Origin of the sequence: Micromonospora sp. CA-248089, from assembly GCF_050948515.1 — a bacterium.
Lineage (GTDB): Bacteria > Actinomycetota > Actinomycetes > Mycobacteriales > Micromonosporaceae > Micromonospora.
This window is the reverse complement of sequence record NZ_CP192016.1, coordinates 1,015,194-1,129,079: the sequence shown is the minus strand read 5'-3', so window position 1 is coordinate 1,129,079 and position 113,886 is coordinate 1,015,194. Positions and strand designations below refer to the sequence as shown.

107 protein-coding genes, 1 tRNA gene, 1 other RNA gene and 2 pseudogenes (2 of these 111 running past the window's edge) are annotated in these 113,886 nt (G+C 72.8%); 35 read left to right on the top strand and 76 right to left on the bottom strand.

Going from position 1 to position 113,886, the window contains the following annotated elements; genetic code table 11:
• Positions 1-1,801, bottom strand: the 5' portion of a protein-coding gene (locus tag ACQP26_RS05590; RefSeq protein WP_281578896.1) for an MMPL family transporter. Its footprint begins 365 nt before the window's first position; only the first 1,801 of its 2,166 coding nucleotides appear in the window; its start codon is at positions 1,799-1,801; the stop codon falls past the left edge of the window.
• 112 nt (positions 1,802-1,913) lie between these two features.
• On the opposite strand from ACQP26_RS05590, the gene ACQP26_RS05585 reads away from it, so the two are divergent.
• On the top strand, positions 1,914-2,855 hold the full coding sequence (locus ACQP26_RS05585; RefSeq protein ID WP_433495125.1) for a hypothetical protein: 942 nt from the start codon (positions 1,914-1,916) through the stop codon (positions 2,853-2,855).
• Between the two features lie 8 nt (positions 2,856-2,863).
• Here ACQP26_RS05585 and ACQP26_RS05580 read toward each other — a convergent pair whose 3' ends face one another.
• The gene (locus ACQP26_RS05580; RefSeq protein WP_433495124.1) at positions 2,864-3,952 is read right to left on the bottom strand and encodes a hypothetical protein; all 1,089 of its coding nucleotides are present in this window, start codon (positions 3,950-3,952) and stop codon (positions 2,864-2,866) included.
• A gap of 230 nt (positions 3,953-4,182) precedes the next feature.
• Here ACQP26_RS05580 and ACQP26_RS05575 point away from each other — a divergent pair, with 230 nt between their 5' ends.
• Positions 4,183-4,548 (top strand): VOC family protein, encoded by a 366-nt coding sequence (locus tag ACQP26_RS05575; protein WP_269701916.1) that lies wholly within the window; start codon positions 4,183-4,185, stop codon positions 4,546-4,548.
• Positions 4,549-4,580: 32 nt separating this feature from the next.
• Complete coding sequence (locus ACQP26_RS05570) at positions 4,581-5,315, top strand: YqjF family protein (protein ID WP_433495123.1); 735 nt, start codon at positions 4,581-4,583, stop codon at positions 5,313-5,315.
• Between the two features lie 112 nt (positions 5,316-5,427).
• Here ACQP26_RS05570 and yidD read toward each other — a convergent pair whose 3' ends face one another.
• Positions 5,428-5,799 carry a membrane protein insertion efficiency factor YidD gene (yidD, locus tag ACQP26_RS05565; protein ID WP_269701919.1) on the bottom strand — a complete coding sequence of 124 codons (372 nt, stop codon included), beginning with the start codon at positions 5,797-5,799 and terminating at the stop codon, positions 5,428-5,430.
• A 122-nt stretch (positions 5,800-5,921) separates the two neighbouring features.
• Between yidD and ACQP26_RS05560 the strand changes: the two genes are divergently transcribed.
• Complete coding sequence (locus ACQP26_RS05560) at positions 5,922-6,782, top strand: AraC family transcriptional regulator (protein WP_433495122.1); 861 nt, start codon at positions 5,922-5,924, stop codon at positions 6,780-6,782.
• Here ACQP26_RS05560 and ACQP26_RS05555 read toward each other — a convergent pair.
• Both ACQP26_RS05555 and ACQP26_RS05550 read right to left on the bottom strand, forming a co-directional pair.
• Positions 6,779-7,984, bottom strand: a complete 1,206-nt coding sequence (locus ACQP26_RS05555) for an aminoglycoside phosphotransferase family protein (protein WP_433495121.1) — start codon at positions 7,982-7,984, stop codon at positions 6,779-6,781. The genes ACQP26_RS05560 and ACQP26_RS05555 overlap by 4 nt on opposite strands.
• A 149-nt stretch (positions 7,985-8,133) precedes the next feature.
• Complete coding sequence (locus ACQP26_RS05550; protein ID WP_433495120.1) at positions 8,134-8,304, bottom strand: hypothetical protein; 171 nt, start codon at positions 8,302-8,304, stop codon at positions 8,134-8,136.
• Between the two features lie 45 nt (positions 8,305-8,349).
• On the opposite strand from ACQP26_RS05550, the gene ACQP26_RS05545 reads away from it, so the two are divergent.
• On the top strand, positions 8,350-8,664 hold the full coding sequence (locus ACQP26_RS05545) for a hypothetical protein (protein WP_433495119.1): 315 nt from the start codon (positions 8,350-8,352) through the stop codon (positions 8,662-8,664).
• 6 nt (positions 8,665-8,670) lie between these two features.
• On the opposite strand, the gene ACQP26_RS05540 is transcribed toward ACQP26_RS05545, so the two are convergent.
• On the bottom strand, positions 8,671-9,825 hold the full coding sequence (locus ACQP26_RS05540) for a hypothetical protein (RefSeq protein ID WP_269701925.1): 1,155 nt from the start codon (positions 9,823-9,825) through the stop codon (positions 8,671-8,673).
• A 266-nt stretch (positions 9,826-10,091) separates the two neighbouring features.
• Between ACQP26_RS05540 and ACQP26_RS05535 the strand changes: the two genes are divergently transcribed.
• Complete coding sequence (locus ACQP26_RS05535; protein WP_433495118.1) at positions 10,092-11,633, top strand: gluconokinase; 1,542 nt, start codon at positions 10,092-10,094, stop codon at positions 11,631-11,633.
• Between the two features lie 22 nt (positions 11,634-11,655).
• Positions 11,656-13,164, top strand: coding sequence for an SLC13 family permease (locus ACQP26_RS05530; protein ID WP_433495117.1), 1,509 nt, complete (start codon positions 11,656-11,658; stop codon positions 13,162-13,164).
• A 4-nt stretch (positions 13,165-13,168) separates the two neighbouring features.
• Here ACQP26_RS05530 and ACQP26_RS05525 read toward each other — a convergent pair whose 3' ends face one another.
• From ACQP26_RS05525 to ACQP26_RS05500, 6 genes are all read right to left on the bottom strand, one after another.
• Positions 13,169-13,453 carry a putative quinol monooxygenase gene (locus tag ACQP26_RS05525; RefSeq protein ID WP_091418876.1) on the bottom strand — a complete coding sequence of 95 codons (285 nt, stop codon included), beginning with the start codon at positions 13,451-13,453 and terminating at the stop codon, positions 13,169-13,171.
• A gap of 26 nt (positions 13,454-13,479) precedes the next feature.
• Positions 13,480-14,238: a MerR family transcriptional regulator gene (locus ACQP26_RS05520; RefSeq protein ID WP_433495116.1), complete on the bottom strand. Its 759-nt coding sequence runs from the start codon at positions 14,236-14,238 to the stop codon at positions 13,480-13,482.
• Positions 14,239-14,287: 49 nt separating this feature from the next.
• Positions 14,288-14,923 carry a hypothetical protein gene (locus tag ACQP26_RS05515; RefSeq protein ID WP_269701932.1) on the bottom strand — a complete coding sequence of 212 codons (636 nt, stop codon included), beginning with the start codon at positions 14,921-14,923 and terminating at the stop codon, positions 14,288-14,290.
• Between the two features lie 76 nt (positions 14,924-14,999).
• Positions 15,000-15,632, bottom strand: a complete 633-nt coding sequence (locus tag ACQP26_RS05510) for a hypothetical protein (RefSeq protein WP_269701933.1) — start codon at positions 15,630-15,632, stop codon at positions 15,000-15,002.
• Positions 15,633-15,760: 128 nt separating this feature from the next.
• Positions 15,761-18,040 (bottom strand): putative bifunctional diguanylate cyclase/phosphodiesterase, encoded by a 2,280-nt coding sequence (locus ACQP26_RS05505; protein ID WP_269701934.1) that lies wholly within the window; start codon positions 18,038-18,040, stop codon positions 15,761-15,763.
• Positions 18,041-18,169: 129 nt separating this feature from the next.
• A complete protein-coding gene (locus ACQP26_RS05500) occupies positions 18,170-18,667 on the bottom strand; it encodes an ArsR/SmtB family transcription factor (RefSeq protein WP_433495115.1) in 498 nt (165 codons plus the stop codon).
• 77 nt (positions 18,668-18,744) lie between these two features.
• Between ACQP26_RS05500 and ACQP26_RS05495 the strand changes: the two genes are divergently transcribed.
• The gene (locus tag ACQP26_RS05495) at positions 18,745-19,698 is read left to right on the top strand and encodes a S41 family peptidase (RefSeq protein ID WP_433495114.1); all 954 of its coding nucleotides are present in this window, start codon (positions 18,745-18,747) and stop codon (positions 19,696-19,698) included.
• Between the two features lie 10 nt (positions 19,699-19,708).
• On the opposite strand, the gene ACQP26_RS05490 is transcribed toward ACQP26_RS05495, so the two are convergent.
• From ACQP26_RS05490 to ACQP26_RS05455, 8 genes are all read right to left on the bottom strand, one after another.
• Complete coding sequence (locus ACQP26_RS05490; RefSeq protein WP_433495113.1) at positions 19,709-21,214, bottom strand: hypothetical protein; 1,506 nt, start codon at positions 21,212-21,214, stop codon at positions 19,709-19,711.
• 37 nt (positions 21,215-21,251) lie between these two features.
• Entirely contained in the window at positions 21,252-22,322 is a 1,071-nt protein-coding gene (locus ACQP26_RS05485; protein WP_269701941.1) for a hypothetical protein, read from the bottom strand.
• 72 nt (positions 22,323-22,394) lie between these two features.
• Positions 22,395-22,571 (bottom strand): hypothetical protein, encoded by a 177-nt coding sequence (locus ACQP26_RS05480; protein ID WP_433495112.1) that lies wholly within the window; start codon positions 22,569-22,571, stop codon positions 22,395-22,397.
• Positions 22,572-22,573: 2 nt separating this feature from the next.
• Entirely contained in the window at positions 22,574-22,807 is a 234-nt protein-coding gene (locus ACQP26_RS05475; RefSeq protein ID WP_269701945.1) for a zinc-ribbon domain-containing protein, read from the bottom strand.
• A 78-nt stretch (positions 22,808-22,885) separates the two neighbouring features.
• A complete protein-coding gene (locus ACQP26_RS05470; protein WP_269701947.1) occupies positions 22,886-23,713 on the bottom strand; it encodes an SRPBCC family protein in 828 nt (275 codons plus the stop codon).
• Positions 23,706-24,266 carry a winged helix-turn-helix domain-containing protein gene (locus tag ACQP26_RS05465; protein WP_269701949.1) on the bottom strand — a complete coding sequence of 187 codons (561 nt, stop codon included), beginning with the start codon at positions 24,264-24,266 and terminating at the stop codon, positions 23,706-23,708. The genes ACQP26_RS05470 and ACQP26_RS05465 overlap by 8 nt, the downstream gene beginning before the upstream one ends.
• A gap of 91 nt (positions 24,267-24,357) precedes the next feature.
• Positions 24,358-25,701 carry a class I SAM-dependent methyltransferase gene (locus tag ACQP26_RS05460; RefSeq protein WP_269701950.1) on the bottom strand — a complete coding sequence of 448 codons (1,344 nt, stop codon included), beginning with the start codon at positions 25,699-25,701 and terminating at the stop codon, positions 24,358-24,360.
• Positions 25,698-27,083, bottom strand: coding sequence for an FAD-binding oxidoreductase (locus tag ACQP26_RS05455; RefSeq protein ID WP_269701951.1), 1,386 nt, complete (start codon positions 27,081-27,083; stop codon positions 25,698-25,700). Before ACQP26_RS05455 ends, ACQP26_RS05460 begins: the two co-directional genes overlap by 4 nt.
• Before the next feature lie 91 nt (positions 27,084-27,174).
• Here ACQP26_RS05455 and ACQP26_RS05450 point away from each other — a divergent pair, with 91 nt between their 5' ends.
• Genes ACQP26_RS05450 through ACQP26_RS05440 form a run of 3 tightly spaced genes read left to right on the top strand, consistent with a single transcriptional unit; the run spans position 27,175 to position 28,754 of the window.
• A complete protein-coding gene (locus ACQP26_RS05450) occupies positions 27,175-27,645 on the top strand; it encodes an aminoacyl-tRNA deacylase (protein WP_433495111.1) in 471 nt (156 codons plus the stop codon).
• Between the two features lie 40 nt (positions 27,646-27,685).
• The gene (locus ACQP26_RS05445) at positions 27,686-27,970 is read left to right on the top strand and encodes a DUF427 domain-containing protein (RefSeq protein WP_269701955.1); all 285 of its coding nucleotides are present in this window, start codon (positions 27,686-27,688) and stop codon (positions 27,968-27,970) included.
• Between the two features lie 58 nt (positions 27,971-28,028).
• Positions 28,029-28,754 carry an RICIN domain-containing protein gene (locus tag ACQP26_RS05440; protein WP_433495110.1) on the top strand — a complete coding sequence of 242 codons (726 nt, stop codon included), beginning with the start codon at positions 28,029-28,031 and terminating at the stop codon, positions 28,752-28,754.
• Between the two features lie 27 nt (positions 28,755-28,781).
• Here the strand turns inward: ACQP26_RS05440 and ACQP26_RS05435 are convergent, their stop codons facing one another.
• Positions 28,782-30,080, bottom strand: coding sequence for an MFS transporter (locus tag ACQP26_RS05435; protein WP_433495109.1), 1,299 nt, complete (start codon positions 30,078-30,080; stop codon positions 28,782-28,784).
• A 70-nt stretch (positions 30,081-30,150) separates the two neighbouring features.
• Here ACQP26_RS05435 and ACQP26_RS05430 point away from each other — a divergent pair, with 70 nt between their 5' ends.
• The gene (locus tag ACQP26_RS05430) at positions 30,151-31,221 is read left to right on the top strand and encodes a GlxA family transcriptional regulator (protein ID WP_433495108.1); all 1,071 of its coding nucleotides are present in this window, start codon (positions 30,151-30,153) and stop codon (positions 31,219-31,221) included.
• 39 nt (positions 31,222-31,260) lie between these two features.
• Here ACQP26_RS05430 and ACQP26_RS05425 read toward each other — a convergent pair whose 3' ends face one another.
• The 5 genes from ACQP26_RS05425 to ACQP26_RS05405 form a co-directional block, all read right to left on the bottom strand.
• On the bottom strand, positions 31,261-31,755 hold the full coding sequence (locus tag ACQP26_RS05425) for a hypothetical protein (protein ID WP_433495107.1): 495 nt from the start codon (positions 31,753-31,755) through the stop codon (positions 31,261-31,263).
• A 120-nt stretch (positions 31,756-31,875) separates the two neighbouring features.
• The gene (locus ACQP26_RS05420) at positions 31,876-32,451 is read right to left on the bottom strand and encodes a hypothetical protein (protein ID WP_269701096.1); all 576 of its coding nucleotides are present in this window, start codon (positions 32,449-32,451) and stop codon (positions 31,876-31,878) included.
• A gap of 907 nt (positions 32,452-33,358) precedes the next feature.
• Positions 33,359-35,317, bottom strand: a complete 1,959-nt coding sequence (locus ACQP26_RS05415; RefSeq protein ID WP_433495106.1) for a vWA domain-containing protein — start codon at positions 35,315-35,317, stop codon at positions 33,359-33,361.
• Between the two features lie 2 nt (positions 35,318-35,319).
• A complete protein-coding gene (locus tag ACQP26_RS05410; protein WP_433495105.1) occupies positions 35,320-36,840 on the bottom strand; it encodes a magnesium chelatase in 1,521 nt (506 codons plus the stop codon).
• A gap of 70 nt (positions 36,841-36,910) precedes the next feature.
• A complete protein-coding gene (locus ACQP26_RS05405) occupies positions 36,911-37,879 on the bottom strand; it encodes an aldo/keto reductase (protein ID WP_433495104.1) in 969 nt (322 codons plus the stop codon).
• A 57-nt stretch (positions 37,880-37,936) separates the two neighbouring features.
• Between ACQP26_RS05405 and mgrA the strand changes: the two genes are divergently transcribed.
• A complete protein-coding gene (gene mgrA, locus ACQP26_RS05400) occupies positions 37,937-38,926 on the top strand; it encodes an L-glyceraldehyde 3-phosphate reductase (protein WP_269701967.1) in 990 nt (329 codons plus the stop codon).
• Position 38,927: 1 nt separating this feature from the next.
• Here mgrA and ACQP26_RS05395 read toward each other — a convergent pair whose 3' ends face one another.
• Complete coding sequence (locus tag ACQP26_RS05395) at positions 38,928-39,833, bottom strand: lytic polysaccharide monooxygenase auxiliary activity family 9 protein (protein WP_269701969.1); 906 nt, start codon at positions 39,831-39,833, stop codon at positions 38,928-38,930.
• A 154-nt stretch (positions 39,834-39,987) separates the two neighbouring features.
• On the opposite strand from ACQP26_RS05395, the gene ACQP26_RS05390 reads away from it, so the two are divergent.
• Complete coding sequence (locus ACQP26_RS05390) at positions 39,988-42,276, top strand: DUF4153 domain-containing protein (RefSeq protein WP_433495103.1); 2,289 nt, start codon at positions 39,988-39,990, stop codon at positions 42,274-42,276.
• Positions 42,277-42,320: 44 nt separating this feature from the next.
• Here ACQP26_RS05390 and ACQP26_RS05385 read toward each other — a convergent pair whose 3' ends face one another.
• Both ACQP26_RS05385 and ACQP26_RS05380 read right to left on the bottom strand, forming a co-directional pair.
• Positions 42,321-42,662: a VOC family protein gene (locus tag ACQP26_RS05385; protein ID WP_269701971.1), complete on the bottom strand. Its 342-nt coding sequence runs from the start codon at positions 42,660-42,662 to the stop codon at positions 42,321-42,323.
• A complete protein-coding gene (locus ACQP26_RS05380; RefSeq protein WP_433495102.1) occupies positions 42,659-43,603 on the bottom strand; it encodes an AraC family transcriptional regulator in 945 nt (314 codons plus the stop codon). Before ACQP26_RS05380 ends, ACQP26_RS05385 begins: the two co-directional genes overlap by 4 nt.
• Positions 43,604-43,673: 70 nt before the next feature.
• Here ACQP26_RS05380 and ACQP26_RS05375 point away from each other — a divergent pair, with 70 nt between their 5' ends.
• Positions 43,674-44,162, top strand: a complete 489-nt coding sequence (locus ACQP26_RS05375; RefSeq protein ID WP_433495101.1) for a DUF1772 domain-containing protein — start codon at positions 43,674-43,676, stop codon at positions 44,160-44,162.
• Positions 44,163-44,221: 59 nt separating this feature from the next.
• On the opposite strand, the gene ACQP26_RS05370 is transcribed toward ACQP26_RS05375, so the two are convergent.
• From ACQP26_RS05370 to ACQP26_RS05345, 6 genes are all read right to left on the bottom strand, one after another.
• Positions 44,222-44,701, bottom strand: coding sequence for an N-acetyltransferase family protein (locus ACQP26_RS05370; RefSeq protein ID WP_433495100.1), 480 nt, complete (start codon positions 44,699-44,701; stop codon positions 44,222-44,224).
• 358 nt (positions 44,702-45,059) lie between these two features.
• The gene (locus ACQP26_RS05365; RefSeq protein WP_433495099.1) at positions 45,060-45,572 is read right to left on the bottom strand and encodes a hypothetical protein; all 513 of its coding nucleotides are present in this window, start codon (positions 45,570-45,572) and stop codon (positions 45,060-45,062) included.
• A 129-nt stretch (positions 45,573-45,701) separates the two neighbouring features.
• The gene (locus ACQP26_RS05360; protein ID WP_269701979.1) at positions 45,702-46,556 is read right to left on the bottom strand and encodes a hypothetical protein; all 855 of its coding nucleotides are present in this window, start codon (positions 46,554-46,556) and stop codon (positions 45,702-45,704) included.
• Between the two features lie 23 nt (positions 46,557-46,579).
• On the bottom strand, positions 46,580-46,843 hold the full coding sequence (locus tag ACQP26_RS05355; RefSeq protein WP_281578925.1) for a PadR family transcriptional regulator: 264 nt from the start codon (positions 46,841-46,843) through the stop codon (positions 46,580-46,582).
• A 233-nt stretch (positions 46,844-47,076) separates the two neighbouring features.
• Positions 47,077-47,149, bottom strand: a tRNA-Ala gene (locus ACQP26_RS05350).
• A gap of 89 nt (positions 47,150-47,238) precedes the next feature.
• A complete protein-coding gene (locus ACQP26_RS05345) occupies positions 47,239-47,829 on the bottom strand; it encodes a YqgE/AlgH family protein (RefSeq protein WP_018787607.1) in 591 nt (196 codons plus the stop codon).
• A 148-nt stretch (positions 47,830-47,977) separates the two neighbouring features.
• On the opposite strand from ACQP26_RS05345, the gene ACQP26_RS05340 reads away from it, so the two are divergent.
• Both ACQP26_RS05340 and mdlC read left to right on the top strand, forming a co-directional pair.
• The gene (locus ACQP26_RS05340) at positions 47,978-48,778 is read left to right on the top strand and encodes an S-methyl-5'-thioadenosine phosphorylase (RefSeq protein WP_269701983.1); all 801 of its coding nucleotides are present in this window, start codon (positions 47,978-47,980) and stop codon (positions 48,776-48,778) included.
• 109 nt (positions 48,779-48,887) lie between these two features.
• Positions 48,888-50,480 carry a benzoylformate decarboxylase gene (gene mdlC, locus ACQP26_RS05335; RefSeq protein ID WP_433495098.1) on the top strand — a complete coding sequence of 531 codons (1,593 nt, stop codon included), beginning with the start codon at positions 48,888-48,890 and terminating at the stop codon, positions 50,478-50,480.
• A gap of 3 nt (positions 50,481-50,483) precedes the next feature.
• Here the strand turns inward: mdlC and ACQP26_RS05330 are convergent, their stop codons facing one another.
• From ACQP26_RS05330 to pruA, 9 genes are all read right to left on the bottom strand, one after another.
• Positions 50,484-51,428 carry a hypothetical protein gene (locus tag ACQP26_RS05330; protein ID WP_433495097.1) on the bottom strand — a complete coding sequence of 315 codons (945 nt, stop codon included), beginning with the start codon at positions 51,426-51,428 and terminating at the stop codon, positions 50,484-50,486.
• A 38-nt stretch (positions 51,429-51,466) separates the two neighbouring features.
• Complete coding sequence (locus ACQP26_RS05325) at positions 51,467-51,895, bottom strand: hypothetical protein (protein WP_433495096.1); 429 nt, start codon at positions 51,893-51,895, stop codon at positions 51,467-51,469.
• Positions 51,896-52,071: 176 nt separating this feature from the next.
• Positions 52,072-52,447: a transfer-messenger RNA gene (gene ssrA, locus ACQP26_RS05320) on the bottom strand.
• Positions 52,448-52,550: 103 nt separating this feature from the next.
• Positions 52,551-53,030 carry an SsrA-binding protein SmpB gene (gene smpB, locus ACQP26_RS05315; RefSeq protein WP_030501421.1) on the bottom strand — a complete coding sequence of 160 codons (480 nt, stop codon included), beginning with the start codon at positions 53,028-53,030 and terminating at the stop codon, positions 52,551-52,553.
• A gap of 133 nt (positions 53,031-53,163) precedes the next feature.
• Positions 53,164-54,039, bottom strand: coding sequence for a permease-like cell division protein FtsX (gene ftsX / locus ACQP26_RS05310; protein ID WP_091418746.1), 876 nt, complete (start codon positions 54,037-54,039; stop codon positions 53,164-53,166).
• Between the two features lie 64 nt (positions 54,040-54,103).
• Positions 54,104-54,784, bottom strand: coding sequence for a cell division ATP-binding protein FtsE (ftsE, locus tag ACQP26_RS05305; RefSeq protein WP_013284225.1), 681 nt, complete (start codon positions 54,782-54,784; stop codon positions 54,104-54,106).
• Between the two features lie 118 nt (positions 54,785-54,902).
• Complete coding sequence (prfB, locus tag ACQP26_RS05300; RefSeq protein WP_128137586.1) at positions 54,903-56,024, bottom strand: peptide chain release factor 2; 1,122 nt, start codon at positions 56,022-56,024, stop codon at positions 54,903-54,905.
• A gap of 45 nt (positions 56,025-56,069) precedes the next feature.
• Complete coding sequence (locus ACQP26_RS05295) at positions 56,070-56,585, bottom strand: PadR family transcriptional regulator (RefSeq protein WP_216932198.1); 516 nt, start codon at positions 56,583-56,585, stop codon at positions 56,070-56,072.
• Positions 56,586-56,720: 135 nt separating this feature from the next.
• Positions 56,721-58,349, bottom strand: coding sequence for an L-glutamate gamma-semialdehyde dehydrogenase (gene pruA / locus ACQP26_RS05290; RefSeq protein WP_433495095.1), 1,629 nt, complete (start codon positions 58,347-58,349; stop codon positions 56,721-56,723).
• A 375-nt stretch (positions 58,350-58,724) separates the two neighbouring features.
• Between pruA and ACQP26_RS05285 the strand changes: the two genes are divergently transcribed.
• The gene (locus ACQP26_RS05285) at positions 58,725-59,732 is read left to right on the top strand and encodes a hypothetical protein (protein ID WP_433496091.1); all 1,008 of its coding nucleotides are present in this window, start codon (positions 58,725-58,727) and stop codon (positions 59,730-59,732) included.
• A gap of 2 nt (positions 59,733-59,734) precedes the next feature.
• On the opposite strand, the gene ACQP26_RS05280 is transcribed toward ACQP26_RS05285, so the two are convergent.
• Complete coding sequence (locus ACQP26_RS05280; RefSeq protein ID WP_281578929.1) at positions 59,735-60,244, bottom strand: DUF6912 family protein; 510 nt, start codon at positions 60,242-60,244, stop codon at positions 59,735-59,737.
• 195 nt (positions 60,245-60,439) lie between these two features.
• Between ACQP26_RS05280 and ACQP26_RS05275 the strand changes: the two genes are divergently transcribed.
• Together ACQP26_RS05275 and ACQP26_RS05270 are read left to right on the top strand one after the other, a co-directional pair.
• Positions 60,440-60,667, top strand: a complete 228-nt coding sequence (locus ACQP26_RS05275; RefSeq protein WP_269701998.1) for a helix-turn-helix domain-containing protein — start codon at positions 60,440-60,442, stop codon at positions 60,665-60,667.
• A 94-nt stretch (positions 60,668-60,761) separates the two neighbouring features.
• Positions 60,762-61,340: an Rv3235 family protein gene (locus tag ACQP26_RS05270; protein ID WP_433495094.1), complete on the top strand. Its 579-nt coding sequence runs from the start codon at positions 60,762-60,764 to the stop codon at positions 61,338-61,340.
• Between the two features lie 518 nt (positions 61,341-61,858).
• Here ACQP26_RS05270 and ACQP26_RS05265 read toward each other — a convergent pair.
• Together ACQP26_RS05265 and secA are read right to left on the bottom strand one after the other, a co-directional pair.
• Positions 61,859-62,008, bottom strand: a pseudogene (locus ACQP26_RS05265) (SEC-C metal-binding domain-containing protein); the annotation flags it as partial.
• A 107-nt stretch (positions 62,009-62,115) separates the two neighbouring features.
• Positions 62,116-64,768, bottom strand: a pseudogene (secA, locus tag ACQP26_RS05260) (preprotein translocase subunit SecA); the annotation flags it as partial.
• 169 nt (positions 64,769-64,937) lie between these two features.
• Here secA and ACQP26_RS05255 point away from each other — a divergent pair.
• Positions 64,938-66,095: a GNAT family N-acetyltransferase gene (locus ACQP26_RS05255; protein ID WP_433495093.1), complete on the top strand. Its 1,158-nt coding sequence runs from the start codon at positions 64,938-64,940 to the stop codon at positions 66,093-66,095.
• Positions 66,092-67,198, top strand: a complete 1,107-nt coding sequence (locus ACQP26_RS05250) for a GNAT family N-acetyltransferase (RefSeq protein ID WP_433495092.1) — start codon at positions 66,092-66,094, stop codon at positions 67,196-67,198. Before ACQP26_RS05255 ends, ACQP26_RS05250 begins: the two co-directional genes overlap by 4 nt.
• A gap of 41 nt (positions 67,199-67,239) precedes the next feature.
• Here the strand turns inward: ACQP26_RS05250 and hpf are convergent, their stop codons facing one another.
• The 5 genes from hpf to mtrA all read right to left on the bottom strand — a co-directional run bounded on the left by hpf (position 67,240) and on the right by mtrA (position 73,097).
• Positions 67,240-67,884, bottom strand: coding sequence for a ribosome hibernation-promoting factor, HPF/YfiA family (gene hpf / locus ACQP26_RS05245; RefSeq protein WP_433495091.1), 645 nt, complete (start codon positions 67,882-67,884; stop codon positions 67,240-67,242).
• 251 nt (positions 67,885-68,135) lie between these two features.
• The gene (locus tag ACQP26_RS05240) at positions 68,136-68,840 is read right to left on the bottom strand and encodes a ComF family protein (RefSeq protein WP_269702011.1); all 705 of its coding nucleotides are present in this window, start codon (positions 68,838-68,840) and stop codon (positions 68,136-68,138) included.
• 6 nt (positions 68,841-68,846) lie between these two features.
• The gene (locus ACQP26_RS05235; protein ID WP_433495090.1) at positions 68,847-70,646 is read right to left on the bottom strand and encodes an LpqB family beta-propeller domain-containing protein; all 1,800 of its coding nucleotides are present in this window, start codon (positions 70,644-70,646) and stop codon (positions 68,847-68,849) included.
• Entirely contained in the window at positions 70,643-72,394 is a 1,752-nt protein-coding gene (gene mtrB, locus ACQP26_RS05230; protein WP_433495089.1) for an MtrAB system histidine kinase MtrB, read from the bottom strand. Before mtrB ends, ACQP26_RS05235 begins: the two co-directional genes overlap by 4 nt.
• Positions 72,395-72,407: 13 nt before the next feature.
• A complete protein-coding gene (gene mtrA / locus ACQP26_RS05225; RefSeq protein WP_088969953.1) occupies positions 72,408-73,097 on the bottom strand; it encodes an MtrAB system response regulator MtrA in 690 nt (229 codons plus the stop codon).
• Between the two features lie 216 nt (positions 73,098-73,313).
• On the opposite strand from mtrA, the gene ACQP26_RS05220 reads away from it, so the two are divergent.
• From ACQP26_RS05220 to ACQP26_RS05200, 5 genes are read left to right on the top strand one after another with little or no spacing between them, the layout of a single operon-like run.
• Positions 73,314-74,159: a hypothetical protein gene (locus ACQP26_RS05220; protein WP_433495088.1), complete on the top strand. Its 846-nt coding sequence runs from the start codon at positions 73,314-73,316 to the stop codon at positions 74,157-74,159.
• Positions 74,156-74,767: a DUF4129 domain-containing protein gene (locus tag ACQP26_RS05215; RefSeq protein WP_433495087.1), complete on the top strand. Its 612-nt coding sequence runs from the start codon at positions 74,156-74,158 to the stop codon at positions 74,765-74,767. Before ACQP26_RS05220 ends, ACQP26_RS05215 begins: the two co-directional genes overlap by 4 nt.
• Positions 74,764-76,068, top strand: a complete 1,305-nt coding sequence (locus ACQP26_RS05210) for a DUF4350 domain-containing protein (protein ID WP_433495086.1) — start codon at positions 74,764-74,766, stop codon at positions 76,066-76,068. The genes ACQP26_RS05215 and ACQP26_RS05210 overlap by 4 nt, the downstream gene beginning before the upstream one ends.
• Positions 76,065-77,042: an AAA family ATPase gene (locus tag ACQP26_RS05205; RefSeq protein WP_269702019.1), complete on the top strand. Its 978-nt coding sequence runs from the start codon at positions 76,065-76,067 to the stop codon at positions 77,040-77,042. The genes ACQP26_RS05210 and ACQP26_RS05205 overlap by 4 nt, the downstream gene beginning before the upstream one ends.
• A complete protein-coding gene (locus tag ACQP26_RS05200; protein ID WP_433495085.1) occupies positions 77,039-78,349 on the top strand; it encodes a DUF58 domain-containing protein in 1,311 nt (436 codons plus the stop codon). The genes ACQP26_RS05205 and ACQP26_RS05200 overlap by 4 nt, the downstream gene beginning before the upstream one ends.
• Here the strand turns inward: ACQP26_RS05200 and ACQP26_RS05195 are convergent.
• A complete protein-coding gene (locus tag ACQP26_RS05195) occupies positions 78,327-79,280 on the bottom strand; it encodes a stage II sporulation protein M (protein WP_269702022.1) in 954 nt (317 codons plus the stop codon). The two genes, ACQP26_RS05200 and ACQP26_RS05195, sit on opposite strands and share 23 nt — an antisense overlap.
• A 41-nt stretch (positions 79,281-79,321) precedes the next feature.
• Between ACQP26_RS05195 and ACQP26_RS05190 the strand changes: the two genes are divergently transcribed.
• Positions 79,322-80,290 carry an RDD family protein gene (locus ACQP26_RS05190; RefSeq protein WP_269702023.1) on the top strand — a complete coding sequence of 323 codons (969 nt, stop codon included), beginning with the start codon at positions 79,322-79,324 and terminating at the stop codon, positions 80,288-80,290.
• Between the two features lie 7 nt (positions 80,291-80,297).
• Here ACQP26_RS05190 and efeB read toward each other — a convergent pair whose 3' ends face one another.
• From efeB to ACQP26_RS05115, 15 genes are all read right to left on the bottom strand, one after another.
• The gene (gene efeB / locus ACQP26_RS05185) at positions 80,298-81,620 is read right to left on the bottom strand and encodes an iron uptake transporter deferrochelatase/peroxidase subunit (RefSeq protein WP_433495084.1); all 1,323 of its coding nucleotides are present in this window, start codon (positions 81,618-81,620) and stop codon (positions 80,298-80,300) included.
• Entirely contained in the window at positions 81,617-82,747 is a 1,131-nt protein-coding gene (gene efeO, locus ACQP26_RS05180; protein WP_269702026.1) for an iron uptake system protein EfeO, read from the bottom strand. The genes efeB and efeO overlap by 4 nt, the downstream gene beginning before the upstream one ends.
• A gap of 29 nt (positions 82,748-82,776) precedes the next feature.
• A complete protein-coding gene (efeU, locus tag ACQP26_RS05175; RefSeq protein WP_433495083.1) occupies positions 82,777-83,703 on the bottom strand; it encodes an iron uptake transporter permease EfeU in 927 nt (308 codons plus the stop codon).
• Between the two features lie 176 nt (positions 83,704-83,879).
• Positions 83,880-85,379, bottom strand: coding sequence for an adenosylhomocysteinase (gene ahcY, locus ACQP26_RS05170; RefSeq protein ID WP_433495082.1), 1,500 nt, complete (start codon positions 85,377-85,379; stop codon positions 83,880-83,882).
• Between the two features lie 288 nt (positions 85,380-85,667).
• Positions 85,668-86,828, bottom strand: coding sequence for a mannose-6-phosphate isomerase, class I (manA, locus tag ACQP26_RS05165; protein WP_433495081.1), 1,161 nt, complete (start codon positions 86,826-86,828; stop codon positions 85,668-85,670).
• 3 nt (positions 86,829-86,831) lie between these two features.
• Positions 86,832-87,854: a cation diffusion facilitator family transporter gene (locus ACQP26_RS05160; RefSeq protein WP_433495080.1), complete on the bottom strand. Its 1,023-nt coding sequence runs from the start codon at positions 87,852-87,854 to the stop codon at positions 86,832-86,834.
• 28 nt (positions 87,855-87,882) lie between these two features.
• The gene (locus tag ACQP26_RS05155) at positions 87,883-89,079 is read right to left on the bottom strand and encodes an SIS domain-containing protein (RefSeq protein WP_030271147.1); all 1,197 of its coding nucleotides are present in this window, start codon (positions 89,077-89,079) and stop codon (positions 87,883-87,885) included.
• Positions 89,076-89,282, bottom strand: coding sequence for a Trm112 family protein (locus tag ACQP26_RS05150; protein ID WP_091418686.1), 207 nt, complete (start codon positions 89,280-89,282; stop codon positions 89,076-89,078). Before ACQP26_RS05150 ends, ACQP26_RS05155 begins: the two co-directional genes overlap by 4 nt.
• Positions 89,283-89,481: 199 nt before the next feature.
• Complete coding sequence (locus ACQP26_RS05145; protein ID WP_433495079.1) at positions 89,482-90,507, bottom strand: hypothetical protein; 1,026 nt, start codon at positions 90,505-90,507, stop codon at positions 89,482-89,484.
• A 105-nt stretch (positions 90,508-90,612) separates the two neighbouring features.
• On the bottom strand, positions 90,613-91,329 hold the full coding sequence (gene nfi, locus ACQP26_RS05140; RefSeq protein WP_433495078.1) for a deoxyribonuclease V: 717 nt from the start codon (positions 91,327-91,329) through the stop codon (positions 90,613-90,615).
• A gap of 102 nt (positions 91,330-91,431) precedes the next feature.
• On the bottom strand, positions 91,432-91,968 hold the full coding sequence (locus tag ACQP26_RS05135; RefSeq protein ID WP_433495077.1) for a hypothetical protein: 537 nt from the start codon (positions 91,966-91,968) through the stop codon (positions 91,432-91,434).
• An 8-nt stretch (positions 91,969-91,976) separates the two neighbouring features.
• Entirely contained in the window at positions 91,977-92,420 is a 444-nt protein-coding gene (locus tag ACQP26_RS05130; RefSeq protein ID WP_433495076.1) for a hypothetical protein, read from the bottom strand.
• Positions 92,417-96,631 carry a toxin glutamine deamidase domain-containing protein gene (locus ACQP26_RS05125; protein WP_433496090.1) on the bottom strand — a complete coding sequence of 1,405 codons (4,215 nt, stop codon included), beginning with the start codon at positions 96,629-96,631 and terminating at the stop codon, positions 92,417-92,419. Before ACQP26_RS05125 ends, ACQP26_RS05130 begins: the two co-directional genes overlap by 4 nt.
• Positions 96,632-96,655: 24 nt before the next feature.
• Positions 96,656-97,012, bottom strand: coding sequence for a hypothetical protein (locus ACQP26_RS05120; RefSeq protein WP_281578953.1), 357 nt, complete (start codon positions 97,010-97,012; stop codon positions 96,656-96,658).
• A gap of 3 nt (positions 97,013-97,015) precedes the next feature.
• On the bottom strand, positions 97,016-97,429 hold the full coding sequence (locus ACQP26_RS05115) for a YbaB/EbfC family nucleoid-associated protein (protein ID WP_269702042.1): 414 nt from the start codon (positions 97,427-97,429) through the stop codon (positions 97,016-97,018).
• A gap of 78 nt (positions 97,430-97,507) precedes the next feature.
• Here ACQP26_RS05115 and ACQP26_RS05110 point away from each other — a divergent pair, with 78 nt between their 5' ends.
• Complete coding sequence (locus tag ACQP26_RS05110; protein ID WP_433495075.1) at positions 97,508-98,743, top strand: SUKH-3 domain-containing protein; 1,236 nt, start codon at positions 97,508-97,510, stop codon at positions 98,741-98,743.
• Between the two features lie 12 nt (positions 98,744-98,755).
• On the opposite strand, the gene ACQP26_RS05105 is transcribed toward ACQP26_RS05110, so the two are convergent.
• Entirely contained in the window at positions 98,756-100,195 is a 1,440-nt protein-coding gene (locus ACQP26_RS05105; protein ID WP_433495074.1) for an aldehyde dehydrogenase family protein, read from the bottom strand.
• Positions 100,196-100,337: 142 nt separating this feature from the next.
• Between ACQP26_RS05105 and ACQP26_RS05100 the strand changes: the two genes are divergently transcribed.
• The gene (locus ACQP26_RS05100) at positions 100,338-101,774 is read left to right on the top strand and encodes a gamma-aminobutyraldehyde dehydrogenase (protein ID WP_281578956.1); all 1,437 of its coding nucleotides are present in this window, start codon (positions 100,338-100,340) and stop codon (positions 101,772-101,774) included.
• Positions 101,775-101,780: 6 nt separating this feature from the next.
• Positions 101,781-103,052 (top strand): 4-aminobutyrate--2-oxoglutarate transaminase, encoded by a 1,272-nt coding sequence (gabT, locus tag ACQP26_RS05095; RefSeq protein WP_433495073.1) that lies wholly within the window; start codon positions 101,781-101,783, stop codon positions 103,050-103,052.
• Positions 103,053-103,119: 67 nt separating this feature from the next.
• Here gabT and ACQP26_RS05090 read toward each other — a convergent pair whose 3' ends face one another.
• The 6 genes from ACQP26_RS05090 to ACQP26_RS05065 all read right to left on the bottom strand — a co-directional run bounded on the left by ACQP26_RS05090 (position 103,120) and on the right by ACQP26_RS05065 (position 109,583).
• On the bottom strand, positions 103,120-103,779 hold the full coding sequence (locus ACQP26_RS05090; RefSeq protein WP_269702048.1) for a hypothetical protein: 660 nt from the start codon (positions 103,777-103,779) through the stop codon (positions 103,120-103,122).
• Positions 103,780-103,854: 75 nt separating this feature from the next.
• On the bottom strand, positions 103,855-104,490 hold the full coding sequence (locus tag ACQP26_RS05085) for a M15 family metallopeptidase (RefSeq protein WP_269702050.1): 636 nt from the start codon (positions 104,488-104,490) through the stop codon (positions 103,855-103,857).
• Positions 104,487-105,620, bottom strand: coding sequence for a D-alanine--D-alanine ligase family protein (locus ACQP26_RS05080; protein ID WP_281578959.1), 1,134 nt, complete (start codon positions 105,618-105,620; stop codon positions 104,487-104,489). The genes ACQP26_RS05085 and ACQP26_RS05080 overlap by 4 nt, the downstream gene beginning before the upstream one ends.
• Complete coding sequence (locus ACQP26_RS05075) at positions 105,617-107,752, bottom strand: pyridoxal-phosphate dependent enzyme (protein WP_433495072.1); 2,136 nt, start codon at positions 107,750-107,752, stop codon at positions 105,617-105,619. Before ACQP26_RS05075 ends, ACQP26_RS05080 begins: the two co-directional genes overlap by 4 nt.
• Before the next feature lie 116 nt (positions 107,753-107,868).
• Positions 107,869-108,921 (bottom strand): sensor histidine kinase, encoded by a 1,053-nt coding sequence (locus ACQP26_RS05070; RefSeq protein ID WP_433495071.1) that lies wholly within the window; start codon positions 108,919-108,921, stop codon positions 107,869-107,871.
• Positions 108,918-109,583: a response regulator transcription factor gene (locus ACQP26_RS05065; protein ID WP_091418650.1), complete on the bottom strand. Its 666-nt coding sequence runs from the start codon at positions 109,581-109,583 to the stop codon at positions 108,918-108,920. The genes ACQP26_RS05070 and ACQP26_RS05065 overlap by 4 nt, the downstream gene beginning before the upstream one ends.
• Before the next feature lie 236 nt (positions 109,584-109,819).
• Between ACQP26_RS05065 and ACQP26_RS05060 the strand changes: the two genes are divergently transcribed.
• The 4 genes from ACQP26_RS05060 (at position 109,820) to ACQP26_RS05045 (ending at position 113,577) form a co-directional block, all read left to right on the top strand.
• Entirely contained in the window at positions 109,820-111,100 is a 1,281-nt protein-coding gene (locus ACQP26_RS05060) for a transcriptional regulator (protein WP_433495070.1), read from the top strand.
• 40 nt (positions 111,101-111,140) lie between these two features.
• On the top strand, positions 111,141-112,646 hold the full coding sequence (gene adh / locus ACQP26_RS05055; RefSeq protein WP_433495069.1) for an aldehyde dehydrogenase: 1,506 nt from the start codon (positions 111,141-111,143) through the stop codon (positions 112,644-112,646).
• Complete coding sequence (locus ACQP26_RS05050; RefSeq protein ID WP_262012457.1) at positions 112,646-112,993, top strand: DUF779 domain-containing protein; 348 nt, start codon at positions 112,646-112,648, stop codon at positions 112,991-112,993. The genes adh and ACQP26_RS05050 overlap by 1 nt, the downstream gene beginning before the upstream one ends.
• 134 nt (positions 112,994-113,127) lie before the next feature.
• Positions 113,128-113,577 carry a hypothetical protein gene (locus ACQP26_RS05045; RefSeq protein ID WP_433495068.1) on the top strand — a complete coding sequence of 150 codons (450 nt, stop codon included), beginning with the start codon at positions 113,128-113,130 and terminating at the stop codon, positions 113,575-113,577.
• A gap of 136 nt (positions 113,578-113,713) precedes the next feature.
• Here ACQP26_RS05045 and speB read toward each other — a convergent pair whose 3' ends face one another.
• Positions 113,714-113,886, bottom strand: partial view of an agmatinase gene (gene speB / locus ACQP26_RS05040; RefSeq protein ID WP_433495067.1) — the 3' portion only. It continues 841 nt past the right edge of the window; 173 of the gene's 1,014 nt are visible here — the last part of the coding sequence; the start codon falls outside the window, past its right edge — the gene reads right to left on this strand; the stop codon is at positions 113,714-113,716.

The following is a 113,886-nucleotide window of genomic DNA, read 5'->3' as shown; positions in this document are numbered from 1 at the left end:
TGCCGATCGCCACCACGAACAGGTACAGGATGATCGGCAGCTGGAACGTCACGCCCGGGTTGCCCTGGAGCCCCTGGAACACGTAGACGGTGGCACCGAGCGTGGCGGCGAAGTTGAGCAGCACCGCGATCACCAGGTAGACCGGCGCGACGAGGCTGCGCAGCAGCAGCGCCAGGATGATCGCGATCAGGAGCGCGGCGGCCGGGAGGATCACCGACAGGTCCCTGTTGTTCGCCGAGTTGATGTCCGCGAAGATCGCGGTGGCGCCGCCGACGAGCGCCTTGGTGCCGGGCGGAGCCGCCTCGTGCACCGCGTCCCGCAGGTCGTCGCGGACCAGCGTGATCGCCTCGTTGGACATCGGGTTCTCGTCGAGCAGCAGGTTGATCCGGGCGACGCTCGGGTCGGTGGGGCTGCGCTCCGGCGGCTGCGCCTGCCCGACGCCGGGCGCGCGCGCCGCTGCGGCGGCGAAGTCGTTCACCTGCTGGTCGGTGAGCGGGCTGCCGTTGCCGGTGGTCAGGTAGACCTCGGTGGGCGCGAGCGCCCCGGCGGCGAACCCGCGCTGGAGGTCCTGGGCGGCCCGCGCCGACTCGGTGTCCTGCGGGAATCCGGCGCTGAAGTCGTAGTCGGCCTTGTAGCCGAGCACCCCGGCGGCGAGCGCCACGAGCAGCACACCGGAGGCGGCGGCCACGACGGCCGGACGGCGGCCGACGACGGCGCCGAGCCGCCGGGACAGCGTCGCCTTGGGCGGACGCTGCCACGCCTTTGACGGCCAGAACACCCACCGGCCGAGCAGCGATACGAGCGCCGGGATCAGCGTCAGCGAGGTGACGAGCATGACGCCGACGGCGATGGCGAGCGCCGGGCCGAGCGAGCCGAAGAAGCCGAGCGAGGCGAGCAGCAGCACCAGGAACGCCACGATCACCGCACCGGCTGCGGAGGTGATGACCTCGCCGACCCGCTGCACCGAGACGATCATCGCGGTGCGCTTGTCGTCGCCGGCGCGCAGCCGTTCCCGGTAGCGGAACAGCAGGAACAGGATGTAGTCGGTGCCGATGCCGAACAGCACGATCAGCAGGATGGTCTGCAGGTCCTGGCTGACGTTGAGGTCGAACGCCTTGCCGGCGGCGGCGACCAGCCCGGTGGTGACGGACATGACGACGCTGATCACCACCACCGGCAGCAGCGCGGCGATCGGGCTGCGGAAGATGATCAGGATCAGTCCGATGATGAGGACGATGGTGGCGACACCGACGACCGCGAACGCCTCGTTGAACGTGTCCTCGTTGTCGACGAAGCTCGCCACGTCGCCTGCCACCCCGGCGGTCAGGCCGCTGCCGGCCAGGTCCGGGCCGAGGGCGGCGCGCAGGTCGCGTACCGCGTCGAGCAGGCGTGGGTCGTCGGGGCTGTCGGCGTCGAGACCGACGGTGACCACCTGCACCGACTTGTCCGGCGCGACGGCCTGCGGGCCGGTCAGGTAGCCGGAGGTCTGCGGGATGTTCCGGGCCTTGAGCGCGGTGGCGAGCTGACCCACGCGCGCCTCGTCGGCCGCTGTGAGCGGCTTGCCGTCGCTGCGTTTGACCACGACGGTGGCGGTGGCGGTGGCGGCCTGCGGGAACGACTTCGCGGCCAGCTCGGTGGCCTGCACCGACTCGTAGGTGCGCGGCAGGAAGCTCTCCTGGTCCGCGGAGGTGATGTCGCTCAGCGAAGGACTGGCGGCGATGATCGCGATCGCGGCGACGACCCAGCCGCCGATCACCCACCAGGCCTTGCCCACGACGAATCTGCCCAGGCGCTCGAACATCGTTTCCCCCGTGTGTTCGGCTGTGTCGCACGCGATCCTACGCTGTGTGAGCAATCCCTTTCGGACGGCTCGCGGACTTTCGTCGATGATCCGGGTGGTCGAGGATCGACAGATGAGCGTGCGGCTGCCCGGTCCCGGAGTGCTGACGGCCTGGTTGGCGGCGACCGTCCCGGCCCCACTCGTGGTCTACGAGTGGACCCACAGGTGGGAGGAGGAGCAGCCGGTCTCCACCGCGCTGTGGTGGCCCGTGCTCGCGGCGCCGGCGCTCGCCGCCGTGCTGGCGGCCCGCCAACCCCGGCGCGCCGCCGCTGCCGTCGGCGTGTCCACGCTGGTCACGACCGTGCTTCTTGCGGTGTCACTGGCCTTCTTCCGGTGGGTCGTGCCGCTGACCGGCGAGGCCCGCTGGGGGCGGGCAATGCTCGGCGGCGCGGCGCTCGCGGTGGCCGGGGCGCTGATCGGGTACGCCGCCGGCGGGCGCCTGCCCCGCCGGGCCGGCCCGGCGTCGCGGCGCGGCTATCTGATCGGCGGGTTCGCCGTCGTGTTCGGCGCGCTGCTGGCGCAGTCCGCGGTACGGCTCGGCGCCGAGGACAGCACGATCGGAGAACCCCCTCGGGAGTACGGCGGCGTCGGCCCGTACGCGACGTCTGCGAGCCGGTTCACGGCGCCTGCGGCCGGGGCGTACGCGATCTTCGCGCTGGGTTTCTCCCCGGCGGACCCCGAATGCCGCGTCACCGGCGACGGCTCGGAGGTGCGGACGGCCGAGCCGGTCTCCGTCCCGCCGGGCGGCTACGGCAGCGACGCCGCCGTCTATTCCTGGGTGGCGACAGTGCGGGTGCCGACTCCCGGTGCGTGGACGCTCGACTGCCGCACGACCGATCCCGAAGCGTCCTACGTGGTGGGTGACGTGCCGCAGATCAGGGGCGCGGTAGGCGAGATGATCCACTGGCCGGCGGGTGTGATCTGGCTAGCGGGCGCGATTCCCGGCCTGCTGGTGGTCGCACACACCGCGCGGCGTCGGGCCAGGTCGACGGGCGCGCCGGCGATCGCCGGATGACCGCACCATCAGGGCGCGATCCGTGCCCACACCGTGCCGAGGCTCCACCTCATGGTCGACTTGCTGTTGATCTCCATGTCATTGGTGATCGAGCCGTCGCTACTGCGGGTGCCGGCTCGGATGTGGACAGTTTGGCCCTGTTGGATCGGGCCGTTGCTGAACAGGCGTGCCGTGAACAGGCCGCCCTGGGCCAGGAACTCACGGACAACCACATCCGTGCGGTCGGTGACCCACTTGAAGCGGGACATCAAGGCGAACGACGGTGCGGTGACATTGCTGTGCAGCACGTGCATCATCAGGAAGTTCTCCTGCGAGGTGGATGAATCCGAGACACCGAACTCGTCCACCACCCGCAGTTCGTGCCGGGCACCGCCGCAGCGTGCCTCGATGAAGACCTCCACCGCGCCCGTCGCGGGTGCACGGAAGTTGAACCCGATCTGGGTGTCGACGACGGCCCAGCCGTTGTCGAAGTCGTCCGCGTTGTTGTTGTCGAGCCTCAGCTCGTTGCCGGTCAGTCCGGTGAACCGGTCGACGAAGTGCGTCCGCGAGATCCGGAAGCCGCCGAGGTTGTGCGGATCGAAGCCCTGCTGGAACGCCGGGAACGGCGGACGGAACGGCGTCCAGGCGTGTGGGTCGTCCCGGCCCTCGCCCTGATCCGGCGGTGCCGGTCGCTCGTCGTCGTGCAGCCACGAGGCATATCCGGCGGTCGCCTCCGTGCGCGGCAACACCTCCTGTGTGGCCGACCTCGTCTCGTCAACGATGCGCCGCACCTGCGCACGGTCGGCGCCCAGACTGTCGAAGTAGGCTTGGACGTTTGCCCTGCGCTGGGCGTCGAGGGAGTCGTAGTCGGCATCCAGACCGGCCGGGGGTTGGAGAAGGTCACGGAACCTCGCCCGTTCACCGTGCAGTCGCTTCCGCAGCGACAGCCAGTTCTCCGCGCCGAGAAGTTCCCGAATGCGGTGGTTGCCGCGTTCGACGACGTCCGCCAGCCGTACGTCGCGGACCTCTGCCGCGCTGCGCCGGCGCCGGTCGTAGTCCTCGGCGGCTTCCTCCGCAGCGCGTCGATCAGCTTCCGGGGTATCGAGGTCGAAGGGCATTTGGTACTCGCTGGAATATTGCCCCACTAGCATCGATCCCCCCGGAGCTAATTGGACCAAGTGTCATAATTAGGATTTTCCGAACGTAGCAGTCCTACGCGACGCGGACGACCGGAATCGACCCTTCGGTGCTCGCGCCACCGCCTCCGCACCGACGGGCGCGGAGCCGAGAGGAGTGTCGTAGGCGGCTCGTAGCCTGGCGCGGTCAACGACGATCGCAGGGAGGCGACGTGCTCGACCACTTCTCCGTAGCGGTGCGCGACCTGGCAGCCAGCGGCGCCTTCTACGACGCCGTGCTGGCCCCGCTGGGCGGGCGCCGGCTCATGGAGCCCGGCCCGATCGGCTACGGCGTCGACAAGCCCGACTTCTGGGTGGAGCCCGCCCCGGCCGGCGCCACGCCGGTGCCCGTGCACATCGCGTTCACCGCCGCCGACCGCCCCACGGTGCGGGCGTTCCACGACGCGGCGGTGGCGGCCGGCGCGGAGGTGCTGCACGCGCCGAAGGAGTGGCCGGAATACCACGCCGGCTACTACGGTGCGTTCGTCCGCGACCCGGACGGCAACAACGTCGAGGCGGTCTGCCACCGTCCGGAGTGAGTCCGGTTGCGTCGGCGATGCAGGATGGGCCGGTGGAGATCGAACCGGTCGAGCACGCTCCGGTACGCGCCATCCGCCTCGCCTGGCTGGCCCAGCGGTGGCACGACCTCACCTTCCTGCACTGGGCGGTCCCGCCGGAACGGGTGGCGCCACTGCTGCCCGCAGGCACCCGGCCGGACACGTTCGACGGGCTCACCTACGTCGGGCTGATCGGGTTCCAGATGGTCGGGCTGGGGCTCGGGCGTGGTCCGGGCGTGCCCTACTTCGGCACCTTCTGGGAGACGAACGTCCGGCTCTACTCGGTCGACGGCTCGGGGCGGCGCGCTGTCGTGTTCCGCTCGCTCGACGCGTCCCGGCTGGTGCCGGTGCTGGTGGCGCAGCTGAGCCTGCGCCTGCCGTACAAGTGGTCGTCGATGCAGCTGGACCGCTCCGGTGACACGCTCACCTACCGGTGCCGCCGCCGCTGGCCCGGTCCGCCGGGCGCGACGAGCAGGATGACGGTCCGCGTCGGGGCGCCCGTTCCCGAGCCGACGCCGCTGGAGCACTTCCTCACCGCACGCTGGGGCCTGCACACCCGCGCGTACGGCCGCACCCTGCACGTGCCGAACTGGCATCCACAGTGGCCGCTGCACCGTGCCGAACTGCTGCACCTGGACGACGAACTGGTCACCGCCGGGGGCCTGCCGGCACCGGACGGGCCGCCGGTGAGCGTGCTCTACTCCCCCGGCGTCCCCGTCGTCTTCGGCAACCCCACGTCGGCCCGATGACGCCACCCTGATCGACGCCAGATCGGCGGAGTGGCGGCATCCGGCGCACCGGGACACCGCCACCTCCCCGATGTGGCGGCGGCACGTCCGCGCGGCGCCGAGGCGGGCGCGGTCAGCGCAACGGGTCGTGGGTGCCGTGCGGCACGTCGGGGCGGCATCGGCGTACCCGGTCGGCGGCCATCCGACCGCCCACCGCCAGCCCGTACCGCTCGACGGCGGCGAGTCCGTACGCGCTGCACGTCGGCGTGTAGCGGCAGGTCGCCGGCCAGCGGTGCGACAGCCAGCGCCGGTAGCCGAGGATGGCGGCCCGGCCGGCCCGGTCCACGGCGGGCCGGCGCACGAGGCCGGCGGTCACCGAGCCGAGGGTGAGCAGCATCGAGAAGAGGCCCAGGTCGCAGCAGCCCGGCCCGTCACAGGTGGGCACGTCGCAGTTGCACCAGTCCCGGCTCTTCTTCTTGTTGTGGTGCCGCTTCCGAAAGATCACCACGTCATGATGCGACACGCCTGCCAGTGTCGAATGAGGCGACCGGACCTGGTCCGGTGTGATCGGGTCGTCGTCGGGCCGGGAACCTAGCGTCGAAGGCGTCACCAAGGAGGGAACAACGGGTGCTGGATCGGCTCAACGCCGCGCTGGACCACCTCGAACAGCGGCTCGACCAGCCGCTCGACGTGGCCGCGCTGGCCCGGGTAGCGGGCGTGTCGGAACACCACTTCGGCCGGCTGTTCTCGGCGCTGGCCGGGCTGCCGCTGTCGGAGTACGTGCGCCGTCGCCGGATGACGCTGGCGGGCGCCGACGTGCTCGCCGGCCGGGAGTCGCTGCTCGACGTGGCGGTCCGCTGGGGGTACGGCTCGAACGAGGCGTTCGCCCGCGCGTTCCGGGCCGTACACGGTGTCGGGCCGACGCAGGCCCGGCAGGCCGGTGTGGTGCTGCGGTCCCAGCCCCGGATGTCCTTCCGGCTCGTCGTCGAAGGGAACACCAGCATGGACTACCGGATCGTGACCAAGGACGCCTTCCGGCTCGCCGGGTTGACGGCGCGGGTGCCGCTCGTGCACGAGGGGATGAACCCGCACATCGTGGCGTTCGTCAGGGGCATCGACCCGGCCACCGTACGCCGCATCGAGGCGCTGTCCGACCAGGAGCCGCACGGCATCGTCAACGTCAGCGCCGAGCTGGCCGGTGCCCGTGACGAGGGCGCCGAGCTGGACTACTGGTACGCGGCGGTCACCGGCGCGGACGTGCCGGACGACCTGCGCAGCCTGCCGGTCGATGCCGGTGACTGGGCGGTGTTCTCCAGTTCCGGCGCGTTCCCGGTGGCGGTGCAACACCTGTGGCGGGCCGTGTTCACGTCCTGGTTCCCGTCCAACCCGTACGAGACCCGGCCGGGGCCGGAGATCTCGCGGGTGCGGGTCGCCGAGGACGGCGGCACCGCCGACGCGGAGCTGTGGATCCCGGTGCGCCGGGTCTAGGGTCCCGCCGCCGCTCGCGCCAGCGCGGCCGGCACGTCGTGTACGTGGTACGGATGTTCGCCCGGCTCGATCGCGGCGAGGAACATCGCGTACACGGCGGCCAGCCGCAGCGGCGCGACCGGTCGCAGCAGGTCGACCGCCCGGGGCGGGTCGCTGCCCGGCACGTCGACGCGCCAGCGCCGCGCCCACGCGTCGACCAGCCGGGCGGCGGCGTCCGCGTCGAGATCCTCGGTGAGGCGCAGGATGTCGAAGGCGGGATGGCCGACGAACGAGTCCGCCCAGTCGATCACCGTCCGGTGCCCGTCGTCGCCGCGGACGTTGCCGGGGTGCAGGTCGCCGTGCACGAGCGTGTCCGGCAGGCCGCAGTCGCCGACCTGCCGCAACCGCCGGTCGAGCCCGTCGAGCAGATCCGCGGCGGCCGACACGTCGTACCCGGCGAGCCGCTCGTGGATCCAGTCCGCCAGCCGCGCCCCGCGCAGGTCGGGCACCCCGGCCGCGAGCAGCTCGCCGACCACCCCGCACGCCCGCCACTGCACCGAATGATGCTCGGCTGCGACGGCGGCCCGCTCGCCTTCCCCGGCCCCGTACCGGTCCGCGCCCGGCACGTCCGCCAGCAGCATCCGCCCCTCCCCGTCGGCGGCGAGCACCACGGGCCCGTTGATCAAGGAGTTCGTGCCAACAGGGAAGGCCAGGACCGTGGGCTCGTGGCGGGCGAACGGGGGGAGCTGCTTCAGCCACGCCGGGCCCCGATCGGTGTCCAGGCGCCAGATGGCGGAGAGGTTCCAGGTGCGCTGCTGCGCCACCGCCGTCACCCGGCGGCCGAGCCGGCGCAGCTCGCCGGTCGCCCAGGCGACGCTGCGGGCCGGGCCGCCGGCCTCCGCCCACCGCTGGCGCAGCGGATGCGGCGCGAGGTCGACAGCCACCGGTTCCAGGGGTACGCCAAGCGCGTCCACGGCCGGTTCCAGGGGTACGCCGGGCGCGTCGACGACCTGCGCCAGGTAGCGGACATGGCCGCCCGGCGGCGCGGGACGGTCGGCGCCGAGCAGCCGCAACACGGCGACCTCCAGACCGTGGCGCTGCCGGACGGCGTCGACGATCGAAGCGACCTCCTGCCACCACGGCTCCGGCACGGCGAACGGCGGCAGCGCGCCGAGCGGGCGGCCGGCGGAGTCGAGCAGGACCAGCGACACGGTGCGGGACACGGCCGGACGGTATCCGGGCACCCCTACGGGAGGCGAGCGGATTGATCGGGGTCGGGTTCGGGACCGCTCCCCGATGTCAGGGGCGCGGGTGCCCGGAACGCTGAGGCGATGAGCCTTTCGATTCCCGCACCCGTCCCGCGTACCAGTGGTTACGTCCGGTCGCCGCGACGTCGGCGGCGCTGCTGCTCGGCTACGGCCTGCTGCGCCTGCTCGACCGCCTGGACGGGCACAGCGACAAGGGCGCCTGGGCGTGGAACACCGGCCACACCCTGTTCCTGCTCGGCGTCCTCGGCTTCGCCGCGCTGATCGTCGGGCTGCACGGTCTGCTGCGTACCCGGTCGTCGCGGTTGCGGACGCTCGACGACGTGGCAGCGCTGGCCGGCCTGGTCGGCGCCGCCGCGTTCGTCTGGGTGATCCTCGGTGACCTGTTCCCGAGCTTCGCCGACGCGGTGCGCACCCCCGGCCTGGTGTTGTTCGGCGGGCCGCTGCTGTTCGAGGTGGGCCTGCTGGTGCTGCTGTACCGGGCGGCGGCGGCCCGGCTGCTGCCGGTGTGGGCGCCGGTGCTGGTGCTGGCCGGGTTCCTGGCGATCGCGGTGAACCTCGACCTGCTGCCGGTGGGCGCCGCGCTGGTGCTGGCCGGGCTGCTGCCGCTGCGCGTCACCCCGCGCCCGGTGGCCTGACCGGCGTCACCGCCAGACGGTACGGCGGAACCCCTTGTGACCGGCGCACACGTCGCGCTGGCCGCCGGTGCGGCTGACCGAGCCGTCGCGGCACTGCACCAGCCAGCCGCGGTCGGACCAGAACCCGGGTACGCACTCGAACCAGTCGCAGACCTTCGCGGCCGGCCTGCGGATCCGCTGGCCGCCGCAGAAGTCGTACCCGAAGGGGTTCGCCGGGGCGCCGCAGCGGCGCTCGACCGGCGGCTGCGGCGTGCCGCGCGGCGGCGCGGGGCGGGCGCGGGACGGCTCGGGACTGGTCGTGGGCCGGACCTGGACGGCGGGCGCGACATGCGGCGGCGCGGGGGTGCCGGTGGCCGCCGGGGTCGCGGCGGCGGCGCGCTCGGAGCCGGCCCGGGTGGGGGGATTGGACTCGACGAGCATCGCCGGCACGATCAGTGCGAGCGCCGCGCCGACAGCCACCGTCCGCCGCCCGCCGGGCACCAGCGCGGTGATGCGGGCCTGGGCCGGGGTGAGCACGGCCGGACGTTCGGGCCGCGCCGCGGTGTGCTCCGCGATCAGCTCGTCCAGTTCGGCCACGACCGCGGCGCGCTGCTCGATCGCGTCGGCGAACGCCAGCGTGAGCGTGAACCGGAAGTCGGCCGCCGCGCCGGTGGGCAGCAGCAACCCGGAGGTACGCCGCCGGTCCAGCACCTGGATCAGGGTGACCGGCGCGCCGGGGTCGTGGGACAGGCCGGTCATCCGGCCGTACGCCCAGTCGCGCCGGCCGCGTCCGCCGAGCAGCACCAGACGCCGGTTGGTGAGCACGGCGAGCCCGGCGTCGACCACCTTGACGCCCTCGGGGCGGCGAGGGCGCAGCACGGGCGGGTCGGGGTCGACTGTCAGTTCGGGGGCCGGCAGCACGGCGGTGTGCCGCACCTCCACCAGTTGTGCGGCCGGGAGCGCCCAGAAGACCACCTCGCCGGGGGCCAGCTCCATCGGCAGGCCGACACCCGCCTGGGCCGAGCCGTGGAAGGACACCGCGAGCGTACGCAGGCGGCGCAGCTCGTCGTCGCGGCGTCGCCACGCCTCGTCGGCCGCACGGAAGACCCGCTGCCGCCGCTCGTTCTGTCGGTGCGCCCACCGGTACCGCCATGTGGAACCCGTCGAATCAGTCTTCGCCACGCCGACTCCTCCGCCGCGCGAGCCCACCAATCGGGGTGTCATTCATGTCAACGGTGCGGCAGGGGTACCAAGACACGCGAAAGTCGCCAATTAGACCGATCGGCTGATTGACCGACACAATCAGCGGAAACTCCCGCGTCGATTCACGTTCCGTGCCACCGGCTCCCGGCGGTCCCGCTTCGTCATGCGGGCGGGTGGCCACGTCGGTAACGTCAGCCGCAACGGTGGGCCGGACCGCGCCCCCCGGGCGGCGAGGAGGTGCACCGGTGGGCGACCCGGCCGTGGTGGTGGGAGTGGACATCGGCACCACCAGTTCCAAGGCCGTCGCGTTCGACACCACCGGCCGGCAACTGGCCAGCCACTCGATCGGCTACCCCCTGGAGGAGCCGAACCCGGGCTGGGCCGAGCAGGACCCGGACCTGATCTACCAGGCCGTCCTCGGCGTGATCCGTGCGGTGGTCGACGAGCTGGGCCGGCCGATCGCCGGCCTGTCGTTCAGCACCGCGATGCACAGCCTGATCGGGCTGGACGCCGACGGCACCCCGCTGACCCCGTCGATCACCTGGGCCGACTCCCGGGCCAGCGCGCAGGCCGAGCGCCTGCGGGCCGCGCCGTCCGGGCTCGCCCTGCACCGGCGTACCGGCACCCCGGTGCACCCGATGGCGCCGCTGCCGAAGCTGGTGTGGTTCGCCGAGCAGGAACCGAAACTGCACGAGCGGGTCGCGCACTGGGTCGGCATCAAGGACCTCGTGCTGCGGCGGCTCGCGGACGCGCTCGTCACCGACCACTCGGTCGCGTCCGCCACCGGCCTGATGGACATCCACCGGCTGGCCTGGGACGCCGAGGCGCTCCGCGTCGCCGGCATCACCGAGGAGCAGCTCCCCCAGCTCGTACCCACCACCCACGTGCTGCCGGGGCTCACCGCCCAGGCGGCGCGCGCGACCGGGCTGCCGGCGGACACCCCGCTGGTGGTGGGCGCCGGCGACGGTCCGCTGGCCAACCTGGGCCTCGGCGCGGTGCGCCCCGGCGTGGTGGCCTGCTCGATCGGCACCAGCGGCGCGATGCGGGTGATGGTGGAACGCCCCGGCGTGGACCCGCTCGGCGGCGTGTTCTGCTACGCGCTCACCGAGGACCGCTGGGTGGTCGGCGGCGCCATCAACAACGGCGGGATCGTCCTCCAGTGGGCGAACGACGCGCTCGCCCCCGAACTGGGCGAGCACGCCGAGGAGGAACTGCTCGACCTGGCCGCCACGGCGCCGGTCGGCTCCGGCGGGCTGATCATGCTGCCGTACCTGCTGAGCGAGCGGGCGCCGCACTGGAGCGCGCTGCCCCGCGGCGCGTACGTCGGGCTGACCCACGGACACGGCCGGCCGCACCTCGTCCGGGCCGCGCTGGAGGGCGTCTGTCAGCAGCTCGCGCTGGTCCTCGCCTCGGTCCGGGCGGCCGGCAACGAGGTACGCGAGGTCCGCGCCAGCGGCGGCTTCGCCCGCAGCGCGCTGTGGCGGCAGATCCTCGCCGACGCGCTCGGCATGCCGGTGCGGTTCCCCGCCGGGCACGAGGGTTCCGGCTTCGGCGCGGCGCTGCTCGGCATGCAGGCGCTCGGCCTCATCGAATCGATCGAGGTCGCTGCCGACCTGGTCCGGATCGAGGAGACGGTCCGCCCGGATCCCGCCTCCGCCGCCACGTACGCGGCACTGCTCCCCCTCTTCTCCGAGCTGTACGACGCGCTCGTACCCACGTTCGCGTCCCTGCGGCGGATGGCGCCGAGCCTGCCGCCGGAACCACCACCCACCGCACCACCCCGCTGATCGACCGAAGGGCGTGATAGCCGTGGTCACACTGCTCGCCGCACCCGCGGAACCGCTCACGAACGCCGGTGACACCCAGCTCGTCCTCGCGGCCCTGCTGGGCATCGCCGCGGTGGTGCTGCTCATCGCGTGGGGGAAGGTGCACCCGTTCCTGTCGCTGATCCTCGGCGCCGCGGTGCTCGGCGTGGTCGCCGCCGTACCCGTCGACAAGATCGTCACGTCGTTCAGCGGCGGGGTCGGCTCCACAGTGGGTGGCGTGGGCCTGCTGATCGCGCTCGGCGCGATGATCGGCGGTCTGCTGGCCGAGTCCGGCGGCGCGGACGGCATCGTCGAACGGGTGGTCGGCCGGGTCTCCGGCACCGCGCTGCCCTGGGCGATGGCCGGCGTGGCCGCGCTCATCGGCCTGCCGCTGTTCTTCGAGGTCGGCGTGGTGCTGCTGGTGCCGATCGTGCTGCTCGTCTCGCTGCGGGTGAACGTCCCACTGATGAAGATCGGCATTCCCGCGCTCGCCGGCCTGTCGGTGCTGCACGGCCTGGTGCCGCCGCACCCCGGGCCGCTGGTGGCGATCGACGCGCTCGGCGCCAACCTGGGTCAGACGCTCGCGCTGGGCCTGCTGGTGGCGATCCCCACGGTGATCATCGCCGGTCCGGTCTTCGGCAACTTCATCGCCCGGTACGTGCCGGCCGCCGCCCCGGCGGAGCTGCTGCCGACCCGGCGCGACGCCGACGACCGCAGCCCGACCCGGCCCGGCGACGGCCGGCTCGACGCCGACGGCGACCTGGTCACCGAGGACGACCTGGTCAACCCGGGCGCCGGACGGCCCGGCGGCGCGATCGACGAGCCGCTCGGACGGCGCTCGCGCCGCGCGCCGGCGCTGTGGGCGGCGGTGGTCACGGTGCTGCTGCCGGTGGTGCTGATGCTGCTGCGGGCGATCGGTGAGCTGACACTCGCCGAGGACACCGCCGGCCGCAAGGCGCTGGACATCGTCGGCACCCCGATCATCGCCCTGCTCGCCGGCGTCATCTTCGCCATGATCTTCCTGGGCTACCGGTCCGGCTTCAGCCGTAGCCAGGTCTCCGGTTTCCTCGGCGGCTCGCTGCCGCCGATCGCCGGCATCCTGCTGATCGTCGCCGCCGGCGGCGGCTTCAAGCAGGTACTCGTCGACGCCGGCGTGGGCGACCTGGTCGCGAACGCCGCCGACGGCGCGAATCTCTCGCCGCTGCTGCTCGGCTGGCTGGTGGCGGTCGGCATCCGGGTCGCCACCGGCTCGGCCACCGTCGCCACCATCACCGCCGCCGGCATCGTGGCGCCGCTGGCCGGCACGCTCGCCGGCCCCGAGGTGGCGTTGCTGGCACTGGCCATCGGCTGCGGGTCGCTGTTCTTCTCCCACGTCAACGACGCCGGCTTCTGGCTGGTGAAGGAGTACTTCGGGCTGACCGTCGGGCAGACCATCAAGAGCTGGTCGGTGATGGAGACCATCATCTCGGTGGTCGGTTTCCTCGGCGTCCTGCTGCTCGACGTCTTCATCTAGCGGGTCAGGGAGCCTCGACGCCGGAGATGCGGAACTTGTGCACCTCGGCGCCGAGGATCTCCGTCACCTGCTCGGCCTCCGGGCCGGAGCCCCGGAACGCCAGCAACTGCTCGTCGGACTCCCACCGTTCGTAGACGTTGATCCGGCCCGGCTCGACCAGGTCGGCGCTGACCGCGAAGTCCACGCAGCCGGGCGCGGCGCGGGCCGCGCGGACGGCGGCCTCGCAGGACGCCAGATAGGCGTCCCGCCGGGCCGGATCGACGTAGAGGGTGCCGGCGACGATGAGCATGCCGGCCATCCTGCCACGGACCCCCGTCAGGACCGGGTGATCGCGTTGGCGTGGATCGCCTCGTTCAGGTACGCGGCCATCCCGGGCCGCAGCGTCTCGAAGTACGCGGTGAACCGCGGGTCCGCCACGTACATGTCCGCCAGGCCGGTGTGGATCTCGTACGAGCAGTCGTACCACCACTTCGTGATGAGCTGCCGGTGCTCCTCGGCGAGCGCCATCGCCTCCGGCCCGTCAGCGGGCGCGCCCGATTCCATGAGCGCGGCGAACCGCCGCCCCCAGTCCTCGTTCTCCGCCTTGTTGCGCAGCCAGTCCTCCTTCGAGTAGCGGCCCGCGCGCTCCTGCGACTGCCGGTACGCCTCGGTGTCGCCCCAGCGCTGCTCCGCCTCCTCGGCGTGCTCGTCCGGGTCGAAGTCACCGAACACCTCGAACCGCTCCTCCGGCGTCAACTGGATCCCCAACGTCCTCGCCTCCATCGCGTGTTCGATCGCCGCGACCATCTCCTGGAGCTTCCCGATCCGCCCGGACAGCAACTCGTGCTGCCGGCGCAGGTGCGCCACCGGGTCGGCGTCCGGATCGTCCAGGATCTCGGCGATCTCCTCCAGCGGGAACCCCAGCTCGCGGTAGTACCGGATGAGCTGCAACCGGTCCAGGTCCGCCTCGTCGTAGCGGCGGTAGCCCGCCGGCGTGCGCCCGCTCGGCCGCAGCAGCCCGATCTCGTCGTAGTGGTGCAGCGTCCGGACCGTCACCCGGGCCGCCCGCGCCACCTGGCCCACCGTGTACGCCATGGTTCCCTCCCTTCCGCGACAAAGACTCCCGCCTCCCGCTGCGTGAGGGTCAAGCCGGAGATGCGTACTCCGTCAAGTACTCGGCGTCGCCGACGACGAACTCGCCGTACCCGAACCGGTCGCCGAGCGCGACGAGCCGCTCGTACTGGCTGCGTCGCATCGGCCAGGTGCAGTTCCGAGCGATGCGCAGGCACCAGCGGAGGGCCAGATCTGGCGAACAGGACCGGTTGCACCGGAGGAGAGCGTCCCGCAGCGCCCCGCCGGGATCCCGCGCGTCCGGCAGACCGTCCGTCAGCGCCTCGATCTCGCCAGCGACGGCATCGGCCAGGCTCTGGTCCTGCGCCGATTCCGGCTCCGCACCGCCCGGACCGTGCCGGGAGAGCCAGTCGTCGCACTCCCGGACGATCGTGGCGAACCAGTCCGGCCCGGACGGCCATGTGCCGTCCGGGCCGAACGAGAAGGTGTGGTCCGATCCGATGTACCACAGCAGTTCGACCTCGGCGGGCCTGAGCCCTGTACGCATCAGGAAGGCGTCGCTGCGAAGCGCCCGCACCTCACGCGGGTCCGTCTCCGGGCCGAGGAGCCGGCCCAGGAGGTCCAAGGGCGTGCCCTCATATCGCCAGTCCTGGTGGAAACGACCGACGAAGCCGGTCAGACCGAAGTCGAAGCTCGAAACGGAGGTCATCGGTTCCCTTTCTCAGGGGACACGCCGGAGGGGCCTCCCGCGATAGCGGAAGGCCCCTCCGAAATCAGCTCCCGGGTCAGGCGCTGACCTTATCCTTCTCCGGGGCGGCGAAGGTCGCGTTCGGCGGGGTGCGGACGGCGTGCACCAGACCGGCGGCGGAGAGCAGCAGGAGCAGGCCCGCGCCGAGGTACATGGCCAGGGCGCCCTGCTCGGCCTTGCGGCCGAACTCGCTGAAGCCGTACGAGGTGAGCAGCAGGCCCCGCAGCGTCTCACCCTTGAACACGGTCTCCCGCTGTGCGGTTACCTCGGCGAGCTGCTTCTGCAGGTCGGCCAGGTTGGCGGCGTTGCTCTGCTCGGCCTGGGCCACCTGCTCGCGCAACGCGGTCTGCGGCTCGCCCAGGTCGGCGTAGGTCTTGCCACCGGCCATGTTCTTCAGGTGCAGGCCGATGTACTCGTTGGCGTAGCACTCGGCCTGCTTGCCGGTGGTCATCTTCTGGCCGGCGTACTCGCGCAGGCAGTCCGACTTCTTCTCCTCGTCGGAGAGCTTGTCCGCCGGGGTGAAGGTGATGTTCTGCTCGCCGAGCTGGCTGCGTACGTAGTCGTTGGCGAAGTTGGCGTTCGTCGTCAGGACGACGCCGACGACGAGCAGCAGGACCGCCAGGCCAAATCCACCGATGCTGAACAGCAGGTCGAGCGTCCGTCGCTTCATATCAAACTCCCGTGTGGAGACGTCTTCATCCGTTTACGAGGAATATCATGACCGCGGCGCATCGCCCCTGAGCAGGGTCGAACCCCCTGTCCCGTCCGGGACCTTCGGCCCCCGTGTACCCGGGCCGGTCAGCGCTGCGCGCCCGCTCCGGACAGCGCGGGAAGCAGGTCCGGCAGGGCGGCCGGGCGGCCGTACCGCCAGCCCTGACCCTGCCGGCAGCCGATCGCGGTGACCGCCGCGTGCTGCGCGACCGTCTCCACCCCCTCGGCCACCACAGCCAGGTCGAACGCGCCGGCCAGCCGGTTCACCATCTCCACCGTGGCGTACGCACGGGCGTCATCGGCGTCCAGCCGGGACACGAACGACCTGTCGATCTTCAACTCGGTGGCCGGGATGCGGTGCAGGTAGCTCAGCGAGGAGTACCCGGTGCCGAAGTCGTCGATGGCGATGCGGACACCGAGGTCGCGCAGCTGGGACAGCCGGTCGAGCACCGAGTCGCTGCCCTCGATCAGCGCCGACTCGGTGAGTTCCAGGGTGAGCGCGCGAGGCGGCAGACCGGCCGCGCCGACCGCGCCGGTGACGGTGGCGATCAGGTCCGGCCGGCACAGGTGGGCGGCGGCGATGTTCACCGCGACTGTCACGTCGGGCGCGTGCTCCCGCCAGGTGGCCGCGGCCCGGCACGCCTCGTGGATGACCCACCTGTCGATGGCCACGATCAGCCCGGTCTCCTCGGCCAGCGGCAGGAACCGCGCCGGGGTGAGCACACCCAGCCGGGGATGCCGCCAGCGCACCAGCGCCTCGGCGCTGCGTACCGTGCCCGTGTCGAGGTCGACGATGGGCTGGAACTCCATCAGCAACTGGCCCTCGTCCACCGCGCGCCGCAGGTCGGCGATCAGCTCGGCCCGGCTGACCGCCGACTCCCGCAGTTCCGGCGTGCACGTGCGGTACACGGCCTTGCCGGCCGCCTTCGCCGCGTACATGGCGATGTCGGCGTCGCGGAGCAGGTCGGTGTGCGAGGTGTGCTGCGGCCCGTACTCGGCGATGCCGATGCTCGCCGACGGGTGGACGCCGAGATCCTCCTCGCCGGGCAGCGGTTCCAGAGCGGCCAGCAGCCGGACCGCGAGCCGCTCCGGTGACACCTGGCGCTCCCCGGCCACCAGCACCGCGAACTCGTCGCCGCCGAGCCGGGCGATCATCCCGTCCGGGCCGACCGCGTCCCGCATGCGCTCGGCGGTGACGGTCAGCAGGCGGTCCCCGGCGGCGTGCCCGAACCTGTCGTTCACCTGTTTGAAGCCGTCCAGGTCGAGCAGCACCACGGCGACGGGGCCGCCGGCGCGCAACGCCCGCCGCAGCCGCCGGACGAACGTCAGCCGGTTGGGCAGGCCGGTGAGCTGGTCGGAGTACGCGAGCCGGCGCAGCCGGCCGACCAGTCGCAGGTTCTCGTTCGCGGCCAGCCCCTGGCGCAGCGCCAGCACGCCGAGCAGGCCCATCATGCCGACGAAGACCACCTGCGGGGTCTGCCCGCTGGGCTGCCGGGACAGCAGGACCGCGACGATCGCGCCGCCCACCGGCAGGTACGGCAACGCGACCCGCCACCAGGGCGGCAGCGGCGAGTCGACCACGTCGTCCTCGCCGTCCTCCTCGGACCGGGGCGGATAGCGGGTGGCCAGGCCGACCAGCAGGTAGCTCAGCGGCCAGCAGACGTCGACCGGATGACCGGGCGTGTAGTCACCGCGTGCCACCAGGGAGACGTAGACGGCGTCCGCGCCGGACCGGATCGCCAGCCCCGCCCCGATCACGGTGAGCGCCCGCCACATCGGCCGGGCCGGGCCGGCGACCGCTACCAGGATGGTGAGCTGCATCAGGTCGAACATCGGGTAGAGCAGCCCGAACGTCCGCATCGGGTCGGCCAGCCCGGCGTCGGTGATCCGGTGGAACACCACCACCCAGCCGATCGGGATGAGAGCCAGCCCGACGATCACCCCGTCGAGCACCGTGCGGGCCCGGCCGATCACGCTGCGCGGGCCGGTACGGGAGCAGAGCAGCGCGCCGGTGCCGGTGACGATGCCGGCGGCGAACAGGCCCGCCACCAGCGGAGTGTGGGGCAGGCCGAGCCCGCCGAGCCGTTCCACCGTCCACACCGCACGGCCGAGCGCGGCGAGCATCATGGTGGCGGCCAGCAGTTCCCAGAACCGGCGCAACGTGGCCGGCTGCCGTCGCGCCGCGCCGACGCAGAGAACCGCCGCCCAACTCGACACCGCCATCGCGCCGACGTCGCTCACGAGCGCCGCGCCCGGCAGCCGGGCGGCCAGCCAGACCATCTCCCCGAGTACGACGACAGCGGCCGCGACAAGTCCGACACGGCCGACGAGCGGATGACGGGCCGGCGCCGCGGCGGCGAGGCTCACGTCGTGCTGGGATACAACGATGCGCTCCGGCTCTCTTCCAGACGTGCACCCTCGACGACGAGGACCGGACGACGGACGGCGCAAGCCTAGCCAGCGCCGGGGACTGCCGCCAGACTCGACGACTGTCGGTCAGCGGACCGCAGGCGGGTGCCGGTAGAGGGAGACCAGGACGCCGTAGCGCGCCTGTCCCGGCGGCGCCTCCTCCGCCGCGCCCACGAGTTCGTCCAGCGTGGACCGCAGGCGCCGGGCCTGGGCCGGGGTGAGCCGCAGGTGCCGCAGGTGTACGAGCGGGTCGGGGTCGCCGGCGAGTTCCTCGGCGTACGCGCCCAGCAGGGCCGCGGTGGCGCCCGCGTCGGTGTCGGCGCCGACGAGGCGGCGGAACGTGCGTTCGTGGTAGCGCTCGGTGCCGCCCCGGACCTGGCGGCTGTGCGCCGGGCGGACCATGCCGGCCTCGGTCAGCACCCCGAGGTGGTGGGCCACCGTGCCCTTCGCCGCACCGAGGCGGGTGGCGAGCTGGCTGAGCGTGGCGGGACCGGCCCCGAGCGCGAACAGCAGCCGGTGCCGGAACGGGTGGGCCAGCGCCTTGAACTGGGCCGGTTCGCGGATCTCCAGCGGATCGTCGGTCACCGTGAAAGCGTCTAGTTCTCTTGACGCTTTGTCAACCGCCTGCTCTACTGCCCATCATCGCGAGAACGGGGGAGCCGATGCGTCCGGACGAGATCACGAGCATCGTCGAGCGGGCCGCTGGCCTGGTCGCCGACGAGTACGTCCTTCCCGACGTCGCCGACCGGGTCGCCGGCCACCTGCGCGAGCGCCTGCGCGCCGGGGCGTACGCCGGGGCGGACGATCCCGCCACGCTCGGCGCGCTCGTCACCGCCGACCTCCAGTCGGCCAACGGCGACCTGCACCTGCGGCTCAAGCACCACGAACAGCCCCTGTCCGACAAGGCCGACGACCCGACCGGGGAGCACTTCGCGCGACTTGCCGCGCTCGGCATGGGCGGCGTGACCCGGGTGCAACGGCTACCGGGCAACGTCGGGCTGCTGGAGATCCAGCCGTACGTTTTCCCGCCCGACCTGGCCGGCGACGCGCTGACCGCCGCGCTGCGGCTGCTCGCCGGCACCGACGCGCTCCTGCTCGACCTGCGCGGCACCGAGGGCGGCAGCCCGGACGGGGTGGCGCTGATCTGCGGCTGGTTCTTCGCCGAGCCGACGCACCTGCACACCATGCACGAGCGCTCCGGCGCCACCCGCCAGTTCTTCAGCGCCGCCTGGCTGCCGGTCCCCCGGTACGCCCCGGACAAGCCGGTCCACGTGCTCACCGGTCCGGCCACGTTCTCCGGTGGCGAGGAACTGGCGTACGACCTTCAGCAGTTCGGCCGGGCCACAGTGGTCGGTGAGCCCACCCGGGGTGGCGCGCATCCCCGGATCGGGCACCGGCTGCACCCGCATCTGGAACTGACGGTGCCGGTGGCCCGGCCCGTGCACGCGGCGAGCGGCACCAACTGGGAGGGCTGCGGCGTCGCCCCGGACGTCGCGACCCCTGTCGACCGGGCGCGCGACGTCGCGTACCGCCGGAGCCTGGAAGCGCTGCTGGCGGCGGACCCGGACCGGCCGACGGCGGCCGAGGCGCGGACGGCCCTCGCCGCCCTGGGCTGAGCCACGCGGGTCAGGACCAGTCCTCCGCCGGGGCCGGGTCCGACGGCGCGGCGGCCGTGCCGGGCGGTCCGCCGTGCGTCCACGGCGTCTCCTCCGGCGCCGGGAACGCGCCACCCGGCAGGAACCCGTCGGACAGGCTGGTCAGGCAGATCCGCTCGCCCACCTCGGGGACGCTGCCCGGGGGCGCGGTCAGCCCCCGGCCCATCCCGCCGGACAGCTCCAGCACCACCTCGGTCTTGCCGTCGCCGCCGGGCGTCACGAACACGACAGTCGCCTTCTGCGCCGGGCGGGCCGGGGAGTACAGCGTCGCGCCCACCGGCATCGGCACCGGCTCGGTGGTGACCACCTGGATGCGCGGGCGCAGCACCGGGCGCCTGCCGGAGTCGTCCACCCGCGCCGGATCGGCCAGCGTCACCTCACCCACGAACGCCTCCCCGGACAGCCGGTGCTCGGCCATCACCAGCGGATCGTCGTAGGCGCGCTGCACCGCCCACGCGGTCGACGCCCGTTCCAGCCGTTGCAACCGCAGCGCCGCCGCCACCGCGCCGTCGCGCCTCGGCTGCGGACCGCCCCCGGCGTCGACGTGCTCGGCGTGCGCGGTGAACGCGTCCCGGTCACCGGCCCACCGGCCGGTCACCCGCGCGCCGGCCGGCAGCGTCCGCAACAGGCCGACGCCGCGCCACATCAGCTCCCAGGTGGGCGCGAGCTGGTCCCGCAACAGACCGGCGAGCTCGTCGTACGCGGCCGCGCGCCCGACCGGGTCGTCCTCGGCCCGGGTGTACGCCTCGATCGCCGGGGCGAGCCGCCGGTTGTCGAAGTCCGGGTCGGTCGCCGGACCGGCAGGTGGGCAGTGTTCCGGGTCCTCGGCGCGGGCCGCCGCCTCGGCACCGGTCATCCCCGGAGGCGGGTCGAGCCAGCCCAGCACCGCCGGCAGATGCAGATCCTCCACCACGCTCTGCCCGGTCGCCCAGTGCAGCGTCAGCGCGTCGGTCAGCGCCAGCAACGCCGACGAGCCGGGCTGCTCGGCGCGCTCGGCGAAGAACGTCAGCCAGCGGCCCAGCAGCGGCACCGACGGGTGCACCGGATAGTCCCCGTCGGTGCGGCGGAACCGGGTCGAGCGGCCGAACAGCCGCAGGAACGTGATCCCGGCCGGGTTCGGCACCAGCAGTTGCGGCGCGTCCACGTACCGGTGGCGGACGTCGCGACCGCGGTCCACCGGCACCGCCTCGGTCAGGTCGCGGAACTCGTCCAGGTACGGCAGCACGATCCCGGCCAGCTCGGCGGCGAACGCGAACCGCTCGTCCCGGTTGCGCGGCTGCGGCACCACGAGCAACCGGGCCTCGTCGGGAGCGGCACCCACCATCGCCGCCAGCGGGGCGTTCGCCTCACCTGCGAGCGCGAGCGGCACCACCACCAGCGGCCGATCCGACAGGTGCAGGTGGCGAACAGTGGCCACCGGCTGGGCCCGCCCGGCGGCGACCGCCTGCGCCCGGGCGAGCGCGCGAAGCGTACTCATGCGGGGTGTCCGGCGAGGGCGTCGGCGCGCAGCGTACTCATGCGGTCTGCCCGGCGAGGGCGTCGGCGCGCAGGCGCGCGGCGGCCCGCAGCAGCGCGGCGGCCTCCGCCTGCCCCGGCTCGGGCGCGGCCACGCCCTCGGCGAGCGCCAGCACGTCGGCGACCTCCTCGACGCCGCCCAGCGCCTCGCGGACCGGCCGGCCCAGCGCGCCGGTCTGCCCGCGCGCCTCGTGCCGGCAGAAGTACGCCAGCTCGCAGGCGGCCAGGCAGTCCGGCGCGTAGCGCGCGGGTACCTGGTGCAGCGCGGCGGCGAGCGTGGCCGGATCGGCCGCCGGGTCGACGGTGAACCCGGCCGGTACGGCGGCGAGCAGCTCCTCGACCCGGGCCATCCGGGCCAGCTGGCGGCGCAGCACCAGCAGTTGCCGGCGCACGTCCAGCAGGCTGGCCACCGGCCGGTTGGCGAAGTCACGCGGGCAGACCAGCACCACCTCGTGCGACACCAGCTCCGGGTCGCGTCCCTCGGCGGCGAGCAGCTCGCGCAGCGCCAGCACGTAGACGGCGGACTGGATCGCGGCGGCGGCCACCTTGCCCGGGTCGGCCTGCCCGTCGATCACCGGGAACGACTTGATCTCCACGACGTGGAACCGGCCGGCCAGCCGCGCCGCGACCAGGTCCGGTTCCAGGTGCACCCGGGTACCCGCCACGTCCAGGCCGAGCAGCGGATGGTCGAACAACGCCGGGCCGTCGCCGCTCGCGGTCAGCGCCGCCCGGGACCGCTCCGGCCGGTCCGCGTCCGCACCGAGATCGGTCCAGGTGGCATCCGCCGGGACCGGTACGCCGAGCCGCTCCGCGACCAGGCGCAGCAGTTCCTTCCCGCCGTCGGCCTTGACCTGGGCCTCGAAGGCGTTGCCCCGGGTGATCGCGAAACGGGACTGGCCGAACCGGGCCGGGAAGCCGAGCCGCTCGGCGAGCGCCGGCTTGTCCGCGCCGGCGCCGTCCAGCACCGCGCGGCGGGTGCAGCCGGGGTTGCCGGTCAGCGCGGCGATGGTACGCGCGTTGTGCCGCCGGGGCGGCTCACCACCCCTGATCCGTGCCAGCCGATCTTCCACCCGATGAAGTGTAAGGAAGGGCCCCTTGTTAACGCCTCCGGTAGAGGAAGGGCCCCTTGTTAACACGGCGCGTCAGCGGTCGGCGGAGCGGTTCCAGGGCGAGCGCGGGGACTGCGCGCCCGCGACGCGACGACGCCGGCGACGATGCCGACGGCCGGGCGTGCAGGGCGGGCGGGCCGCGGTGTGCACCGGTACGGCGACCGGGGTGTCCGGCTGGCGGCCGATCAGCCAGAAGAGGAAACGGGTCACTGTCAGCCGACCGGGAGGCGCTGGGCCTCGGCGCGGGAGATGTCGTACTCGGCGCCGCAGAACGTGCACTGCTGCGCGTACCGGGTGCGCAGCGGGATCAGCGGGATGAAGAAGAGGCTGAACTTGGTGACCCGGCGGGTGATCACCTGGGCGGCCTGGTTGCCGCAGTTGCGGCAGACCTCGGTGACGACGCCGGACCGGACGACCTTGGTCCGCAGCCCGAAGATGAAGAACATCGCCCGGCATTACCCACCCGGGGCCTGTGTTAAAAGGGGCCCCCTCCTCTACCGGAGGCGTTAAGAGGGGGCCCTTCCTTACAGCCAGATGGGCTTCCAGTCGGGCACCTCGTGGAAGCGCCGCAGCTCGGCCCATCCGGCCACGTTGCCGCTCCAGGCCGCGTACGGCGGGTTGCCCTCGTCGAAGCCGGACTGCACGAACGTCAGCTTCGTCCTGCCGTCGGACTCCGCCAGTTCCCAGGACGTCACGCCGACCGGTCCCCAGTCGATGGACATCGCCCGCCCCGGCGTCACGTCGAACACCTTCGCGGCCTCACCGGCGTCGAGGCCGCCCATCGCGTACCGGCCGCCCTCCCAGGGCTCGACTCCGACCGGGTAGCCGAACCAGGCGGTGACCTGCTCGGAGTCGGTGAGCGACGCCCACACCTTGTCCATCGGCGCGTCGATGACCACCTCACCGCGCAGGTCGGCGGAGGTGAAGTCGGTACGCGGCAGCAGCGGCCGGCCGTCCAGGTGGTCGTTGAGATGGGCGATCGCCAGGTACCAGTACGTCTGGAGCACGCCCCGGATGCTGCTGCCGCTCATCGCCTCCTCGTAGTCGAAGTGGCTCTGCCGCAGCGTGAGTATCGTGCCGTCGCCATCGGGCTCCAGTTCGAACTCGGTGGTGGTCTCCACGCCGTCGAGCGTCCACGCGAAGCGCAGTGTCCGGTCGTCGACGTGCAGCAGCCGCTGGTGTGGCGCGTCGCCTTCGGGCGTGTAGCGGCCCCAGAACTCGTACCGCCGGGGCAGCTCGACCTCGGCGTGCTCGGCCAGCCAGACGCGCAGTTCGGCGGGGTCGGTCAGGGCCCGGCGGACTGTGGCCACGGGTGCGGCGAGGCGGGCGCGGATGGTCATCGGCTCACTCATGGGTGTCGCCTTTCGGGTAGCAGGCCACGGCGAGCTTGAAGGCGTCCCCCTCGGCGCCGCCGTAGCGCGTGAACAGGTCCTGCAGCGTCGTCTGCAGGTCGTGCAGGAACTCCTGCCGCCGCTCGGCGGGCACCCGGATCTCGCCGGAGACACCGATGGACGGCAGTTCGGGTGCGGCGCGGTCCAGCGCGGCGATGTCGGCCTGGACCTCCTCCATGAGGTCGAGCAGGTAGCCCAGGCTCAGTTCGTCGCGGGCCCGGCGGGCGCCGCCGATGCGGCCGACGAGGCGGGGCGAGAGCCAGTACGACCGGGCGGCGGCCTGGTAGATGCCCTCGGTGATGCCGCGCACCTGCCGCTGCGCCACCTGCTCGGCCAGCCCGGCCGCGACGAGCTGCTTGACGTGGTAGTAGACGCGCTGCGGCGTCTGCTCCAGCCGGGCCGCGACCTCGGTGCAGGTGCGGGGCTCGGCGAGTTGCCGCAGCACCTCGATGCGCTGCGGCTTGAGCAGGATCTCGGCCTGCTCTCGCTGTTCCAGGTACAGGACGTCTCTCATGGCAAAATCAGTTTGTACGTACAAAACTTCCTTGTCAATGCCTTCGACGAAAGGCCGCGCGGTCCGCGCGGCCTTTCGTGGGTACGTCGCGTCAGGGCGTCCAGTCCGGACGCAGCGGGTACCCGTTCACCCCCTCGGGGCCGTTGTGCGTGGCGAGCACATGGTGCAACTGGATGCCGTTGCGCTCGAACGCCAGCCGGGAGCCCGCCATGTAGAGGCCCCACACCTTCGCGGTGCCCGGCCCGACCTCGCCGACGCAGAAGTCCCAGTGCTCGACCAGGTTGCGGCACCAGCCGGCGAGCGTCAGCGCGTAGTGCTGGCGCAGGTTCTCCTCGTGGTGCACCTCGAACCCGGCATCGTGGATCTCGCTGATCAGCCGGCCCGGACCGGCCAGCTCGCCGTCCGGGAAGACGTACCTGTCGATGAACGCGCCGGAGCGGTGCGGCGCGCGGTTGTCGGCCCGGGTGATGCAGTGGTTGAGCAGCCGCCCGCCGGGCTTGAGCCGCTCGCGCAGCGCACCGAAGTAGGCCGGATAGTTGCGCACCCCGATGTGCTCGGTCAGCCCGATCGAGGAGATCGCGTCGAACTGCTCGCGCGGCGCGTCCCGGTAGTCGAGGTGGCGCACCTCCGCCAGTTCGCTGAGCCCTTCCCGCTCGATCGCGGCGCGCGCCCACTCGGCCTGCGCCTTCGACAGGGTGACGCCGAGCGCCTTGACGCCGTACTCCCGGGCCGCGTGCCGGACCATGCCGCCCCAGCCGCAGCCGACGTCCAGCAGCCGCATCCCCGGCTTGAGCGCCAGCTTGCCGGCGACCAGGTCGTACTTGTTCCGCTGCGCCTCCTCCAGGGTGTCGCCGGGGCTGCGGAAGACCGCGCAGGTGTACGTCATGGACGGCCCGAGCACCTTCTCGTAGAAGGCGTTCGACACGTCGTAGTGGTGGGAGATCGCGCTGCTGTCCCGGGTACGCGAGTGACGCAGGCCGGTCATCAGCCGCCGCCAGCGCGGCGCCGCCTCCTGCGGCGGGGGCGGCGGCGGGCGCAGCCGTTCCCAGCCCAGCCCCCGGACCAGCGCGAGCGCGTCGCTCACCGGCGGGATGCGCAGCGGCACCTCGTCCTTGATCACCCGCAGCGCCTCGTACGGGTCGCCCGGGTGCACCCCCTGCAGCTCCAGGTCGCCGCTGACGTAGGCCCGGGCCATGCCCAGGTCACCCGGCGCGGTGAGCAGGTAGGACAGACCCCGTTCGGTGTGGATCGCCAGGGTGATGCCGGCGTCGGCCGGGCCCACCGCGCTGCCGTCGTAGCCGGTGACCCGGACGGGCAGGTCGCCGGTGGTGACCGCGCGGACCACGTCCGCGACTGTGGGTCCGGTACGCCGCCCGCCCGCCGGCGGGCCGGCCGGGGCGCTCGCCGCCCCCGGTGTTCGGTCGGTCAGACTCATGCTCGGGATACCGCCTTCTCGTACAGTCCGGTGAGTCGGTGGTCCGGGTCGTAGCGGTCCTTCACGGCACGCCAGGTGTCGCCGCCGTAGAGGCGGTCGAACTCGCCCCGGTCGTAGTACGCGTCGGAGTAGAGCGACTTGTGGCCGCCCACCTCCGACACCATGCGCTCGATCTGGCGGTTGACGTCGCCGTCCGCGGCGCCCGCCGCGATGGGCACGCTGCCCCAGAAGCCGATGTTCACATACGTTTCGCCCGGTCGGAGCGGATATAGCGGCCACGCCTTCGCCGACCCGGGACCGGAGGGATCGCGCAGCCGCAGCGGGCACAACCAGACCGGCGTCATGCCCACGTTCGCCGCGAACCAGCGCAGGAACTCGGGCGTGCGGTCCAGCGGGACCTCCACGTCCTGCACCACCCGCTCGCGGGCCGGGCGGCCCCGCCACCTGTCGACCCGGGCGGCCACCTGGTGCCGGTGCTCCAGCCGCACGATCCGGTGGTAGACGTCGCTGCGCCGGTAGCGCCGCGGCCACAGCCGCCGCACCACCGGGTGCTGCACCCCGAACGCCGCCGAGCACCAGAACCAGTCGGTGTCCCAGCGCCAGAGATAGTCGTACGCGGTGAGCGTGTCCCGGGTGCGCCGGCGCAGCGAGCGGTAGTAGATGTCCTGGCCGGTGTAGTCGGACGGGCCGTCGTCGGCCTCGTCGGTGAACGCGCCGAGCACGAGGTACGCCTCGCCGGGGCTGAACACCACCCCGTCCATGGCGTCGACCGGCTCACCGCCCCAGGCGCCCTTGGCGACCACCTCGCCGATCGCGTCGACCAGTTCCTCCAGCCGGGTGAACCGGATGTTGCGCAGCGACACGTACCGGCGGACCGGTTGCAGCTCGATGCGCAGCCGGGTGGCGTAGCCGAGGCTGCCCAGCGAGTTGGGGAAGGCCCGGTGCAGGTCAGCGTGCTCGCCCTGCGGCCGGGTCGTGACGATCTCCCCCGAACCGGTGAGCACGTCCATCTCCCGCACCGACTCGTGCGGCAGGCCGTTGCGGAAGGAGGTGGACTCGATGCCCAGGCCGGTCACCGCCCCGCCCAGGGTGATGGTGCGCAACTGCGGCACGACAAGCGGCATCAGGCCGTGCGGCAGCGTCGCGTCGACCAGATCCTCGTAGGTGCACATGCCCTGCACGTCGGCGGTACGGGCCGCCGGGTCCACAGCGAGCACACCGGTCAGGCCGCTGACGTCCAGGCCGGGCGTACGCGGCGCGGAGCGGGGCCGGAACAGGTTCGAGGTCTGCTTGGCCAGCCGTACGGGTTCCCCGGCGGGCACCGCGGCGTAGGAGCGCCGCAGCGTGTCCACCGCCCGTTCATGATCACGGACAGCGTGCATGAGATCACCTTACGCGCGGGTACGACAATTCGTGGGACGTCCACGGTGGCCTCGCCGACTCGCGGTCGGCTCGCGCGTTACCGTGACCGCCATGGCGAATCCCGCGCTGACCGCTCTCGACCACGCCGGCCTGCCGTACCGGGTGATCCGCCACGGTCCGGTCGCGAGCCTCGCCGAGGCGGCCGCGGCGCGCGGCGTCGAGGTGCCCGACGTGGTCAAGACGATCGTGGTCCGTCGCGGCGAGGGCGACCTGCTGTTCGTGCTCACTCCCGGCGGCCGGGTGATCTCCTGGCCGAAGCTGCGCGCCCTGCTCGGGGTGAGCCGCCTGTCGATGCCCGACGCCGAGGCGGCGAAGGCCGCCACCGGGTACGCGCGCGGCACCATCACGCCGTTCGGCTCCACCACCGCCTGGCCGGTGATCGCCGACGAGCGGCTGCGCGGCCGGGAGATCACGCTCGGCGCGGGCGAGCACGGCCTCGCCGTCGCTGTCGACGCGGACACCGCGCTGGCGGCGCTCGCCGCGACGGTGGCCGACGTGACCGATGAGGAGCCGACGCGTTGAACGGTGGCCGGTACGCGGCCACCGGCATAGCGTGGAGGGCATGCCGAAAGCCGTCTGGAACGACCTCGTCGTCGCCGAGAGCGACGACACCGTGCTGGTCGAGGGCAACCACTACTTCCCCCGTACCGCGCTGCGCGACGACCTGATCCGCCCCTCCGACACCCACACGGTCTGCCCGTGGAAGGGCACGGCCTCGTACTACACGCTCGAACACGGCGGCGCCACCAGCCCGGACGCCGTCTGGTACTACCCCGACCCGAAGCCGGAGGCGGAGATGGTCCGCGACCGGGTGGCGTTCTGGAAGGACGTCCGGGTCGTCGACTGAGTCACCGTGCCGCCGGCTCGACTGGCACCCGGCCGCCCCGGTGGGTCACCATGCTCCCATGGCCGACCCGCACTCCGACCCGTCCGGCACCGTCTACGGCGGCGCCCGCCGCACCCGGCGCGTCCGGGGCGTCCGGCTGCCGCAGGACCCGCTGATGCGGATCGCGCTGGGCGTCGGCGCGACCGGCGTACTCCTCGGGGCCTTCTTCGCCACCGGCGTGCTCGGCGGCGGCGGCGAGCGGCCGGTGGTGCCGGCGGCTGCGGTGCCCACAGCGGCGGCGAGCGAGCCGAGCGCGGAACCGACGGCGGAGCCCACGCCTTCGTCGTCGCCGTCGCCGAGCGCGGCGCCGACCACCCCGGCCGCGCCGGTGGCCACCCCGAAGGTGCTGCGCGGCGTGCCGTCCGGGCGCTGCCTCGGCGTGACCGGCGACGAGGCCGAGGGCGCGCAGGCCGCGCTCGCCGACTGCACCGGCGGGCCGGAGCAGCAGTGGGTGGTCACGCCGGTCACGAATGACACCTATCTGCTCGTGAACGCGGCGAGCAGCAAGTGCCTGGACGTCAACGAGGCGAAGACCGACGACGGCGCGGACGTGCAGCAGTGGTCCTGCAACGGGCAGGCCAACCAGCAGTGGCGGTTCCAGCAGGCCGGTGACGGCGCGGCGCTGCTGGTCGCCGTGCACAGCGGCAAGTGCGCGCAGGTCGACGACGCCGGCACCGAGCCCGGCCGCGAGCTGGAGCAGGCACCGTGCAGCGGCGCACCCGAGCAGCAGTGGGCGGCCGGCTGACCGGTCACCCCCGGTAGCGCCGGCCGGTCACCCCCGGTAGCTCCAGGCCCGCCGGCTCGCGACCACCGGCAGCGTGAACGCGGGCTCGTCGGCGGGACGGCGGCGCAGCAGCAGCGACAGCCCGGCCGCGCCGATCGACAGCGCACCGGCCACGTACCAGGCCATCGCGTAGTCGCCGAGCCGGTCCCGGACCAGGCCGGCGCCGGTGGCCGCGAGCGCGGCACCGAACTGGTGCGCGGCGAACACCCAGCCGAACACCACCGCCCCGGACGCGCCGAACCACTCCCGGCACAGCGCCACCGTCGGCGGGACCGTCGCCACCCAGTCCAGCCCGTAGAAGACGATGAAGACCAGCATGCTCGGCTCGGCCGTACCGGTGAACAGGCTCGGCAGCACCAGCAGCGACGCCCCGCGCAAGGCGTAGTAGGCGCCGAGCAGCAGCCGCGGGTCGACCCGGTCGGTGAGCCAGCCGGAGGCGATCGAGCCGGCGATGTCGAAGATCCCGACCACGGCGAGCAGCCCCGCGGCGGTGGTCTCCGGCATGCCGTGGTCGTGCGCGGCCGGCACGAAGTGCGTACCGACCAGGCCGTTCGTGGTCGCACCGCAGATCGCGAAACCGCCGGCGAGCAGCCAGAACGGCCGCGTCCGCGCGGCGGCGGCGAGCGCGCCGACCGCCCGCGCCGCCGCGCCGCCCTCCGGCCGCGCCGGCGGCACGACCTCGGCCGCGCCGTAGGCGGGCCGCCCCAGGTCCGCCGGATGCTCCCGCAACAACCACACCACAAGGGGTACGACCGCCAGGGCGGCCCCGGCGACGACGAGTGCCGCCGTGCGCCAGCCGTGGTCGCGCACCAGCACCGCCAGCAGCGGGAGGAAGACGAGCTGCCCGGCCGCGCCGCCGGCGGTGAGCACGCCTGTCACCAGGCCCCGGCGCTTGACGAACCAGCGCCCGGTCACCGTCGCCACGAACGCCAGGGCCATCGAGCCGGTGCCCAGCCCGACGAGGACGCCCCAGCACAGCAGGAGCTGCCAGCTCTCGGTCATCCCCACGGTCAGGCCACTGCCGGCGGCCACCAGCATCAGCGCGCCGGCGACCACCCGGCGGATGCCGAACCGGTCCATCAGCGCGGCGGCGAACGGCGCGGTGAGGCCGTACAGCAGCAGGTTGACCGAGACGGCGGCGGAGATGGTCGCCAGCGGCCAGCCGAACTCGGCGTGCAGCGGGTGCAGCAGCACGCCGGGGGTGGCGCGGAAGCCGGCCGCGCCGACGAGCGCCACGAAGGCGACGGCGGCGACGAGCCAGGCCGGATGCAGGCGGGATCGCTTCACCAGCCGAGTCTCGGGCCGGGCGGTCCGTTGGACGAGTGGCCGGAAAGCCAACGTGCGCAATAATCGGGCCATGTCCGTACCGCACCGGATCGCCGTCCTCGCCCTCGACGGGGTGGTGGCGCTCGACCTCGGCACCCCGGCCCAGGTCTTCGGCGCCGCCCGCGCCGACGACCGCACCCCGCTGTACGCGGTGGCGACCTGCACTCCCGGCGGGCAGCCGGTACGCAGCAGCGCCGGATTCCAGGTCCTCCCCGAACACGGCCTGGAACTGCTGGACAGCGCCGACACCGTGATCGTCCCCGGCATCCACACCGGTTCGCCGCTGCTCGACGGCACGCTGGCCGCCGAGGTGACCGACGCGCTGCACGCCGCGTACGCCCGGGGTGCGCGCGTCATGTCCATCTGCACCGGCGCGTTCGTGCTCGCCGCCGCCGGCCTGCTCGACGGCCGCCCGGCCACCACGCACTGGGCGTACGCGCCGCGCTTCCGCCGCCTTCACCCCGGCGTACGGCTCGACCCCGACGTCCTGTTCGTCGACGACGGTCGCGTGCTCACCTCGGCCGGCGTGGCCGCCGGTATCGACCTGTGCCTGCATGTCGTCCGCACCGACCACGGCAGCGCGGTGGCCAACCGGGCGGCCCGGCGCTGCGTGGTCCCGCCGTGGCGCGAGGGTGGGCAGGCCCAGTACATCGAGCGGCCGGTCCCCCGCGGCACCGACAACGGCACCGCCGCGACCCGCGAGTGGGCGCGGCAACGGTTGCACGAACCGGTGGCGCTGCGCGAGATGGCGGCGCACGCACGGATGAGCGTCCGCACGTTCACCCGGCACTTCCGCTCCGAGACCGGCCTCAGTCCGGCGCAGTGGCTGCTCCAGCAGCGCACCGAGTACGCGCGGGTGCTGCTGGAGACGACTGATCTGAGCGTCGACCGGATCGCCCGGGACGCGGGTTTCGGCACCACCGCCGCGCTGCGCCAGCACTTCCACACCCGGGTCGGCGTGGCGCCCACCGCCTACCGCCGCACGTTCCGTCACCCTTCCCCGGCGGCGTCTCCCGCCCCGCGCTCCACCTCCGCCGATCTTGGAGTTGTGGCGCCCGGAAGGCCGGACGTGTCGGAGATGTCCACCACCACAACTCCTTGATCGACGGTCGGGCTGGTTGGCGGCTCGGCGGTCCGGGCGTCAGGCGAGGTGGGGCTGGCGACGCAGGGCGCGGAGCTGGGTGAGGTGCAGCGGCAGGTGCACGCGGATGTGCAGGTCCAGCGCCCTGCCCCAGGGAAGCGATTCGTCCACGTCCAGGTCGAAGCCCTCGCGTAGCACCGTGTCCACGGGCGTCTCCGCCGCCGGGCCGAGCCGCTCGGCCAGCGCGCACAACTTCTGGCTGGTGGCCCGGAACAGCACGGCCAGGCCGTCCAGCCCGCCGCACTCGGAGACCAGCGCGTCGAGTTGCGGACGGTGGATGGTGTCCAGGTCGTAGTAGGCGAACGGCGACCCGGCCAGCACCGCCTCCGTCGCCTCGCTCATCAGCTCGTCGTTGGCGGCGAGGTGCGCGACGATCTGCTCGGCGCTCAGCTGCCCTTCGGGCGGCGGGCCGAACCCGCCCGCGTCGATCTCCTCGAACAACTCCTCGTACGCCTGCCGCAGTGCCGGGGCGTCCACCTCGTCCATGCCCCGCATCCAACCCTCGCGGCCGCTGCGATCACCCCGACTACCGGGCCCGGTTCACCCGGACGCGTGAAGGCCGGCACCCCGTTGGTTCGGGGTGCCGGCCTTTCGCTGCGTTCTTAGTTGTTCGTCTTACTTGTTCCAGTGCTCGGCGACCAGGTCGGCGGCCTGCTGCTCCCACTGGGCGTAGTGGTCCGGGTAGGCCGACACCTGCACCGTCTGGGCGGCCTTGGTCAGCGGCATGTCCTTCCAGCCGTCGACCTGCTTCAGACCCTTCAGGAACGCGGTCGTGGAGTACTCGGGGTCGGTGATCTGCTCCACCGTGCCCCACCCGGAGGAGGGGCGCTGCTGGAACAGGCCCTGCGAGTCGTGGTCGTTACGGTCACCCAGGTGACCGAGGTTCTCCAGCTTCGACTCCTGCAACGCCGTGGCGATCGACACGACCGCGGCACGCTCGTCCATGCCGGCCTTCTTCGTCGCCGCGATGATCGCCTTCACGTTGGCGGTCTGCTCGTCGTTCAGGTCGATGCGCGACTGGGCGCCCTGCACGCCGTGCGGGATCAGCTTGTCACCCTGCACCGTCGCCGTGACCGGCTTCGCGTGCGCGGTGGTGTCCGCGGCGTGGGCGGCGACCGGACCGGCGAACACGCCACCGGTGAAAGCCAGACCAGCAATACCCAGAACGCTCTTACGCAGAATCGTGTTCATCACGTGTGCTCCATTCGGGGGTCGACGCACCCGGGGGGGGTGCGTGGGCACCGTCAGGCGCTCAAAAATTCTTCAAGGGGTTCTCGGCTGCTCGCGGGGGCGGGGGGCCTCTACGCGGCGCCGGAAGCATGTCCAACGACCGGCCACCCGGCATCATTCCCGGGCGCCTCACACCACCACCGGGGGTGCGGTGCGAGGGGTTGACGTCGTCGGATCCGTGTTCAACGACCAGCCGGCCGGGATGATTCCCCGCGTGACTCAGGCCGTCGGACCCTGGGGTCTGGTCCCACAGCCGGCACCACCTCACTCGACGGCGCGGCCGGTGCTCGGTCGTTCACCCGGTTACAACGCCACCCACCCCCGACGATTCCGCCACCAGAGTGCCGCCCACCACCCCGGAACCGGACACCCTGCCCACAAGCTACCCGCACCGGCCCCCACCCGAGCCCAGCCGAACATCGGGCTCCGCACCCAGCCGGACAACCCGCCCGGCCCGGTGATCAAGGAGTTCGCGGCACTTTCCGGCGCTCGCGAGGACACAAACTCCTTGATCACCCCGAACGGCCCTCCCCGGCAACCCCGGGAGCGTTGATCATGAGGTTGGCGGCGACAAAACGGACACCACATGCCGCCAAGTTCATGATCGACGCGACCGGGCAGGGCTGACCCGAGGGACCGCAGGCGACACGCGCGATCTTGCAGTTCGGGCCCTCCTGGCATCCCGTTTGCGAGGTTTGCCTGGGCAGGAAGTGCAAGATCGCGGGTGAGCTGGCGACGGGTGCGGCGATCTTGGAGTTGTGGTAGCTCGCGAAAGCCGTGAGTCGGGCATATCGGGTGCCACAACTCCAAGATCGGCGTTGGGAGGAGGGAGGGGACGGAGGGACGGAGGGAGGGAGGGCGGGTGGGGTCAGCGGCGGGGGCCGTGGCGGGCTCGTAGGTAGTCGGAGACGACGTACTCGCCCAGGTCGTCCAGGTCGGGGGTGAACATCCGGCCACCCGAGCGCCGCGCCACCGCGTCCACGAACCGGCGCAGACCCGGGTCGTCGCCGAGCATGAACAGGTTGAGCGTCGCGCCGTACCGGGTAAGCCGGTCCACCTCCCGGATCGTCGCCGAGATGGTCTCCGGCAGCGGCGGCCAGTGGAAGTATGCCTCGCCGTCCTCCGGGTCCAGGTGTGCCGTCGGCTCGCCGTCGGTGACCACCAGCACCACCGGCTCGGCACCCGGGTGGCGGCGCAGGTGCCGGCCGGCGATCCGCAGCGCGTGCTGCAGGTTGGTGCCCTGCTGCATGTCGGGCTCCACCGCCGCCAGTTCCTGCTGGGTGAGCGGCATCGCCTCCCGGCCGAAGCCGACGATCTGCAGCGCGTCCTGCGGGAACCGGGTCGCCATCAGGTGTGACAGGGCCAGCGCGGTCTGCTTCATCGGACCCCAGCGGCCCTGCGAGATCATCGAGTACGACAGGTCGACGCAGAGGACCACAGCCGCCGACGCCCGCCGCTCGGTCTCCACCACCTCGAAGTCCTCGACCGCGAGCGGCACCGGCACTCCGGGGCCGGCCCGGCGTACCGCCCGGGTGAGCGTGCGCACCACGTCCAAGGGCTGCTCGTCGCCGTACTCCCAGGGGCGTGACGCTCCGCTCACCTCGCCGGCGGCGCCCGCGGTGCGGAGGTCGTGCTGGCCGCGCGGCCCGGCGGTCAGGTCGGCGAAGACGCGCCGCAGCGCGGTTCCGGCGAGCCGGCGCAGCGCCTTGGGGGTGAGCGTCAGCCCTTCCGCGTCGCGGGTGACCCAGCCCTGGCGGCGCAGCTCGCGTTCCAGCTCCCGCAACCGGCGTACGTCGTCGGCGGCGTCCCGGCCCAGCGTCCGGGCGACCGCCTCCACGTCGACGTCGTCGAGTGTGGCGCCGGGCTGGTCCTGGTCAAGAGAGTCCAGCAGCTCGTCGAGTTCGGCGATCTCGTCGAGCGCACCGGTGGCCTCGCCGTAGCCGAGCGGCTGGTCGCCGCGGATTCGCTCGCCGCGCTGCCAGTTCAGGTCCGGCCGCAGCGACCGCAGGTGCGTGTCGAGCTGGGACAGTTCGCCGGCCAGCCGGTCGCCGAGCGACTGGCGCATCAGTCCGGCCAGCTCCTCGCGCTGCCGGTCCGAGAGTGACCGCATGAGCCGCTCACCGGCGGCGGCCCGCCGGGCCAGCACGTCGATCAGCTCGTCGACGTCCTTGGGTTGCTCCGGGAAGAACTCCCCGTGGCGGCGCATGAACTCGGCGAACGCGTCGGTGGTGTCCTCCGAGCGGGCGTGCCGGGCGAGCAGGTCGTTGAGGTCGCGCATCATCTCGGCGAGCTGCCGCTGGACGGCCGGGTCGGCGGTGGCCCGGGCCGCGTCGCGCAGCCCGGCGAACCGCTGCTCCAGCACGTCGCCGCGCAGCCCGTCGAGGATCCGCTGGTACGTCCGCCGCGCCTCGGCGCTGGCCCAGTCGTACCCGGAAAGCTCCGACACCGCACGGGCGGTGGAGCGGGGCAGGTTGTCGAGCACGGCCTCGGCGAACCGGGCGTCGTCGCCGTCGCGGCCGCGCAGCTCGTCGCGTTCGGCGGCGAGCGCCTGGTCGAGCAGCGCCCGGGCCCGGGTGACGGCGCCGTCCAGGTCGCCGCGGCGCAGCGCCTCCCGGCGCAGGCGCCGGGCGCGGGCGGCCAGGTCGTCGAGCCCGCCACGCCCCTGCGGGCCGCGCCGTAGCAGCTCGCGCAGCGATTCGCGCAGGCTGCCGCCGGCGAGCACGTCCGAGCCGACCGCGTCCACCGCGGCGCGCACGTCGTACGGCGGGGCGAGCGGGTCGGGGCCGCCGCGCCACTGCCCGTACCGGAAGCGGTTGCCGCCGGCCACTGTCAGTCCCGGTCCCCGTAGACGGTGCGCCCGGTGTCGGTGACATCCTTGCCGAGCCGGCGGGTCAGGTGCAGCCCTTCCAGCACGAACTCGATGCCGGCCGCCGCCTCCTCGGGGCTGGGCGCGTCGCCGAGGCCGAGCCGGTCGAGCACCTTGGCCAGCCCCGGCACGGTGCCGACCTGGCGCAACAGCTCGGCCGAGGAGACCAGTTCGCCGGTCTCGACGGCGCCGCCCTCGGCGACGAGCGCGGTGAAGCCGGACAGGTCGAGCCCGGCCAGGCGGGCGCGGAACGTCTCGGCGGTGGCGGTACGCAGCAGGTGCGCGAGCACCTCGATCTCGCGTCCTTCCTCGCCGCTCTCGAACTCGACCTTGCCGCGCAGCGTGGAGGTCACCGACACGGTGTCCCCGATCCGGGCCACCGGCGCCTCCGGCCGGGACGCCGCCCCGACGCCACCAGCCGCCCCGGCACCGCCTGCCGCCCCGGCACCGCCACCCGAGGCAGCGGCAGCAGCACCGGCGAGCAGACCCGAACGGCGCAACGCGGCGGCGGCTACCGTCTCCGCGGCGGCGATGGCGAACCGGGCGGACACACCGGAACGCGGGTCCACCGACGGGGACTCCCGCACGTCGCGGGCGAACCGGGCCAGCACCTCCAGCACGTGCTCCGGTACGACGGCGACCAGGTCGGCCTCCTGCCGGATCAGCTCCAGCTCCAGGTCGAGGTCGAGCGGATAGTGGGTACGGATCTCCGCGCCGAACCGGTCCTTCAGCGGCGTGATGATCCGGCCCCGGTTGGTGTAGTCCTCCGGGTTGGCGCTGGCCACCAGCAGCAGGTCCAGCGGCAGCCGCAACTGGTAGCCGCGGACCTGGATGTCGCGTTCCTCGAGCACGTTGAGCAGCGCCACCTGGATGCGTTCGGCCAGGTCGGGCAGCTCGTTGACGGCGAAGACGCCCCGGTTGGTACGCGGCACGAGCCCGAAGTGGATGGTCTCCGGGTCGCCGAGCGTGCGGCCCTGGGCGAGGCGGATCGGGTCGACGTCGCCGATCAGGTCACCGACGCTGGTGTCCGGCGTGGCGAGCTTCTCGCCGTACCGCATCGAGCGGTGCAGCCAGCCGATCGTCAGGTCGTCGCCGGCCGAGTCGACAAGCGCCCGGGAGGCCGGGGTGAGCGGGTGCATCGGGTGTTCGTTGAGCACCGAGCCGGGGATCACCGGGGTCCACTCGTCCAGCAGCGCGCCGAGCGAGCGGATCAGCCGGGTCTTGCCCTGCCCGCGCTCGCCGAGCAGCACCATGTCGTGCCCGGCGAGCAGCGCGCGCTCGACCTCGGGCAGCACCGTGTCCTCGTAGCCCACGATGCCGGGGAAGCGGTCCTCGCCGGAGCCCATCCGGGCGAGGAGGTTGTCTCGGAGTTCCTGTTTGACCGTGCGGTAGCGGTGGCCGGTCGCGCGCAGCGCGCCGAGCGTGCTCGGCAGGTCGGCGGGCGGGACCGGGGAAACCTGGTTGGGAGCGGTCACCCGACCCACGCTAGCGCGCTCCGACGGCCGGCGGCCTCCGTCGTCGATGTCGCGACAAGGGAAGCCGCCGGAACGCCACTCACCTCCCGAGGCGGGCGCGGACCATCCGGGGTACGGCGGCCAGCCCGGTGACCGGGCGGAACGCGTGCGCGGCGGCGACCAGTGCGGCGTACTCGTCGTCGGCGAGGTCGATCTCGGCGGCGGCCGCGTTGCGTTCCATCTGCTCGACGCCGGAGGCGCCCGGGATGGCCACCACGTTGGGGTGCCGCAGCACGTACGCGAGCGCGATCTGGCTGGGCGTGGCGTCGTGCGCGTCGGCGACCTCGCGCAGCGTGGCGATCAGCGCGGTGCCGCGTTCCAGGTTCTCCGGCAGGAAGTACGGGTTGGCCCGGCGTACCGCACCGGCCGGCGGGTTCGTGGCGTCGTAGCGGCCGGACAGGAAACCCTGCGCCAGCGGCGAGTACGCGATGACGATCCGGCCGGCCTGCTCCGCGTACGGGATGAGGTCTTCCTCGGGGCCGCGGTCGATCATGCTGTAGCGGACCTGGTTGCTCAGCACCCGGCGGCCCAGCGCGGCCTCGGCGAACCGCCACCGGCGCAGGCCGTAGTTGCTGACGCCGACCTCGCCGACCAGTCCGACGTCCTGCAGCGAGCGCATGCCGCGCATGGTGGTGGTGTCGGCGACCACCGGGTTGGCCTGGTGCACCTGGTAGAGGTCGATGCCGTCGACGCCGAGCCGGGCGGCTGAGGCGACAGCGCGCTGCTGCACCACCGGGGCGACCGGCAGCAGCGGGAAGATCTTGCTGGCGACCACGACCTTGGCCCGGTCGTCGCCGAGCGCCGCGCCGAGGATGCGCTCGCTGCGGCCGAAGCCGTACAGCTCGGCAGTGTCGAACAGGGTGACGCCCAGGTCGAGCGCCCGCCGGACGATCTCGGCGGCCCGGCGCTCGTACTCGGGGCCGTAACCCCACTCCTTGGAGCCGAACTGCCAGGTGCCGAGGCCGATCTTGGAAATGGGCTTGGGGGTGTCGAGCCGCACGTAACGCATGTGGCCGAACGTACCCGCGCCGCTGCGCGCGCACTCCGGTGCGGACAGAATGGCCTGGTGACATACCTCGCCAGCGACGACCGTTACCACGAGATGATCTACCGGCGCAGCGGCCGGAGCGGGCTGAAGCTCCCCGTCATCTCCCTCGGCCTGTGGCACAACTTCGGACCGGACCGGCCCTTCGAGCGGCAGCGCGACATCGTCCGCCGCGCCTTCGACCTCGGCATCACCCACTTCGACCTGGCGAACAACTACGGTCCGCCGCCCGGTTCGGCGGAGGAGAACTTCGGCCGGCTGCTCACAGGCGACCTGAAGCCGTACCGGGACGAGCTGGTGATCTCCAGCAAGGCCGGGTACCTGATGTGGCCCGGCCCGTACGGCGAGTGGGGCTCGCGCAAGTACCTGATCTCGTCGCTGGACCAGTCGCTGCGCCGACTCGGGCTGGACTACGTCGACATCTTCTACTCGCACCGGTTCGACCCGGAAACCCCGCTGGAGGAGACGATGGGCGCGCTCGACGCGATCGTCCGCTCCGGCAAGGCGCTCTACGTGGGCATCTCCAACTACGACTCGGAGCAGACCGAGCGGGCCGCGGCGATCCTGCGCGACCTGGGCACGCCGCTGCTGATCAACCAGCCGTCGTACTCGATGATGAACCGCTGGACGGAGAGCGACGGGCTGCTGGACACGCTGGAGGGCGTCGGCGCCGGCTGCATCGCGTACAGCCCGCTCGCCCAGGGCCTGCTCACCGATCGTTACCTCACCGGCATCCCGGCCGACTCCCGGGTGCGCACGAGCGTCTTCCTGAACGAGAGCGACCTCGACGACCAGACCATGGCGACGGTGCGCGGGCTCGCCGCGGTGGCCGAGCGGCGCGGTCAGACGCTCGCGCAGCTCGCCCTGGCCTGGGCGCTGCGCGACCCGCGCATGACCAGCCTCATCATCGGCGCGAGCAGCGTGGCGCAGCTGGAGGGCAACGTGGCCGCGCTGGGCAACCTCGACCTCGCCGGTGACGACCTGGCCGAGATCGAGCGCCTGCTCGGCTGAGTCACCAGATGCGGCGCCGCCCGGCGCGGTGGTTGCGGACACCGCACGGCCGCCCGGGCGGCGGACCGCCGGACCGCCGCATCCCGACCACCGCCGCCGCGAGCAGCGCGACGACGAACGCCGCCGCGCCGAGGACGAGCGGCCGGGACAGCGGTCCGCCGTCGGTCACCGTCGCCACCGGCACCGCCGGCTCCTCGTCGGTCGCCGCCCCGGCGAGGGTACGCGGAGGCGACGCGCTCGCCTTCGGCGCTGCCGGTGACGCGTCCGGCTCGCCGCGCGCCGCCCGGAAGATCACGTCCGAGCAGGAGTAGTACGTGTCCTGGGTGTCCGAGTTCTGCCAGATGACGTAGACGATGTGCCGGCCACTACGGTCGGCCGGCAGCTTCCCCCGCATCTCGTAGGCGCCCGCGCGGATCGGCGGGTCGGTGACCTCGAGGAACGGCTTCTCCTCCAGATCCGCCCAGGTCAGCACGCGCTTCGGCGAGTACGAGCCGGTGGTGACGTAGTACCGGAACGTGCCCCGGTGCGGGATGGTGGTGCGGTAGCGGAACGTGTGCCGGGCCCCGGCGGTGAGCGTGGTGGCCGGCCAGTCGGCGCGCGGCAGGTCCAGTCCCCGGTACGCGGACAGCCCGCCGCTGCACAGCTCGCCGTCCGGGATGCGTTCCCGGTCCCGCCCGTCGATCCGGGCCACCCGGATGTTGTCCCACTCGCGTACCGCCGCTCCGGCGGCGATCGCGGCCCGGCAGGCGGGCGTCCGCGCCCGGCCACCCTCCGGCCCACAGGCGGCGGACCGGCTCAGTGGGCTGGTCGGCGCACCGTGTGCCGCGGCGGGCGCGGCGGTCAGCGGCACCGTCGCGGCGACGGCGGCGAGCGCGGCGGACGCGGCGAACGCGCGACGTGCGGCCATGTGATCGACCTCCCGCGCACTGGTACGGCCACGAGCCGCGAAAGGTTCGATCCGCGCCGATCGGCCGGGGCGACATGACCGAACGGACAACCGGGGCGGCGACGGACGCCCGGTGGGCCCTAGAGTGACGAAACCTGTGATCGAGGAGCGTCCCTTGACCGAACCGGCCCCGTCCCCCGAGCCGTCCCGTACCGCCCCGGCGGCCGGGCCCGCGCCGGGTGACGTCCCCGCCCCCACGCAGCCGTACCTGCTGGTGCTGCCCACCATGGAGGGCGCGCCCGCGCCGGTGCCCTGGCCCGGCGTCGAGGGACAACCCGGCTGGGCGATTCCGGTCAGCGTGCCGCCCGGCACCCAGGGGTACGCGTTGTTCCTCCCGCTGGTCCCCGCGCCCGGCCAGCCGGCGGCGTCCGGCCAGCCGACGGCGGCGGGCCAGCCAACGGCGGCGGTGCCCGCCCAGGCGACGGCGCCCGCCGCCGAGCGCTCCCCGGCGGAGGGCGCCGTCCCGGCGGAGGGCGCGAGCGGCACCACCGCCGCTGCCCCGCCGGACACCGTTCCGGCAGCTCGCCGGGAGCAGGCGGGTGCGACGCCCTCGGCCACCGGCGACGCCGCATCGTCCACCCCGGATGCCGGCCCGGATACTCCTGCCGGATCCCCCGGCACGCCAGCGGCTACCGGCCCGTCCGGCGCCACGCCGGCGCCTCCCGCCGGTGCGCAGACGCCTGTCCCCTCTCCGGGTGCGCAGCCTGTCTCCGGAGCATGGACCGCGCCGGGCGCGCAGCCGACCACCGGGCCGCAGCCCGCGCCGGGTACTCAGCGCGCTCCGGGCACCCCGCCTCCGCACGGCGGTGGGCTGGCGCCCGCGCCGCCGTACCCGGGAATGGGGTGGAGCGGTCACCCGCAGGCGCCGGTCTGGGCGCCGCGACCGCCGGTGCCGCGGACGTCGTTCCTCGGCACGAAGTGGCCCGGCCCGAAGGCGGCGACCGGACGGGCCGTACCCCTCGCGGTGCTGGCCGCCGCGGTCGGCAGCGCGGTCTTCGTGCCGCTCGGCCGCGTCGGCGTCGGCTGGTTCCTGGGGTGGCTCACGCTCACGCTCGCGGTGGTGCTGGCAGTCCGGTCGAAGACCGCGGACCTGCCGCGCGCCGACAAGCTCATCCGGGCCGGGTGGGCGGCTGCGGCGCTGGCCCTGATCGCCGTGCCGGCGTTCCGCAACGCCTGGTGGCTCGTGACGTTCTGCGTGCTCGGCGCGCTCGGCTGCGCCACCCTCGCGATCATCGGCGGGCGGCTGGTGCGCTCGATCCTGTTCGGCCTGGTGGCCACGCCGTTCGCGGCGTTGCGCGGCCTGCCCTGGGTACGCCGGCACGTCACCGCCTCGCCACAGGAGGCGACGGTCCGCAAGGTGACTGTTTCGGTGGTCGCCACGGTCGTGGTGCTCGTGGTCTTCGGCAGCCTGCTCGCGTCGGCCGACGCGGCGTTCTCCGAGGCGCTCGGTTCGCTCGTCCCCGAGATCAACATCGGTACGGTGTTCGGCTGGCTGTTCCTCGCCGTGGTGGGCGGTCTGATCGCTGTCGCCGCGCTCTACACGCTCGCCGCACCGCCCGATCTGTCCACCGTGGACCGCGAGGGTGAGCGTCGCCTCGGCCTGCTGGAGTGGGCCCCGGCCATCGGCGCGCTCACGCTGCTGTTCGCCGGGTTCGTGGTGGTGCAGTTCACCATGCTCTTCGGCGGGCAGCGGCACGTGCAGCGGGTCGCCGGGCTCAGCTACGCCGAGTACGCGCGCAGCGGCTTCTGGCAGCTGCTCTTCGTCACGCTGCTGACGGTGGCGGTGCTCGGCGGGGTGAGCCGCTGGGCGCGCCGCGAGCAGCCGGTCGAGCGGATCCTGCTGCGCGTGCTCCTCGGGCTGATCAGCGCGCTGAGCGTGGTGATCGTGGCGTCGGCGCTGTCCCGGATGTGGACGTACCAGAAGGTCTACAGCTTCACCGGCGAGCGGATCTTCGTGATGGCGTTCGAGATGCTGCTCGGCACGGTCTTCCTGATGATCCTCGCGGCCGGCATCAAATGGCGGGGCCGGTGGATTCCCGGCACCACGCTAGCGCTGGCTGTCGCGATGCTGCTCGGTCTGGCCGTACTCAACCCGGAGAACTACGTCGCCCGCCGCAACACCCTGCGGTACGAGCAGACCGGCAAGATCGACGCCTGGTACCTGCGGGCGCTGTCCGCCGACGCCACCCCGGCGCTCGCCAAGCTCCCCGACCCGGTACGCCGGTGCACGCTGAGCTGGATCGCCGACGACCTCGCCGAACCCGACCCCTGGTACGCCTGGAACCTGGGCCGCCAGCGTGCCCGCAAGGCACTGGAGGAGGTCGGCCCGCAGGCGATCGGCGGCCCGAAGGACTGCCGCCGGGCCGACCAGTTCGACCTGCCGAAGACCCGGCGCCCCCGCTGACGTCACCGGCCGGGCCGCGAATCTCCGCTGCCCGGCCGGCCCGGTCAGGCCGGGCCGCCGCCGAAGCCGATCTCGTTGCCGTCCGGGTCGTGGAAGATCACCTTGCGGACGCCGTTGTCGTAGGTCTCCCGCGAGGACGGCGTCAGACCACGGTCGGCGATCGCCGCGACGCGGGAGTCGAGATCGTCGACGAAGACCGTCTGCATGGCGTGCCCGGCGTGCCCGGGCCGCACCTCGATGTAGAGGTACCGGTGCTCGGCCAGCTCCCACACCGCCTCGTGGTCGTTCGGCAGGAACTGCGGCGGCGCGCCGAGCAACCGCTCGTACCAGGCCGTAGACACGGCGAGATCGCGGATCGGCATGCCGGCGAACAGGTCGACAGTCATCCGGTCAATCTATCCGGGTCGACGTGGCCGCGCGGGCTCACGCCGTACCGGCGTTTGAACGCCGCACTCAGGGCGAACGAAGAGCCGTAGCCGACCCGGCGGGCGACCGCGCCGACGGTTGCGCCGGGCTCGCGGAGCAGGTCGGCCGCGAGCGCCAGCCGCCAGCCCGTCAGGTACGCCATCGGCGGCTCACCGAGCAGCGCGGTGAAGCGCCGGGCCAGCGCCGCCCGGGACAGCCCCACCTCCGCGGCGAGCGACGCCACCGTCCACGGCCGGGCCGGGTCGTGGTGCAGCATCCGCAGCGCGCGGCCGACCACCGGATCGGCGTACGCCCGGTACCAGGCGGGCGCGGCGGCGCCCGGCCGGGCGAACCACTCCCGCAGCGCGGCGATGAGCAGCAGGTCCAGCAGGCGGTCGAGCACCGCCTCCTGACCGGGGTCGTCCTTGACGATCTCCGCCGCCAGCAGCGGCACCAGCGGCGTGTCCCAGGACTCGCGCCGCACCACCACGAGCGGCGGCAGCGCGTCCAGCAGCCGCCGCCCGACAGTGCCCCGCACCGAGTACGTGCCGGTGAGCAGCACGGTCCGGCCGTCCGGCCCGTTGCCCCAGGTGCGTACGCCCCACCGGGTCATCGCGAACAGCTCACGCCCGTCCGGCGTGGTGCAGCGCTGACCCGGGTGCACCACTACCTGCGGCGCAGTGGCCGGGTCGTCCGCCACCGTGTACGGGGCCGGCCCGCGCACGATCGCCACGTCACCGGCGGTCAGCCGCGCGGCGTCACCCTCCTCCGGCACGATCCAGCCGTCGCCCCGCACCACGGCGACAAGCGTGAGCGGCGCCTCGTCCCGGATCAGCATCGACCAGGGTGGGGTGAGGATCGAGCGCAGCAGGAAGGCGCCCCGCGCCCGGGGACCGTCGAGCAGGCCGGAAACGGCGTCCACGAGATGATTGAACACAGGATCGCGCGTCCTGACCATGGGCCGTCTCACCGCGCGGCGGTTCGATGAGGACATGCGACTCGTACAACAACTGACGCTGGTCGGCGCCACAGTCGGGGCCGGCCTGATGGCGGGCCTGTTCGCCGCGTTCGCGTACGCCGTGATGCCGGCGCTGCGCGGCGCGGACGACCGCACGTTCGTGGACGCGATGCAGCGCATCAACGTCACCATCGTCCACGGCTGGTTCCTGCTGGCGTTCCTGGGTACGCCGGTGCTCGCAGCGCTCGCGGCGGTGCTGGCGTGGCGCGGGGCGACCAGGCCGGCGCTGCCGTGGATCGTGGTCGGGCTGGCCCTGTACCTGGTGATGTTCGTCGTCACGGTGGCGGTGAACGTGCCGTTGAACGACGCGCTCGCGGCGGCCGGTACGGCGGATCTCGGTGCGGCACGGGAGCGCTTCGAGTCCGCCTGGGTCACCTGGAACGTGGTCCGGACGCTGGCGAGCACTGCCGGGTTCGGTGCGTTGTGCTGGGCGCTGGTGCTCGCGGGCCGGGCGACCGGTTGAGTGGTTCCGGCCCTCCGGGCGCAGCTCGGCCGGCGGCTCCGGGCTTGCCGGCGGCGCCGTTACGACCGGTCTTCGGTCAGCGGCAGGTAGCTCTCCGGCAGCCAGCGGACGACCACCTTCGGGAAGAGCGTCCCGCCGAGGCGGCGGTAGAAGCGCTGCGCGGCCTCGTTCTCCGGCTTCACCTCCCAGCGAATGACGAGCCGGTCGGCGGCGGCCCGCTCGGCCAGCGCGACCATGAGGCGCCGCCCCACGCCGCCGTCCCGCGCCTCGGCCCGGACGAACAGGTCGTCGAGCGCGAGGATGTCCTCACCGCTCCACATGTGCAGGCGCCGCTGCGCGGAGACGTAGCCGAGCACCTCGCCGTCCCGCTCGGCCAGCAGCACCGTCACGTCGGCGCGGCCGAGCACCTCACGCCACCGGTCAGGGCTGGTGCCGACGTGCTCGCTCTCGCCCTCGTGGGCAGCGATCTCCCGGACCAGGGCGTCCACCACGGCCGCGTCGTCCGGGCCGGCCTGGCGGATGCGGATGGCGTCGTTCACGGTACTCTCCCTCGCGTAGGACCTCATGATCATCCTCTGCAGGGCATGCCCGCTGATCCGACATTCGGCCGACGCTGGCCAGCATCTCCGCCGCAACGTCGCCCCCGCTCCCCTCCGGCAGGATTGCGACATGCTCGGCGCAGCCAGTAGGGATCATCGGCCAACTCCGGCCCGCGCCGTTCAGCGACCGGCCCTTCGTCAGGCCATGGACGCAATCGACAGGACAAGTGCTGAATTTCCGCAACCGTCAAGCCCATTTCCGACAGGCCGCCGGGAGCGTATCAGCGATAAGCAAATGCGCCGGGTGAGCGTCGCAGCTGGTCGACGATTTTGCCGGCCAGCTGCGACGACCCTCAGATCAGCCGAGCGAGACGTAGCAATTTACGCCGTCTGATTCGCGGTAGCAGTGAGCATTCTCGTTGTCCTGAATCCGGGTGTAGACGTTAGCGCCCACTCGACGCCAGGAGCCGTCGCGGGATTGCACCCAGTACGCCTCGCTCTGCATCGTGAAGACATCGGTGTCGTTCCAGACGGTCCAACTGTAAGTACGGCCGTTCATGCTGGCAGTTGTGCAGTTGTTGTTGCTGTCCAGGTAGTTGTAGGTCGAGCCAGCGTTCTTGTTCCAGACATCGCAGTTGCCGCCCTGCCCATTCGGGCTGAAGCTGAGGCCCTTGGCGATGACCAGGCCCTGGATGCTGTCATGCCGGATAACGTCTCCGCCCACGACCATCGGCTGAACGTCGTCCGAGGACGCCGGAAGCGGCGCAGAGGGGGCGGCCGAGGCAGGGCCACCGAGGACCGCCGTCCCCAGCGAGGCGACAGCGGCCAGCGCCACCAACGATGGAGCGGATCGGAACTTGATAACAGACATGTGCATCCTCCCGTGACGGCGATCTGGATCTCAGAGCGCCACGAGAGATTTTCGCATGCGCATGCTTCGCTGCGCTGCCCCGCCCGTACGATCAGTAGTCATTTTTTTCGATGGTCCGAAAAATCCGAATCATCTCACCGCAGGGACAGGCGTGGTACGCGGAACACGACGAGCAATGGCACCCGCGAGAGACAAGGTGAATGCGGTACAGGTGGTAAGCAAAGCGGGAAGGCCCTTGAGTTGCTCAGCCAGGTCCGCGGCGGCGCCGGGCGAACCGAAGTCGTATGCCGCCAGGGTCATCGGATACCACCAGTAGGACGCCGGTGCGCCATCCGTCGAGTCGAAGGCAGCGTAGGCGACAAAAGTCAAATCCAATACGGCGATTCCTGCGATGACCATCGCAAGAAGGACGAAGGACCACGGAAGTCGTGGCGTGAGTCGCGCCACGACCATCACCAGTGCGGTCAGCAGCAGTCCCCACGAGACGGTAGCGGCGGCGACGGCCAGCCTGGCTTCTCCGAGAGCCTCCCCCACAATGGGAACCGACGACAGGGCGAGGATGCCGGAGGCAAGTAGAGCCGGAACGATCCACAGCCAGCGCGACATTGATGGCTCCCGGCTCACCCGCCACCCCAGCCAGGCGGCGGCGGCGATCACCGGCACGACGCCGAGCGCAGTCACCGAGGCAACGACCGCCTGACTGGCACCCCCGTCGATGGTGGCCACGACAAGGATGCTGACGGACGCAGCAATCAGCAGCGCCACGCCGAGCACCAGTGGAACAACCAGCACACCGGCCGCCCTGGGTACGCGCGAGCGCGACTGTGGCACGGACATAAGGCTCCCCTGCTCGATGAGGGCACACCACGCGACGTCGGCAAGGTCGCGCGCCGGCCTGGACGATTCGGTCAACAACTCGGCGATCTCCTCGCCGTAACGCTCACGAACAGCCTTCGGATACATCGCCAACGCCAGGCGCACCATAGAAGCTCGTCGAACAGCCAGCATCACGCCAACCCCAGACGAGTCAGGCCTCGTGCTGCCACTGACCGCATGCGCCGCAGCTCGACGCCGAGCGCCTCCCGGCCCGCGGTCGTCAGCTGATAGGGCTTACGTCGCTCAAGCGCGGGCAGGGCCTCGATATAGCCATGTTCCTCGAGACGGCGGATTGCACCGTACAGGGTCCCAGGTCCTGGGCGCTCACTGGTCAGCTCGGCGATATCTCGCTGAATGGCGTAGCCGTGCGCCGGGCCGGCGGCAAGGCTGATCATGACAAGAAGAGCCGGTTCGGAGAATCGTCCAAGGTCAGAGAGGCCTACCATCGCGCCCTCCTATTACGTTGAACGTAGCATCCATCGACGGACAGGCAGTGTCAAGCCCTCGGCGCGAGGAAGGAGGGGAGGAAGACGTGCCACGGAACGAGGCGAACCGGCTTTCCTGCACCCGGTTCCAGAGACGACGAAGGGCGCCCGCCGCTTCCGACAGACGCCCTGATCGCTAAGGGTGGAGCCGAGGGGACTCGAACCCCTGACCCCCACACTGCCAGTGTGGTGCGCTACCAGCTGCGCCACGGCCCCTTGCGGTCGTCCCCGGTCGCCCGGGCACGGAGAGAACTATACACACGCCGCCCGGCATGGTCATCTCGCGGGGGTGCCCCGCACCCGGCTCAGTTCAGTGCCACGTCCGGCGGGAAGTGGGCCACCGCGGCCATCATGCCGCCCTGCCGGCGCAGCACCATCGGCCAGAGATCATCCGGCCGGTCGACGAAGGCGTCACCGGGCAGGGCGTCGAACACGAACCAGGAGCCCTCCTCGATCTCACGCTCCACCTGCCCGGCACCCCAGCCGGAGTAGCCGGCGAACACCCGGATCCCGCCGACGGCCTCGCGCAGCTTCTCCGGGTCGACCGAGAGGTCGATGGTGCCGACCGCGCCGGAGACGCGGTGGAAGCCCTTGACCGGGCGGACGGGGTGTCGCATGCGGGCCAGGCAGATGGCCGAGTCGGGCTGCACCGGGCCGCCCTCGAACAGCACCGCCGGGTCGCCGGCCAGGTCGCTCCAGTCGCCGAGCACGTCGGCCACCGAGACCTCGGTGGCCCGGTTCAGCACCACCCCGAGGGCGCCGCCGGGTTCGTGGGCGACGAGCAGCACGACCGTACGGTCGAAGTTCGGATCCTTGAGCCCGGGTGTCGCGACCAGCAGTCGTCCGGTCATCGACTCCATGGCTCGGCCACCGATCGCCTGCCCCTCACCCTGCATCTCCGACACCCGTCAGCCGTGTGCCCGTACGGGCCCGAGGCTGTCGACCGTCCACCCTGTCAACGCCATGTCACGCACCATAGCCTGCGTCCGGCCCGCTGGTTAAGGTCTGACGGCGGGTGATCGCGACGGATCGAGGGAGGGCCGGATGGCGGCGCAGGCCGAACTGGCGGTGATCGGCGGGTCGGGTCTCTACGCCCTGCTCGACGGGGTGGAGCACGTGGTGGACACCCCGTACGGCGAGCCGTCGGGCCCGATCACCGTCGCCGAGGTGGGCGGTCGGCGGGTGGCGTTCCTGCCCCGCCACGGGCGCGATCACCGCTACCCGCCGCACCTGATCCCGTACCGGGCGAACCTGTGGGCGCTGCGGTCGCTGGGCGTACGCCAGGTGCTGGCACCCTGCGCGGTGGGCGGCCTGCGGCCGGAGCTGGGTCCGGGGACGTTCGTGGTGCCGGATCAGTTGATCGACCGCACCAGCGGGCGCACGCAGACGTACTACGACAGGGGTGCGGTGCACGTCTCGTTCGCCGATCCGTACTGCCCGGCCGGGCGGCGCACGCTGCTGGACACGGCGGCCGGGCGGGGCGTACCGGCGGTGGACGGCGGGACGGTGGTCGTGGTCGAGGGTCCGCGCTTCTCGACCCGAGCGGAGTCGCGCTGGTTCGCCTCGATGGGCGGCACGATCGTCAACATGACCGGCCACCCGGAGGCGGTGCTCGCCCGCGAGCTGGCCCTCTGCTACACGTCCATTGCGCTGGTGACGGACCTGGACGCGGGCGTCGAGGCGGGCGAGTCGGTCACCCACGAGGAGGTGTTCCGGGTCTTCGCGGAGAACACCGACCGGCTGCGCGGGCTGCTGCTGGACGCCGTCGCGGCGCTGCCGGCCGAGCGGGAGTGCGAGTGCGGGAACGCGCTGGACGGGATCAAGCTGCCGTTCCCGCTGCCCTGAGCGCGGGAAGCGCCCGAAAAGCCGGCTTCGGCCCGATAGATTCGGCTGGTCGGGGGACAGGGCACCGGGCCGTCTCCGGCATCCGCGCGTGGAACGGAGGCAGCCGGCGATGGCGACGGTGCGGGAGGCGACCTACGACCTGCTGCGCGCACTCGGCCTGACCACTGTCTTCGGCAACCCCGGCTCGACCGAGGAGCCGTTCCTGCAGGAGTTCCCGGCCGACTTCCACTACGTGCACGCGCTCCAGGAGGCGTCGGCGGTCGCGATGGCCGACGGCTACGCCCAGGGCACCGGCCGGCCCGCGCACGTCAACCTGCACACCGCTCCGGGCACCGGCAACGGCATGGGCAACCTGGTCACCGCCTGGCACAACCGGACCCCGCTGATCGTCAGCGCCGGCCAGCAGACCCGCGAGATGCTGCTGATCGAGCCGCGCCTGGCCAGCCCGCGGGCGGTCGAGCTGGCCCAGCCGTACGTCAAGTGGGCCCACGAACCGGCCCGCGCGCAGGACATCCCGGCGGCCTTCATGCGGGCGTACGCCTCGGCGGTGCAACCCCCGGCCGGGCCGGTGTTCCTCTCCCTGCCGATGGACGACTGGGACCGCCCGGCCGATCCGCCGCCGCAGGTGCGTACCGTCGCCACCCGGATCGCGCCCGACCCGGACCGGCTGCGCGGCTTCGCCGAGGCGCTGGCCGCCGCCCGCGCCCCGGCGCTGGTGCTCGGCGCGGCGGTGGACCGGTCGGACGCCTGGCCGGAGGCGGTGGCGCTGGCCGAACACCTGGCCGCCCCGGTCTGGGCCGCCCCGGCGCCGGAGCGGGCCGTGTTCCCCGAACGGCATCCGCACTTCCGGGGCGTGCTGCCGTACGCGATCGGGCCCTTGTCGGAGGCGTTGCGCGGCCACGACGTGGTGCTGGTGGTGGGCGCGCCGGTGTTCCGGTACTACCCGCACGTGCCGGGCGACTACCTGCCCGGCGACGCGCGGCTGCTGCACGTCACCGACGACCCGGACGAGGCGGCCCGCGCCCCGGTCGGGGACAGCCTGCTCGGCGACGCCGGGCTGACCATGGCCGCGCTGTGCGAGCTGCTGCCGCCGACCGACCGCGCCGCGCCGTCACCGCGCCCGCAGCCGGCCCCGCCGGAGCCGGCCGACCCGCCGAGCGCCGACGCGTTGTTCGCCGCGCTCGCCGCGGCGTGGCCGGCGGACGGGGTGCTGGTGCAGGAGTCGCCGTCCAACCTGGCCGCGCTGCGCCGCCGGCTGCCGATCGACAGGCCGCGCTCGTACCTGACGATGGCCAGCGGCGGCCTCGGTTTCGGCCTGCCGGCGGCGGTCGGCCTGGCGCTCGCCGAACGCGACACCGGGCGTGGCCGCCCGGTCGTCGCGGTGGTGGGCGACGGTTCGTTCCACTACTCGGTGCAGGCGTTGTGGACGGCGGCGCGGCTGCGGCTGCCGCTCGCCGTCGTGGTCCCGGTGAATCAGCAGTACGCGATCCTGAAGGCGTTCGCCGAGCTGAAGCACACCCCTGGTGTGCCGGCGCTGGACCTGCCCGGGTTGGACGTCACGGCGGTGGCGCACGGCTACGGCTGCGCCGGTGAGGTGACCACGCTCGACGGGCTCGGCGCGGCACTGGAGGCGGCGCTCACCGCGGACCGGCCGACGGTGCTGCCGGTGCCGATCAGCACCGACGTGCCACGGATCCTGTGAGCCTCAGCCGGGCTGGACGATCAGCGGGGCGCCGCTGCCGGCGTCGAGCACCACGCGCCCGCCCACCGGCGCGGCGAGCGTGACGCTCACCGGCTTCATCACCAGCTGCATGGTGCACGGGCCGGTGGGCGAAACCACGGCGCCGCCGATCACCACCACGTCCGGCCGTTCCAGCACGAGCGGGGTGGGCGGGCCGTCGCAGGCGCCGACGCCGAGCAGGTAGTCGATGCGGTTGCCCTCGACCGCCCGCAGCTGCTGCGCGGACACCAGGCCCGCCGGGAGCGGCGTGCCGGGCACCGCGCCGCCGGGAACCCGGCCGGTCACGCGCGGCGCGACAGCGACCCGCGCCACGGGTACGGCCAGCTCGTCCACTGTGAACAGCCAGGCGGGCACCTCGGCGCGACCCCGGCTGGTCCACACCGGCGCGGTGCCCAGCCGTACCCCGGTCACGGTGAGCGCGACGCACGGCGTCGGCGCCGACGTCGACACCGGGTCGTTCGGGCCGGGCCGCCCGGTCGGAGCCGGGTCCGGCGCCGCCGGGCGCCCGTCGCACGGCGGTGGGTCGCCCTGGCGGAGCTGGGCGTACGCGTCGGCGGCGCTCACCAGCGGCACCCGCAGTGTGCCGTCGGGGAACCGGATCGTGCCGTCCTTCGGTACGGCGGCCGGGATCGGGATCTGGTCCCGGTACCAGCCGGCGCTGAACGCCGTCTTCGCCTCGTCGCTGGCGCCCGGGTCGCCGGTGAGCACCGTCGGCTCCTGAAGCGGCACGTACCCGTCGCGCCAGCCCGGCACGGGCCGCCAGCCCGCTGCGACTGCCTCGGCCCGTTCGGTGAACGCGGGCCGCTGGTCCGGGCCGGCAGGCGGAGCCACCCCCGGATCGGCGCCGGGCGTGGCGCAGGCGGAGAGGGCCAGCAACGGGATCCCGAGCAGGGCGAGCACACGACGCATACCGCTTGGACGCGTGCCGGTCCCGGACGGTTCCGCGCTCAGTCCTCGCCCCCGAGGTCGGCCTGGTACGCCTCCCAGAGCAGGTCCGCGCCGTGCCGCCGGTGCCGGTCCAGCGCGCGCAACAGGTCGCGGGTGCGGGCCCGCACCTCCGCAGCGGACACCCCGGGCAGGCGTACGGCGTGCTGGAGCGCGGCGAGCGCCGCGCCGATCGCGGCGTTCTCGCCGACGAGCAGGCGTACGCCCCGGTCCAGGCGTGGCGCGGCGCGCACCAGGTCGGCGTAGTGGCCGCCGGCTCCCTCGGTGACGCGGACGTGCTCGGTGAACCCCCGCCGGACGGGGTCCAGATCGGTGAGAAGTCGCTCCCGCCAACGCGGCCCGGCTATGGCCAGCGCCCGCCCGAGGGCGCGCAGGTCACCGGAGGCGCTCGGGAGTACGGCGGTCGGCTGCTGGATCGGACTGGTGACCATGGGACACCTCCCGCTGCTGGGTGCGAACCCGTATGGCGATGGTGGACCCGGTTTCCGGCGCTGTCCAGCGGTCGGCGCCGCCTCATCTGTCCCTCTGGCCCCAGCGGCCACAGAGGGCCCAGGAGCCTCAGACGACTGTGCGCCCCGGTCCGGGTGGACGGGGCGCACAGTCTGTGTGGTGGAGGTGCCGGGAATCGAACCCGGGTCCTTCGCCGGTTTGTCAGGGCTTCTCCGAGCGCAGCTCGCTATGCCTCTACTCGGCCCCACCGCTCACGCGAGCAAGTTGGTGTGACGGGCCCAGTCGCTGATTGATCTCGCCGCACGGACCCCGCGACCGGGTCCGATTGGCCAGCCTTCTAGCTGATGCCGGCTAACTGGGTCGAAGGCGCTCCCAGGCCGACAGACTTGCTACTCGCCTCAGGCGGCGAGAGCGAAGTCAGCGCGATTGTTCTTGGCGCTTATTGGTTTCCGACGACCGATTCTCGAGACGACGTCGGCTTCCTCGGCTCGCTTCCCCTGTCGCTGCGTACGAAGTCGAAACCAGTCACCCCCTCGTAGCGCTGCCCCTGTCGGCAGCACACCAAGCCTAACGCCTGGCGCAACCGGTTTCATCCCGAGGCCCACCCGACGCGGACTACCGGACGAACCGGACGAATCACTCAGCCATGCCCTTGCCGCGCCGGCCCACCGCCCGGGCGATCTCCTTGGCGGCGTCCCGCTTCGCCAGGTCCTGGCGCTTGTCGTACGACTTCTTACCCCGGGCCAGGCCGATCTCCACCTTCGCCCAGCCGTCGGAGAAGTAGACCTGCAACGGCACCAGCGTCAGGCCGCTCTCCTTGAGCTTGCCCAGCAGCCGGTCGATCTCGATCCGGTTGAGCAGCAGCTTGCGGGTGCGCCGGGGCTCGTGGTTGGTCCAGGTGCCCTGCGCGTACTCCGGGATGTGCATGGCGTGCAGGTAGATCTCGCCGTCGCGCTCCTGGGCGAACGCGTCCACGAGCGACGCCCGCCCGGCCCGCAGCGACTTGACCTCGGTGCCGGTGAGCGCCATGCCCGCCTCGTACGTGTCGAGGATGGCGTAGTCGTGGCGTGCCTTCTTGTTGGAGGCGACCACCTTGCGACCCTTTTCCCGTGGCATCGGCGCCACCCCCTTCCTGATCGACTCGCCGGCCACCGGCCGGCGAGCGGAGATCATGCTACCGGAACCACAAGGGCCCTCCCGCGCCGTTTATTCCGGCGCGGAAGGGCCCTCGGTGAGCCGTACGAGGTGACTAGACCCGCAGGTAGAAGCGGAGCGTGACCCAGGCGGTGACCGCGCTGACCACGCCACCGACGGCGGCCATCAGCGGGAAGGTCAGGAAGATCTCGGACCAGGAGATCGGGGTGATCAGGCCCTCCAGGGCGGCCATCGAGCTGCCGGCCGCCACCACCTTCACTCCGATCAACGCGAGCAGGCCGAGGATGGAGCCGAACAGACCGGCCACCACCGCCTCCAGCACGAACGGCGCCTGGATGAACCAGTTCGACGCGCCGACGAGCTTCATGACCGCCACCTCACGCCGCTTGCTGTAGGCGGCGACCTGGATGGTGTTCGCGACGAGCAGCAGGGCGGCGATGGCCATCACGGTGGCGATCGCGAGCGCTCCGTTCTGGAAGCCGCTCAGCACGCCGAAGACCTTGTCGAGCAGCTTGCTCTGGTCGACGATCGTGTCGATGCCCTCGGTGGCCTTGTACTTGTCGTAGATCGCCTTGTACTGCTCCGGGTCGTTCAGCTTCACCCGGTACGACTCGGGAAGCTGGTCCGGCTTGACGGCACTGACCAGGTCCGGGGCGTCGGCGTACATCTGCTGGAAGCGCTCGTACGCCTGCTCCTTGTTGACGTACGTCGAGTCCTTGACCAGCGGGTCCTGGCCGAGCTGCTGACCCAGCGCGTCGACCTGTTCCTTGGTGGCATCGGTCTTCAGGAAGATCGAGACCTCGACGTTCTCGTAGTAGAGGTCTTTCATGTCGCCGACCTTCTGGTAGAGAAGGCCGCTGCCGCCCAGCATGAACAGCGACACCGCCATTGTGATGATCATGGCGATGGTCATGGTGACGTTGCGCCACAGCCCGACCAGTACTTCGGACAGGACGTACTTCATCCGCATCGGGATATCCTCCGGCTCTCCGGCGTGAGGTTTCGTCGTCAGGGTCTACGGAACGTCGTCCGGCTCAGCCGTAGACGCCCCGGGCCTGGTCGCGCACGATGCGGCCGCTCTCGATCTCGATGACCCGGCGCCGCATCTGGTTCACGATGTTGGAGTCGTGCGTGACCATCACGACGGTCGTGCCGGTGCGGTTGATCCGGTCCAGCAGGCGCATGATCTCGATCGAGGTGTCCGGGTCCAGGTTTCCGGTCGGCTCGTCGGCCAGCAGGATCAGCGGCCGGTTGACGAACGCCCGGGCCACCGCGACACGCTGCTGCTCACCACCGGACAGCTCGTGCGGGTAGCGGTGCTCCTTGCCGCCGAGACCGACCAGCTCCAGCACCTCCGGCACGACCCGGCGGGCGACCGCCTTCGTCTTACCGATCACCTCCAGCGCGAACGCCACGTTCTCGTACGCGGTGCGGTTCGGCAGCAACCGGAAGTCCTGGAAGACGCAGCCGATGGAACGCCGGAAGTGGGGTCGCTTCCAGGAACGCATCGACGTGACGTCCTTGCCGTTGACGACGACCCGGCCCTTGTTGGGCGTGACCTCGTGCAGCAGCAACTTGATGATGGTGGACTTGCCGGAGCCGGATGGACCGATGAAGAAGACGAACTCGCCCTTCTCGATCGAGACGGACACGTTGTCGAGCGAAGGCCGGGACGCCTTCGGGTACGTCTTCGTCACTTGCTCAAGCTGAATCACGGGTCGGTAGTCTACGCGGTGTAACCGCAGAGCCAAGCCCCACGCCCCGCAGAAGCGGTGCGCGTCATCGATTTACCCGGTCAGACCGAGATCGATGACGCGCTGCGTCCAATCGTGATCACGCACTGTCAGCGCTGAGCTGCTGCTGCTTCCGCCAGCGGATTCCCGCCTCGATGAAGCTGTCCAGGTCACCGTCGAAGACCGAGGACGGATTGCCCGTCTCCTGTTCGGTACGCAGATCCTTCACCATCTGATACGGGTGCAGGACGTACGAGCGCATCTGGTCGCCCCAGGAGCTGGTGCTGCCGGTCTTCAGGCCGGCCAGCTTCTCCTCCTCCTCCTGCCGCTTGCGCTCCAGCAGCCGGGCCTGGAGCACCCGCATCGCGGAGGCCTTGTTCTGCAGCTGGGACTTCTCGTTCTGGCAGGTCACCACGATGCCGGTGGGGATGTGGGTCAGCCGCACCGCCGAGTCGGTGGTGTTGACGCTCTGCCCACCCGGCCCGGAGGACCGGTAGACGTCCACCCGGACCTCGTTCTCCGGGATGTCGATGTGGTCGGTCTGCTCGGTGACCGGCAGCACCTCGACCCCGGCGAAGCTGGTCTGCCGGCGGCCCTGGTTGTCGAACGGGCTGATCCGCACCAGCCGGTGCGTGCCGGACTCCACGCTCAGCGTGCCGTAGGCGTAGGGCACCTTCACCGTGAAGGTGGCCGACTTCAGGCCCGCCTCCTCGGCGTACGAGGTCTCGTAGACCTCGGTCGGGTAGCCGTGCCGCTCGGCCCAGCGCAGGTACATCCGCAGCAGCATCTCGGCGAAGTCGGCGGCGTCCACGCCACCGGCGCCGGCCCGGATCGCGACGAGCGCCTCCCGCGAGTCGTACTCGCCGGAGAGCAGCGTGCGGACCTCCATCTCCTGGATGGCCTTTGTCAGCCCGGCGATCTCCGACTCGACCTCGGTCAGCACGCCCGGGTCGTCCTCGGCCTGGGCCAGCTCCAGCAACACCCCGGCGTCGTCGAGCCGGGAGCGCAGGTCACCGAGCTTGGTGATCTCGCCGTTGACGTACGACAGCTGCGACGTCACCTGCTGCGCCTTGGCCTGGTCGTCCCAGAGGTCGGGCGCGGAGGCCTCCTGCTCCAGCCGGGCCTTCTGCTCGCGCAGCTTGTCGAGGTCGAGCACAGCCTCGATGTTGCGCAGCGTGGCGTCGAGTTCCTTGAGCTGTTCGGCGTAATCGGCAGCGGTCACGACAGACAAGACTACTGCCTATCCTGGCCCGGCCGTTGCAGGTGGTCAGCCGACTGGCGCGGTCTTCAGCCAGGACAGTGCCGCCTTGTGGTAGGCGACGGCGAACTCCAGCGCGCTGGCGTCGTAGCTGTCGCCTTCCTTCTTGGCGTTCTTGACCTGCTCCCGCACCGCCGCCAGGGCCTCGGTATGGTACTCGTTCGCCGAGGCGTACAGGTTCTTGAGCTGGCTCGACGAGTGCAGGTTGCCGAACGCGATCCGTAGCGCTATCGGGTTACGGATGGTGTCCTTGCCGGGATTCTCCGCCAGCCAGCGGGAGAATGTCCGTTTCCCGGCCGCCGTCAGCGCGTACGGCTGGCTCATCCGCGGCCCGGGCTTGCCGAGACGCACCAGACCCTTCTCGGCCAGGACCGGCAGCTCCCGGTAGACCTGACTGCGGGTCATCGACCAGTACGGCGCCAGCCGGCGCTCAGCGGCGGCCATCAACTGGCCGCCAGTCATCGGGCCGTCGTGCAGCAGACCGAGCAGAGCTGCTGCCGTCGGGTTGACTCCGGATTCCGCCATGCCCTCTAAGCTGCCACTTTGTCGGCTCTGGCGTCCAGGATTTGCTCATTTCGGCACCCGATGACGGGTCCGATGTGCACTGTCGGATGAGGAAGAGGGCCCGCCCCGGCCGGGACGGGCCCTCCGGCGAGTGCCTCAGCCCATGTGCGGGTAGCCGTGATCGGTCGGCGGAACGAACGTCTCCTTGATCGTCCGCGGCGACATCCAGCGGACCAGGTTGTGCCAGGAACCCGCCTTGTCGTTGGTGCCGCTGGCCCGGGCGCCGCCGAACGGCTGCTGCCCGACCACCGCGCCGGTCGGCTTGTCGTTGATGTAGAAGTTGCCCGCCGCGTACCGCATCTTCTCCGCCACCTGGTCGACCACCCGGCGATCGGTCGCGAAGATCGACCCGGTCAGCGCGTACGGCGCGATCGACTCGGCCTGGGCCACCACCTCGTCGAAGCGGGCGTCGTCGAAGACGTGCACGCCGAGGATCGGCCCGAAGTACTCGGTGGTGAACGTCTCGTGCGCGGCGTCGGAGCACTCGAACAGCGTCGGCCGGACGAACCAGCCGACCGAGTCGTCGGCGGTGCCCCCGGCCAGGATGCGGCAGGAGTCGTCACCCTTGATCAGCTCCAGCGCGGCGGTGTGCCGGCCGAACGCCTTGTCGTCGATCACCGCGCCGCCGAAGTTGCTGAAGTCGGTCACGTCGCCGTAGGTCAGCGAGTCGGCGGTGGCGGCGAGCCGGTCGCGCAGCCCACCCTCCCAGATCGAGCGCGGGACGTACGCCCGCGAGGCGGCCGAGCACTTCTGCCCCTGGTACTCGTAGGCGCCCCGGATCAGCGCGGTGTGCAGCGCGTCCACGTCGGCGCTGGTGTGCGCCACCACGAAGTCCTTGCCGCCGGTCTCGCCGACCAGCCGGGGGTAGCCCCGGTAGCGGGCGATGTTGTCGCCGACGGTCTTCCACAGGTGCTGGAACACCTTCGTCGAGCCGGTGAAGTGGATGCCGGCGAGATCCGGGTCGGCGAGGACCACCTCGGAGACCTCCTCGCCGCGCCCGGTGACCATGTTGATCACGCCGGGCGGCAGGCCGGCGGCCTCGAACAGGCGCATGGTGAAGTGCGCCGCGAACTGCTGCGTCGGGGACGGCTTCCAGACCACTGTGTTGCCGAGCATGGCCGGCGCGGACGGCAGGTTGCCGGCGATCGCGGTGAAGTTGAACGGGGTGATCGCGTAGACGAAGCCCTCCAGCGGCCGGTGGTCGAGGCGGTTCCAGACCCCGGGCGAGGACAGCGGCTGCTCGGCCAGGAGCCGCCGGGCGAAGTGCACGTTGAAGCGGAGGAAGTCGATCAGCTCGCACGCCGAGTCGATCTCGGCCTGGACGGCGGTCTTGGACTGACCGAGCATGGTGGCCGCGTTGAGCGTGTCCCGCCAGGGGCCGGCCAGCAGGTCGGCCGCGCGCAGGAAGATCGCGGCCCGCTCCTCGAACGGCAGCGCGCGCCACATCGGGGCGGCGTCCTTGGCGGCCTGCACGGCGGCGCGGGCATCGTCGTGGGTGGCGTGCCCGGTGACGCCGAGGACGTGCGCGTGCTTGTGCGGCTGCACCACGTCGATCGACGCGCCGCCGGCCATTCGCCGCTCGCCGGCGATCGTCATCGGCAGCTCGATCCGCTCGGCGGCCAGTTCAGCCAGCCGCCGCTGGAGCCGTTCCCGGTCGGCGCTGCCGGGCTCGTAGTTATGCACCGGCTCGTTGAGCGGCTCGGGTACGGAGAACACGGCGTCCATCTCAGGCTCCTGGCGATCTCGACGGCGACGGCGAAACCGGACCCGCGGGCGCCGGCCGGGTGGCCGGACGCCGGACACCGCGGGGTGGGGCGGCGGCGGGACCTGGCCCGATTCTGTCACGAGGCGGCCCCGCGGGAAGCGCCTGCCCGATACACCGGACAGCCCGGCCGTCTCCGGACCTTCGGCCGCAGCCCACCCACAACCGACGAAACATCGGAGTACGCGACAACACGTCGTTGATCCTTCGGCGCGCGTCGTCCGAGGGCGACCCGAGCCCCGCCCGCCCGAGCAGCGGCGGCACGCCGCGTACGCTGGATGACCGGTGACCTGCCCGGCCCGGCGCGGGGCGATCCGGCGACCGTCGAAGGGGAGACGATGAGCAACCAGCCCGGCAGCTCCGCGGCCGCGGAGACGGACGAGCCCGAGGCCGGCGAGCCGTCGGCCGGCGAGGCGACCACGGACGAGGCCGCCTCGACCGGGCGCCCGGAGTTCGCACCCGGTGCCGTCGCGCTCGCCCTGGTCTCGATCGGCTGGCTCGCCGCCATGCTCTGGTCCACCCGCGAGGCGATCCACTCCACGGCTGCCGGCGTCACCGCGATCAGTCTCTCCGCGTACGCGCTGCCCGGCGTCATCACCGCGGCGCTCGTCACCGGCGCCACCGTCGCCCTGCTCGCGACCAACCGGCTGGGCCGCGCCACGCTCCGCTTCCTGGCCGCCGTCGGCACCGGCCTCCTGGTCGGGCTCGTCACCGCGGTGGCGATCAACCTGACGTACGCGGACAACGCCACCACGAACACCATCGCCGGCACCGCTGCGGCAGCCGCGATCATCGGCGGGGCGATGGCCGGCGCGCGCCAGGCCCGGGTAATCGGGGCGATCACCCTCGCGACCCTCACCGCGCAGATCTTCGTGGTGCTGTTCAGCCGCGCCCGCGATCCGCTCTCCGACCTGTTCGGCGCCGGGGAGACCCAGCAGTCCGTGCTCGACGCGGCGAAGTGGGTCTCGCGTACCGAATCGTTGCTCGCCGGACTCCTCGCCGGCCTGGCCGCGTACCTCTATCTCACCTGGTCCCGGCGCCGGGCGGAGCGCCGCGACGGCGTGGCGTCGCCGCTGCGCTGGCCGGCGTACCTGGTGGCCGGAGCGGGCGCGGGCCTGCTCCTGCTGCTCACCGAGGTGATCATCCGGATCGGCGGGCGCGGGCTGCTCGACCTGGCCGCCGCGCTCAGCGAGGCCGACGAGGTGGCGCAGACCGCGCTCGGCACCTCGCGGGTGGACAACGGGATCTGGGTGCTCTTCGTCGGCGCGCTGACCACGCTCATCGTCTTCGGACGCACGCTCGACCCGCGCCCGGAGGACGACGACGAGGGCGAGCCCACGGCCTGACGTCAGCCGGCCTCGCGCAGCAGCAGGTCCAGCTCGGTCACGTCGTACCACTCCAGTTCGTGGTCCTCGGCGCCGTCGACGGTGAACTGGGCGTCCGGGTCGCCGGCCTGGGCCTCCACCACCACGTCGACGGCGGCGGCCACGTCCTCGACCGCGTCCGTGCCGTCCACGTGCAGCGCGGCGACCGACTTCACCGGCACCGGCCCGGCCGGCCGGACCACGCTCGACCCCAGCTCGCCGCCGACCCGCCCGACCGCACGGGCCGGCAGGTCGGCCGAGACCACCACCCGTCGCCGGGGCGCGGCGGGATCGTGCCGGAGCAGGAGCAGCGCGTCCTGGGCGGCCCGGGTGAAGGCCACGTACTCCAGTTCCTCCTCGTCGCCCTCGGCGTACCACTCGCGCAGCTCCGGGGTCACGGCGTGCGCCGCCTCGGCGCTCAGCCCCTCCTCGCGCAGCCGGGCGAGCATGGGAACGGTCGCCGGCAGGTACACCCGGACAAGCTCGTCGGTCACCGGTCACTCCCACACTCAGGCCGATCGTCGGCGGACGCCGACTCCGGGCGCCGATCATGCCGTACGCCGAGACCGTCATACACCCGGCACCGGCGCGGGTGAAGTCTCCCGCCGGTGTGTCTCCCGAACGGGCACGCGGCGACGTCACCCGGTGATGGCAAACTTAAGCAAACGCAATCAACCCCGGGAGTCACCGTGGAGTCGAGGTTCCTGCTGCTGTCCGACGTCGCCGCCGAGCTGAACGTCTCGGACTCGCAGGTCTACCACATGGTCCGCAGCGGCGAACTGCCCGCGATCAAGATCGGCGGCCGGGGCCAGTGGCGGGTCGAGCGCGCCCGGCTGGAGGAATACATCGAGCGCAAGTACGCCGAGACCGCCGAGTGGGTACGCGGCAACCCGCTCGGCGACCGGGACGACGAGTGACTCCCCGCTGACGGTGGGCCATTGACGACCGTCACACGCGTCCGGGAAGATGAGAGCTGTCGGAGGCAAACGAAGGCAAACGCAAGGATATGAGATGGTCGACACCCGCCGTCCCCGCGCACCCCGCCCGCCGGTCCGTCTCCGGCCCGCCCCGCCGCTCGACCCGCCCTGCGTCGACGAGGAGCCGCTGTGGAGTCCCGTCGGGCAGCTCACCCTCGACCTGACCGATCCGCGCCGAGGTGCCCCCGCACGCCCCGCCGGCCGCGCCCCGGACCCGGCGGCCGCCTGGCCGCGCTGGACCGGCACCCCCGCGTCAGCCCTCGCGTCCGCCACACCCGAGGGAGCGCGGGCCGCGCACCGGTTCGTCCGCACCTTCCTGGAGATCGTCAACGGATTCCGGCCACCCGGCCAGCTCCGGCCGCTCTGCGTGCCCGAGTCGGCCGGCCCGGTCGCGGCCGAGCTGACCCGGGCGGCCCGCCGGGTGACCCCGGTCCGCCGCCGCACCGCCCGGCCGGCCCTGCTCCTGCGGCGCCTGCGGGTCTGCGAACCCCGCGCGGGTGCGGTCGAGGCCACCGCCGTGTTCGCCGGCGCCGGTGGCGCGAGCTGGGCCGTCGCGATACGCCTGGAACGCCGCCGAGGCACCTGGTTGTGCCTCGTCCTCGACGTCCTCTGAGCCCTCGTCGTCGCCCCGGACCTGGCTGGACGCGCCGCGGCCACCCGAGCCGATCCGTGAGCGGGCGCAGGCTCCCGGCTCCCGGCTCCCGGCTCCCGGCTCCCGGCTCCCGGCTCCCGGCTCCCGGCTCCCGGCTCCCGGCTCCCGGCTCCCGGCTCCCGGCTCCCGGCTCCCGGCTCCCGGCTCCCGGCTCCCGGCGAGATCTTGGTACCAAACGGCCCCCATAGGGGCCATTTCCTACCAAGATCTCCGCCAATCCCACCACGCGGAACGTGAGTCTCGCCTGACGGGAGGCTCGTCGCGGCAACCAGCCGCACGAGGATCTCCGGCCCACACCCGCGCCTCCACCGGCGGCGATCTTGCACTTTCGGTCCCCCGATAACGGCACGAAACGGGCACGATGAGGGCCGAAACTGCAAGATCGCGGGGCAGGCCGGGCGGGCGGGGACGGGCGAGGGCGGGGACGGGCGAGGGGCCCCGGCCGGGAGGCCGGGGCCCGTCGGGGCGCTCGTTCGGGGTCAGTTGCCGCCGTTGGGCGAACCGTGGCAGCGCTTGTACTTGCGGCCCGAGCCACACGGGCAGGGTGCGTTACGGGACGGGCCCTCGCCGCCGTCGACCTGGCCCGGGGCGGCCCGCCGGGCGGTGCTCGCCGCGACCGCCTGGCCGCTCGCCCCGGCCGCCGCACCCGGCGTGCGGCGCGACGTGGAGGCGGCCGGGCGCTCCGAGGACTGCTGGCCGATGCCGAGCGCCGGCGCCTGCTGCTCGGGCCGCTCGATCACCGGGGCTCCCCGGCCGGCCTCGCCGTCCACCGACGGCGCGGAGTACTGCAGGCCCTGCTGCTGCGGCGCGCGGTTGAGACCCTTGGCCCGGATCTCCACCGGCTTCTCCAGCAGTGCGACCTCCTCGGCCTCCGGCTCCGCCTCCTCGACCTGCACCTCCAGGTTGTAGAGGAAGCCGACCGTCTCCTCCTTGATGCCGTCCATCATGGAGGCGAACATGTCGAAGCCCTCGCGCTGGTACTCGATGACCGGGTCGCGCTGGGCGTACGCCCGCAGGCTGATGCCTTCCTGGAGGTAGTCCATCTCGTAGAGGTGCTCGCGCCACTTACGGTCGATCACCTGGAGCAGGACCATGCGCTCGAGCTGGCGTACCGCCTCCTCGCCGAGGTTCTCCTCACGCTTGTCGTACGCGGCGTGCGCGTCCTCCTTGAGGCGGGCGAGCAGGAAGTCCTGGTCGATGCCGGAGCGGGAACCGACCTCCTCCTCCAGCTCGTCGATGGTGATCCCGACCGGGTAGAGCTGCTTCAGGCTCGACCAGAGCTGCTCGAGGTCCCAGTCCTCGGCGTAGCCGTCGCTCGTCGCGCCGACCACGTACGCGGTCACCACGTCGTCGATCATGTTGCGGACCTGGTCGGACAGGTCCTCGCCGTTGAGCACCCGGAGGCGCTCGGCGTAGATCACCTGGCGCTGCTTGTTCAGCACCTCGTCGTACTTGAGGACGTTCTTGCGGATCTCGGCGTTCTGGCCCTCGATCTGGGCCTGGGCGCTCCTGATCTGGCGGGTGACCATCTTCGACTCGATGGGCACGTCCTCGGGGATGTTGAAGCGGTCCATCACCGCCTCGACCGCGCCGGCCCGGAAACGCTTCATCAGCTCGTCCTGCAGCGACAGGTAGAAGCGGGACTCGCCCGGGTCACCCTGCCGGCCGGCGCGACCGCGCAGCTGGTTGTCGATCCGGCGGGACTCGTGGCGCTCGGTGCCCAGCACGTAGAGCCCACCGGCGGCGGCCACCTCCTCCGCCTCGACGTCGCACGCCTGCTTCCAGGTCGGAAGGATCTCCTCCAGGGCCTTGGCGTACTCCTCCGGCTGCTCGACCGGGTCGAGCCCGCGCTGGCGCAGCTCGTTCGCGGCGAGGAACTCGGGGTTGCCGCCGAGCAGGATGTCCGTACCACGGCCGGCCATGTTGGTCGCGACGGTGACCGCGCCCTTGCGGCCGGCCTGCGCGACGATCTCCGCCTCCTTGGCGTGGAACTTCGCGTTCAGCACCGAGTGCGGGATGCCGCGGCGGCGCAGCATGTGCGACAGGATCTCGGAGTTCTCCACCGAGACGGTGCCGACCAGCACCGGCTGGCCCTGCTCGTGCCGCTCGGCGATGTCCTCGACGACGGCGTTGAACTTGGCCTTCTCGGTCTTGTAGATGACGTCGGGCCGGTCGAGCCGGACCATCGGCCGGTGCGTCGGGATGGTCACGACGCCGACCTTGTAGACCTTGTTGAACTCGCCCGCCTCGGTCTGGGCGGTACCGGTCATGCCGGAGAGCTTCTCGTAGAGGCGGAAGTAGTTCTGGAGGGTGATGGTGGCCAGGGTCTGGTTCTCCTGCTTGATCTCCACCCCCTCCTTGGCCTCGATCGCCTGGTGCATGCCCTCGTTGTAGCGGCGGCCGTGCAGGATGCGGCCGGTGAACTCGTCGACGATCAGGACCTCACCGTCGTTGACGATGTAGTCCTTGTCGCGCTTGTAAAGCTCCTTGGCCTTGATCGCGTTGTTCAGGTAGCCGACCAGCGGGGTGTTCACCGACTCGTAGAGGTTGTCGATGCCCAGGCGGTCCTCCACCTTGGCCACGCCGCGCTCGGTGATCGCGATGGTGCGCTTGGCGTAGTCGACCTCGTAGTCGCCCTCGCCGTCGGTGCCGGGCTGGAGCCGGGCCACCACCGTGGCGAACTCCTGGTACCACCGGGCGGAGTGCTCGGCCGGACCGGAGATGATCAGCGGGGTACGCGCCTCGTCGATCAGGATCGAGTCGACCTCGTCGACCACGGCGAAGAAGTGGCCGCGCTGGACCAGTTCGTCCTTCGACCAGGCCATGTTGTCGCGCAGGTAGTCGAAGCCGAACTCGTTGTTCGTGCCGTAGGTGATGTCGCACTCGTAGGCCGCGCGGTGCTCGCTGGCGGGCCGGTTGGGCAGCACCACGCCGACGCGCAGGCCGAGGAACTCGTGGACGCGGCCCATCCAGGCGGCGTCGCGCTCGGCCAGGTAGTCGTTCACCGTGATCACGTGCACGCCCTTGCCGGCGAGCGCGTTCAGGTAGACCGGCATGACCGAGGTGAGCGTCTTGCCCTCACCGGTCTTCATCTCGGCGATGTTGCCGAAGTGCAGCGCCGCGCCACCCATCACCTGGACGTCGTAGGGGCGCTGGCCGAGCACCCGCGAGGCGGCCTCGCGGCACACCGCGAACGCCTCGGGCAGCAGGTCGTCGAGGGTCTCGCCATCCTCGAGCCGCTCCTTGAACTGCTCGGTCATGGCGCTCAGCTCGTCGTCGCTGAGGTTGACGTAGTCGTCCTCGATCGAGTTGACGGCGGCAGCGATGGCCTTCAGCCGACGCACCATGCGGCCCTCGCCGGCGCGAAGGAACTTTTCCAGAATCGACACGGATCAACGCTCCCCTAGACGGTCTCGAACCATCGTAGGCGCTCCGACGCGACGATGGTCACTGGTGGCGGCGGTCCGGGCTCCGGAACCCGACATAACGCCGCGACCGTGCGCCACCGGCCGCTAATCGGGTTACGCCGTGCGCGAACGATCCGGCACGATGGCTCGGATGGAGCCTGTGGAGATCATCGAGGACGGCCTGCTGCTGCGCCCGTGGCGTGCGGAGGACGCCGACGCGGTGTACCGCGCCTGCCAGGATCCGGACATCCAGCGCTGGACCACCGTACCTCGCCCGTACCTGCCGGAGCACGCGACCGAGTACGTCACCACGATCAGCGCCACCGCCTGGGCCGAGGGCACCGGGGCGCTGTTCGCGGTCTGCGACGCCGGCACCGGTGAGCTGCTCGCCTCGTTCGGCCTGGTCTCCGTCGACCGCGCACGGGACTCGGCCGAGGTGGGCTACTGGACCGCGCCGTGGGCCCGGGGCCGGGGCGTCGCGGTCCGCGCCACCCGCGCGCTCGCCCGCTGGGCGTTCGACGCGCTCAAGCTGCGCCGGCTCACCTGGCAGGCCGAGATCGGCAACCACGCCTCCCGGCTGGTCGCGCTGCGCGCCGGCTTCCGGATCGAGGGTGAGCTGCGGCTGGCCCACCCCTCCGAGGGTGGCCGGCCCGAGGGCTGGATCGGCTCGCTGCTCCCCGGCGAGGTCGCCGCTGCGGGCGACCCGGTCCCCTACGGCCCGGACACGCTCCAGGCCCGCCGCGCGGCGGTCTTCGGCCGGCCGCAACCGGTCCTGTTCGCCACCGCCGGGGCCACCGAGCTGCGGCTGCGGGCGATGGAGGAACGCGACCTGGCCGCGGTGACCCGTACCTGCCAGGACGAGCAGACGATCCGCTGGACCACGGTGCCGCACCCGTACCGGCCGGAGCACGCGGAGGGCTTCCTGCGCGACCTGGTGCGGCCGGCCTGGGCGCGGGGCACCGCCGCGACGTTCGCCGTGGCCGACCCGGACGACACCTACGTCGCCTCGATCGACCTGCGCATCCTCCCCAACGACCCGCTGGTGGCCGACGTGGGCTACATGACCGCGCCGCACGCCCGCGGCCGGGGCTACCTGCCGGCCGCGCTCACCGCTGTCTGCGCCTGGGGCTTCACCACGCTCGGCCTGGCCCGGATCGAGTGGCGCGCGAACGTGGGCAACACCGCCTCCCGGCGGGCCGCCGAGAAGGCCGGTTTCACCGTCGAGGGCACGCTGCGCGGCGGCGTCCAGCACCGCGGCGAGCGCCAGGACGTCTGGATCGGCGCCCTGCTGCCGGGTGACCTGACGTGACGCCGGAGACGATCGAGGGGTACGGCGTACGGCTGCGGCCGTGCCACCTCGCGGACGTACCGGACATGGTGGCCGGGTGCGCCGACCCGGAGATCCGCCGGTTCATGCCCCTGCTGCCCGACCCCTACGACGAAGACGCCGCCCGCTGGTGGATCACCGAGGGCGCGCCGGCCGCGTGGGCGGCGGGTGGGTCCGCGTACACGATCGCCGACCCGGACAGCGACCGGCTGCTCGGCAGCATCGGTCTGACCCGGCTCAGCGCGGAGCGGGCGACGTACGAGATCGGTTACTGGGTGGGACCGGCGGCGCGCGGCCGGGGCGTGGCCACTGCCGCCACCCGGCTGCTGACCGAGCGGGCGTTCGCCGCCGGGGCGGCCCGGCTGGAACTGCTCACCCGGACGGAGAACGTGGCAAGCCAGCGCATTGCCCTCGCCTGCGGCTACCGGCACGAGGGCGTACGCCGGGCGCCGGGCACGGACGGCGACGGCGTACGCCAGGATCTGATCGCCTGGGTGCGGGTGGCCGACGACCCGAGCGGGCCGGTCGCCCGCCTGCTGCCGGACCTGCCGGACGGCCGGCTCACCGACGGCGTGGTGACGCTGCGCCCGGTGGAGCCGGCGGACACGGACGCGCTGTACCGGCTGCACTCGCTGCCGGAGGTGGTGGCGAACCGGGTACCGCCCGTGCCGCCGCAGCGGGCGGCGCTCGCGCGGCGCTGCCGGCTGGCGGCGAGCCGCTGGCTGGCCGGCGAGGCCGCCGACCTGGCGATCCTCGACGCGGCCACCGGCGCTGTCGTCGGCGGCTGCGCGTTGTTCTACGACGAGCCGGCCACCGGCCAGGCGATGATCGGCTACAGCCTGCTGCCCGAGGCGCGCGGGCGCGGGCTGGCGGCCCGGACGGTACGGCTGGTCGCCGGGTGGGCGTTCGGCATCGGGGTGGCCCGGCTCTGGGCCGGCACACGGCCGGACAACATCGCCTCGCAGCGGGTGCTGGAACGGGCCGGCTTCCGGCGGGAAGGGCTGTTGCGCGGCCGGCTGCCGGGCCCGGACGGCGTCCGGGTCGACTCGGTGGTCTACGGCCGGCTGGCGGGCGACGAGAACTGAGGACGGGCCCCACGTGGGGCCCGTCCTCACCGGTCAAGGGGTCACGTGTCGAGCTGGATGATCCCGTAGTCGTACGCGTGCCGCCGGTAGACCACGCTCGGGCGGCCGGACTCCTTGTCCTGGAACAGGTAGAAGTCGTGACCGACCAGTTCCATCTGGAACAGCGCGTCGTCGACGGTCATCGGTTCGGCGGGGTGGACCTTCGCCCGGGCGATGTGCCACGGCTGGTCGTCGGGTTCGCTGTAGCTGCTCTCGTCGGGCCGTTCGGCGACCGCTGTGGCGGTGCCGGTGCCGTCGAGCGTCGCCAGGCCGGGGCCGTCGAGGTCGGCCACGGGCAGGCCGGCGGTCGCGGCGGCCACGGAGATCGGCGCGTGCCGCCCGCGGTGTACCCGGCGACGGTCCGCCGCGCGCCGGAATCGCGTGTCCAGCTTGGCGATGGCGGCGTCGAGCGCGCTGTAGAAGTCGTTCGTGCAGGCCTCGGCCCGGATCACCGGGCCGCGCGTCACGCACGTGATCTCCACCCGCTGGCAGGTGTCCGCCTGGCGTGGATTGCGCTCGTGGAACAACTCGACGTCCACGCGAATGAGCTTCTGGTCGTAGCGTTCGATTTTCGCGAGTTTCTCGGCTACGTGCACCCGGTAATGGTCCGGCACTTCGACGTTACGGCCCTTGACCACGATGTCCACGTGACCTCCCTTGTTCGGACGGTCGTTCGGTCCGGATCAGATCCGGTCGACGCACCCGGGAGGGCCCCGCTCGGCGTCGACCGGTGTTGTTCGGCTACGCCTCCTTCCAGTGCCGGGGGAAGGTTGGATCCTCACTACCCCCGACACCGAAACGCTAACTCCTGTACGGCCACCCGTCACCCCTGGTTGCCGAAGGCGGTCGCGAAATTTAACAGCTCATACACCATGGGGTGAAACGGATACACGAAGCGTCACCGAACGCGCCGCTTTTGCGTTGCGGCGAGCACCGCCGCGGCCTTTGGCGTCATTCCCGCGCGGTGCAACATCCGGCTCACCGCCGCCAGCGTGGCGCCGGTGGTGACGATGTCGTCGAGCAGCACGACGGTCTCCCCCGGGCGGTCCGCGGCGGGCGGGCGGCGCAACCGGAACGCCGCCTCGGCCGCGGCGGCCCGCCCCGCGCTGTCCAGCCCCACCGAGTCGGTGCGGGGCAGGGCCCGGAGCGGGCGCAGCACACGTACCGGCCAGCCGGCCGCGCGCAACCGGGCCGCCGCCGGGCGCACCAGCCGGTCCAGGTGGTCGCCGTAGCGGGCCCGGGCGGCGCGGGCGGTGTCCGGCACCGCCACCAGCGTCACCGGGCCGGGCGGCCCGGCCGCCGTCGCCACCACCTCGGCCAGCAGCGCGCCCAACGGCCGGGCCAGCCCGTGCCGGCCCCGTTCCTTGTACGCCAGCAGCCCTTCGCGCAGCGCACCGCCGTACGGGCCGAGCGCGACGCAGGGCGGCAGGCCGGGTGGAGCCGGATCGGGCCGGGTGGGGGCGGGACGCAGCGACTCCAGTTCCCGCACGCAGCCGCCGCAGAAGCCGTGCCGCAGCCGCACCGATCCCGCGCCGCAGCCCGCGCACCCGGCGGGCAGCACGAGGTCGGTCAGATCCGACCAGAGCCCGCCCAGGTCACGCACGGCCGGTCAGTAGAGGAAGAACGGCGCGGTCGGGTTCGTCGCGCGGCTGCCCGCCGGCACGTCGAGCACCTGCTCCCGCTTGACGTAGTCGAACGGGTTGTTCCGCCAGGCCGCGCCGTCCGTCTCGAACATGAACGAGAACGCGGCCAGGCCGCGGTCGCCGCCGCCCGGATACCCGGCGAGCTGGGTCACCGGGGCGCCGATCTCCACCGTCAGCGGGGTCTCCCAGGCGCCGTCGACGGTGACCTGGTGGATCGCCGAGCGCCGGTCCGCCTCGTTGCCGGCCAGCGCCAGCTCGTTCTCCGCCACCCAGTCCACCACGGTCACGCCGGTGAGCAGCGTGGTGACCCGGCGGGGCTGCCCGAGGCTGACCACGCCGCCGTCGACGCTCACCGCGGCGACGAAGACCGAGCCGCCGGAGACCAGCGCGATCCGGTGCCCGTCGAGAGAACCGGCCACCGCCGTCACCGGCCCGGGCACCGACAACGGGATCTCGCTCATCCGGGCCGTACCGTCGAAGCGGTAGAGCCGGCCGTCGGCCGCCACCAGACCGGCCGGGCGGGCCTTGTTCAGCGACCGCAGCCAGGTGGGCCGGCTCACCGCCCGGAACGTGCGGTCGCCGGCGCTGAACGACGCGACCGGTTCCGGGCCGGTGCCGACCTTGAGCCGCCTGCGGTTGTCCGGCCCGGTCACCACGAGCGCGGCGAGCACCTGGTCGTCGGCGCGGGCGAGCGACGCGGAGACCACGTTGCGGTTCTCGGCGGGCGGCAGCGGCGCGGCGGCGCGCGACTCGGTGCCGAAGGCCAGGGGACGGACGGCGCCGTCGTAGACGGCGTACCGCATGGGGTCGCCGCCGCGGGGATAGGCGGCTGTCGAGACCCGCTCCCGCCGCAGGTCGACGGTGAGCCGTTTCTGGTTCTGGATCTTCAGGTCGACCTGGCCGTCCAGGTCCGACAGCGACCACGCCAGCTGGGTGCCGAGCCGGGTCAGCCGCTGCTCGTTGGCGCCCGGCATGTTGAGGTTGATCTCCCAGTGGCCGTCCGCGCCGGTCGCGTTGTTGATCAGCTGGGTGCCGTCGGGCAGCCCGGTCACGGCGGGGGCCAGCCAGTCCGACGGGCGGTCGGCCAGCCACTTCATCACCTCGGTGATCCGGCGCTCGGTCGGCGCCGACGAGGGCAGGTAGCGCTGGTCCGGCACCAGCCGGGTCAGGTCGGGGTTCCAGAAGTAGACGGTACGGGGACGGTAGTACTCGCGTACCGCCGCGTCGCTGGCCAGCAGCAGGTTCGGCAGTTCGGTGATCAGCAGGCCGGTGCCGGCCGGCTCGGCCCGGCGCAGCTCGAAGACGTACTGCGTCTCGCTCGCCACCGGCGGACCGAGCGTGCCGTCGGCGCGCAGCACGCCCACCTGCTGCACCTTGAGCGTCACGGTGCTGGTGCCCTGGTTGTTCGGCGGCGTGCTCTCCGGCTTCTCCCGAAGCCGCACCACAGTCAGCTCGATCTCGCTGGCCTGCGGCTTGCCCGTCAGCAGGTCGCGGGCCTCCGCGGCGAGGAACTTCCGGGCCCGCGCGTACGCCTGGTCGCGTTCCCCGGCGGCGGCGGCCCGCAGGTAGTTCTCGACGAACGGCACCGGCTCGCTGCTGTCGGCCGGTTCCGGCGGCCGGGCCGGGCTGCCGTTGAACACCCCGGACTCGGGGGCCGGCGCCGACCCGTCCACCTGCACGTCGGTCTGGTCCGGGATGCCGCAGCCGGCGAGCGCGGCCGGCAGCAGCGCGCCGGTCAGCAGCAGGGCCAGGACGCGGCGCCTCACGGCCGTGCCTCCGCGTGGTCGCCGCCGGTGGCCGGACCGGCGGTCAGCGCCGCGACGCCGCCGCCGGGCGCGATGGCGGGCAGCTCGCCGTCGCGCGGGCCGCCGAACGGCACCGTGGCGTCGGCCGGCACCAGCCGCAGCGGGCTGGTGGTGAGCCGGTCCCCGGCCCGGGCCGGCAGGGTGAGGCGGAACTGCGCGCCCTGCCCGGGCGCGCCCCACGCCTCCAGCCAGCCGCCGTGCAGGCGGGCGTCCTCCAGGCTGATCGACAGGCCCAGCCCGGTGCCGCCGGTCTGCCGGGCACGCGACGGGTCGGCCCGCCAGAAGCGGTTGAACACCAGCTTCTCCTCCCCCGGCTTGAGGCCGACACCGTGGTCCCGAACGGTGATCGCCACCGCGCTCTGGTCCTGGCCCAGGGTGATCCGTACCGGCTTGGCCTCGCCGTGCTCGACCGCGTTGCCGACCAGATTGCGCAGCACCCGCTCGACGCGGCGCGGGTCGACCTCGGCGATCACCGGAGTGTCCGGCAGGTCCAGCTCGATGGTCACCCCGACCCGCTCGGCCAGCCCGGCGAGCCGCTCGGCGACCCGGTGCACCACCGGCACCAGGTCGGTCGGCTCGCTGTCCAGCACCGCGAACCCGGCGTCGAACCGGCTGATCTCCAGCAGGTCGGTGAGCAGTTCCTCGAACCGGTCCAGCTCGGCCTGGAGCAGCTCGGCGCTGCGGGCCACCGCCGGGTCGAACTCGTCGCGCTCGGCGAAGATCAGGTCGGCGGCCATCCGGACCGTGGTCAGCGGCGTCCGCAGCTCGTGCGAGACGTCCGAGGTGAACCGGCGTTGCAGCCGGGACATCTCCTCCAGCCGGAGGATCTGCCGTTGCAGGTTCGTCGCCATCTGGTTGAACGAGGCCGCCAGCAGGGCGAGGTCGTCCTCGCCGGAGACCACCATGCGCTGGTCGAGCAGGCCGGCGGAGAGCCGCTGCGCGGTGCGCGCGGCGACCCGTACCGGCGTCACCACCAGGCGGGTGACCAGGGCGGCCAGGAGGCCGAGCAGGAGCACCAGCGCGACGCCGGTGGCCACCACCGTGGCCCGGGCGTCGGCCGCCGTCGCGTCCTGCCGGGCCAGGGGTACGAGGTAGAAGAGCTCGACCTGCCCGAACTTGGTGGGCACCGGGGAGCCGTAGACGAGGTATTTCGTGCGCTCGCCGCCGAGCGAGCCGGTACGGATCTGGTGCGCGACCTTGCCGGAGGCGACGGTGGCCCGCAGCTCGTCCCCGATCACCGTGCCCACCGGCACGTCGGGCGTGGTCCGCGGCTCGATGAACTCGGCGAAGTTGTCGGCGGTGATCGCCACCACCACGCCGCTGGTCTGGGTGGGGTCGCCACCGGCCAGGTAGTTGACGGTGCCGTCGATGGTGTTCTGGAGCTGCGCCTCCTGCGGCTGGCTGTAGAGGTTGAACTGCTTGGCCGCGTACTCGCTGCCGTTGCTCAGCCGCAGCCGCACGTCCGTCTCGGCGTTCTCCAGCAGGATGCTCGTGATCTTGTCAGCGATCAGATAGGCGAAACCGCCCACCAGAAGACTCGACGCCACCAGCGTGATGGTGACCACACGGACCTGGAGCGACCGCCGCCACGCCTGGTGCACCGCGGCCACCAGCCGGGCGACCCGGCCGACCAGGGCGAGCCAGAGCGCCCGCACGGCGTGGAGGCGGCGGGGTGCGGGGGTCGGCGACTCGGGCAGCGAGGTCAGCACAATGCTGACCAGGCTATCCGGTACCCGCCTTGTAGCCCACGCCCCGCACGGTGAGGATGATTTCGGGTCGCTCCGGATCCGGCTCGATCTTGGCGCGCAGCCGCTGCACGTGCACGTTGACCAGGCGGGTGTCCGCCGCGTGGCGATAGCCCCAGACCTGCTCCAGCAGCACCTCGCGGGTGAAGACCTGACGCGGCTTGCGGGCGAGCGCGACCAGCAGGTCGAACTCCAGCGGCGTCAGCTTCACCTCCTCGCCGTCGCGGCTGACCGTGTGGGCCGGCACGTCGATGGTGATCTGGTTGCCGGGCGGGCCGATGGTCAGCATCTCCGGCGCCACGTCCTCGCCCCGGCGCAGCCGGGCCCGCATCCGGGCCACCAGCTCCTTGGGCTTGAACGGCTTCACCACGTAGTCGTCGGCGCCGGACTCCAGCCCGAGCACCACGTCGACGGTGTCGCTCTTGGCGGTCAGCATCACGATCGGCACGCCGGACTCGCCCCGGATGGCGCGGGCCACGTCGATTCCGCTCATCCCCGGCAGCATCAGGTCGAGCAGGACGATGTCGGGTCGGCTGTCACGGAAGGCGGCCAGCGCCCGTTCGCCGTCCGCGACGAAGGACGGCACGAAGCCCTCGCTGCGCAGCACGATGCCGAGCATCTCGGCGAGGGCGGGGTCGTCGTCGACCACGAGTACCCGGGCTCTCATGGGGTTTATCGTTCCATCCCCGTTCGTCTGGAGTGTTCGGCGTCTCCACGGCACGGTAGCGCCGAGCGGCCCCGCGCACCACCGCAAGTCGGCGTGGCCGCCCAGCGTGGCGCGCCGGGCCGGACGGGTCCACCGGATGCGGACCCGCCGTGCAACCATGATCCCCCGGGCGTCGCCCCGCCCGCCACCTCCGCTCGCCCCCGCCCAGGAGTACGCGTGCCCGACGCCGGCCCGACCGCGGTGCTCCCGCGCCGTCCGCTGACCGTCGGCGAGCTGCTCGACGCGGCCGTGCTGCTGCTGCGCGACCAGGCCCGGGTGCTCGTACCGCTCGCCCTCCTGCTGGCCCTCGCCGAACAGGCGGTGCTCCACCCGCTGCGGATGCTGGCCGGGACCGACCCGCCGTACTGGTGGCCGGCGGCGTTCGGCGAGACCCTCCCGGAGTACTGGCTGCTGCTGGCCGCCGGCGCGGGCACCGAGGCCGCGATCGTCGCGCTGCTCGCCGCCCCGGCGGCACGCGGCGCCGGGGCGGCGCTGCTGGGGCGCCGTCCGGGGCCGGCCGAGCTGCTGCGCGGCGCCCGGCTCGGCGCGACACTGCCGGCCGCCGCCCTGGTCGGGCTGATCGTCGCCGTGGCCGGCCTGACCGGGCCGGGCTGGTTCCTGGCGTACGCGCTGCTCGGCCTGGTCGTGCCGGTGCTGGTGCTGGACGGTGTGCCCGCGCATCTGGCGCCCTGGCGGGCGGTACGCCTGGCCGGCCGGGTCAGCGCGCGGGCCGCCGCGATCCGGCTGCTGGGCTACCTGGGCTGGTGGCTGATCCGGCTGGGCATCGGGCTGGGCGTCTACAACGGCCTCGCCATGCTGGGTCTGTTCGACGTCTCGGCCTGGGCGCTGCCGATCACGATCGCCGCGTTCGCCGCGGTGAACGCGCTGGCGTACCCGGCGCTCGCCTGCCTGGACGCGGTTCTGCACCTGGAGACCCGGATCCGCACCGAAGGGCTGGACATCCGGCTCTCCCGCGCCCCGGCCGGCGTCCCCGAGCCCGTCCTGCTGGCGGCGCACCGGTGAGCCGGTGGTGGACCGAGACGGTCGCGGCCCTCGGTGACGTGGTGCCGCTGCCGCTGGCCGCGCTGATCCTGCTGGCGGTCGCGTTGCTGGCGGCGCTGGCCTGGTATTTCTTTCCGGCCTGGGTGCCCCGTCGGCTGCCCCGGTTCACGATCCCCCGGCTGCGGCGCCCGCGTCTGCGCCGGGTACGGCTGCCCCGGCTGCGGCTGCTCCGGTTCCGGCGGCGTGCCCGCCGGCCGCGCACCGATCCGCCGTCCGTGCGGCTGCCGTCACCCCGGCTGCCGGAACCGGCGGCGGACGGACCGGGACTGGCCGACCGGCTCGCGGCCGAGGGCCGGTACGCCGAAGCGGTCCGGGAGCGGCTGCGCGAGATGGTCCGGCTTCTCGTCGTCCGGCGGGTGGTGGAACCCCGACCCGGGCTCACCGTCGTGGAGCTGACCGAGGCGGCGGCCCGCACCCGGCCGCAGGTCCGGCCGGCGCTGCACGCGGCCGGGTCGATCTTCTCCGACCTCTGGTACGCCCAGCGTCCCGCCACCGCCGCGCACGACCGGCGGATGCGGGAACTCGCCACCGACCTGCGTCGCGAGCTGACCGGGGAGGAGCCGCGGTGACCGCCACCGTCGTACCGGAGACCACGACGACGGCGGCGGCCACGTCGGCGCCGCGCCGGCGCACGTACCGGTTGCTCGTCCCGCTCGGCCTCGCTGTGCTGCTGATCGTCACCACGCTCGTGCTGCGCGCGATCGACCGGCCCGACGCCGACGAGCCCGGCTTCCTGTCCCCGGTCGCCACCGACGACGACGGCGCCAGCAGGCTCGCGGAGGCGCTGCGCGCCCAGGGCGTACCGGTGCGCCGGGAGACGGACCTGGCGGCGGCGCTGCGTACCGCCGGGGCCGAGCCGAGCACGCTGTTCGTGCCCGCCCCCGCTCTGGTGCAACCGGACCGGCTCGGCGGCCTGACCACCCTGCCGCCCGGCAGCCGGCTGGTGCTGGTCGAGCCGTCCCGGCGGGTGCTCACCGAGCTGGACACGCCGATCGAGCCGGCCGACCGGCGCTGGGCCGCCCGGGCGGTGCCGCCGGACGCCGGCGGCACCCCGTGCCGGCTGCCCGAGGCGGTCCGGGCCGGTGCCGCCGCGATCGACCTGCAGCGCTACGCCGGGCCGGCCGAGGTCGACAGCTGCTACGGCGGCGCGCTGCTGCGCGCTCCCGGCCGGATCGAGGTGGTGCTGGCCGGCGCCAGCGACCCGTTCCGCAACGACCGGATCGACGAGTGGGGCAACGAGGCTCTCGCCACCGGCCTGCTCGGCGCCGGCCGCCCGTTGGTCTGGCTCGACCTGCCCGAGCCGGTGCCGGCCCCGACGCGCCCGAGCTGGTCGGCGGAGCCGTTCACCGAGGAGCCCACCCAGGGCGGCAGCGGCCGGTCCGAGCGGCCCGACCCGCCCGACCGCGCCGACCCGCCCCGGGAGAACCCGCTCTGGGGCGCCTTCCCGCCCTGGTTCTGGGCCCTCCTGGTGCAGCTCGCCCTGGCCGGGCTGCTCGTGGTGCTGTGGCGCGCCCGCCGGCTCGGGCCGCCGGTGTCGGAGCCGCTGCCGGTCACCGTCCGGGCCGCCGAGACGGTACGCGGCCGGGCCCGGCTCTACCGCCGGGCCGGCGCCCGGGACACCGTCGCCGAGACGCTGCGCGCCGCCGCGCTGGACCGGCTCGTGACCTGGCTCAACCTGCCCCCGGACACGCCCGACGACGAGGTGGCCGCCCGGGTCGCCGAGCGCGCCGGCGCCGACCCGGAACGGGTGGCCGGCCTGCTCTACGGTCCCGCCCCGGAGAAGGACCGCGAGCTGCTGGAGCTGGCCCGTGACCTGGACGCCCTGACCCGTACCCTGGCCCCGCATCCGAGCGAAGGAGACACCCGGTGACCGGACCCGTCACGACCACCGCCCCGTCCGGCGCCCGCGCCGCCCTGCACCGGCTGCGCGCCGAGGTCGCCAAGGCCGTCGTCGGGCAGGACGCCGTGGTCACCGGCCTGGTGATCGCGTTGCTCTGCCGGGGGCACGTGCTGCTGGAGGGCGTACCGGGAGTGGCCAAGACGCTGCTGGTGCGGACGCTGGCCGCCGCGCTCGACCTGGACGCCAAGCGGGTGCAGTTCACCCCGGACCTGATGCCCGGCGACGTCACCGGCTCGCTGATCTTCGACCAGCGCACCGCCGCGTTCACGTTCCGGGAGGGGCCGGTCTTCACCAACCTGCTGCTCGCCGACGAGATCAACCGGACCCCGCCGAAGACGCAGTCCGCGCTGCTGGAGGTGATGGAGGAGCGGCAGGTCTCCGTCGACGGCGAGCGCCGTCCGCTGCCCGACCCGTTCATCGTCGTGGCCACCCAGAACCCGGTCGAGTACGAGGGCACCTACCCGCTGCCCGAGGCGCAGCTCGACCGCTTCCTGCTCAAGCTGACGGTGCCGCTGCCGGAGCGCGAGGAGGAGCTGGGCGTGCTGCGCGCGCACCACGCCGGCTTCGACCCGCGTGACCTTCGTGCCGCCGGCGTACGCCCGGTTGCCGGCGCCGCGGACCTGGCCGCCGCCCGGGCGGAGGTGCAGAGGGTGCACGTGGCCGAGCCGGTGCTCGGCTACATCGTGGACCTGTGCCGGGGCACCCGGGCCGCCCCGGCGCTGGAGCTGGGCGCCTCCCCCCGGGGTGCCACCGCGCTGCTGAACGCCGCCAAGGCGTGGTCCTGGCTGGCCGGTCGCGACCACGTCACCCCGGACGACGTCAAGGCGGTCGCCCGTCCGACGCTGCGGCACCGGCTGCGTCCGCGTCCGGAGGTGGAGCTGGAGGGCATCACCGTGGACGCCGTGCTGGACTCGGTGCTGGCCACCGTGCCGACGCCGCGATGACCTGGCGGGCGGGTCTGCTGCTCGGCGCGGGCGCGCTGACCCTGCCGGCCTGGCCGGCGCCGTTCCTCGGCGTCGCCGTGCTGACCGCGGCGGTGCTGCTGCTGGTGCTGCTCGACCGGGCGCTGGCGGTGCCGCCGCACGCGCTCACCGTGACCCGTTCCGGGGAGCGGACGGTCCGCCTCGGTGGCACCGCGACCGTCACGCTGCACCTGGCCAACCCGACCGACCGCACGCTGTACGCCCAGGTACGCGACGCCTGGGTGCCCTCGGCCGGGGCGCGTCCGGACGTGCTGCCGGACCGCCTGCTCACCGTGCCGCCCGGTGGCACCGCCACGCTGCCGGTCCGGCTCACCCCGACCCGGCGCGGCGACCGGCCGGCGGTGGCGCTGACCGTACGGTCGCTCGGGCCGATGCGCCTGGGCGCCCGGCAGCGCGCCGGCCGCCCCGCGACGCCTCGGTGGACGCTGCGGGTGCTGCCCCGCTTCGACTCCCGCCGGCACCTGCCGGAGAAACTGGCCCGGTTACGGGTCATCGACGGCGTGCAGGTGACCCGGGGGCGCGGTCACGGCACCGAGTTCGACACGTTGCGCGAGTACGCGGTGGGCGACGACGTCCGCTCGATCGACTGGCGGGGCAGCGCCCGCCGCGCCGACGTGCTGGTACGCACCTGGCGGCCGGAGCGGGACCGGCGCCTGGTGTGCGTCCTGGACACCGGCCGCACGTCGGCGGTACGCCTCGGCGACGAGCCGCGGCTGGACACCGCCATCGACGCGGCGCTGCTGCTCACCGCGCTCGCCGCCCGTGCCGGTGACCGGGTGGACCTGCTGGCGGCGGACACCGAGATCCGGGCGCGGGTGACCGGCAGCGGCCGTCCGGCGTTGCTCGCCCGGCTGGTCGACGCGGTGGCGCCGTTGCAGCCCGCGCTGGCCGAGACCGACTTCGAGCTGATCGCCGCCGAGGTGCTGCGCCGGGAGCGGCAGCGCAGCCTGGTGGTGCTGTTCACCGCGCTGGAGGCGGGCGCGATCGGCGACGGGCTGTTGCCGGTGCTGCCCCGGCTGGCGACCCGGCACCGGGTGGTGCTCGCCGCGGCCGGCGACCCGGTGTTGACCGGGCTCGCCACCGCCACCCCGGCCGGCCCGGACGACCCGTACGCGGCCGCGTCGGCGTGGCGGGCGCTGGCCGAGCGGGAGCGGGTACGCGCCGTCCTGTCGCGCTACGGCGTGACGGTGGTGGACGTACCGGGGCACCGGCTGGCCCCGGCGGTCGCCGACACCTATCTGCGGCTCAAGTCCCTCGGCCAGCTCTGACCGCGCGCCGGCCGAGCACCAGCGCGTACGCCAGGAAGGCCAGCCACACCGCGGCGCCCGTCGCCACCCGCAGCGGGATCGGCACCGGCGCCGGGGTGACGAACGCCTCGATCAGCGCGGAGACCGCGAAGACGCCGACCAGGCCGGCGGCGACCACGGCGGCGAGCCGTCCCGCCTCGGCGAGAGCCCGGCCGCGTCCGAGGTGCGCGGGCGGGGCGATCCAGGCCCAGGCGGTCCGCAGGCCGACCCCGGCGGCGACGAAGATGCCGGTCAGTTCCAGCAGCCCGTGCGGGGTGATCATGCCGAAGAAGACGTCGGCCCGGTCGTAGGAGATCATTACGCCGCCGACCACGCCGATGTTGAGCGCGTTCTGCCACAGCAGCCAGAACACCGGCACCACGAGCACGCCGGCGGCCAGGCACTGGGCGGCCAGCCAGGCGTTGTGCGTCCAGAGGCGGAACGCGAACGTGGGCGCGGAGAACTCGGAGTAGTAGCCGGCGAAACCGGAGTCCACCAGTTGCTTGGCCTCCTCGGCGCCGACGAACGCGGCGGCCGTGTCGGGGTTGGAGGCGACGAACCAGATGAGGAAGGCGCTCAACGCGCTGAACGCCGTGGCCACGCCGCACCACCACGGCCAGGCCCGGTAGAGGGCGGCGGGCAGGTCGGCCGTCAGGAACCGGCCCACCGCGGCCCAGGACGGCCGGGGGCGGCCGGTGACCCGGGCCCGCGCCGCGAGGACGAGGTGGGAGAGGCGGTTCACCAGCGCCGGCTCGGGTGCCCGGGCGCGCAACGCGGACAGGTGCGTGGCGGTGCGCTGGTAGAGCGCCACCAGCTCGTCGACCTCGGCCGCGTCGAGGCGACGCCGCCCGGTCAGGTGTTCCAGCCGTCGCCATTCGGCGCCGTGCTCGGCCACGTACGCGTCGAGATCCACTCACCCTCCCCCGTTCGGCGTCCATGGTGTTCACTGTCGGGGTGCGCGCGCAACCTCCCTCACCGCCTCGTTGGGCCGACGCCGGTCTGGTCAGCGGCGAGGCGGTCGAGCTGGACGTCCGGGTGGCCCGGCTGGGTTCCCGGGTGCTCGCCCTGCTGATCGACGCCGTGATCCAGCTCGTGCTGTTCCTGGTGCTCGGCGCGGTGCTGGCGATGGTCGCGCTCGCGCTGCTGGGCGACGTCCTCGACGCGGCGCTGGCCGGCGCGCTCCAGATCGTGCTGCTGGTGCTTGTCCTGCTGGGCTATCCGGTGACGATGGAGCGCTTCGCCGGTGGCCGGACGGTGGGCAAGCTGGCCGTGGGGTTGCGGGTGGTGCGGGCCGACGGCGGCCCGGTGGGCGTGGGCCAGTCGCTGACCCGGGCGCTCGTGGGCGTGGCGGTGGAGTGGCCCGGTCTGGTGCTGCCGCTGCTGAGCTGGGTCGCCGGCGTCACGGTGATGCTCACCGACCCGCGCGGTCGCCGGCTGGGCGACCTGGTCGCCGGCACGCTCGTGGTGCACAGCCGCGGCGCCGCGCACTGGCGTCCGCTGCCGCCGGCACCGCCGCCGCTGCTGGCCTGGGCGACCACGCTCGACCTGACCCGGTTCGACGACGGGCTGGCGCTGGCCGCCCGGCAGTACCTGGACCGGCTGCCCCAGCTCGCCGAGCCGGACCGTCTCCTACTGGGCCGGGCGCTGTGGGCGGAGGTCGCGGCGGTCACCTCGCCGCCTCCGCCGTGGGCCGCGCCGGACTCGGTCTACCTGTCCGCCGTGCTGGCCGAGCGGGGGCGCCGGGCCGCGCTGCGGATGGGCCGGACCCGGGCGGTCACCGCCGCGCTCTGGCCGGAGCTGGTCCCGGCGTCGGCCGCCGTGCCGCACGCTGTCGCGCCTGCCGCCCTGCGTCCGGCCGCGCCGGTCGACGGCCGGTTGCGGTCCGCCGTGCCGGACGCCGGCCCCGATCCGGTACGCCGCTGAGCCGGGCTCAGGCGAACAGCGCCCGCCCCCACCAGTCGGCCGCGTCGTGTACGCCGGGCGGGCAGGCGAACAGGCCGCTGGAGACGTGCCGCAGGTACTCGTTCATGGCGTCGTTGCGGGCCAGCCGGGTCTGGATCGGCACGAACTGCCGGCGCGGATCCCGCTGGTAGGCGATGAAGAACAGACCGGCGTCGAGCCGGCCCAGCCCGTCCGAGCCGTCCACGAAGTTGTAGCCGCGACGCAGCAGGCGGGCGCCGTCGTTCGCGTCCGGGTGGGCCAGCCGTACGTGCGCGGTGTCGGCGATGAGCGGCTCCCCGTCGTCGCCCTTGGCGGCGAAGTCCGGCTCGTCGAACTCGTCGCGGCGGCCCAGCGGCGCGCCGCTGCCCTTGGTCCGGCCGACGATCATCTCCTGTTCGGCCAGCGGGCTGCGGTCCCACGTCTCGATCAGCATCCGGATCTTCCGGGTGACCAGGTAGGAGCCGCCGGTCATCCAGTCCGGACCGTCGCCGGGCTGCGCCCAGAGCTGGTCGCGGAGCAGGGCGGCGTCCTCGGCCTTGAGGTTGGCGGTGCCGTCCTTGAAGCCGAACAGGTTGCGGGGTGTGGCCTGGTCCCGCGACGTCGACGAGGTACGCCCGAAGCCGAGCTGCGACCAGCGGACGCTCACCACGCCCATGCCGATCCGGGCGAGGTTGCGGATGGCGTGCACCGCGACCTGCGGGTCGTTGGCGCACGCCTGGACGCAGAGGTCACCGCCGGACAGTTCCGGCCGCAGCGCGTCCCCGGCGAAGTGCGGCAGGTCGGCCAGGGCGGCCGGACGCCGGGCGGCGATGCCGAAGCGGTCCCGGCCCTGCGCGTCACGGAAGAGCGTCGGCCCGAAGCCCACGGTGAGGGTGAGCTGCGACGGGGGCAGTCCGAGCGCCTCACCGGTGTCGTCCGGCGGGGCCTCGGGCATGCCGCCGACCGCGCCGATCACCCCGGCGTCCTTGCCGGCGGTCATCCGGGCCGCGGCGGCGGTCCACTCCTGGAGCATCGCGACCAGCCGGTCCCGGTCCTTCGTGACCACGTCGAACGCGACGAAGTGCAGCCGGTCCTGCGCCGGGGTGGTGATGCCGGCCTGGTGCTCGCCGAGGAACGGCACCGACCCGGCGGCGGATCCGGTGGCGGACGCCTCGTTCCCGCCGGCGAGCAGCGCGCCCGCGCCGCCCGCCACCCCGGCGACGCCCGCCACGCCGACGCCTGCGAGTGTCATCGCCCGGCGCCGGGACAGGCCACGGCCGGTCCGCTCGCGGTTCGGCTCGCTCGTCGCGTCGCCGTCGGCGGGGCCGGTCATCGCGCGACGGCCGCCGCGACCTTGCTGACCGGCTCGGCCAGCGCGTTCACCGTGTCCGACAGCTCCTTCAGCTCGTCCTTGCCGAGCTGGGTGTGCAGCTTCCAGCCGTCGCCGGCGCGGTGCTTGCCGAGCGTGGCCTCCACGTTCGCGAACTCGCTGTCGAGCTGCTTGACCAGGTCGGGCGCGCGCTGCTCCAGCGCCGGCCGCAGCGCGGCGATGGCCGCCTTGGAGCCCTCCAGGTTGGCGTTGAAGTCCCACAGGTCGGTGTGCGAGTAGCGCTCCTCCTCGCCGGTGATCTTGCCGCTGGCGACCTCGTCGAGCAGCGCCTTGGCGCCGTTGGCGAGCTGGAGCGGGGTGAGCTTCTCGGCGTCCGCCTTGGCGACGATCGCCTTGACGTCGACAAGGAGCCGGTCCGCGATCGGGCCGTCGGAACTGACGTCGCCGGTGGTCCAGAGGTCCTTCTCGATCCGGTGGAAGCCGGTGAACTCCATGCCCTCCTCGACCACCTCCTCACGGCCGTCGATCTTCGGGTCGAGGTCGCCGAAGCTCTCCGCCACCGGCTCGATCCGCTCCCAGTAGGTGCGGGCCACCGGGTACAGCGCCTTGGCCTTCGCCACGTCGTTCGCCTTGACCGCCGCCACGAACTCCTCGGTCTTCGTCAGCAGCGCGGCGGTCTGGCTGCGCACGTACCGCTGGTAGCTCTCGGCGGCCTGGGTCAGCGCCGCATCAGGGGCGACAGTCGCGGCGGTGCCGGAGACCTTCAGCGCGCCCCGGATGCCCCGGCCGCTCATCCCCGGCTTGCAGGCCGTCTCGTACGTGCCGGCGGTCAGCTCGACGCGCAGCTCCCGGCTGAGCCCGGGGGCGATGTTCTCCACCTCGCCCATCACCCGGTCACCCGCGGCGTAGACGTAGAACTCGTTGACCTTGGAACCGGTGTTCGTCACCTTGAAGGTCACCTGGCCGGCGTCGATCTCGGTGTCGCCGACCTCGCAGACGGTGTCGGTGGCCTTGACGGCGATCGGACCGCCGTTCGTGGCGTCGGCGTCGTCACCGCCTCCGCAGCCGGCCAGTCCGGCGACGGCGAGCAGCCCGGCAGCGGCGGGCGCGACGAGTCGAGTGGTACGCATCGTGCGGGGTCTCCTCGGGAACGGGCGGGTCAGGCGCGGGGGGACGGAACGGCGGCGACGTCGGCCGGCGCGTCGGACGTGTCGGCTGCGGGCGCGGCGGCCGGGACCGGCTCGGCGGGCCGGGCCGGCTTCGCGGGTTGAGCGGGCTGGGCCGGCTTGCGCAGGAAGAGCACGAGCACCGGCACCGCGTACGCGACCCAGGCGACCAGTTCCAGCACCGTCGGCGCGGCGGTGATGTTGAACATGCCGGCGAGCAGCGCGCCGTACCAGGAACTCGGGTCGAACGTGGCCGAGATGTCGAACGCCAGGTCGTTCAGGCCGGGCAGCACGCCCGCCTCCTGGAAGTCGTGCACGCCGTACTTGAGGATGCCGGCGGCGACCAGGATGAGCAGCGCGCCGGTCCAGGTGAAGAACCGGCTCAGGTTGATCCGTACCGCGCTGCGGTAGAGCAGGAAGCCGATGACGACGGCGGTGGCGATGCCGCCGGCCAGTGCGAGCAGCGAGCCGGGCCCGGTGCCGCCGGCTGCGCTCTCGGCGGCGGCGTAGAAGATCAGCGCGGTTTCCAGGCCCTCACGGATGACCGCGAGGAACGCCATGCCGGCGACGGCCAGGGAGCCGACCGCGAGCGCGTCGGTGAGCTTGCCGCGCAGCTCCCCGGCGATGGTGCGGGCGGCCCGGCGCATCCAGAAGATCATCCAGGTCACGAAGACCACGGCGGCGACCGAGGTGACCGCCTCGAACAGCTCGCGCGACTCGGAGGTGCGCAGCAGTGAGGTCGACGTGCACTGGATCAGGGAGCCGAAGCCGACGGAGAGCGCCACGGCCAGGCCGACACCGGCCCACACCTGCGGCAGCCGGTCCCGGCGCTGCGACTTGACCAGGAAGGCGACGAGGATGCTGACCACGAGCGTCGCTTCCAGACCTTCACGCAGGCCGATCAAGTACGTGGCGAACATCAGGCACTCCGTCGTCGCTGAGTTAGGGCAGGCATACCTTGCTCCTGTTCACAGCAAACGTCAAGCTGATCCGGGTAACGTCACCCGGTTGGCCACCTGACGGCCTTCCCCCGTACGCGAAAAAGGGACCGGGGTCGGCCGCGCGGCCGACCCCGGTCCCTTCGGGAGCGTGGAACTCAGTAGCGGTAGTGGTCGGGCTTGAACGGGCCTTCCGGGGAGACGCCCAGGTAGGAGGCCTGTTCCTTGGTCAGCGTGGTCAGCTTGGCGCCGAGGGCGTCCAGGTGCAGCCGGGCGACCTTCTCGTCCAGGTGCTTGGGCAGCACGTAGACACCGATCGGGTACTCGTCGGTCTTGGTGAACAGCTCGATCTGGGCGATCGTCTGGTTGGCGAACGAGTTCGACATCACGAAGCTCGGGTGACCGGTGGCGTTGCCCAGGTTCAGCAGACGACCCTCGGACAACACGATGATCGCGTGGCCGTCGTCGAAACGCCACACGTCGACCTGCGGCTTGATGTTCTCCCGCGTCACATCGCTGCGCTTGGCCAGACCGGCCATGTCGATCTCGTTGTCGAAGTGCCCGATGTTACCCACGATCGCCTGGTGCTTCATCCGCGCCATGTGCTCGTTGGTGATCACATCGAAGCAGCCCGTCGCGGTGATGAAGATGTCCGCCTGCTCCACCACATCATCCAGGGTGGCGACCTGATAGCCGTCCATCGCCGCCTGCAACGCGCAGATCGGGTCGACCTCCGTCACCACCACCCGGGCACCCTGCCCACGCAGCGACTCCGCGCAACCCTTACCCACATCGCCGTAACCCATCACCACGGCCATCTTCCCGCCGATCAACACATCGGTGGCCCGGTTGATGCCATCGATCAGCGAGTGCCGGCAGCCGTACTTGTTGTCGAACTTGCTCTTCGTCACCGAGTCGTTGACGTTAATCGCCGGGAACAACAACGTCCCCGCCCGGTGCATCTCGTAGAGCCGGTGCACACCCGTGGTCGTCTCCTCGGTCACACCCTTGATCCCCGCGGCGATCCGGGTCCACCGCTGACCGTCCTCGGCCAGCGACCGGTGCAGCAGCTCGAGAATGACCGCGTACTCCTCCGAATCAGCCGACTCCACCGGCGGCACGACACCCGCCTTCTCGAACTCGACGCCCTTATGCACCAGCAGAGTCGCGTCACCGCCGTCATCGAGGATCATGTTCGGGCCCTGCCCGTCGGGCCAGGCGAGCACCTGTTCGGTGCACCACCAGTATTCGGGCAGCGTCTCGCCCTTCCAGGCGTACACCGGCACACCGGCCGGCGCCTCCGGGGTGCCCTCCGGGCCGACCACGATCGCCGCGGCCGCGTGGTCCTGGGTGGAGAAAATGTTGCACGACGCCCACCGGACCCGCGCGCCCAACGCGACCAGAGTCTCGATCAGAACAGCGGTCTGCACCGTCATGTGCAACGAACCAGTGATACGGGCACCGGCCAACGGCTGAACCTCGGCGAACTCACGCCGAATCGCCATCAGACCGGGCATCTCATGCTCGGCGAGCCGGATCTCCTTACGCCCGAACTCGGCAAGCGACAGATCCGCCACCTTGTAGTCGCCCTCGGCGAGGGTGCTCGGCCGGGCCTGCGACGACGCGCCGCTGGAGGCCGCCGGGAGGGTGCTGGTCATGGAAGCTCCTGTCGAACGATGGTGGTGCGCAGCCTTCCACCTTACGCTCGCGGGCCGTTCGACCCGTGCCCGGTTGGCCGACCGCGCAATCGGCCGGTCGGCGGACAGCGCACGGGGCGGTCGGTCGTGAGCGGACTTTCCACTCACGGCCCGGCCGCCCCGCGCATCCCCCCGGTTTGGTTCCCCCGCACGTCACCGGACCTTCGTCGCGACAACGCTGCGTACCCATAGAGTCACACCAGGCGGGGTGGCCGTCAAGCTATTTCGGAAAAGTCGGACTTGCGCGGATCAGTGCATGCCGCACGTGGCGACGAACCCCTCTCCCGCCCCGCTCACCGCCAGCGGGCCACCGGCCGCCGTACCCACAGCGGCCTGACCCGCGCCCAGCGTCACCACGCCCACACCGTCGTCCACGGTCAGCTTCCCGGCCCGGCAGAGCACCACCCGCGGCCCGGGCAGCGTCAACCGCACCCCGGACGACCCGGCGGTCACCTCGACCCGGTGCAGCGCGAAGTCCTCCACCGGCACCGGCCAGGTCAGCACGCCCGGCTCCACCTGCTCCGGCCGCAGCACCGGCTCGGTCAGCACCTCGAACCGGAGCACCCGCAGCAACTCGTCCACGTCGACCCGCTTCGGGGTCAGCCCGCCGCGCAACACGTTGTCACTGGCCGCCATGATCTCGACGCCGGTACCGCGCAGGTAGGCGTGCAGGTTCCCGGCCGGCATCCAGATGCCCTCGCCGGGCGCCAGCCGGACGTGGTGCAGCAGCAACGCCACCACCACACCCGGGTCGGCCGGATAGCCGGACGCCAGCGCGCGGACCAGCTCGGCGTCCGCCGAGGCCGGACCCGCGTCCGCCGCCGCCAGCACGGCCGCCACCAGCCCGGCGCGCTCCGCCTGCGGCCAGCTCAGCAGCAGACGTACCGCCTCCCGCAGCCCCGCCGGCCCGTCGCGCAACGCCGCCACCACAGGTTCCAGCGCGGGTACGCCGAACGCGGCGATCGCCGCCGCCGACTCCCCCGGGTCGCGGAAGCCGCACAGGGCGTCGAACTCCGAGAGCGCCACCAGCAGCTCCGGCTTGTGGTACGGGTCCACGTAGTTGACCCGCCCGACGTCGGCGGCGTGCCCCGCGCGGGCCTGCTCGGCGTCCGGATGCGCCTGGAGGCTCAGCGGCGCGTCGGCGGCCAGCACCTTCAGCAGGAACGGCAGCCGGGTGCCGAACCGGCCGACCAGCCGCTCACCCAGCCAGTGGCCCGGCTCGGCCACCAGCAGCTCGGTGAGGCTGACCGGCCGGCCGTCGCGCTGCACGGTGGCCGGTGCGCCCGGGTGGGCGCCCAGCCACAGCTCCGCCTCCGGCCCGTTGCTCGGCACCGGACGCCCCTGCAACTCGGCGATCGCGGTGCGCGAGCCCCAGGCGTAGTCACGGATCCGGCCCTGCAACAACTCCATCGGTCAGCTCCCGGGCCGCCCGGCCACCTCGTCGGCCGTGGGCGTCCCACCAGTGGTCAGGGTCTCCGGGACGGCGGTGTCCGCCGCCTGCCCGGTGCCGGCCCGCTCGGCGGCGGCCGAGTAGATGTCCGGCTCCAGGTAGATCACCCGCGCGGTGGGCACCTCGCGGCGGATCCGCGCCTCGACCGCGTTGATGTCGCGGGCCAGGTCCTGGGCGGTCTCCCAGGCCGGCACCGCGATCTTCGCGGCCACCATGAGCTCCTCCGGGCCGAGGTAGAGCGTCTTCATGTGGATGATCCGCTCGACCTCGGGACCGTTCGTCACGGCCTGCTCGATCTTGTCGAGCTCGCTCTGCTCGGCGCCCTCACCGAGCAGCAGGCTCTTGGTCTCGATCGCCAGCGTGATCGCGATGACCACCAGCAGCACACCGATCATCGCGGTGCCCGCCGCGTCCCACATGCCGTTGCCGGTGATCAGCGTCATACCGACGCCGAACAGCGCGAAGACCAGACCCACGAGCGCGCCGAAGTCCTCCAGCAGCACCACCGGAAGCTCCGGCGCCTTGGCCCGGCGGATGAACCGGACCCAGCTCTGGTTGCCCCGGATCAGGTTCGACTCCTTGATCGCGGTACGGAAGGAGAAGCTCTCCATCACGATCGCCGCGACCAGCACCGCCACCGGCACCCACTGCCAGCTCTCGATCGGGTGCGGATCGGACGCCTTGTGGTACGCCTCGTAGAGCGCGAAAAGGCCACCGATGCTGAACAGCACGATCGCCACGATGAACGCGTAGATGTAGCGCTCCCGGCCGTACCCGAACGGGTGCTGGGGCGTGGCCCGCCGCTTGGCACGACGGCCGCCGAGCAACAGCAGGCCCTGGTTGCCGGAGTCGGCCACCGAGTGGATCGACTCGGCCAGCATCGACGACGAGCCGGTCAGGGCGAACGCGACGAACTTGGTGACGGCGATGCCGAGGTTCGCCGCCAGGGCGGCGACGATCGCCTTCGTGCCCCCGTTTGCGCTCATTTCCCGCCTCGCTCGATGCCCCGTGTGCTCACTGGTTCGCCAGCTCCTTCATCTCCGTGATGGCCGGTACCGCCATCGGGTCCAGCCCGTGGGCCAGGGCGAGGTAGATCGAGGCGAAGTCGGGGACCGCCACCAGCGACGCGAGCCGCTCCAGCGCGGAGCCACCCTCGGCGGTCACCACGTCGCAGCGCACCCCGCGCCGCTCGGCGAGCGTCTGCACCGCGTCCGCGCGACGCTCCTCCACCGCCAGCGGCTCGTCGGTGTCGTCGTCGGCGTTGAGCCCGCCGTCGCGCAGCAGCACCAGCCGCAGCCGGGTGCCGTCGGGCTCGTCGTCGCCCGGGTCGGCGAAGATGTCCCGCTCGCCCTCGGCCAGGCCGCCGAACACGCCGTCGAGCAGGCCGACGCGACCCCGGCCCGCCTCGCCCAGCGCGCCGGCGACCACCGGGTAGCGGGCGTTCGCGGACAACGTGTCACCGAACCGCCGGGCGGCCACGGTGGCCAGCGGGGACGAACCCCACACGATCGGGATCGACCCGGACAGCCCCAGCGCCAGCGACTTCGCCGGGTTGACGAAGGACTCGGCGGTCGGCCGGCATCGATCGGCGTCGGCGTCCAGCCGGGCCGCCGTCTCGGCCAGATCCGCCTCGTTGACCTTCACGAGCCCGAGGGTACGGGCGGCCAGCAGAACCGGCACGGTGAGCGCCCAGAGGCTGGCCCGGGCCGGCGCGCGCCGGGGAACCGGGATGAACGGTGCGCGGGCCCGCTCGGCCACCGACTGGAGCTGCGAGTCGGGCGCGCCGACCGCCACCAGCCGGGCGCCGCGCCGGTGCGCCGCCTCGGCCGCGCCCAGCGCCTCCGGGCTGCGGCCGGACGCGCTCACCGCGATGACCACGTCCGCCGCGCCCACCCAGCCCGGCACACCGGCGCTGCGGTGCGGGATGACCGGCACCGGGCAGCGCGGCCCGGCGACGGTGGCCAGCACGTCACCGGTACGCCCGGCGGTGCCGATGCCGGCGATGACCACCGCGCGCGGTCGTCCGTCGTCGGCGAGCACGGACAGGTTCGCCTCCGCGGCCAGCGCCGCGGACTCGCGTACCTGGGCGCCCGCGGACGCGGTGAACCGGAGCATGCCACCCGGATCGCGCTCGGAGAGCTGCGCCGCGTCGTCGAGCAGGGCCTCGTCGGCGTGCCGGTGGCCGCTGACCCCGGCCGTCCCCTCCATCACCGCGACGACCCGCCCCGCGCCTCGTCGGCGGCGGGTCCACCGCGCGCCTCGTCCAGCAGGAGCACCGGGACGTCGTCCCGGACCTCGAAGATGCGACCGCACTCGGTGCAGGTGAGCGTCTGCGCCTGCGCGTCGTAGTCGAGCGGGGCGTGGTGCGTGTCCGGGCAGGCGAGAATGTCGAGCAACTGCGGGTCCAGGGCCACGGCGCGGCTCCTTCCACGTATGCGGTCTCACCGGTCGGCGGTGCCGGTCGGCGCAGGCGATCTTATCGGCCGAGCGGCCCCGGCACGGGGCCCCGTTCGGCCCCGGTTGTCCGTCCTCCGGTCGGGCAGGTGGCGGCTACCGGGTCACGACGTGACCACCCACCGTCACGGTAACCCCGGGAGCCGGTCGGGTTCCGGCTCAGTCCGGCAAGCGGGGCAGGACGCTCGTCGCGTCCCCGCCCGCAGCGGCCGAGGGCGGGATGCCCGGCCCGCCCGCACCTGCCGTGTGCGGGGGCGGGGGCAGGACACTCGTCGCCTCCGCGCCCGCCGGGGGCGTCGGCCCGGGCGCGGGCGCGCCGTACACGTTGCCGGCCGGGCGGGGCGGCGTAGCGCCCCCGTACACCGTGGGGGCCGGTCCGGGCGCGCCGGAGCGGTAGGTGGTGGTGCTGCGCGGCAGCGGGACCGGCGGAAGGTCGGCGGCGTTCCCGCCGCCGGCCCGGTCGGCGCGGTTGCGGCGCAGCAGCAGGACGATGAGGGCGGCGCCGACGAGCACCAGCCCGATGCCGAACCACATGATCAGGGAACCTCCGAACGACGAGTCGTCGGCCGCGGCGGTGGCCGGGGCGACGGCGGCGGCCACCGGCGACGTGTCGGTCACCTCGGCCGCCGGGGTCTCGCTCGCGCTGGGCGTCGGCGAGGGCTTGCGGGACGGGCTGGGGCTCGGCGTCCGGGGGGCGCCCACCAGCCGGGCCGACCCGCCGGCCCGCCCGAGCACGTCACCGTTCGCGGCGGTCGCCTCGCCGGCCAGCTCCAGCCGACCGCCGACGGCGCCGGGCAGGAAGGACACCCGGTAGCGCACGCTGACGCCCTTGCCCTTGCACAGCGGCCGGTCGACCGGCGCGACTGCGGCGGTGGCGACGGCGCCGTCCCCGGAGACCGGCACCGGCACCCATCGGCCACCGGACGCCACCTGCACCCTGACCTGGTCCGCCCGCAGACCCTCCAGGCGGAGCCCGATCGCGGTACGCAGCTGCACGCAGCCATCGGTCCGCTTGCGCACCTCGACCGCCACCGTGCCCGGCGGGCCGCCGGCGGTGAAGCTGTTCGCCGAACGCAGTCCCACCCGGTCGTCCCGGGCCGACGCCGGCGACGCCGGGACGGCGATCAGGCCACCCAGCAGCGCGCCGACCATGGCCCACCGCGCCGCGTGCCGCCTCACCGACATCTCCACCTCACCGTTGCGTCCGGACCGGATCCGCCGGTCAGGTTACTACCGGCCCCTCCAGGCACCCGGGCATCGAGCACGCCACATGTGTGCCGCGCCACGCGATCACCGCCCGCCCAGGTCACCGCCCGACGCGCCTGCCTCGGCGAGGGCCCGCCGGCACAGCCGGTCGGCCGTACGGGTCGTCTCCGGCAGCCGGTACCGGGGCGTCAGAGCCAGTACCCGCCGCACCGCGTTGTCCAACCCCATCCGGTGCCCGACACTCACGAAGACCGGCCGGACACCGTCCTGAGTCCGCAGTACCCGCCCGACCACCTCGCCGCCGTCGCACAGGTCGGCGCTGTCACCCCGCTCCGGGCCGGGCCCGGTCCACGAGCCGACGAGCGGCGTCTTGCCCACCCCGATGGTGGGCAGCCCGGTCACGAGGCCCAGGTGGCAGGCCAGCCCGAACCGCCGCGGGTGTGCCAGCCCGTGCCCGTCGCAGACCAGCAGCTCGGGACGGGTGGTGAGCCGGTCCAGCGCGGCCAGCAACGCCGGCATCTCGCGGAACGCGAACAGCCCCGGCACGTACGGGAAGGCGGGCCGCCCCACGCACACCGCCTCGTCGACCACGTCGAGGGTGGTCGCGTCCAGGACCGTGACGGCCGCGGCGAGCAGGTCACCGCCGGGCGCGTACGCCACGTCCAGCCCGGCCACCGTCGCAGGCGCGGCGGGACCGGGCCCGGTCAGGTCCACCCGGGACCGCAACTCCTCCTGTACGCGTCTCGCCTCCGCCACGTCGGCGGGCGACACGTACGGCACCGTCACGATGCTCTTACCCACACGTGCATCCAGTTCCTTCCAGAGGGTGACGAGTGGAGGAAGGTCCGCTCCGATACCGGGCAGGGTGGACCTTCACCGAAGGACAAGACGTCAACGGCCACTTCAGGATGCGGTCGAGGCGATGGTGGGGTCAGCGGCGGGATCGCCGGCTTGCTGAAGCTGCTTCTCGAACATCACGAAGGTCCGCCGCCGGATGCCCTTAATCAGTGCCGCCTCCTCGGAGGTACAACTGCGCTTCGCGCCGACAGCCTGCTCGCCGATGGCGCGAACCCTTTCATAGAGGGCGAAGATCTCACCCTCGCCCCTCAGGTACCGCCCTCTCAACTGCTCGACGTGCTGGACGAAGGCATCAGCCGAGCGAACGTAGATCTCTCCGCCTATGCCGCCGATCACGTCGTCGACCAGATCGTCCGCTGGTCGCCAGCCGCCGGTCCTGCGGTCCAGCTTCCAAGCGGCGTAACTACCCTGCGGCGCGGCCACCAGCTTCACGGGCGTGTCGTAGTGCTCGAAATATGCGGGAAGCTCGTTGATTCCATCCAGCTTCCAGTGGCGCATGTAGGCAGCGGCGCTCGCACCGACGCAAGCCTCTGCGAGGGTGCCACCTTCGTCGAAGCCGTCATCTCGATTGACGTTTGCCACAAGCAGGCTCAGGAAGTCTTGGTCGCGACGCTCGGGTCGGCGGCGGGGTCACCGGCCTGTCGGAGCTGCTCCTCGAACATCACGAAGGTCCGCCGCCGGACGCCCCGGATCAGCGCCTGCTCCTGCGGCGTCGGGTACCGGCGTTCAGCTTGGAGCGTGTCCTCGATCGCCCGGACGGTTTCGTAGAGAGCGAAAATCGGCCCGTCGCCGCGGAGGTAGAGGCTTCTCTCAAGCTCGGTGAGCTGAACAAACTCTTCAGGGGAGACCTCATAGATCTCATCCCCGCCCTCGAACAGCACCTTGTCGATGAGGTTGTTGGCCTCGCGCCAGCCCCCGGTGTCCTTGGACAGCCTCCAGCCAGCCATACCACCGTCTGGGGTGGCGACCAACTTCACGGGAGAGTCGTAGTAGTTGAAGAACTTGGGTAGCGCCAAGCCTCTCACCGGCGTCACTGCGGCGGCACCTTCCCGACGTTCTCCTGCACTTTGCTCCAGTAGATGCTTTGCGCGCGCCGGAGGAGCCCGTCACGGATGGCGCGTTCTGTGTGTGTCAACGGCCTGCCATCACTCTCGGCAACCGCTTCCAGGTCACGTCGGACTTCATACAGCGCATGCTCCCATTCCGAGACCTCCTCGATCCCCGCGAGCTGCAGTCGAAGCTCTGCCATGTGGCCGTTCGACATCCGAAGGTTGAGCAAGAGGTCCCGGTAGCCGCTGTCCTGCGGATCTAGGAACCGGTCCTTGACATGGAGTATTACCACTGTCGGGTCGGCGCTCAGCCTTCCGAGCGCCTGATAGACAGCATCGATGGTGTCGAATTGCACTCTGGCACCCGCCAAGTCCTTGAGCTTGGACGCGTCGTTCTCGTACTCGACCAGCTTGTCGAGAACGCGGTCCCGATTCTTGGGTTCCTTTCGCCAATCGGGCGTGCCTTGGTCGGCAGCCAGGGCAACAGCGAGCGTGTTCAGCTCCGGTTGAGCTACCGCCGCCTGCGCGTACAGCTGATCGACGTATGCAAGGCGATACGCCTCGTCATCTCGTCGGGTTCTGTCGAACCCGAGCTGCAACCGCCGTTGGCCGCGCCTCGCAACTCGCTCGCCGAGTTCCCGCTGCTCTTCGCTGATCGGCGTCGGGTAGGGCTTCAGCGGCTCTGGGGCGATCACCGCCTCGGCGCCGCGTACGACTATGTCGTTGATGACCTCGCCGAGTACGTCGATGGCCTGCTGGTGACTCGCCAGGTGGTGCAGGGTCAGCGGCCGGGCGGTCAATGAGTTCGCGAGTTCCGGGGTCGCCAGGATCATCCGGACGAGGTCGGGTCGCTCCGCGAGCTGCCGCACCACCGTCTCGGCCAGCAACTCCTCCCGTCGCGGTGGCGCCTCCCAGCTCTGGTCGAGCATCCGCTGGACGCGCGGGTCTGCGAGCAGCCGGCTCAGGTCGTTCGCGGCGCTCTGATCGAGCCCGGGTACGAGCCGCCGTAGCGTCGGCACGTCGGCGTGCTGCGCCAGTTCGACGGGTGTCACCCCGGCGGCGAAGGCGGCGTCGAGATTCCCGGTCTCCGCGAGCGCGTCGCGCACGTAGAGCCCGGCGGCGATCCGGTCGGCGTGCGCCTGCCGGTGGTCCTCGCGTACCCGGGCCGGTTCCGGCTCGACGGACGGCGCGCTGCCCGGCATCGGTCCGTCGGCGTGGCGGTGGAAGGTGGTGGACTCGCCGAGCAGGTGGACGTGGTTGAAGTCCGGTACGTGGCCGTCGGCGATCGGTGGCGGGGCCGGCGGTCGTGGCGGCTCCGGGCGGGGAAGCGGCTCGGGCAGGACGTTGTAGGTGCCGGGCGGGCGGCCGGTGAGTGGCATCGGCCGGCCGTCGGGGCCGAGCACCAGAGCGTCGACGCCGACCACGTTGCTGCGGGCCGGTCGGCCGCTGTGGTGGTAGATCGGCCGGTTCGCCACCTCGCCCGTCTGCGGATCGAGGAAAAGGATCGTGCCGTCCTGGTTCAACGCCACCCACGCGTGCGAGCCGCCACCCTCGAAGCTGGTGATGAGGAACGCGTAGCTGCCGTGGCCGCCCGACGCGAGCTGCGCGTACAGGTCCCGGTACCCGCCGTCCACCAGCAGTTGCCGGTCGCGGCCGGTGATTCCGGGCCGATCCGGCGGGCAGAGGTTCTGGAACCGGCCGCCGGTCGTCTGCTCGACCCGCAGCGGTCCGTCCGCCTCGCCGCCCACCGGCCGGTTCACGTCGCCGTGCAGGTAACCGTCGAACGTCCGGGGCGCCGCGACGCGCGGCCGTCCGTGAACCCACGTCTCGAACAGCGACAGCGTGCAGTCGAGGCAGTTGATCCCCCGGGTGGCGTCGGCCGCCGGTCCGCCGTCGTTCGCGAGGCGGAACCAGCCACCGCGCCGGGGATCGGCGGTACGCGTCACGCTGCCGTCCGGATTGCGGGGCATCTGCCGTTCGAGGTCGGTCTGGTGCAGCGCGAGCGGAGGCCGGAGCCCTCCCCGGCGGCCGTAGGGCCGGGACCTGTCGATCGGCTCGGGATGGCCGTGACCGGTGAGCGCGGAGTGGTCGGCCGTCTCCACCGCGCCGACGGCGAGGTCCGCCACGTCGTCGTTGATGCGGTAGAAGTCGAGGTCGTCCTCGACCATCACCTCACGCGGCAGACGCTGGCCGGCACGGACCGCCTCCACCTCGTCGACGGCTCGGTAGTGCAGGCGTTCTCGCCGCCGGCCCTCCCACACGTGCCGGTCGGCGAGCTCGTGCCGCCCGGTTTGGCGCAGTTCGTGGGCCTGCATGAGGAGCCAACGCGCCGCCTCGTAATGCTGTTCGGCGAGATCACGCAGCTCCTTGATCTGCGCCTCCCGCCTGTTCTCCTCGTGCAAGGCACGCTGAGACTGCAGATAGCCCTGGTAGCGCCGCCGGTCCAAACCCTCCCGATCGGCTTTCAGCCGCGCGGCACGCTGCTCGGCGGTCTCACGGGGCCGCGACTGGACATGGGGCGGACCCGGGTGGGGCCCTGGCGAGTCGATGGGAGGGCGGTGCGGAGCCAACGAGTCCAGCAGCGGAAAGCGGGGATTCGGCCCCGGTCGGGGCTCGGGCCCGACGGCCGGCGCTCCCGGATTCGGGTGAAGGCTGACCGGTGAGACGGGAGCCGGTCCCGCCTGACCTCCGTTGCTGATAGGGGCGGGGCGGTCCGCCGTTGGTGGCGCCGTGGTCTGCGGGGGATCAGCAGGCGGTGCAGGAAGTGTCGCCGATGTGGCTGCCGCCTGAATCGGGCTGGTCGAGGACGGCGCGGCACTGTCGATCGGCGCCACGACCGGACCCGCACCGGCATGGACTCCGGGCCCGGGCAGGGACGGACCGGCGACGGGCGCGTCCGTGACCACCGAGGACAACGTGGGACTCGTGGCGGCTGTCAGAGGCGTCGTGCTGTGCGGAACGGCATCGGTCTGCGGCGTCACTGCGGAATCCGGCGCCGGGCGGGGCAGGTCCACGGCGAGCGGGTGCGGGCCGGCGGCTTGGGGCGTGACGTGTGTGGGTGTCACGGGAACGGCGCCCGCCATCGCGTCGCCGCTCTGGACGATCGGCTCGGCGACCCGCTGGGCCGGGATCAGTCCGACGGGGTCGGCGACGACCGGCACGTCCAGACCGACCGGCGACACCGTCAACCCGCTCAGCTGGCCGTCCAGGCGGCGTTGCAGTGCCGAGTCGGCCTGGTTGGTGGCGGAACCGGTCGCGCCGGAGGCCGCCGCACGCGCCAGATCCTCGAGTGACGGGCCCTGACCGGTCGCCAGACCCGCCGCGGTCTCGGCGAGCGTCTCGCCGGTTATCTCCCGCCCGAACCGCTCGCCGATCTCCGCGAACCGGCCATTGGCGTGCCGACCCAGCCCGGCCAGCGGCGCGACCGCGCCGCCGGCGAATCCGCCGAGCGCCGACGTGCTCACGTCGGCCAGGTCGAGGCCGTCCCGCCGGCCGGTGGAGTTCTGGTACGCCTGCGTGCCGAGGCTGGTGCCGGCCTCCTGGCCGGCCTCCAGCAGTCCGCCGATCGCAGCCCGCCGAGCCAGCGTGCGGACACCGGACTTGGCCACCTCCTTCGCGGCCCGCTCGCCCGCCTCCTTGAGGCCCTGCTTGACCGCCTTGCGGGCGAGCTGGGCCACCAGCCGCTTGAAGATCTGCTGCACCACGACCCGCGTGGCGGTGATCGCGGCGGCCGCCGCCGGTGAGGCGGCGCCCAGCGTGAGCACTGTGGCGACCGCCAGGGACAGCAACTCGACGACCAGGATGCCCAGCTCGATCCAGGCCTCCAGCTTCGCGCCCTCGATGTCGCAGCCGCAGGAGTCGACAAGCCGCGCCAGCTCGTCGGTGGCCGCGACCAGGACGTGCAGCGGCGCGTCCTGGCCCTCGGCGAGCTTGTGCCAGGCCGTGTCGAAGGCACCGGCGACCAGGCCGACTCCCCCGTAGCCGCTCTTCACCTCACCGGCGGCGGTGACCGCGTCGTCGCGCGGACGGGTCAGGACGCCTGCCACGCCGTACCACTGGTCGGCCAGGTCCCAGACGGCGCGCTCGTTGCCCTCCGGCCATTCGACGCCGACCACCCAGTCGAGCGCCTCGTAGATCCAGCCGGGCAGATCCCACGGGCAGAAGTCGAGCGGGTGCGGGATCGGGCTGGGCAGCATGCTCACGCGCGGATCCTCCGGTGGTCAGCGCCGGGGCCGATGGGGGTTGTGCCCTTGCTGCGGGATCTTCCCGAGGTCACGGGCGTTGCTCAGGTCCGTCTCCACGGTGGCCGTGACCGAGCGGACGACGTCCGACCCGAGCACCTCCAGCGAGCGGCCGAGAAGTTCCCACGCGCGCAGCAGCGTCTCGGCGTAGCCCTGGTAGTGCTTGTCGAACGCGGCGCCGATGTCGTCCCGGCCCCAGGGTCGCTGGGCGCTCGCGGCGGCGATCGGCTCGCCCGTCTCCCGTCGGGCCGCGCTCACCGCCCGCCCCGACAGCGCCAGGTCGGCACCGCCGCGCCGGGCGCGGTCCGGGTCCAGCCAGATCTCTCCCCCGGCCACCTGTCACTCGCCGCGGGCCAGCACGGAGTCGGCCCGGCCGAGCAGTGCGCCGAAGTCATGGGTACGCAGGAACTCGACCGACGGGGAACCCGGCGGCAGATAGCCGGAGACCAGTTCGCGGGTGGCGGTGGTCGCCGCGGTGGAGGCGCGCAGCACGGTCTCGGTGATCTTCCGGCTCAACGCCCGGGCGTCCCGGTCGTGGAACGCCGCCGGGCTCACCTCGACACTGATCAGCTCGCCTCGGGCGCCGACGACGGCGGTCACCTGGCCGTCGTCGGAGCGTTCGGTGACCCGCAGCTCGGCCAGCTTGGTCTGGAGTTCGTCCAAACCGGACCGCAGGCGCTGGTATTGGCCGTACACCTCGTCGAAGCGCGCGCGTAGTGCACGGTTCGCATCCCGGTCCGCACTCTCGGCCACCGTCGCTCCCCTTCCGTCACCGTGGGTAGGGCCGACCATACCGGGTGCCACGAAATCCGTGGGGTCCGGTAATTTCAGGTGGTGATCGAGCGACAGCAGGCCGAGCAGATCGCCTCGGTGTGGGCCCGGCGGGACTCCGACCGCCTCGGTTTTCCCTGCACGCCCGAGGTCGAGGAGTTCGACCTGGGCTACGTGGTGACGTCCACCGTGTCCACCGACGCCCGCGCGCTGCCCGGCGACCTGCCGACCACCGTGATCGACAAGGCGACCGGCGAGGTGTCCACCTGGCCTCGGGTGCCGACCGAGGCGGTCGAGCGGATGTACCGGCAACGGCGACCGGCCGAGCCGCGTGCGCCGCGTACCGTCGATCCGGCCGCCCAGCTGCTGCGTGAGCTGACCCGCCTGCCCACGCCCGGCGCGGCGGCGCACCTCACGCTCGACGGCCGGCAGCACGTCGCGCAGGGCGCGAAGGGCGACGTCGAGGTGCGCCACCATCCGCTCGTCCAGTCCTACCTGGACGAGCTACCCGCGGGGCATCTGGTGCGCGGTGGGGAGCGGCACGCCGAGATGATCGTCGTCTCCGACGCGCTGTACGAGCACGACCACCGCCGCGCCACCGAGGGCCTGCCCCCGTTGTCCCTTGAGGACGCACGGGACCTGCTCGGCACCGGCCGGATCGAGAGCTTCCGCATCCGCGAAGCGGGAGACCCGTTGGGCGGACAGGCGGATCTTCCCTGCGACTCGTGCGTCCGGTTCCTGGTGCGGTTCGCGGTACTGCCGTGGTCCGACCTCGCCTTCGTGGCGGAATGGCGGCCGGAGCCGCGCGAGGTCATCGAGCCCGGGCGGTTCCCCGACGAGGTCGCCCACGCCCTCATCGACGGCGGCTGGCAGATCAGCATGTTCAACGAGGCGCTCGCGATGGGCGCGATGACGGAGACGAGAGAGATCGCGGGGCAGCATCACCGGCATGAGGCCTTTCCCGCCGCCGAAGCGGCACTCACCGCGTTCCCGGCCGTCCTGAGCCGGCGACGCGGCCCCGGCGAGCAGGTCTGGATCAGTCGTTTCACCACGAATCCGCTCCGGGCCGCACACAGCGCCGACTCTCTCGCCGACTTCGCCGCGGTCATCGGCGCCCGCCTCTTCCCGCTCGGCAGCGAACGTCAGGAGAGCATCCTCGCGGTCGACGAGCACGGCCGGATCTTCGCCCTCGACCAGGCCGGCGAGTGGTTCCTCGGCGCCGACATCGACGCCGCCCTCACCACCCTGCTGCTCGGCCGCGCCCCCGCCCGGGTTCGCGAGGACGGCACCTGGTGAGGCCGCGAGTGATCAGAGGGCCACGCCGGTCAGCACCGTGACGCGCGGCTCGGTGTAGTCGTCCATGGCGCTGCGCAGCCCTTCGCGTCCGACGCCGGAGCCCTTCATTCCGCCGTACGGCATCTGGTCGGCCCGGTACGAGGGCACGTCCCCGACGATCACGCCGCCGACCTCGAGCGTGCGGGCGGCATCGAACGCCACGTCGAGCCGGCGGGTGAAGACACCGGCCTGCAGGCCGTACACGGAGTCGTTGACGGCGGCGAACGCGCCCCGGTCGTCGGCGACCGGGGCGACCACCAGTACCGGCCCGAACACCTCCTCGGCGCACACCTTCGCGTCGGCCGGCACGCCGCTGAGCACGGTGGGCGGGTAGGTGGCGCCGTCGCGCCGCCCGCCGGTCTCGATGACGGCGCCGGCGGCGACCGCCTCGTCCACCCAGGTCTCGACGCGCTGCGCCGCCTCGACCGACACCAACGGGCCGACGTCGGTCAGCTCGGAGCGCGGGTCGCCGGTGCGCAGCGCCTGCACCGCCGCGACGAGCCGGGGCAGGAAACCGTCGTAGAGCCATTCGTGCACGTAGACCCGCTGCACCGCGATGCACGACTGCCCGGCCTGGTAGTTGGAGAACGTGGCGATGCGGTGCGCGGCGAAGGTCAGGTCCTCGTCCGCGGCCCAGTCCTCGCAGATCACCACTGCGGCGTTGCCGCCGAGTTCCAGCGTGACGTGCTTGTCCGGCACGGCCCGGCGGATGGCCGCGCCGACCGGTCCGGAGCCGGTGAACGACACCACCGGCAGCCGCGGGTCGGCGACCAGTTCGGCGGCGCGCTCGTTCGGCAACGGCAGCACCGAGAACATGCCCTCGGGCAGGTCGGTCTCGGCCAGGATCTCGCCGAGCAGCAGCGCGCTGAGCGGGGTGGCCGGGGCCGGCTTGACCACGATCGGGGTGCCGACGGCGAGCGCCGGGGCGACCTTGTGGGCGACCAGATTGAGCGGGAAGTTGAACGGGGTGATGCCGAGCACCGGCCCGCGCGGCACCCGCCGGACCAGGGCGATCCGCCCTGTGGCGGCCGGGTCGGTGTCGAGCCGTTGCAGTTCGCCGGAGAATCGGCGGGCCTCCTCGGCAGCCCAGCGGAACGTGGAGATCGCGCGTCCCACCTCGGCCTTGGCCCACTTGACCGGCTTGCCGTTCTCGGCGGTGATCAGCGCGGCCACCTCGTCGGCCCGCTCGGCGAGCCGCCGGGAGACGTGGTCCAGGGCGGCCGCGCGGGCGTGCGCGGGCAGGGCCGCGGCCTCCGCCGCCACCCGGGCGGCGCCCGCGACGGCGGCTTCGACCTGGTCAGCCGTGGCGAGCGTGGTACGCCCCACCGGCTGCCCGTCGTACGGATGGGTGACGGTCAGCTCGTCCTCGCCGTGGGCGGGGCGACCGGCGACGTAGAAGGCTCTCGGCTCCACGACCGGCAGCCTAGACCACAGGCGCTCACGCGGAAACAGTTGCCCAAACCCTTGTCTGCCTCGGATTTAGTAGCCAAGATGGCAGTCAGATTGCGATAACCTCCGCTGACCCTCCCCCCGGCCACCTTCTCGGAGACTTCTGATGAGCGACCAGCAGCAGCTGCGCAACTTCGTCAACGGCGAGTACGTCGACCCGGTGGACGGCGGCTACGCCGACCTGATCGACCCGTGCACCGGCGAGGTCTTCGCCCAGGCCCCGGTCTCCGGCGCGGCGGACGTGGACGCGGCCATGAAGGCCGCCGCCGCCGCGTTCGAAACCTGGCGGGACACCACGCCGGCCGAGCGGCAGCGGGCTCTGCTGAAGTTCGCCGACGCGGTCGAGGCACGGGCCGCCGAACTGGTCGACGCGGAGGTGCGCAACACCGGCAAGCCCCGGCAGCTCACCACCGAGGAGGAGCTGCCGCCCGCGGTGGACGAGCTGCGCTTCTTCGCCGGCGCCGCGCGCCTGCTGGAGGGCCGCTCGGCCGGTGAGTACATGGCCGGGCACACCTCGTACGTGCGGCGCGAGCCGATCGGCGTCTGCGCCCAGGTGACGCCGTGGAACTACCCGCTGATGATGGCGGTCTGGAAGATCGCCCCGGCGCTGGCGGCGGGTAACGCGGTAGTACTGAAGCCGTCGGACACCACGCCGGTGTCGACGCTGCTGCTGGCCGAGATCGCCGCCGAACACCTGCCCCCGGGCGTGTTCAACGTGGTCTGCGGCGACCGCGACACCGGCCGTACGCTGGTCTCCCACCCGACCCCGCAGCTCGTGTCGATCACCGGGTCGACCCGCGCGGGCATGGAGGTCGCCGCCGCGGCGGCGCCGGACCTGAAGCGGACGCACCTGGAGCTGGGCGGCAAGGCCCCGGTGGTGATCTTCGACGACGCGGACGTGGCGGCGGCGGCCGAGGCGATCGCGATGGGCGGCTACTTCAACGCCGGGCAGGACTGCACGGCGGCGACCCGCGTGCTCACCGGGCCGGGCATCCACGAGGACTTCGTGGCCGCGCTCACCGAGCAGGCCCGCAACACCCGCACCGGCGGGCCGGACGACGCCGACGTGCTCTACGGCCCGCTGAACAACGCCAACCAGCTCGCCCGGGTCAGCGGATTCGTGGACCGGCTGCCGGACCACGCGAACGTCACCACCGGCGGTGCCCGGGTCGGCGAGCGCGGCTTCTTCTACGCCCCGACAGTGGTCTCCGGCGTACGCCAGGCCGACGAGATCATCCAGGACGAGGTGTTCGGGCCGGTCATCACCGTGCAGCGGTTCTCCGACGAGGACGAGGCGGTGCGCTGGGCGAACGGCGTCGACTACGGCCTGTCCGCCTCGGTGTGGACGCGCGACCACGGCCGGGCCATGCGGATGACCCGCCGGCTCGACTTCGGCTGCGTCTGGGTCAACACGCACATCCCGTTCGTCTCGGAGATGCCGCACGGCGGTTTCAAGCACTCCGGCCACGGCAAGGACCTGTCGGTCTACAGCCTGGAGGACTACACCCGGGTCAAGCACGTCATGCACAACATCGAGGGCTGATCGCCGATGGCCACCAGCGAGGAGCTGCACAAGCGCCGGGTCGAGGCCGTGGCGCGGGGCGTGGGCAGCACGATTCCCGCGTACGTGGACCGGGCGGGCGGCGGCACGATCACCGACGTGGACGGGCGGGAGTGGATCGACTTCGCCGCCGGCATCGCCGTCACCAACGTGGGCAACTCCGCGCCGCGCGTGGTCGAGGCGGTGCGCGCGCAGGTCGAACGGTTCACCCACACCTGTTTCATGGTCGCGCCGTACGAGTCGTACGTGGCGGTCTGCGAGCAGCTCAACGCGCTGACCCCGGGTGGTTTCGAGAAGCGCTCGGCGCTGTTCAACTCCGGCGCGGAGGCGGTGGAGAACGCGGTGAAGATCGCCCGGCACGCGACCGGGCGGCCGGCGGTGGTGGTGTTCGACCACGCGTACCACGGCCGGACCAACCTGACCATGGCGCTGACCGCGAAGAACATGCCGTACAAGCACCGGTTCGGTCCGTTCGCCGGCGAGGTCTACCGGGTGCCGATGTCGTACCCGCTGCGCGACGGCGGGCTGGACGGCGCCACCGCGGCGGCCCGCTCGATCGAGATGATCGAGAAGCAGGTGGGCGCGGAGAACGTGGCTGCGCTGCTCATCGAGCCGATCCAGGGCGAGGGCGGTTTCGTCGTACCCGCGCCGGGGTTCCTGCCGGCGTTGCGCGAGTGGGCGACGGCGGCCGGCGTGGTGTTTGTCGCCGACGAGATCCAGACCGGTTTCTGCCGCACCGGCGACTGGTTCGCCTGCACGGACGAGGGCGTCGAGCCGGACCTGATCACGCTGGCCAAGGGCATCGCGGGCGGCCTGCCGCTGGCGGCGGTGACCGGCCGGGCGGAGCTGATGGACGCGGTGCACGTCGGCGGCCTGGGCGGCACGTACGGCGGCAACCCGATCGCCTGCGCCGCCGCGCTCGCGTCGATCGAGACGATGCGGGAGCTGGACCTGGCCGCCGCCGCGCGCCGGATCGGCGCGGTGATGGGTGAGCGGCTGCGCGCGATCGCCGCCGGTGACCCGCGCGTCGCCGAGGTACGCGGCCGGGGCGCGATGCTCGCCGTGGAGATCGTGCAGCCCGGCACGCTGACCCCGGACCCGGCGGCCACGGCGGCGATCTCGGCGGCCTGCCACGCTGCCGGGCTGCTCACGCTGACCTGCGGCACCTACGGCAACGTGCTGCGGTTCCTGCCCCCGCTGGTCATCTCCGACGACGAGCTGGGCCGGGGACTGGACATCCTGGCGGCCGCCTTCGGCTGACCCCGGACGTGGAACACCATGGGCCCGATCTCCCCCAGGGCCGGCCCATGGTGTTCCACCCGGAGGATCAGCGGAGCAGCTCGACGGTGTTGCGCCGGACCAGGTTCTTGCCCGGTTCCCGGATGGCGTCCATGGCAGCGGTGTTGAGCAGCACGCAGCTCCCCGACGGCCCGGTGACGGTCACCGTCACCACCTTGTTGTTGTCCAGGTTCGTCACCCGCAGCCGGGTGCCCTGCGGGAACTGGCCGCTGGTGGCGGCCGGTGCTCCGCCCTCGGCGAAGAACGTGAGCGCGCCGGAGCAGACGCTGCCGCCGATCGGCTGCGCGGCGCCCGGACGGGTCTCACCCGGTTGGGCGCCGGGTGCCGGGGCGGCGGCGCCGTCGAGGCGTTCCACCACGTTGCGGCGGATGACGTTCTTGCCCGGCTCGCGTACCAGGTCCATGGCGGCGGCGTTCAGCAGCACGCAGCTCCCGGACGGCCCGGTCACGGTCACCGTGGCCACCTTGCGGTTGTCCAGGTTCGTCACCCGCAGCCGGGTGCCCACCGGGAATCTGTCGCTCGTCGCGGCCGGTGGTCCGCCCTCGGCCGAGAAGGTCACCGACCCGGCGCAGACCGAACGCCCGACCGGCGCGGTGTCCGCGAAACCCAGTCCGGTGCCCACCGAGACCGCCACCGTGGCGGTCACCGCCACGGTTGCCGCCATCACGTGCTTGCGCTGCACCCTCACGTTCTCTCCCGTCGTCGCTGTCGTTCGCCGCGTGGTACGGACGGGAGGGCCGGAACGTTCACCTGGCCTGATGGACTACAACGGACCGTAACGGGTGTGCGGCGCTCCGGTCATCAGTGCCCAGTACCTGTCGCCGTAGGACCAGTGCCACCACTCCGTCGGGTAGTTCACCATCCCCGCGCCGCTCAACGCCGCCACCAGCACGTTCCGGTTGCGCCACGCGCTCACCGGGATGTGCCGTGCGGCGGTGAAGCAGGCGTCGGCGCTCTCCTCCGGGGTGGCGTCGAGCGCGGTGCCCATGTCCAGCTCCACACCGTCGGCGTCGCACAGGGTGAGGTCGACTGCTCCGCCGGTGCTGTGCGGGGCCACCTCGACCGGCGAGACGAACTTGGTGGTCTCCCGGTGCAGCCGGTCCGCCGGCCAGTCCGGGTGACGCCGGCGCAGTTCGTCCCGGTAGCCGGTGAAGATGTCCAGCTGCGCCCGGTACGGCCGGTAGCCCTCGACCACGAGCAGGCGCAGCCCGGCCGGCAGCGCGCGCTGCGCGGCCAGCAACCGGTCCGCGACACCGCGCCGCACCCGGGCGTACGCCCCGGCGGGATCGGCGGCCCGCCCGTCCACCCGCAGTCCGGGCACGTCGCGCAGGTCCACCAGGGGTTCGCCGTCGTCCCGGCTGGACACCGCGGCGACCCGGGGGTCGGAGAGCAGGATCACGGCGTGCCCCCGGGGTGTTCGCGCGACGGCCGGGCCGCGTGCCGGGCGAAGGCGAGCGCGACGAGCCGGTCCACCACCTCGGGATACGCGACACCCGACTCGGCCCACACCTTCGGGTACATCGAGTGCGCGGTGAAGCCGGGCAGCGTGTTCAGCTCGTTGACGAACAGGTCGCCGGTGGTCTCGTCGTAGAGGAAGTCGACACGGGCCAGCCCCCAGCCGCCGATCGCGGTGAACGCCCGTACCGACAGGTCGCGGATCCGCTCGGTGACCTCGTCCGGCAGCGGCGCCGGGACGATCATCGGGTCGGCGTCGCCGAAGTACTTCTGCCGGTAGTCGAACCAGCCGCCCGCGACCCGGACCTCGCCGACCGCCGACGCCTCCGGCTGCCAGCCGCCGAGCACGCCACATTCCAGCTCCCGGCCGGTCACGCCCTGCTCGACGAGCACCACGTGGTCGTGCCGGAACGCCTCCTCCACGGCCGCCACCAGGTCGTCGCCGTCTGCCACCCGGGAGATGCCGATCGAGGAGCCCATGCGGGCCGGCTTGACGAACAGCGGTCCGCGCAGCCCCACCACCAGCTTCTCCGGGTCCGCCGCGGCCCGCCAGGTCGGTTCGTCGAACCAGACGTACGGCGTGGTCGGCACGTCCTCGGCCCGCAGCGCCCGCTTCATCGCCACCTTGTCCATGCCGACGGCGGAGGCGAGGATGCCGCACCCGACGTACGGCACGCCGAGCGATTCCAGCAGCCCCTGCACCACGCCGTCTTCGCCGTACGGGCCGTGCAGCACCGGGAACACCACGTCCAGCTCGGCGTGCACGGTGGCCGGGTCGTCGGCCGCGCTGACCGCCACGGTGCCGGCGGCTGCCCCGCGCCGCAGTTCCACCGCCTCCCCGGTGACCGGTAGCCGGTCGTCGATCGCCCGGCCGGCCGCCACGGTGCCGAGGTGCCGCGCGAGCACCGGCTCCGGCAGCAGCCGGATCCCGCCGGTACGCGTGATGCCGAGCGCCACCACGCGGTGCCCCCGCTCCGCCAGGGCCCGGGCCACGCCGAGCGCCGAGGCGCAGGAGACCTCGTGTTCCGCCGACGGGCCTCCGAACAGGACACCGATCCGCACTGTCGACCTCATGCCGCCACTCCCACAGTCATCGGGTCGCCCGCCAGCCGGGCCACCACTTCCGCTTCCACGTTTCCGCCGGTCAGCACCACGCCGACGGTCATCTGCCGCCGGCCCTCGGGCGGCCACGGCGCCCCGCCGCCGGAACGGGCGACGCCGCCCGCGCCGGCCACCTCGCCTAGGCGCAACGCGCCGGCCAGTCCGGCCGCGCCGGACGGCTCGACGAGCACCTTCAGGTCCAGCAGGAGCAGCCGGAACGCCTCGACGATCGCGTCGTCGTCGACCCGGACCACCCCCCGCACGGCGGTCCGGGCCACCGCGAACGGCAGGTCGCCGACGCACCCGGGCCGCAGCCCGTCGGCCAGGCTCGGCGCCGGGGCGACAGGTGTGGGTCGTCCGGCGGCCAGGCTGCGGGCGAGCGAGTCGCAGCCGACCGGCTCGACGCCGTACACCCGGATCGGCGTTCCGGCCGCGGCCAGGCAGGCACCGGCGATGCCGCCGCCCCCGCCCACCGGCACCACAAGCGCGTCCAGGGGCGTGCCGCGCCGCGCCGCCTCCTCGATCAGTTCCAGGCTGGCGCTGCCCTGTCCGGCCACCACGTCCGGGTGGTCGTACGCGTCGACGAGCGGGTGGCCCTCCACGTCGGCGATCCGCCGGGCGACGGCCAGACGCTCCTCGACAGTGGTGCCGGCCCGGACCACCCGGGCCCCGGCGGCCCGCGCCCGGTCCACCTTGACCGGCGCGGCGTCCACCGGCAGCACGACCGTCGCGGCCAGCCCGTGCCGGCGCGCGGCCAGCGCCACCGCGACGGCGTGGTTGCCGGTGCTCTGCGCGACCACGCCGGTGTGCCCGGCGGCGGCGAGCCGGCCCACCGCCAGCATCGCGCCGCGCATCTTGTACGAGCCGCCGTCCTGGAGGTTCTCCGCCTTGAGCAGGACGCGGGCGCCGGCCAGGCGGTCGATCGCCGGGCTGTGCAGCACCGGGGTACGCACCACCCGGCCGGACAGCGCGCGGGCGGCCTCCTCGACATGTGTGCGGTCCGGCAGCACCGGCGCGTCGGTTCGGGGCATGGTCTCTCCTTCGGGATTCGAGTGGACGCGGCGGCGCGGCAGGTCGAACAGCCAGTGCGCGCCGAGCGCGGTGAGGCAGCGGTGCACGGCGAGACTCAGTGCGAGCACGAGCGCGGTGAGCACGACCGGGTAGACGGTCACCAGCAGCGCCCGCGCGGGCCCGTCCAGCCCGGCCACCGGTGCGGCGAGGAGCCGGTCCAGCAGCGCCAGCACCGGCATGTGGATCACGTAGACACCAAGCGTGCGGCGGCCGAGCCGGGTCAGTACCGGACCGGCCAGGCGGTGCCGGGCCAGCCGGGCGGCGGCGGTCAGCCCGAACGCCACCGCGAGCACGGAGACGAGCAGGTACACGCCGGGCCAGCTCTGCGCGCCGGCCAGCGCCATGGCGGCCAGCGCGACCGCGTACGCGGCACCGGTGCCGGCGAGCCGCCGGGTGCTCGCGGCGTCCGCCCACCGCGTGAGGTACGGCCGCAGGTGCACACCGGCCAGGAAGAACACCAGGTTCTGGTAGACCTGCCCCCGGTTGCCGGGGCTGTCCAGCAGCCCGGTGGCCGCCACCGCGGACAGCGCGCCCGCAGCCATCAGCAGCACCGCCGGGTGGACCCGGCGCAGCGCCTTTGCGAGCACGAAGTAGAGCGCCAGCGCGTACAGGTACCACAGGTTCGAGGGCGTCACGGTGAGCTGGGCCAGCAGCTCACCCGGGTCGGTGGCCCGGTCGGTCGGGAAGCCGGGCGCCAGCGCCAGCAGCGCGGTGTGGACGAGCAGCCAGATCGCGTACAGGTAGAGGTTCCGGGCGATCCGGGACCGCCCGGACACCCGCCACGGGCGGGCCACCGCGTTCGCCGCGAAGACGCCGGAGATCGCGAAGAACAACGGCATCCGCAGCGGCAGCAACTGCTCGCCGAGCAGCCCCCACGCGCCCGGCACCGGCAGACCGACCCGCCAGTCGATACGCAGGTAGTCCTTGACGACGACGTGCCACAGCACCACGAGCACGATGCAGGCGCCCTTTGCCACGTCGGCCCAGACCACCCGGTCACCTGGTGGTGCGCTCCCCTCGGTACGCGTCGGCACTGCGGTCTCCTCTCCGGCCGTCTGCGAAAGGGAGGCGGCGGAGCCGGTCCCGTCCTCGGGCAGGTGTCATCGCGGGACGCCGCGACGGCGGCTCCCGGAGTTCGTGTGTGAGGTGGTCAGCCCACGCGGGGCAGGTGGACGTCGACCCGCAGGCCGCCGTCCTCACCCGGGCGGGCGGCGATGATGCCGCCGTGCGCCTGGGTGATGGAGCGGGCGATGGCCAGGCCGAGCCCGGCGCCGCCGCCCTGGTTGGTCCGGTCCCGGGCGAGGCGCCGGAAGGGTTCGAACAGCCCGTCGACCGCTTCGGCGGGCACGGCCTGCCCGCTGTTGGTGACGGTCAGCGCCGGGTCGCCGCCGACCGTGACGACGAGCCGGCCGCCCTCGCGGTTGTACTTGATGCCGTTCTCCACCAGGTTCGTGACCAGGCGTTCCAGCAGCACCCGCTCACCGGTCACGATCCGGGGCGACAGCCGGGACTCCACCGTCACACCCGCCTCGGCAGCCCGGTCGGCGTACGCGGCCAGCACGCCGGTGACGATCTGCTCCAGGCGCTGCGGGGTGGAGGACCGCAGGCCCTGGTCGCTCTCGCTGAGCGCGAGCAGCCCTTCGATCAGCCGCTCGTTGCGTTCGTTCGTGGCGAGCAGCTGGGCGGTCAGCAGTTCCAGTTGCTCGCCGGTGAGCGACTGGGCCATGCCGACCTCGATCAGGGTGCGCTGCACCGCCAGCGGCGTACGCAGCTCGTGCGAGGCGTTCGCGGCGAACCGCCGCTGTCCCTCGTACCCGGCGGTGACCCGGTCCAGCATGTCGTCGATCGCGCGGCTGAGCCCGGCCAGCTCGTCCCGGCCGCCGCGCCGGATGCGGTAGCCGAGGTTCTGCGGTCCCAGGTTCGCGATCGGAGCGGCCAGGTCGTGCACCGGGCGCAGGCACCAGCGGGCAGCGCCCCACACCGCGAGCCCGGCGGCCACCAGCACCAGCAACTCGATCAGTCGCGGCAGCAGCGGCACGAACGGACGGCCCGGCTCGCACACCGCGCCGATGGTGGCCAGGCCGCAGAACCACTGGGCCTGCCCCCACACCAGTTCGAGCAGCGACTTGACCATGTTGGGCACGAAGAACCCGGCGAGCAGGGCGAGCACCCCGACCAACAGGATGCGGCGGCGGGGGCTCACTCCGGCTCGCCGATCCGGTAGCCGGCCTTCGGCACGGTGTGGATGACCGACGGCTGGCCGAGCTTCTTGCGCAGGGTCATCACCGTCACCCGGACCGCGTTGGTGAACGGGTCGGCGAACTCGTCCCACGCCTGTTCCAGCAGCTCCTCGGCGCTCACCACCCGGCCGCCGGCCCGCATCAGCACGTGCAGGACGGCGAACTCCTTCGGGCTCAGCCCGAGCGGGCTGCCGTCCCGGGTCGCGGTGTGCCGGGCCACGTCGAGCACCACGCCGTGCCGCTCCAGCACCGGCGGCAGGGCCGGGGTGGAGCGGCGGCCCAGCGCCTGGACCCGCGCCACCAGCTCGGCGAACGCGAATGGCTTGGTCAGGTAGTCGTCGGCGCCCAGCCCGAGGCCGGCGACCCGGTCCCGGATGCCGGCGGCGGCGGTGAGCAGCAGCACGCGGGTACCGGCGTCGGACCCGGCCAGGCTGCGGCACACCTCGTCGCCGGTGGCGCCGGGCATGTCCCGGTCCAGCACCGCCACGTCGTACCGGTTGACCCCGATCCGTTCCAGCGCGCCGTCGCCGTCGTAGCAGACGTCGACCGCCATGGAGAACCGTCGCAGCCCCTCGGCGACCGTGTCCGCCAAGAGCCGCTCGTCGTCCGCCACCAGCACCCGCACCTTGCGCTCCCCCGTGTCTTTCCTCGTCGTCCGGCACACCTTCGCAGGCCGCAGTTAAGGGTTCTGTAAGCGTCCGCAGCAGCCATCCTCCACGCGGGCCACGCTGCGACAACCGGCGTCGAGCCGTCTGGGCCGTTCGTCCGGTCCGCGGGCAGCGCGCGCACTGCTGAAGTGACCCGGATCACGCATTGGCGCTCAGGCGTGAGGTGGGTCACGATGGGTGGAAGGAGGCGCTGGTGGCTGACCCGTGGCTCGCCCTGGAGTTCGGCGCGGATCCGGCGGAGCGGATCGCGCAGGTCGGTGCCGCCCACGAGGCGTTCCTCACCGCGGGAACCACAGGCGGCGTCCGGGAGGTGGTCGCCCGCTCCTGGGAGCGGTCCGCGCTGCTCGACCCGGAGGCCACCGCGCCGGTCGACCTCACCGACGACGCGTTGGAGACCTACCGCGCCGCGCATCCGCTGGCCCGGGTGATGCCGCTGTTCCGCGACCTGCTCGGCGGCATCGCGCAGGACGGCGCGCACCTGATGGCGGTCTGCGACGCCGCCGGCCGGCTGCTCTGGGTGGAGGGCCACCCGGGGGTGCTGCGGCACGCCGAGCGGATGAACTTCGTACCGGGCGCCCGCTGGGACGAGGCGCACGCCGGCACGAACGCCCCCGGCACCGCCCTCGCCGTCGACCACGGCGTGCAGATCTTCGCCACCGAGCACTTCGTCCGGCCGGTGCAGCGCTGGACGTGCGCCGCCGCGCCGGTCCACGACCCGGTCAGCGGCGCGCTTCTGGGGGCCGTCGACATCACCGGCGGGGACCACCTGGCCAACCCGCAGAGCCTCGCGCTGGTGCGGGCGACCGCCCGGGCCGCCGAGGCGTTCCTGGCCGGGGCCGCGCCCACCGCGCCGGACGTGGCGTACGTGTCGGCGCTCGGGCGGGACGAGGCGGAGCTGCGCGTCGGCGGCCGGCGCATCCGGCTCGGCCGGCGGCACAGCGAGCTGCTGGTGCTGCTCGTCGACCATCCCGAGGGCCGCACCGGGGAACAGCTCGGCCTCGACCTCTACGGCGACGACAAGCGGCACCCGGTCACGCTGCGCGCCGAACTGTCCCGGCTGCGCCGCGTACTCGGCGAGGAACTGCTCGACTCCCGCCCGTACCGGCTGCGGCCGGCCGTGCGCGCGGACTTCCGTACCGTCACCGAACTGCTGGAGCGTGGCGATCCGGCGGCGGCGCTGCGCGCGTACCCCGGGCCCCTGCTACCCGGGTCGGACGCGCCGGGAGTCGCGCGACTGCGCCGCCTGGTCGACGGTCAGGTCCGCGCCGCCGTGCTGGCCGGCGCCGATCCGGGGCTGCTCGCGGCCTGGACCGCGACGGCGGCCGGTGGCGACGACCTGGCCGCCTGGCAGGCCCTGGCCCGGGCGCTGCCGCCGGGCGCGCCCCGCCGGCCGCTCGCGCTCGCGCGGGCCCGCCAGCTCGCCGAGGAGTACGCGCTGCCGCGCGCAACGTTCCTGCAACGTCCCGGAAACTAGCCTGCCCGCCATCCACCCCAGACGGACGGCGGAGGTACCCATGACGCGCTACGACGCCCCCACCCACTGGCAGTCCCGCTACGACCACTACATCGGCGGCGAGTACGTGAAGCCGCACGGTGGGAAGTACTTCGAGAACCCGACCCCGGTGACCGGCCAGACCTTCTGCGAGGTGGCCCGGGGCACCGCCGAGGACGTGGAGAAGGCGCTCGACGCGGCGCACGGCGCGGCCGACGCGTGGGGCCGCACCTCGGTCGCCGAACGCTCGCTGATCCTCAACCGGATCGCCGACCGCATGCAGGACAACCTGGAATCCCTCGCGATCGCCGAGACGTGGGAGAACGGCAAGCCGGTACGCGAGACTCTCGCCGCCGACATCCCGCTCGCGATCGACCACTTCCGCTACTTCGCCGGGGCGATCCGGGCGCAGGAGGGCTCGCTCGGCGAACTCGACGACGACACGGTCGCCTACCACTTCCACGAACCGCTGGGCGTGGTCGGGCAGATCATCCCGTGGAACTTCCCGATCCTCATGGCGGTGTGGAAGCTCGCCCCGGCGCTCGCCGCCGGCAACGCGGTGGTGCTCAAGCCGGCCGAGCAGACGCCCGCCTCGATCCACTACCTGCTCTCGCTGATCGGCGACCTGCTGCCGCCCGGCGTGCTGAACGTGGTCAACGGCTTCGGCGTCGAGGCGGGCAAGCCGCTGGCCTCCTCGTCGCGGGTGGCGAAGGTGGCGTTCACCGGGGAGACCACCACCGGGCGGCTGATCATGCAGTACGCCAGCGAGAACATCAGGCCGGTCACGCTGGAACTGGGTGGCAAGAGCCCGAACATCTTCTTCGACGACGTCAGCGCCGCGTCCGACGACTTCCGGGACAAGGCCCTCGAAGGCTTCACCATGTTCGCGCTCAACCAGGGCGAGGTGTGCACCTGCCCGTCCCGGGCGCTCATCCAGCAGGGCCACTACTCCGACTTCCTGGCCGCCGCCGTGGACCGGACGAAGGCGGTCAAGCAGGGGCACCCGCTGGACACCGACACGATGGTCGGCGCGCAGGCGTCGAACGACCAGCTGGAGAAAATCCTGTCCTACCTGGACATCGGGCGGCAGGAGGGCGCCAAGGTGCTGACCGGCGGCGAGCGGGCCGACCTGGGCGGAGAACTGTCCGGCGGCTACTACGTCCAGCCGACCATCTTCGAGGGCGACAACTCGATGCGAATCTTCCAGGAGGAGATCTTCGGCCCGGTCGTGTCGGTCACCTCCTTCGCCGACCTGGACGACGCCGTGAAGATCGCCAACGACACGCTGTACGGGCTCGGCGCGGGCGTGTGGACCCGGGACCTGAACACCGCGTACCGGGCCGGACGCGCCATCCAGGCCGGCCGGGTGTGGACGAACTGCTACCACGCCTACCCGGCGCACGCCGCGTTCGGCGGCTACAAGCAGTCCGGCATCGGCCGGGAGAACCACAAGATGATGCTGGAGCACTACCAGCAGACCAAGAACCTGCTGGTCAGCTACTCGCCGAAGAAGCTGGGCTTCTTCTGATGGGTGACACCGTGACAGTGACCCCCGCGGCGGCCGACCTGATCCGGTCGCTGCGGGGGCAGCACGGCCCACTGATGTTCCACCAGTCCGGCGGCTGCTGCGACGGCAGCGCCCCGATGTGCTATCCGGCCGGGGAGTTCCGCACCGGCGGCTCGGACGTGCTGCTCGCCTCGCTGGCCGTCGACGGCGTGCCCGAGCCGGTGGAGTTCTGGATGTCGAAGGCCCAGTGGGAGCTGTGGCAGCACACCCGGCTCACCGTCGACGTGGTGCCCGGCCGGGGCAGCGGCTTCTCCCTGGAGGCACCGGAGGGCGTCCGCTTCCTCATCCGGTCCCACCTGAACCGCTGATCTGTCCGAGATCTTGCAGCTCGCGGGTATCACGGCGGTGGGATGCTGACGCCGTCCACTTCGGAGTCCGCGTCCCACCACCGCTCGAGTCGCCACCGGGTCGCGTTCCGCCACCGCCCGACAGGAGACCGCTCATGAACCCGGTCCGACAGCCAGTGCTCGCCGCCGGCCTCACCGCCCTGGCCACCGCCGCCACGCTCGGGCTCGCGCCGGGCGCCGCCGTCGCCGCCCCGGCGGCCTCACCCCGCGTCTCCGTCAACTGGTTCGGCGCCGCCGACGTACGGGCGCACACCGCCACCGTCGGCGGCCGGTTCGACTGCGGCGCCGAGCGCGGCCTCGCGTACATCGAGGTGCACCTGGAGCAGCGGGCACGGCGCGGCACGGTCACCGGCTTCGGGTTCGGCGTGATCGGCGCGTGCACCGACGAGCGCACCGCCGGCACCTGGACCGCAACGATCCCCGCCGACCAGGGCAGTTTCCGTCCCGGCCGGGCCACCACGATCGCCCGCCTGGTGGTCGAGCCCAACTCGATCACCGAAACCACCGAACGCGTGCGCCTGCGCCCCCACTGCGCTCGCCCCTGACCCCACCCCCACCGCCCCCCTACCCCTCTCCCCCGCGATCTTGCAGTTAGCGCCCTCTCACCGGGGGATATGACCGGAATGCCGGGGCCGAAAGTGCAAGATCAACGGGGAGGGAGAGGGCGGCGGAGGTGGCGGGTCAGCGGTTGTCCAGAAGCGGCTGGGTGGGGTTCCACGGGGTTCCGGTTTCGGCGTCGTGGCGGCGGCGGGCTATCGCGGACAGCGCCTCCAGCACCACCCGGTTGCCCAGGTACGCGGTGATGTCGGCATGGTCGTACGGCGGCGCGACCTCGACCACGTCCAGCCCGACCA

Bases quoted from the DNA above. Each gene is read 5' to 3' on its own strand.
- ACQP26_RS05100 (WP_281578956.1), top strand. From the start codon at position 100,338: ATGAGCGACCAGCAGCAGCTGCGCAACTTCGTCAACGGCGAGTACGTC.
- ACQP26_RS05285 (WP_433496091.1), top strand. From the start codon at position 58,725: ATGAGCAACCAGCCCGGCAGCTCCGCGGCCGCGGAGACGGACGAGCCC.
- ACQP26_RS05525 (WP_091418876.1), bottom strand. From the start codon at position 13,453: ATGCTCATCGTCGCCGGCACCCTCTACGTCGATCCGGCCCGGCGGGAC.
- ACQP26_RS05125 (WP_433496090.1), bottom strand. From the start codon at position 96,631: ATGCTGCCCAGCCCGATCCCGCACCCGCTCGACTTCTGCCCGTGGGAT.
- ACQP26_RS05445 (WP_269701955.1), top strand. From the start codon at position 27,686: ATGCCGAAAGCCGTCTGGAACGACCTCGTCGTCGCCGAGAGCGACGAC.
- efeU (WP_433495083.1), bottom strand. From the start codon at position 83,703: ATGTTCGCCACGTACTTGATCGGCCTGCGTGAAGGTCTGGAAGCGACG.
- ACQP26_RS05160 (WP_433495080.1), bottom strand. From the start codon at position 87,854: ATGAGCGCAAACGGGGGCACGAAGGCGATCGTCGCCGCCCTGGCGGCG.
- ACQP26_RS05510 (WP_269701933.1), bottom strand. From the start codon at position 15,632: ATGAAGCGACGGACGCTCGACCTGCTGTTCAGCATCGGTGGATTTGGC.
- ACQP26_RS05405 (WP_433495104.1), bottom strand. From the start codon at position 37,879: ATGCGTTACGTGCGGCTCGACACCCCCAAGCCCATTTCCAAGATCGGC.
- ACQP26_RS05455 (WP_269701951.1), bottom strand. From the start codon at position 27,083: ATGCACGCTGTCCGTGATCATGAACGGGCGGTGGACACGCTGCGGCGC.
- ACQP26_RS05585 (WP_433495125.1), top strand. From the start codon at position 1,914: ATGAGCGTGCGGCTGCCCGGTCCCGGAGTGCTGACGGCCTGGTTGGCG.
- ACQP26_RS05580 (WP_433495124.1), bottom strand. From the start codon at position 3,952: ATGCCCTTCGACCTCGATACCCCGGAAGCTGATCGACGCGCTGCGGAG.
- ACQP26_RS05360 (WP_269701979.1), bottom strand. From the start codon at position 46,556: ATGGTGCGCCTGGCGTTGGCGATGTATCCGAAGGCTGTTCGTGAGCGT.
- adh (WP_433495069.1), top strand. From the start codon at position 111,141: ATGACGCGCTACGACGCCCCCACCCACTGGCAGTCCCGCTACGACCAC.
- ACQP26_RS05330 (WP_433495097.1), bottom strand. From the start codon at position 51,428: ATGCGTCGTGTGCTCGCCCTGCTCGGGATCCCGTTGCTGGCCCTCTCC.
- ACQP26_RS05475 (WP_269701945.1), bottom strand. From the start codon at position 22,807: ATGTTCTTCATCTTCGGGCTGCGGACCAAGGTCGTCCGGTCCGGCGTC.
- mdlC (WP_433495098.1), top strand. From the start codon at position 48,888: ATGGCGACGGTGCGGGAGGCGACCTACGACCTGCTGCGCGCACTCGGC.
- ACQP26_RS05430 (WP_433495108.1), top strand. From the start codon at position 30,151: ATGTCCGTACCGCACCGGATCGCCGTCCTCGCCCTCGACGGGGTGGTG.
- ACQP26_RS05450 (WP_433495111.1), top strand. From the start codon at position 27,175: ATGGCGAATCCCGCGCTGACCGCTCTCGACCACGCCGGCCTGCCGTAC.
- ACQP26_RS05145 (WP_433495079.1), bottom strand. From the start codon at position 90,507: ATGTCGGTGAGGCGGCACGCGGCGCGGTGGGCCATGGTCGGCGCGCTG.
- efeO (WP_269702026.1), bottom strand. From the start codon at position 82,747: ATGCGTACCACTCGACTCGTCGCGCCCGCCGCTGCCGGGCTGCTCGCC.
- ftsX (WP_091418746.1), bottom strand. From the start codon at position 54,039: ATGCGGATGAAGTACGTCCTGTCCGAAGTACTGGTCGGGCTGTGGCGC.
- ACQP26_RS05355 (WP_281578925.1), bottom strand. From the start codon at position 46,843: ATGATCAGCCTTGCCGCCGGCCCGGCGCACGGCTACGCCATTCAGCGA.
- ACQP26_RS05050 (WP_262012457.1), top strand. From the start codon at position 112,646: ATGGGTGACACCGTGACAGTGACCCCCGCGGCGGCCGACCTGATCCGG.
- ACQP26_RS05395 (WP_269701969.1), bottom strand. From the start codon at position 39,833: ATGGCCGCACGTCGCGCGTTCGCCGCGTCCGCCGCGCTCGCCGCCGTC.
- mtrA (WP_088969953.1), bottom strand. From the start codon at position 73,097: ATGAGAGCCCGGGTACTCGTGGTCGACGACGACCCCGCCCTCGCCGAG.
- ACQP26_RS05345 (WP_018787607.1), bottom strand. From the start codon at position 47,829: ATGCAGGGTGAGGGGCAGGCGATCGGTGGCCGAGCCATGGAGTCGATG.
- ACQP26_RS05470 (WP_269701947.1), bottom strand. From the start codon at position 23,713: ATGAGTGAGCCGATGACCATCCGCGCCCGCCTCGCCGCACCCGTGGCC.
- ACQP26_RS05465 (WP_269701949.1), bottom strand. From the start codon at position 24,266: ATGAGAGACGTCCTGTACCTGGAACAGCGAGAGCAGGCCGAGATCCTG.
- ACQP26_RS05365 (WP_433495099.1), bottom strand. From the start codon at position 45,572: ATGTCTGTTATCAAGTTCCGATCCGCTCCATCGTTGGTGGCGCTGGCC.
- ahcY (WP_433495082.1), bottom strand. From the start codon at position 85,379: ATGACCAGCACCCTCCCGGCGGCCTCCAGCGGCGCGTCGTCGCAGGCC.
- ACQP26_RS05325 (WP_433495096.1), bottom strand. From the start codon at position 51,895: ATGGTCACCAGTCCGATCCAGCAGCCGACCGCCGTACTCCCGAGCGCC.
- ACQP26_RS05385 (WP_269701971.1), bottom strand. From the start codon at position 42,662: ATGACTGTCGACCTGTTCGCCGGCATGCCGATCCGCGATCTCGCCGTG.
- ACQP26_RS05440 (WP_433495110.1), top strand. From the start codon at position 28,029: ATGGCCGACCCGCACTCCGACCCGTCCGGCACCGTCTACGGCGGCGCC.
- ACQP26_RS05460 (WP_269701950.1), bottom strand. From the start codon at position 25,701: ATGAGTCTGACCGACCGAACACCGGGGGCGGCGAGCGCCCCGGCCGGC.
- manA (WP_433495081.1), bottom strand. From the start codon at position 86,828: ATGGAGTTGTTGCAGGGCCGGATCCGTGACTACGCCTGGGGCTCGCGC.
- pruA (WP_433495095.1), bottom strand. From the start codon at position 58,349: ATGGACGCCGTGTTCTCCGTACCCGAGCCGCTCAACGAGCCGGTGCAT.
- gabT (WP_433495073.1), top strand. From the start codon at position 101,781: ATGGCCACCAGCGAGGAGCTGCACAAGCGCCGGGTCGAGGCCGTGGCG.
- ACQP26_RS05375 (WP_433495101.1), top strand. From the start codon at position 43,674: ATGCGACTCGTACAACAACTGACGCTGGTCGGCGCCACAGTCGGGGCC.
- ACQP26_RS05045 (WP_433495068.1), top strand. From the start codon at position 113,128: ATGAACCCGGTCCGACAGCCAGTGCTCGCCGCCGGCCTCACCGCCCTG.
- ACQP26_RS05295 (WP_216932198.1), bottom strand. From the start codon at position 56,585: ATGGCGGAATCCGGAGTCAACCCGACGGCAGCAGCTCTGCTCGGTCTG.
- ACQP26_RS05080 (WP_281578959.1), bottom strand. From the start codon at position 105,620: ATGAGGTCGACAGTGCGGATCGGTGTCCTGTTCGGAGGCCCGTCGGCG.
- ACQP26_RS05495 (WP_433495114.1), top strand. From the start codon at position 18,745: ATGCGTCCGGACGAGATCACGAGCATCGTCGAGCGGGCCGCTGGCCTG.
- smpB (WP_030501421.1), bottom strand. From the start codon at position 53,030: ATGCCACGGGAAAAGGGTCGCAAGGTGGTCGCCTCCAACAAGAAGGCA.
- ACQP26_RS05520 (WP_433495116.1), bottom strand. From the start codon at position 14,238: ATGGCGTACACGGTGGGCCAGGTGGCGCGGGCGGCCCGGGTGACGGTC.
- ACQP26_RS05425 (WP_433495107.1), bottom strand. From the start codon at position 31,755: ATGCGGGGCATGGACGAGGTGGACGCCCCGGCACTGCGGCAGGCGTAC.
- ACQP26_RS05340 (WP_269701983.1), top strand. From the start codon at position 47,978: ATGGCGGCGCAGGCCGAACTGGCGGTGATCGGCGGGTCGGGTCTCTAC.
- ACQP26_RS05515 (WP_269701932.1), bottom strand. From the start codon at position 14,923: ATGACCTCCGTTTCGAGCTTCGACTTCGGTCTGACCGGCTTCGTCGGT.
- ACQP26_RS05200 (WP_433495085.1), top strand. From the start codon at position 77,039: ATGACCTGGCGGGCGGGTCTGCTGCTCGGCGCGGGCGCGCTGACCCTG.
- efeB (WP_433495084.1), bottom strand. From the start codon at position 81,620: ATGACCGGCCCCGCCGACGGCGACGCGACGAGCGAGCCGAACCGCGAG.
- ACQP26_RS05255 (WP_433495093.1), top strand. From the start codon at position 64,938: ATGGAGCCTGTGGAGATCATCGAGGACGGCCTGCTGCTGCGCCCGTGG.
- ACQP26_RS05490 (WP_433495113.1), bottom strand. From the start codon at position 21,214: ATGAGTACGCTTCGCGCGCTCGCCCGGGCGCAGGCGGTCGCCGCCGGG.
- ACQP26_RS05420 (WP_269701096.1), bottom strand. From the start codon at position 32,451: ATGAACACGATTCTGCGTAAGAGCGTTCTGGGTATTGCTGGTCTGGCT.
- ACQP26_RS05270 (WP_433495094.1), top strand. From the start codon at position 60,762: ATGGTCGACACCCGCCGTCCCCGCGCACCCCGCCCGCCGGTCCGTCTC.